The following is a 114365-nucleotide window of genomic DNA, read 5'->3' on the forward strand; positions in this document are numbered from 1 at the left end:
CCGAGCAGCGCGTCGGGCTTGCGGCGCAGGAGGCCGGCGATGCCGTCCGCGATGAGCTCGCCGCCCGCCTTGGCGTCCTTGACGATGACAACTTCCACGCTGTGCCTGCCGATCTGGTGAGGGGCTGGTGAGGGAGCCATGTGGTATAGACCAATCAAAGGCAAATCTAGCAGAGGAGGGGCCTTCCCCTCATGCTGTTCCGCCTCCCGGACGCTCCGCCGCCTCCATCGTCGACCGCCCCACCCACCCCAGCCACTCGAACCCCACGGGCCCCGCCCGCCCCCGCCGGAGGCCTCACCCGGCCCCTCTTTCGCGGCGCCCTGTCGACCCCCGCACTCTCGCGGCCCCCCGCAGCCTCAGTCCCCCGTCGACTCCCTCCCGCAGGTCACGCCAGCGAGCCGCCCGTCGCGTCGATCCAGTGCCCCGTCACCCAGCGCGCGTCCTCGGAGGCCAGGAAGGCCACCACGTCCGCTATCTCCGCCGGGGTGCCGACCCCTCCGAGGGCCGACAGGGCCTCCGCCCCCTTCCAGGCCGCCTCGTCGCCCCGTAGCCAGCCCGCGTTGATGTCGGTGTCCACGATCCCCGGCGCCACCGCGTTGACCGTGATCCTCCGCGGTCCGAGCACCTTCGACAGGTGCCGGGTGAACACGTCCAGCGCACCCTTCGACATCGCGTACGCGATCGTCTCCGGCATCACCGCCGCCTTGCTCAGCCCGGTCGAGACGTTGATGATCCGGCCCCCGTCGCGCAGCCGGTCCGCGCCCAGCTGGGCCAGGAAGAACGGCGCCTTCGTGTTGACCGCGAAGATCCGGTCGTACTCCTCCTCGTCGATCGTCGCGAACGGCCGGCTCGCCCCGATCCCCGCGTTGTTCACGAGGATGTCCAGGCCGTCCGCGACCCCGTCGAACGCCGCCCAGAGCGCCGCCGCGTCCCCCGGCGTCCCCAGCTCCCTGTCGATCGCGAAGGCCTCGCCACCCGCCGCCTCGATCGCGGCCACGGTCTCCTTCGCCGCCGTCTCGTTGCTCCCGTAGTGCACCGCGACCCGCGCCCCCTCGCGGCCGAGCCGCTCGGCGATCCCCCGTCCGATGCCCCGGCTGCCACCCGTCACCAGGGCCGTCTTCCCTTCGAGCTTTCCTCCGAGCACGCCCATGGTGACGCCCCCCTCACTTCTGTAGCGGTCGTTATGAAAAGACCGTACCCCATTTCCGTAGCGGACGCTATAGAATTCACTCCATGGTGACGACACAGCGCGGCCGCCCCCGCTCCTTCGACCGGCCCACGGCCCTTGAGCAGGCCACCATGGCCTTCTGGGAGCACGGATACGAGACGACCTCCGTCTCCGACCTCACCCGCGCGATGGGCATCAGCGCGCCCAGCCTCTACGCCGCCTTCGGCGACAAGAAGACGCTGTTCGAGGAGGTCGTCGAGGTCTACGCCGGCTCGTACGGCGCGTACGGCGGCCGGGCCTTCGAGGAGGAGGGGACCGCCCGCGGCGCCATCGGCCGCATGCTGGGCGAGGCCGCGGGGCTCTTCACCGAGCCAGGCCACCCCCGCGGCTGTCTGATGATCTCCGCCGCGACCAACTGCTCGACCCCGGAGGTCGAGCAGTCCCTGAGAGCGCGCCGGAACGCCAACCTGGCGTCCTTCGAGGCCCGGATCCGGCGGGGGATGGAGGAGGGCGAACTGCCGGCGGACACCGACGCCCGTGGACTCGCGCGCTTCAGCGGCGCCGTGCTCCAGGGCATGTCCCAGCAGGCCCGCGACGGGGCGACGGCGCAGGAGCTGGCGGTGGTGGCCGAGACGGCGATGCGCGCCTGGCCGGCGGCGCCCCCCGCGCCGGCGGCACCCTCCGCGCCCGCGGAGGCCCCGGAAACACCCGCGGGCCGCGGCGCCTGACGGGACCCTCAGCCCGTCCGGCACCGCAGCCCGGAGTTGCGCCGGCCGGGGGTGTGCGGTCCCTCGGCCGTTGTGGGAGGTCTCGACGCAGTCAGGGCAGAGAGCGTCGGGTACCTCGTTCCATCCTCCTGTGCGGGGAGGATGGAGGCTCTGTTGCGTTCATTGTGGACTAGACCATTCTTGTCTGTCCATCCACAGGAACGCGGTCGTTCCTGGCCCATACTCCAACACGTAGCCCAGGAGATCCAGGTTCACCGCCCCTTTATTCCGCGGGTACGCTCGCACCGTGCCCTCCATGAACGACCTCGTGCGCCAGCACACCGCCCTGAGCGACTCGGACCTCGAGTGGCTCCACCTGCTGGTGTCCGAGTGGCAGCTGCTCTCCGACCTCTCCTTCGCGGACCTCGTCCTCTGGGTCCCGACCCTCGACGGCACGCGGTACGTGTCCGTCGCGCAGATGCGGCCCAACACCGGCCCCACCTCGTACCAGGACGACATGGTCGGCCACCTGGTGCCGCGCGGCCGGCGCCCGCTGCTCGACGCCGCCCTCGACGAGGGCCGGATCGTCCGCGAGGGCGACCCCGAGTGGCGCGAGGAGGTCCCCGTACGGGTCGAGTCCATCCCGGTGCGCCGGGAGGGCCGGGTCCTCGGCGTCATCGCGCGCAACACCAACCTGCTGACCGTCCGCACCCCCTCCCGGCTGGAGCTGACCTACCTCCAGTCGGCCTCCGACCTCGCCCAGATGATCGCCGCCGGAACGTTCCCCTTCCCCGGCGAGCAGGTCGACATGGACTCCTCGCCGCGCGCCGGCGACGGACTGGTCCGGCTCGACGCCGAGGGCATCGTCCAGTACGCCTCGCCCAACGCCCTCTCCGCGTACCACCGGCTCGGCCTCGCCGCCGACCTGGTCGGCCAGCACCTCGGCCAGATCACCGCCGAACTCGCCCCGTCCCGGGGACCGGTGGACGAGGCCCTGGTCACCCTCGCCTCGGGTTACGCGCCCCGCGAGTTCGAGGTCGAGGGCAACGGCGGGGTGATCCAGCTCCGGGCGATCCCGCTCAAGCCCAAGGGCACCCGGATCGGTTCGCTCGTCCTGCTGCGGGACGTCACCGAACTGCGCCGCCGCGAGCGTGAGTTGATCACGAAGGACGCCACCATCCGGGAGATCCACCACCGGGTGAAGAACAACCTCCAGACGGTGGCCGCCCTGTTGCGCCTCCAGGCCCGCCGGATGGACTCCGACCGGGGCCGCGAGGCCCTCAACGAGGCCGTGCGACGCGTCGGTTCGATCGCGATCGTCCATGAGACGCTGTCCCAGAATCTGGACGAGCGCGTCGAGTTCGACGAGATCGCCGACCGGGTGATCGCGATGGTCGCCGAGATCTCCCCGGGCCGGATCACCTGCCGGCGCAACGGCCGCTTCGGCATTCTCGACGCCGAGGTCGCGACCCCGCTCGCCATGGTCCTCACCGAGATCCTGCAGAACGCCCTGGAGCACGCCTTCGCTCCGGGTGACGAGGGGACCGTCGAGGTCACCGCCGTGCGCGGCGAACCCAGGGCCGACGCCCGGCTCCTGATCACCGTCCGGGACGACGGCCGCGGTCTGCCCGAGGGATTCGATCCGCAGCGCGCCGGAAATCTCGGCCTGCAGATCGTACGGACCCTGGTGGAAGGGGAGTTGGGCGGTTCCTTCGACATGCTGCCGGGCTCCGAACGCGGCACGAAGGTGGTCCTCGACATTCCCGTACAGCCGCTGAAGTAGCCGCACGGTGGCGAAGTAGCCGTACGTCAGCGGAAGTCGGAGAAGGCCTGAAGCCGGAGAAGACCCGAAGCCGGAGAAGACCCGAAGGCGAAACAGCAGCGAGCCCCGGACCGAGGAAATCGGTCCGGGGCTCGAATGCTGTGGGTTACTGCTGCGTGCTGCGGCTCGAGAGCGGTGATTGCGTACGCTGTGTACGCGCCGCGTGCCTCAGGCTGTGCAGGTGGCTCAGGCGCTGGCGTTACGCGCCCGGTTGCGAGCGGCACGGCGCTTCATCGCGCGGCGCTCGTCCTCGCTGAGGCCACCCCAGACGCCGGAGTCCTGGCCGGACTCGAGCGCCCACTGCAGGCACTGCTCCATGACGGGGCAGCGGCGGCAGACGGCCTTGGCTTCCTCGATCTGCAGCAGCGCAGGACCGGTGTTGCCGATGGGGAAGAACAGCTCGGGGTCTTCCTCACGACAAACGGCGTTGTGACGCCAGTCCATGGCTGCTACCTCTCTCAGTGTTACGTGCGAGTTGCTTGTGAATGTGAACGCTTTCACGAATCCCCCCGCAAGGGAAGGGCCGACTGCCAGGTGAACTGGTGTGGTCCTTGTTACTGAGGAGGGGTTCTGGCTCTCAGTGGAGGCCGGTGTTGCGGGCCGTCCCGATCGCCAAGAAGAGACTCCCAAACCCCAGCAACGGATACAACCCCTTCCGGAAAGTTTTTTTTGATTCCTCGGTGTCGGCTAGGTCACAGCCGTACTTCTAAGGGGTGGATGCGCGCCTAAACGTTCGAGTGAAAGGACTTTGGGCCCTTCCACTCACACAATCACACGCAGTGCACGGCGTACGCCTGTGAACGTCACGCTCGTACGCAGTCCCAGGTGGTCTCCGTCCATCTGGAGAGGGAGAGGGACCTTCGAATGCAAGGTGAAGTCGGTCAGGTCGTGCAGGGATACGGCGTGCTTGCCGCGCGGCCCGCGCTCGGGGGTCGAGGTGAGCAGCTGGGTGGCGTAACGGGCCACCGCCGGAGTGGACAGACGGCGCAGTCCGAGGACGTCGAGCGCGGTCTCGAAGGAGGCCTCCGGGGACGCGTACACCGGACGATTGCCCAGGTAGGTCCAGGGGGAGGTGTTGCAGATTATGGAGAGGACGAGGTCCTCGACCGGCTCGGCGCCGGGGCGTTCCAGGGTGATCGTTCCGTGCCGGCGGTTCGGTTCCTCCAGGAACTGACGCGCCACCTGGCGCAGATAGAGGGCGTGCGTCGAACGCTTCCCGCGTTCCCTCTGCTGTTCGACCCGGCCGATGACGCTCGCGTCGAAACCGAGGCCGGCGCAGAAGGTGAACCAGCGGGAGGGGACGGACTCGTCCTCCGTGCCCGGCGTTCCCGAGGCGAGCCCGAGGCTCACCGTGCGTGCCCGCCGCTCACGCAGCGCGTCGAGCAGGGCGCCGGTCGCCTCCACGGCGTCGTTCGGCAGTCCTAGGGCGCGGGCGAACACGTTCGTCGAGCCGCCGGGGACCACCGCGAGGCCGGGAAGCCGGTCGGGGTCGGGCCCGTCGTGCAGCAGTCCGTTGACGACCTCGTTCACCGTGCCGTCGCCGCCGAGGGCCACCACGAGGTCGATGTTGCCGGAGTCGGCGGCCCGTCTGCCCAGGTCACGCGCGTGTCCGCGGTACTCGGTGCTGACCGCCTCCAGCTTCATCTCGCTGGCGAGCGCGTGGATGAGGACGTCACGGGTGCGGGCACTGGTGGTGGTGGCTGCCGGATTGACCACGAGAAGTGCGCGCATGAGCGTCAGGGTACCTACCCGGCGGTACCGGGCCCAGTCCAGCCCGCTCCCTGGACGGCTCGCCCGGCTCCGGCCGTCCCGGCCCGCCCCCGCTACCCTGCCCTCTATGAGCAGTACGGAGCCCTTGAGCAGTACGGACCAGAACCCCGGCCCCCGCCCGGCCACCCGCCCCGTCCGCCTGACCGCGGCGGCCGTCGTGGCCGGTGTCGAGGCCCTCGGGCTCGTCATCGGTGGCGTGTACATGCTGGTGCACGCCCTGACCGGGACGTCCGGCGACCTCACCGGCGCCGTGACCGGAGCTGTGACCCTTGTCGCACTCGGCCTGATCCCGCTGGCCGCCGCCCGCGGCCTGTGGCTGTGCCGCTCGTGGAGCCGCGGCCCGGCCGTGATCACCCAGATCCTGGCCCTGCCGGTCGCCTGGCAGATGGTCCAGGCGAACAGCGTGATGATCCCGGCCGGCGCGGTCCTCGGCGTCCTGGCCGTCGCCGGGCTCGTCCTCCTGGTGAACCCGGCCACGACCGAGGCGCTCGGCATCCGGCGCCCCGGCCAGGAGGCCTGAGGAGGTCACTCCTCGACGAGGAGCTTCTCCCGCAGCTGCGCGAGGGTCCGCGCCAGCAGCCGGGACACGTGCATCTGCGAGATGCCGACCTCCTGCGCGATCTGCGACTGGGTCATGTTCCCGAAGAAGCGCAGCAGCAGGATGCGCTTCTCCCGGGGCGGCAGGTCCTCCAGGAGCGGCTTCAGCGACTCGCGGTACTCGACCCCCTCCAGGGCCTCGTCCTCCGCGCCGAGCGTGTCCGCGACCGCCGGCGACTCGTCGTCCGTGTCGGGGACGTCCAGGGAGAGCGTCGAGTAGGCGTTCGCCGACTCCAGCCCCTCCAGGACCTCCTCCTCCGAGATCCCGAGCCGCTCCGCCAGCTCGTGCACGGTCGGCGAGCGGCCGTGCTGCTGGGAGAGCTCCGCCGTGGCCGTGGTCAGCGAGAGCCGCAGCTCCTGGAGCCGGCGCGGCACCCGGACCGCCCACCCCTTGTCACGGAAGTGGCGCTTGATCTCACCGACGACCGTGGGCGTCGCGTACGTCGAGAACTCGACGCCGCGCTCCGGGTCGAACCGGTCCACCGACTTGATCAGGCCGATCGTCGCCACCTGGGTCAGGTCGTCCAGCGGCTCGCCGCGGTTGCGGAAGCGCCGGGCCAGGTGCTCCACCAGCGGCAGGTGCATCCGCACCAGCCGGTTGCGCAGCTCCGCCTTCTCCGGGGAGCCCTCGGGCAGCTCGCGCAGCGTGACGAAGAGGGCGCGGGCGCCGCTCCGGTCGTGCGGGTCCGGAACGGCGGGGACGTCCGCTTCCCCGTCGTCCTCCTCGCCCTCGTCCGCGTCCCCGGGCTTCCCCGCACCGGCGTCCGTCTCCGCGTCCGCGGCGGCCTCGGCCTCCGCCGGCCGCGACTCCTCGGGAGCCGCGGCGGAGCCCTCCGCACTCGCGGGGCCCCGGGGGGCCTCGGAGGCACCCGGTGCCTCGGGAACCTCGTGGTGCTGCTCGTGCTCGCTCATCTGGTCCGCCTGCTCCGTAGCGACCTCATACGGCCGCGCCTGCTGCTCAGGGATGCCGGCCGTCGCGTCCCCGCTCCTCACGCCGGGCCTGGCCCCGCGCCGCGCTGTTTGTACAGGCTGATCGAGACCGTACGGTCGTCGGCCACCGACGATTCCACCTTCCCGGCCAGTGCCGACAGCACCGTCCAGGCGAAGGTGTCCCGCTCGGGCGCCCGGCCGTCCGTGGTCGGGGCGGAGACGGTCACGTCGAGGGAGTCGTCGACCAGCCGGAAGACACAGCTGAGGACGGACCCCGGCACGGCCTGCTGGAGCAGGATGGCGCAGGCCTCGTCGACCGCGATCCGCAAGTCCTCGATCTCGTCGAGGGTGAAGTCCAAGCGCGCCGCGAGGCCGGCCGTGGCCGTACGCAGCACGGACAGATAGGCACCCGCAGCGGGCAGCCGGACTTCCACGAAGTCCTGGGTCCCGGGCTCGCCTGCGATCTGGGACACCCTCACCTCCAAGGTGGCACAAGCTCATTCGGGGCTCGGGGGAAAGGGTCCCCCGAACCGGGCGGTACGCAGGGACTGCGCAGTCCGCCGTGACGCTATCGCGATCGGTCCCGCCGTGTCGCCGTAGCCCCCGGCCGCCCCCGTCATCGGCCGTCACCCATGGTAGGCCCATGGGCGCGGACGGTGGGCAGGGGTCTGCGGAGGCCGGGAACGAGCGACCGGCGGAGGGGTGACGTACCCACCCGGGAGCCGGGCGAACCGTCGGACGGCCGAATCGCCGGACGGTCGTACGATCCGGCCGGACCGCGGCTCGCGGGCCCGTCAGACGATCGAGCCGTCCACGAAGCACCAGCGCCAGGCCTCGCCCGGCTCGAACGTCCGCATCACCGGATGCCCGGTCGTCGAGAAGTGCCCCGTCGCGTGCTGCCCCGCCGAGGAGTCGCAGCAGCCCACGTGCCCGCAGGCCAGGCAGAGCCGCAGCTGGACCGGATGCGTACCGTCCGCCAGGCACTCGGGGCAGGTGTCGGCCAGCGGCGCCGGTTCGGGGCGCGGCATTTCGGCTACGTGCGGGCACTCGCTCATGATGGCCAGGTTACGTTGCGGCACGGAGAGGGACGGGCAGACGGGCATGGACGCACTGCAGCTGGTGGCACTGGTGGCGGCGAGCGCCGCCGTCGCGGGGATCGCGCGCCGGACCCCGGTGCCCGCCCCGCTGCTGCTCGTCGCGTTCGGCCTCGTCGCCTCGTACGTCCCCGGGGTCCCCGACTACACCCTCGACCCGCACATCGTGCTGCCGCTGATCCTGCCCCCGCTCCTCTACACGGCGGCCGTCGAGTCCTCCTACCTCGACCTGCGGGCCAACATCAGGCCCGTCGCGCTGCTCTCCGTCGGGTACGTCCTCTTCGCCACCGTGGCCGTGGGCTGGCTCGCGTACGTCCTCGTCCCCGACCTGCCGCTGACCGCCGCCCTCGTGCTCGGCGCGGTCGTCGCCCCGCCGGACGCCGTCGCGGCCACCGCCATCGCGCGCAAGCTCGGCCTGCCGAACCGGATCACCACGATCCTCCAGGGCGAGTCCCTCGTGAACGACGCCACCGCCATCACCGCCTACAAGGTCGCCCTCGCGGCGGCCGTCGGCGCGGGCATCAGCTGGGCGGGCGGTTTCGGCGAGTTCGCGCTCGCGGCCCTCGGCGGCATCGGCGTCGGCCTGGTCCTCATGGTCCCGATCCACTGGCTGCGCCGGAGCCTCGGCGACTCCCTGCTCCAGAACACGCTCTCCCTGCTCATCCCCTTCGTTGCCTACGCGACCGCCGAGGAGGTCGGCGCCTCCGGAGTCCTCGCCGTCGTCGTGGTCGGCCTCTTCCTGGGCCACCGCGCCTGGCAGGTCGACTTCGCGACCCGGCTCCAGGAGGAGGCGGTCTGGAAGATGGTCGCCTTCGTCCTGGAGTCCGCCGTCTTCGCCCTGATCGGCCTCCAGCTGCCGTACGTCGTCCAGGGACTCGGCCGCTACGGCATGGGCGAGGCGGCCTGGTACGCGGTCGGCGTCTTCGTCGCCGTGGTCGTCGTCCGTTTCGTCTGGGTCTACCCGGCGACCTTCCTGCCCCGCTGGATGTCCTCGCGCATCCGGGAACGGGAGCCGGAGGTGGACTGGCGGGCGCCGCTCGTCGTCGGCTGGGCCGGCATGCGCGGGGTGGTCTCGCTGGCCATCGCCTTCTCGATCCCCGTCGTCACCGACGGCGTGGAGTTCCCGGCCCGCAACCTCGTCCTCTTCCTCACCTTCACCACCGTGATCGGCACGCTGGTGGTGCAGGGCCTGACCCTGCCGCCGCTGATCCGGCTCCTGAAGCTTCCGGGACGGGACCGGTACGCCGAGACGCTCGCCGAGGCGCAGGCGCAGAGCGAGGCCTCGCGGGCCGCCGAGGAACGCCTCGACGAGCTCCTCGCCGACGAGCGCAACGCCCTGCCGAAGCCCCTCGCCGACCGGCTGCGCACGGTCCTCGAACGGCGCCGCAACGCGGTCTGGGAGCGGCTGGGCGCGGTCAACGAGGTCACCGGCGAGACCGCGGACGACACCTACCGGCGGCTGTCGCGCGAGATGATCGACGCCGAGCGGGAGGTCTTCGTCCAGCTCCGGGACGCACGCCGGATCGACGACGAGATGATGCGGACGCTGCTGCGCAGGCTCGACCTCGAAGAGGCGGCGGCCTACCGCGAGGAGTCGGACGGCTGAGGGCCGGCGGGGCGGGTCGGCGGTGGCCGGCCCGGGGCGCCCGTCGGTGTCGCCGGGCCGCCCGGTGCGTCCGGCGTCGCGGCGGCCCCGTCCGGCGCGCCCATAGCCATGCCGGCCCCGTCCGGCGCGCCCGTCACCACCGCCACGAGCCGGGTGCCCGCCGGGTACGCGCCCTCCTCCGCGAGGGTCGTCAGGCCGTACAGCATTTTGGCCACATACAGCCGCTCGATGGCGAGTCCATGCCGCGCCTCGAAGTCGCGTGCGAACGCCTCCAGAACGGGGGACGTGCGCGCGTACCCCCCGCAGTGGAAACGCTCGTCCAGCGTCCAGTCGCCGCGCGGCCCGCCGAACGCCGCCTCCTGGAGGGCCCGGACCTCCCCGCCGAGGAAGCCGCCCTTGAGGACCGGGACGCCCAGCGCCCGCTGACCGGGGGAGAGCCCGGCCGCGAGGCCCGCGAGGGTGCCGCCGGTGCCGCAGGCGACGGCGACCGTGTCGGCCACCCCGGCGAGCTCCCGGCCCAGCTCCACACAGCCCCGGACCGCGAGCGCGTTGCTGCCGCCCTCCGGGACCACGTACGCGCCCGCGGGGGCCCGCTCCAGGAGCCGGGCGAGGGTCGCCGGATCGTTCTTCGCGCGGTACGTGGCCCGGTCCACGAACTCCAGCCGCATCCCGTCCGCCGCGCACCGCGCGAGGGACGCGTTGAGCGGGCGCCCGGCCAGCTCGTCGCCCCGGACGATCCCGACGGTCGGGAAACCGAGCAGACGCCCGGCGGCCGCGGTCGCCCGCAGGTGGTTGGAGTACGCGCCGCCGAAGGTCAGCACGGGACGCCCGGCGGCGGCACCCAGGTTGAGGGCGAGCTTGCGCCACTTGTTGCCCGGCAGGTCGGGATGGATCAGATCCTCGCGCTTGAGCAGCAGCGTGAGCCCGCGCCGGGCGAAGCGCTCGTCCTCCACCGGCTCCAGGGGTGAGGGGAGCCGGGGCCGAAGACGGGAGAGGTCGAACGCGTTCACCCGGCCATTGTCCGCGCCCGGAGCACGGCCGGGGTCCGGGCCCCGCACACGGCCGGCCGCAGCGGCGCCCGTGCGCGGGCCGGCGGGGCCGTACCCCGGAGCCGTGTCCCCGCCCACGCGCGCTCAGCGCAGGATGTCCGCGATCCGTTCCCGCATCGAGGCCATCGTGAAGCCGCGCGGGTCCACCTTCCCCGGCTGCCACTCCCGGTGTCCGATCACCGAGCGGTGCGTCCAGCCGTGCACCCGGCACAGCGCGGCCGCCGCCTTCGCGATGGCCTCCAGCTGGACCTTCGGCCACGGGTCCTCGCCGTCCCCGAGGTTCTCGCACTCGAAGCCGTAGAAGTGGCGGTTGCCGTCGGTCGTGGCCTCGTCGTCCGGCGGCAGGCCCCGCTCGGCGATGACCGCCCGGAGCACCTCGTCGTCGCCGAGCCCCGCGTGGTTGGCGCGGCCGTAGCCGACGAGGTGGACCGTGCCGTCCTTGGCGATCACGCCGTGGCAGAGCGGTCCCGGCAGGGACGCGTAGCCGTCCCGGCAGATCCGGACGGTGTTCGCGGTGCCGCGGGTCACGGTGTGGTGGATCATCACGCCGTGCACGGGACCCCAGGGGCCCTTGTGGTTGCGGTTGTGGGTGGACCATTCGCCGACCTGGACGACCGCGAGGCCCTCGTCGCGCAGCGCGTCGAGGAACCTGCTCGCGGACATGGGTGAGGACATGACCGACTCCCTTCGGAGGACGGGGTGAGCTTCCGGAGTACCGGAGTCCGCCACTCCGCTGCCATCCGTTCGTACGGTGTGCGAGCTGATCCGGACATCGGCCGATGGGACGGGTGGGGCTCCGCTGTTCGGATGGAAATCACGTGACATGCCCCGAAGATCGTCGAACAGTCCCACTCGAATGTGTAATGGCGCCGACACGCTCCGTGCTGAAAGGCTCTCTCTCGTCACTCAGCTTTTTTACGAGGTCATACGAGAGGGAGTTCCATGTCCGTTGGTTCGGTTGGCGACGAGGTCCGCGCGGAGCAGCAGGCGCCGCAGCAGAGTCTCGGCACCGCCGCCGCGCGGAACCTCGCCACGACCACCAAGTCGGCGCCGCAGATGCAGGAGATCACCTCGCGGTGGCTGCTGCGGGCGCTGCCGTGGGTCCAGGTGCAGGGCGGTACGTACCGGGTGAACCGGAGGCTCAGCTACTCCGTGGGTGACGGCCGGGTCACCTTCGTCCAGACCGGAGAGCGCGTCGCGGTCATCCCCGCCGAACTCGGCGAGCTCCCCGCCCTGCGCGGCTACGAGGACGAGGAGGCGCTGAACGAGCTGGCGTCCCGCTGCCGCCAGCGGGAGTACGCGGCGGGTGAGGTGATCGCCGTCGCGGGCGAGCCGACCGACCGCGTCCACCTCCTCGCGCACGGCAGGGTCGAGCAGATCGGCGAGGGACCGTACGGCGACGAGGCCGTGCTCGGCGTGCTCGCCGACGGCGCGTACTTCGGTGACGACGCCCTCGTCGACGCGGACGCCGCCTGGGAGTGGACCGCCCGCGCCGCCACCGCCTGTACGGTCCTGGAGCTCACCCGGGACGACGTACGGAACCTCGCGGAGCGCGCCGGCTCGCTCGCCGCGCACCTCGCGACGGTGGCCGCCCTGCCGGACCAGCGCACCAATACCTACGGCGAGGCCGCCATCGACCTCTCCGCCGGCCACGTCGGCGAGGCCGTCGTCCCGCACACGTACGTCGACTACGACGCCTCGCCCCGCGAGTACGAGCTGAGCGTCGCCCAGACCGTGCTGAAGGTGCACAGCCGCGTCGCCGACCTCTACAACCAGCCGATGAACCAGACCGAGCAGCAGTTGCGGCTCACGGTCGAGGCGCTCCGCGAGCGCCAGGAGTACGAGCTGGTCAACCACAAGGAGTTCGGCCTCCTCGCCAACTGCGACTACGGGCAGCGGATCCAGCCCCACGACGGCGCCCCCAGCCCCGACGACATGGACGAGCTGCTCTCCCGGCGTCGGGGCTCCAAGCTCTTCCTGGCGCACCCGCGCGCCATCGCCGCCTTCGGCCGCGAGCTCAACAAGCGCGGTCTGGTGCCCGAGACGATCGACATCGACGGCAACCGCATCCCGACCTGGCGCGGTGTGCCGATCTACCCGTGCAACAAGATCCCGGTGTCGGACGCCCGCACCACCTCGATCATCTGCATGCGTACCGGCGAGGCCGACCAGGGCGTGATCGGTCTGCACCAGACCGGCCTGCCCGACGAGATCGAGCCCAGCCTCTCCGTCCGCTTCATGGGCATCGACGAGCAGGCGATCATCTCCTACCTGGTCACGGCCTACTACTCGGCGGCGGTCCTCGTCCCGGACGCGCTCGGTGTCCTGGAGAACGTCGAGGTCAGCCGCTGGCGCTGAGCCGACGACGCCCGGGGGCGGGGGCCGAACCCTCCCCGCCCCCGGGTGTTCCCGGCTCGTCGCCGCGCAGCAGCACGGAGGATACGAAGGAAGTGACCGTGACCATGGCCAGCGCGGATGCCGTCACCGACGGTCAGGGGGCCGTGCGGCTCCTGGACCGGACGCGCACCGCTGTCAATCCCCAATTGCGCTCGACCGTCGAGACCCTGCCCGGGTCCATGCGGCGGGTCGCGATGTACCACTTCGGCTGGGAGCACGCCGACGGCACCCCGGCCGCGGAGCAGCCGGGCAAGGCGATCCGCCCCGCCCTCGTCCTCGCGGCGGCGCGGGCGCTCGGCGCCGAGGAGGCCCAGGCGGTGAAGGCCGCCGCCGCCGTCGAACTCGCGCACAACTTCACCCTGCTCCACGACGACATCGTCGACGAGGACGTGACCCGGCGGCACCGGCCCACCGCCTGGACCGTCTTCGGCATCCCCGACGCGCTGATCGCCGGTGACGCGATGAGCGCGCTCGCGCTCCGCCTGCTCGCCGAGGACCCGCACCCGGCCTCGGCGGCCGCCTCCGCACGCCTGGCGGCCTGCGTCATCGAGCTGTGCGCCGGGCAGCAGGCGGACTGCGCGCTCGAACGGCGCGATCCCCGCGAGGTCACGCTCGACGAGTGCCTGGCCATGGCCACCGCGAAGACCGGGGCGCTGCTCGGCGCCTCCTGCGCCATCGGCGCGCTCTACGCGGGGGCGGGGGACGAGGAGGTCGCGGCGCTGGACGCCTTCGGCCGGGAGGCGGGCCTCGCCTTCCAGCTGATCGACGACCTCATCGGGATCTGGGGCGACCCGGACCGGACCGGCAAGCCGGCCGGAGCCGATCTGGTCGCCCACAAGAAGTCCCTCCCCGTGGTGGCGGCGCTGACCTCGGGGACCCGGGCGGGCGAGGAGCTGGCCGAGATCTACGCCCGTCCGGCCCTGGACGCCGCGGCGGTACGGGCGGCGGCGGACGCGGTCGAGCGGGCCGGCGGGCGCGACTGGGCGCAGGCGCAGGCCGCCGAGCGGATGGGCCGAGCGGTCGAGTACCTGGCGCAGGCGGTCCCGGACCCGGCCGCGGCGGGGGACCTGCTGGCCCTGGCGGAGTTCGTCACGCGCCGCACGCGCTGATCCCGGTCGCGGTGGGTCACCCCTCGGGGACGATCCGGGTGACCACCGTCTCGATGAGCTCGTCCAGGTCCCGGTCGCCGTGGAGGTCCGGGACGGTGAAGTGGTCGAGCAGCAGTCCGGTGAGGGCGAAGTAGAGCAGCCGGACGGTGTCGGCGTCCCCGGGCATCCCGGCGGCGACGTGCCCCCGGATGTTCTCGTCCAGGTCGGAGCGGAGCACCCTGGTGAGCTGGGTGCGGAGCTCGGGACGGCGTACCGCTTCCAGGCGGAGTTCGAACAGCCCGAGGTAGCAGGTGCGCTCGGCCGCCATGCGCCGGGCGATCCAGCGCATCAGCTCCACCAGCAGCTCGCGGCTGGGCGCCGGGGCGAAGGCCGCCTCGACGGACTCCGGCGCCGGGGTCAGCCGTACGAAGATCCGGTCACCGACCTGGGAGAGCACCTGGTCCCGGTCGCGGAAGTAGTTGGACGAGGTGCCCGTGGGGACCCCCGCCCGGGCGTCGACCGCCCGGAAGGTCAGCCCGCGGGCACCTTCGTCGGCCAGGACCTCGATCGCGGCGTCGAGCAGGGCCGTACGGCGTTCCGGGTTCTTCGCCACGTCGGGCTCCTTCGACAGAGAAATAGCTCTTGCGTAACCACTACAGGTGAAGCACTATAGCTGTCGTGGTTGCGAACGCAGCCGCTTCCCCAGGACCAAGAGGACCGGTTTGCGCAAGCTCACGTACTACATCGCCTGCTCCATCGACGGCTTCATCGGTGACCCCGAGGGCGACGCCTCCTCCATGTTCAAGTACTCGACCGGCGCGTACATGGACGCCATGAACGCCGAGTACCCCGACGCCGTCCCGACGCACGTGCGGGAGATCTTCGGCATCGATGCCGAGAACAAGCACTTCGACACCCTGATCCAGGGGATGCGGTCGTACAAGATCGCCCTGGACATCGGCGTCACCAGCCCCTACAACCACCTGCGCGAGTTCGTCGCCACCCGCTCGCTGGCCGCATCGCCCCACCCCAACGTGGAGCTGATCGCCGACGACCTCGTCGGTCGCGTCCGCGAACTCAAGGCCGAGGACGGCCCCCTGGGCATCTACCTCTGCGGCGGCTCGACCATCGCCGGTGAGCTCATCGAGGAGATCGACGAGCTGATCATCAAGACCTACCCGCAGGTCTACGGCGCCGGAATGCCGATGTTCGGTGCCGGCTTCGAGCCCCGCGACTTCGAGCTCGGCGCGGTGCGCGCCTTCGACAACGGCGTGCTCGTCCGTACGTACACCAGGCAGCGGTAGCGGCGACGAGCGCCGCCGCGCGGGGCGTCCTACCCTGGACACATGGGTGACGAGGCGCCCCGCACGACACGGGATCCCCGGGCCGAGTTCAACTGCCCGGCCTGTGGTCGTCGGCGGACCACGATGGCCACCCGGCACAAGGTCCTCGGGGCCTGGGTGCCGGAGTGGGAGGTCCAGCCCTGCCGCAACCCCGACTGCCCGCTCCACGAGCCCGTGGACGGCGACGCCGAGGCGGGCGCGGAAGCCGCGAGCACGCAGGTGACCGGCACAAACGGCGAGATCGGGAGAAGTCCGGCCGCAGGGTGACCGGACGCGCGCCGGAGCCGGTCATACCGCTACAGTCCGCGCATGTCATCGGAGTCGACGGAAGTCTGGACCGGCTGGTACCGGGACCGCAGCGGCGCGGAAGCGCTGGTCATCACAGCCGATGGGCGGCACGTCACCGCCCGCATCAGGGGTATCGAGTACAAGGGTGAGGGCTTCGCCGCGCTCAGCGCGGACGGCGAGGGCGGGCAGCCCCTCACCGGCTGCGTCCTGGAGTGGGACCTGCCGCTCCCCGTCGTCGTGGACGGCGCCTCCCAACAGGCCACGCTGAGCTGTCTGCTGACGCTCGGCGAGCGCGCGGACCTCAGTCTGACGCTGCACTACGGCGGGGCGGCCTTCGAAGCGTGCGTCGCCGGGGGTGACTTCGACGGGGCGCTCGACCGGGTCCGCCGCCAGCTCCCGCCCGGCGCGGACTTCGGCCGCCGCCTGCTCCAGCCGGCCTGAGAAGCACGGGACGGCGGCGCCCCCTCGAACGCGCAGAGGGAGGGGGCGCCGCCGTCGTCGTACGTGGGGGGCTGGAAAGGGGCCATGATCAGCCCATGTACGGGAGAAGGGCCGGGAACGAGCCCTGGTGCGGGGCGAGTCCGGACTCGGGCCCGGACTCGGGGGCCCGGACCCGGTTCCCGGGGTCAGCCCTTGAAGGCGGAGGCGAGGCCGTAGCGCCACAGCTGGTCGACGCGGGAGCGCTCCTGCGCGTTCGGCTGGGCGTTCTGGCAGGACGTGCCGGGGCCGCCACCCGACATCAGCTCGCTGCACGGACCGCTGTAGTGGTCCGGCAGCCCGAGGACGTGCCCGGTCTCGTGGGCGGTCACACGGGTCGAGTTGTACTGCTGGTTCTGCCGGTAGTCGAGGAAGATGTAGCCGCCACCGTGACCGTCGGTGCTCGCGTACGAGCCACGGGAGTCGTTGCCCTCGTAGTACGCGAAGTCGGGGTTGCTGCCCTCGACGAGGCGGACGTTCGCCACCGAGCTGTTCCATATCTGCGCCGAGCGGGAGATCTGGGTGCGGAAGGTCGGCGCGTTGGCGGCGCTGTAGACGACGGTGACGGCGGTCGCGCCGGGAACGGCGGCACGCTTCTTCGCCACCGACTTCATGACGGCGTCGAAGAAGGCCTGGTTGGCCTTGGCCTCCTCGGCCGAACCGGCGTACGCCACGGTGGCGTTGCCCGCGTGGACGGTGCTCACGGCCGCCGCCGGGGCCGTACCGACGGAGGCGGCGAGACCGATACCGAGGGCGGCGGTCAGTACGGAGGTGAGGACCTTGGGGTGACGCATGGGGGGCTCCTCCTGTTGGGGTCGGAGTGAGTCTCGGGGGAGCCGGGCCGTGCGCGGATGATGTCAACCGCCGATAGTCCCACCGCATCACCACCCGCCCGAGCCTCCGCGGCCATCCCCGACGACCCCGGTAGGACCTCTCTCGATCGCCATCAACTGCCTTGGAATGAAAGGTGATTGAACGGTTCCGGGCGTCTGGTGCGAGTCAGGGAGCCGTCCTACCCTCGGGGCATGGAGCTGGAGGTGAGACACCTGCGCGCGCTCTGCGCCATCGCGGACACGGGCAGCCTGCACAAGGCGGCCCGCCAACTGGGCATGACACAGCCTTCGTTGACCACCCAACTGCGGCGCATCGAGAACTCCCTGGGCGCCGAACTCTTCTCCCGGGGCCGCACCGGCTGCCGCCCCACCCCGCTCGGCCACTCCCTGCTCAGCCGGGCCCGCCCCCTCGTCGCCGACATGGCCGCGCTCGTCACCGAGACCCGGGCCGCCGCCGCCCGCGCCGACGGCCCGGGGCTCCGCGTCGGCTCCACCGCGAGCCGGGCGCTCCCCGGCTGGCTGCGCGGACTCCGCCAACGCCTGCCCGGCACCGACGTCGGCCTCCGGATGGACGTCTCCGCCAACGCGCTCCTGCGCACGGTCGCCGCCGGCCAGCTCGACGTGGCCTTCGTGCACGAGGTCGAGGGCAGCCCCTTAAGAGTCCCGGACGGCCTCAGGGGACGGGTCCTGGTCGCTCGCGAACCGCAGTTCATCTCCATGGCCCGCGACCACCCGGCCGCCGCCCGGCCGGTGGTCGACCTCGCCGACCTGGCGGACGACCACTGGATGGTCGACCCGACCGTGGACGGCGAATGGGACGGCCTCCGCAGGGTCCTGGGCGCGGCGGGCATCGACCCGCCCCTGCTGCACGCCGACTACCACACGGCCGCCTCGCTCGTCGTCCTCGGCGAGGCCGTCGCCCCGTGCCAGCCCACGTCGGGCCCGCGCGACGACATGGCGATCCGCCCCCTGCGCGGCGACCCGCTGGCGGTCCGGCTGCTGCTGTACGCGCGCCCGGGAGCGCCGCTGGACCTCCTGTACGCGGAACTCGCGGCGGCGTACCGGGAAGTGGCGCTGCGCGCGGCCCCGTACCGTGAGTGGCTCCGCCGCGAGGGCGTGACGGGGGCGGGGGCGGGTGCGTGGGTGGGGCCGGGTCTGATGACGGTGTGACGGGGGGCGGGCGGGGGTCTGACGCCGGGTCTGACGCCGGGTCTGATGACGGTGTGACGGGGGCGGGCGGAGGTCTGACGCCGGGCATGATGACCGTATGAGCGACGTACACGAGGACGGACCGGCCCCCGCCCGCGCGGGGGCCGTGGTCCGGCACGCGGACCCGGAGGACCTGGCGCGGGTCGTGGAACTCATCGCCGAGCACGCGGCGTACGAGAAGTCGGCGCCCCCGGCGCCCGGTCTGGCGGACCGCCTGACCGGGCTGCTCTTCGGCCCCGGCACCGGGCGCCTCCGCTGCCTGGTGGCCACGCTCCCCGACGGGGCGGTGGTGGGGTACGCGACGTGCGCGCCGGAGATCTCCACCTGGGACGGCACGGAGTACCTCCACATGGACTGCCTCTACCTCACGGAGACCGCACGCGGCCACGGCCTGGGCCCGCTCCTGATGAAGGCGGTACGCGAGGAGGCGATCCGCCTCGGCCTCGCGGAGATCCAGTGGCAGACGCCGTCCTGGAACGAGAACGCGATCCGCTTCTACGACCGGCTGGGGGCGACGTCGAGGGAGAAGCGCCGGTACAGCCTCGGGGTGGGGGAGCGGTAGGGGCCGGGGGCCTCGGGGCGTGAGTCGAGGGCGGCTGGAGGCGCTTCGACGCGACGGGGGACCCCGGATCAGGAACGCGCGGCTTCCGGGGCGCCGCACAGTTCGCGTACTCCGTGACGACCCTTCTGGCCGCGTGCCCGCAAGGCCCTCGTCAGCGCGGAGGCGGCAACTGGGCTCCACCGTGGTGCGGATGGGGAGGAACCAGTCCGCTCGGGCGAATGTCGGCCAGTCTCGTGTGCGTGCTCATCGTTCCCGGGCCGGAGCCCGTACGGCCGCAGTACCGTGGGGCCGCGTGGGTGGTGTGCCCGCGTGACCGACTCCCGTTCATGGCCGTCCGTGCGTTCCTGCCCGCCGCCCACCCTCCGGAGTTGCCGACGTGACCGATCTTTCCGCCGCCCACGACGCCGCCGTCACCGACCGGGTCCGCCTGGCGGGCAGTGCCTACAACGGAGACCGGGATCTGGCCGCCCGGCAGTCGCTCTACCAATGGCAGACGCCCCGGCACGACCTTCCCGGGCTCGTCGCCGAGCGGCTGGTGGGCGTACGCGGGCGCGTCGTCGACATCGGTTGCGGCAACGGCACGTTCATCCAGCGGCTCCGGCAGGACCGTCCCGACCTGGGGCTGCTCGGTCTCGACGTTTCTCCCGGCATCCTCCTCGGCGTCCCCGGGCCGGTCGCCGTGGCGGATGCCACGTGCCTGCCGCTGGCGACGGGGAGCGTCGACGCCGCTCTCGCGCTCCACATGCTCTATCACGTGCCCGACATCCCCCGGGCGGTCGGGGAACTGGCCCGGGTCGTGGCCCGGGACGGGCTGGTGGTCGTCTCCACCAACAGCGACCGCGACAAGGCCGAGCTCGACGACCTCTGGCAGCGCGCCGCCGGCGACGTCCTCGGCGTCGACCGGGGCCCGGCTCGCATCTCCCTCGGCGCCCGCTTCTCCCTGGAGAACGCTCCGGGCCTGCTCGGCGAGGAGTTCGGCCGGGTGGAGGTCGTCGAACTGCCGGGGACCATCACCGTCCGCGACCCCGAACCCGTCATCGCCCACATGGCCTCGTACAGCGCCTGGGCGGACCAGCACGACGCCCCCTTCGACGCGACCGTCGCCCGCGCCCGCACCCTCGTCGCCGACCACATCGCCCGCCACGGCAGCTACGAGATCACCTGCCGCAGCGGCATCCTTGTTTGCCGCCGCTGAGCCGGTCCCGGAACGGCGGCCGGGGACCGACGAGCAGACGCCGTGCCTCCCTGACGATCGCCCGTGCCAGGGGTTCCCGGCCGCGTCGGGTCTCAGCCGTGGTGTACGGCGTGGGCGCGGTGACGTCGATGCCCGGCCCGCCCTCGGTGACGTACGACCGGAAGCCGACCGTCGTGCGGGCGAGTGACGAGGCCGCTCGCGCGGCCGGTGAACTCGTGCTGGACGTGGTCGGCGAGGCCGTTCCCGTACAGGATGATGTCGGCCTGCGGGACGGACATGACGGAGTGGCAGAACCCCCTGTGCTCCACGTCGAAGAGCACGCCCTTCACGGGCGGTGGGCTTCGGACCCGCGACCGTGCGGGTCAGTTGCCCCGGCCTGGGGCAGGCCTTCTTCGTCTTCTAGCAATGGGCCGGGTCGGTGATCTGCGGACTGGTCGGACGCTCCCTTTCTCCGGCGAGTACGAGAGGGGTGAGCGGGCTCACTTTCGCGGCTGCGTATCGGATTCGAAGGCTGTCCCGTCGTACTGGTGTGTACAGCCGTTTCGCCGTCCAAGGAGCTGAGAAGTGACGCCTGACCCCGATCTGTCTTCCGCGCTCGACGAGCTGCCGCAGCCTCTGCTTGCGGCGGCCCAGGCCGCGCGCCGTGAGTTCCTGGTCGCCCTGGAGCCGTTGCGGGGTGAGCTGTTCCGGTACTGCCGTCATCTGACCAGCAGCGTGTGGGATGCGGAGGACCTGGCACAGGAGACGCTCGCCCGAGCCCTCACGCGCGCGGCGCAGTCTCACCAGCCGGTCCAGCGCCCGATGGCGTGGCTGGTACGGATCGCGACGAATGCCTACCTCGACCAGGTCCGCCGTCCTGCCCCGCTTCTCGTCGAGCCCTCCGAGCGTGCGGCGCCTGCCGGCACCGATCCCGCCGAGGTGAGGGACGCGCTCGCGGAGGTGGCCACCCTGCTGGCGCCGCAGGAACGTGCCGCTGTCGTTCTCAAGGACGTGTTCGACCTGCCGTTGAAGGAGATCGCCGCCATGCTGCGCACCACCGAGGGGGCGGTCAAGGCCGCGCTGCACCGTGGCCGCGGACGGCTCACCGACCCCGATCGGTCCACCGCGCTCGCCCGGCGGACGGCTCCCGACCGTGACACCCTCGATGCCCTCGCGGCGGCGTTCACCGCGTACGACCTGGACGGGCTGACCAAACTGTTCGTCGAGGACGCGGTCAGTGACGTCATCGGGATGGCCCACGAAGTCGGGCGGGACCAGATCGCCGCCGGCTCGCTGCACCACACCCTGTATCTGGAAACCTCCGTGCGGTGGCGCGCCGAGGTTCGGGAGCTGGACGGCGACCCGTTGGTCCTGATGTGGGCCGCCCCGACCGACGGCGGCGGACCCGAGGCGGTCGAGGACGTCCTCCGAGCGGAGACGTCCGACGGCGGCATCACGCACCTGCGCTGGTACTACTTCTGCCCGGATGTCCTGGCCGAGGTCGGTGACCGGCTGGGCGTCCCGTACCGAACCCATGGCCACAGTCTGTAGACCCGCTGGTTCACGTGGTCCCCCCTCGGGGTGCGCGACGACGTGGCTGCGCTTGAAGCGGCTCCGGCGCGGACGAGGGCGACGAGGTGGGATGGGTTCACGGTCAGTCAGAGGGCTGTACCGCAGCGGCGAAGTAGTGATTCAGAGTGTCATGGCTGTCCGGAGTGAACAGGTTCTCCTTCATCGACCTGAGGAGCTCGGACTCCGACAGCCAGCCGTGCCACATCACTTCGTCCGGGTCAGGACACAGGTTGTCGGACAGGACAGCCTCGTGAACGGCAAGCCAGTGGGGGCTGAGCCCGCTGCGGTTCAGGAACTTCACGATGAAGCGGACCGGCGCTCGAACGCCCAGTTCCTCGGCCAGTTCGCGCGATGCGGCTTCCTCATAGGACTCGCCCGCAGCAACGGCACCGCCCGACGCCACCTCGTAGTGTCCCGGGAACCGATCGACGTGCTCAGAGCGACGGTGCACGAGGATCCGGCCTTCCCGGTCCCGGCACACCGTCACGGCGATCCGATGCAACCAGCGATGGCGAATGGCCTCGCCCCGGCCGACCACCGCCACGACCTGGTCCTGCTCGTCAACACGCTCGACTCTCTCGTCCATGAGTTCCACAGACGGCTGCCGACGCGCTGCCACAGAGGCGGATGCCTGCTGTCGATCGAGCTTCTCCATGACTCGGTCGCGGAGAAGGTCGTACTCCTCACGGAGCCTGCGCCACTCGGTCACGGGCGGGCGGGGAATGACGATGCCTTCAGTGACAGTCTCCTCCGGCCCGAACTGCTCGCGGGTGAGATCGACCTCAATGCCCATCCCCAGGCGGTTCCACCAGTGGTAGTCCACACGCTCTCCGTTGACGTGGACCTCCCCGCGGATCAGTTCGCCTCCCAGCAGGTCATTGAGCACCATGGCGGTCACCCCGCACTGGTCCCGAGCCGGGTTGTCCTCGGTCCAGCGCGATCGGAACTCAGGTGTGCACGTCTCGGCACTCCAGCTACTGCGGACGGCTTGTTCGATGTCGGAAAGAAGCAACGGCGTCATGCCCGTCATCCTGCCTGCGAGCACTGACAACGGCCTTGTAGTTCTCGCCGAAGAGAGGTGGTGCCGCCGGGAGCGGCTTCGATGGGCGTTGCCGTTCCGTCGAGGATGGTGCCGAGCATCCGAGCTTGTAAGAGCGGGGATCGGTCAGACCCTGCGCTGCGCCGACGGCGAGGTCCGCCAGGTGCGGGAGACCTGGCCGGCCCGGCAGTCGTTCTGCCAACGGCAGACGCCTCGGTACGACCTGTTGGGCCTCGTTTCCGAGCGGCTGGGCGACGTACGCGGGCGCGTCATCGACATCGGATGCCGCAACGGCAAGCATGCGCCTGGAAGGGTGCGATCGGCACCGCCGGCATGGTGGCGCCTACCCGAGGGTGGCGGCAGCGGTCTTGTAGTCGGCGGCCTGGGTCGGGGTGAGGTAGTGGCTGACGCGGATGAGTGCGGTGCCGCTGACGAAGTCGTACTCGGCGAGCACGGGCATGCCCTTGGTGACGTTCTGGATGTAGTCGGCACGGGCCTGGGCGTCGGCCGTGGTCGTGAAGACCTCGATCGCTCCGCCGAGCCCGACGCTGCCGGGCTCCGCGTCGGCGACGTCGTCGACCTTGATGCGGGCGTCCGTGAACGTGACCTTGCTGGTGTACTGGTGGGGACGGCCGAGGAGATGGTTCGGGTCGTTGTCCTCGGTGACAACGCCCGAGAGCTTGGCGGACGCGACCTTGTCGGAAAGGGCCTTGAAGGCGTCGCCGGCCGTGAGCTCCTTCGCTGTCGGCTCGGTCGGGACGCCGGCGGTTGCAGTGGTGGCGTTCTTCGGCTGGTCGTTCTTCTGATCGCTCCCCGACCCGCATGCCGTCGTGGCCGCGAGGACGATGACGAGGGCGGCAGCGGACAGGACGGGCTTACGCATGATGGCTCCGAAGTGTGGCGGGTTCGGGTGTGTTGATCGGATCGCCGAACTATTGCACTGCGATGTTGTGATGCGTGCGGATACCGGAAGATCAGCCGTGTCACCTGCCCGGCCGGGCAGGTGACGGTGGGGCAACCGCGGAGGAGCGCGGAAGCTGGAATGCAGCGGACCGCGGTCCCCTACTCGTTCATGATCAGCCCGTCCGGTGAGTTCGGTATCCAGGGAGATGAATGGGCACCCCTCCACGCGACCATCGAGGGCTGGGTGGAGTCGCTCGCCCTGGCTCACCACGCCTCCAAGTGGGCGGAACGAATCACCAAGCTCGTCGGTGATGACGTCGATGGCATCGACCTGAACGGCTGTGCGCCGGTGCACGAGGTGAGAGGTCTGGCCGACACCTGGTGGAGAGGGTCCGACTCGCTGACAGCCCTCTACGGCGGGGAGGCCGCGGCGCTCGACTTCCCCAGGGGCCGCATCGCGGTGATCTACTCCGGCCTTGATGATTGGGGACTGCGAGGAGGCGTGGACGACGACGGCTGACCTTGTCGTTCAGCCTCGTTCCGGCCGGGGCGGATCTGGAGCAGGCGGTGCCGAGCGGCTTCAGCCCGGGAGGGCCGGCCCGCCGAGGACCTCCAGGTCCCGGCGTGCGGTCTTCGTGTCCGCCCGTGCCCCGGAAAAAGACCGCACCCGGACCGTCACGGACGCCGTGTTCGGCGGCCTGCGGGCCGGGTGCGGGCAGTTGAGCGGCGCGACCCGCGAAGACGCAGGTCAGGTCGCCCAGAGGGAGATCAGGCCTTCTTGGTCTCCCAGAAGATGCGGTCGATCTCGGCGATGAGTTCCAGCGCCTTCTCGCCCGTCTTCGGGTCCGTCGACGCCTTCGCGGCCGAGAGGGCCTTCAGGGTGTCGTTGACCAGCTGGTTGAGCTCGGGGTACTTCTCGAAGTGCGGGGCCTTGAAGTAGTCGCTCCAGAGCACCGACACGTGGTGCTTCGCGAGCTCCGCGCGCTGCTCCTTGATGACCGTGGCGCGGGCGCGGAAGTGCGCGTCCTCGTTCGCCTGGTACTTCTCCTGGACAGCCTTGACCGACTCGGCCTCGATGCGGGCCTGGGCCGGGTCGTACACGCCGCACGGGAGGTCGCAGTGGGCGCTGACCTTCACCTTGGGGGCAAACAGGCGGGAGAGCATTGAGCCGTCCTTCCTCGTGATCGTCTTCTCAGGTGGGACATTACTCGGTGAGAAGGGCGTTTTCGCGGGCGCCCCCTGGGGCTTAGGTCAAAAGTCCAGGGTCACCATGGGACTCGTGTACGAGTGGACGAGCCGACGCGGAGTGGAGCGAGAGGTGCCGGATGACGGGATCGGGGCGTGAGCGGGTGGCGGAGGCCGGGGCTCCGTTCGGGATCGCCGAGGTGACGGGGGTGTCGATGGTGCCGACGCTGCTCCACGGCGATCAGCTGCTCGTGCGGTACGGCGGGCGGCTGCGGCCCGGCTGCGTGGCCGTGCTGCGGCATCCGCTGCAGCAGGATCTGCTCATCGTGAAGCGGCTGATCGAGCGACGCGACGGGGGCTGGTGGGTGCTCGGGGACAACCCGGACGCCGAGGGGGACAGCCGTGTCTTCGGCGCCGTACCGCCCGAGCTGGTGCTCGGGCGGGTGCGGGCGCGCTACCGGCCGCCGACGCCGGGGCTTCAGCGCTCCTGGGGAGTGACGCTCTCCTGGCTGTTCGCGGCGGTCAGGCCCGTGGGGTCCGGCCGCTCGGCCTCCTGGCGCTTGCGGGCGCGGTAGGCGGCCACGTTCGCGCGGGTCGCGCAGCGGTCCGAGCAGTAGCGGCGGGAGCGGTTGGTGGAGGTGTCGAGGTAGGCGTTGCGGCAGGGCGGGGCCTGGCAGAGGCCCAGCCGGTCGGCGCCGAACTCCGTCAGGTGGAAGGCGAGCCCCATCGCCGCGATGGCCGCGTAGCCCGCGGTCGCGTTCGAGGGGTGGTCGGCGAGGTGCATGTGCCACCGGGGGCGGCCGTCCTCGTCGAGGGTGTCGTGCCCGGAGATCTGGGGGCTGACGGGGAACTCCAGGAGGAGTGAGTTCAGCAGGTCCACGGCGCCCGTGTGGTCGCCCTCGTCGGCCGCGGTGAAGACCGCCCGCAGCCGGGTGCGTACCGCGCGGAAACGGGTCACGTCGGAGTCGGTGGCCCGGCGCGCCATCTGGGTGGCGGGGCCGAAGAGTTCGCGGATCACCTCGACGGAGGTCAGGGCGTCCTTGTTGCGGGCCGGCTCCTCGGTGTTGACCAGACGCACGGCGTAATCCGAGTAATAGGCCAGTTCCACTTGTAGTCCTTACTCCGGCGGGCTAGTGTCTCGGTCGGAAGGGGTAACGGCTGTTTCCCCTTTGAGGGTATTACGAAGGCGGGGAGGAACGGCGATGACCGGAACCGACTGGGCGGGCTGGCAGCAGAGCTGGGACCGTCAGCAGGAGTGGTACATGCCGGACCGTGAGGAGCGGTTCCGCGTGATGCTCGACATGGTCGAGGCCCTCGTGGGGCCGAAGCCCCGCGTCCTCGACCTCGCGTGCGGTACGGGAAGTATCACGGATCGGCTCCTCAAGAGGTTCCCGGAAGCGACCAGTACCGGTGTCGACCTCGATCCCGCCCTCCTCGCCATCGCCGAGGGCTACTTCTCCGGCGACGAGCGCGTCACCTTCGTGACCGCCGACCTCAAGGACCCCTCGTGGGCCGCCCGGCTGCCCCACGACTCCTACGACGCCGTCCTCACCGCCACCGCGCTCCACTGGCTCCACAGCGAACCCCTGACGGCCCTCTACGGGCAGGTCGCCGGCCTCGTCCGCGACGGCGGCGTCTTCATGAACGCCGACCACATGATCGACGGGACCACCCCCCGCATCAACGCCGCCGAGCGCGCCCAGCGCCACGCCGTCATGGACCGCGCCAAGGCCGGCGGCGCCCTCGACTGGGCCGAGTGGTGGGCCGCCGCCGGCCAGGACCCCGTCCTCGCCGGGCCCACCGCCCGCCGCTTCGAGATCTACGGCGAGCACGCCGACGGCGACATGCCCTCGCCGCGCTGGCACGCCGACACCCTCCTCGCCGCCGGCTTCGGCGAGGCCCGGCCCGTCTGGGCCTCGCCCTCCGACACGCTGCTCCTGGCCGTGAAGTAACCCCGGGGACGCGGGAAGGGGCGGTACGGGAATCCCGTACCGCCCCTTCTCCGTCGTACGCCCTACAGCACCTTCGACAGGAACGCCTTCGTCCGGTCGTGCTGCGGGTTGCCCAGGACGTCGCGCGGGTTGCCCGACTCGACGACCACGCCGCCGTCCATGAAGACCAGCGAGTCGCCGACCTCACGGGCGAAGCCCATCTCGTGCGTGACGACGATCATCGTCATGCCCGACTCGGCGAGGTCCCGCATGACGTCGAGGACGTCACCGACCAGCTCCGGGTCGAGCGCCGAGGTCGGCTCGTCGAAGAGCATCAGCTTCGGCTCCATCGCCAGCGCGCGGGCGATGGCGACACGCTGCTGCTGGCCGCCGGAGAGCTGGGACGGGTAGTTCCCCATCTTGTCCCGCAGGCCGACCCGGTCGAGCAGCCGCTCGGCACGCTCGCGCGCCACCGCCTTCGACTCGCCCTTCACCTGGATGGGCGCCTCCATGACATTGGCCAGGGCCGTCATGTGCGGGAAGAGGTTGAAGCGCTGGAAGACCATGCCGATGTCCCGGCGCTGGACCGCGACCTCGCTGTCCTTCAGCTCGTAGAGCTTGCCGTTCTTCTCCCGGTAGCCGACCAGCTGGCCGTCGACCGAGAGCCGGCCGCCGTCGACCCGCTCCAGGTGGTTGATGCAGCGGAGGAAGGTCGACTTGCCGGAGCCGGACGGGCCGACGAGGCAGAAGACCTCGCCGTTCTGCACTTCGAGGTCGATGCCACGGAGGATGTGGGCCGCGCCGTACGACTTGTGGACGCCCTCCGCCTTGACCATGGGCTGGCCGGTCATGCCGATGCCTCCGGGGAACGCTTGAACGTGGTCAGGTTCGACTTGATGCGCTGCAGCGGGGTGGGCGGCAGGTTACGGGTCGAACCGCGGGCGAAACGGCGCTCCAGGTAGTACTGGCCGACGCTGAACACGCTGGTCAGCGCGAGGTACCAGATGGAGGCGACGAAGAGCATCTCCATCACGGCCCCCGCGGTGTTGCCGATGTTCGAGGAGGCGCGCAGCAGCTCGGTGTACTGCACGGCCGAGACCAGGGACGAGGTCTTCAGCATGTTGATGAACTCGTTGCCGGTCGGCGGCACGATCACCCGCATGGCCTGCGGGAGGACGATGCGGCCCATGGTCTTCGACTGGGACATGCCGAGCGCGTGCGCCGCCTCGGTCTGGCCCTCGTCGACCGACTGGATGCCGGCGCGGACGATCTCCGCCATGTACGCGCCCTCGTTGAGGCCGAGGCCGAGCAGCGCCACCATGAACGGCGTCATGACGTCCACGGTCTCGTTCTTGTAGATCGGCCCGAGGTCGATGTACTGGAAGATCAGCGACAGGTTGAACCACACCAGCAGCTGGACATAGACCGGGGTACCGCGGAAGAACCAGATGTAGAGCCATGCGACCGCACCCGTCACCGGGTTCTTGGAGAGCCTCATCACGGCGAAGAGGATGCCGAGGACCAGGCCCAGGGCCATGGACGCGACGCTGATGATGATCGTGTTCCACAGGCCGCTGATGACCGACGGGTCGAACACCTTGTCCCACACCGTGTCCCAGATGACATCGCCCTGGGAGAAGGCGTAGACGAGCCATCCGAGGAGTGCGACGACCACCACGGCGCTGACCCAGCGGCCGTAGTGGCGCACGGGGATGGCCTTGATGGCCTCGTACGGGGTGCCCGAGGCGCCGGGCCCGGCCGGAGCGGCGGCCGGGTCCTTGCTGATCTTGTCAGTCATGACGACTGCCCTTCAGTGGAGCGGGGAGGTCACTTGCCGGCGTTGACGGTGGCCGACTTGACGGCGCTGTCCTCGACGTTCCACTTCTTCAGGGCCTCGGCGTAGGTGCCGTCCTTGATGATCGCGTCGAGCGCTTCCTTGACCGCGTCACGCAGCTGGGTGTTCTCCTTCGAGACGCCGATGCCGAAGAGGCCGACGTCGCTCTGGCTGCCGACGACCTCGAAGTCCTTGCCGCCGCCCGAGGTCTTCGCGATGTACGCGGCCACCGGGTAGTCGTTCAGGTCGGCCACGGCGCCGCCGGCCTTGACGCGGGTCTGGGCCTCGGCGTCGGTGTCGAAGGCCTGGATCGTCAGCTTCTTGTCGCCGCACTTCGTGGCCTGGGCCTTGAAGGTGTCCTCGTAGATCGTGCCGCGCTGGACGGCGACGGTCTTGCCGCACAGGTCGTCGAGGGAGTTGATGCCCTGCGGGTTGCCCTTCTTGACCAGCAGGGAGACGCCGGAGCTGAAGTAGTCGACGAAGTCGATGCCCTTGCCGATCTTCTTGCCGTTGTCGTCCAGGCCCTCCTGCCGCTTCTTGTTGTCCGTCATCGAGGACATGATCAGCTGCTGGCGACCGCTGTAGATCGAGGTGATCAGGCCGTCGAAGGTGCCCGAGGTGAACTGGAGCTCGACGCCGAGCTGCTTGCTCAGGGCCTGCGCGATGTCGGGGTCGACGCCGACGATCTTGCCGCCCTCGGTGAACTCCATCGGGGCGTACGAGGCGTCGGTGCCGACCTTGATGACACCGGCCTTCTGGATGTCGGCGGGGAGCTTCGAGAAGAGCGGGGCGGCGTTCGTCGACGCGGTGCCGCCCTCCTTCGTCGGGCTCGTCGAGCCGCTGTCGGTCTGGTCACCGCAGGCGGTCAGCAGGACGGAGCCGGCGACCGCGATGGCGGCGACCGCGGCAAGACGGGAGGTGCGGGTCTTGGCGGTCGTACAGCGCGTGGTGCGTGCGGTCATGATCGGGTTCCTCCGGCGTGTGAGGGAGATGCCAGGTGGGTCACGTACGCGTCTTCGAGTGTCGTGACCTCGTGTGATTACGGCATCTTGCCATTCGGACCGCCTCAAACCGACGGCCAAGGATGTCAAAATCGGGTAACGGGTGACGGCCGAATACCGACAGGCCGGTACATCAGGGCCGGATCTTCTACGGAATACCTTCCACGCCGCCGAAGAATTTCCTGCTTGTCTCGCCATTCGGACGAGCCGAAGGCCGCCAATCGGGTGCGGAAAGCATCTATCGGGACATCGGGTGACGTGTCGTTCTCCGTCCGTGTCCGGATGCGCTCGGTATGAGTCGCGTCACCGAGTGAATACGGACTCGTCCGCGGTGCCGTCCGTCCGGTAAGAAGGATCCTTACACCCCTCATCCGGGGCTCAGGGCGCGTTGTGCGGCGCGCCCGCGCGGCTGCCAGACACGGCGGCTGCGGGACCCGCCCACCGCTCCACACCAGGAGCGGCCAACCCTCAGACGAAGCAGACTTAAGGGGTCAACCCAATGGCAGCGGAGATCGTCAATCCTCGCAATGACAGTGGTACGGAAGGGGCTCCCGAGGAGCCGTTCGACCCTGTCTTCGCCCTTCACCGGGGCGGCAAGATGGCCGTTCAGGCCACCGTCCCCCTGCGGGACAAGGACGACCTGTCCCTCGCGTACACGCCCGGCGTCGCCAAGGTGTGCACCGCCATCGCCGAGCAGCCCGACCTGGTCAACGACTACACCTGGAAGTCCCAGGTCGTCGCCGTCGTGACCGACGGTACGGCCGTGCTCGGCCTCGGCGACATCGGCCCGGAGGCCTCCCTCCCGGTCATGGAGGGGAAGGCCATCCTCTTCAAGCAGTTCGGCGGCGTGGACGCGGTCCCGATCGCCCTCGCCACCACCGACACCGACGAGATCGTCGAGACCGTCGTCCGGCTCGCCCCGTCCTTCGGCGGCGTGAACCTGGAGGACATCTCGGCCCCGCGGTGCTTCGAGATCGAGCGCAAGCTCCAGGAGCGCCTCGACATCCCCGTCTTCCACGACGACCAGCACGGCACGGCCATCGTCACGCTCGCGGCCCTCCGCAACGCGGCGAAGCTCACCGGGCGGACCCTCGGCGACCTGCGCGCGGTCATCTCCGGCGCCGGTGCGGCCGGTGTCGCCATCGCCAAGTTCCTGCTGGAGGCCGGCCTCGGTGACGTGGCCGTCGCCGACCGCAAGGGCATCGTCAGCAGCGACCGGGACGACCTCACCGACGTCAAGCGCGAGATCGCCGGGCTCACCAACAAGGCGGGCCTCAGCGGCTCCCTGGAGTCCGCGCTGGCCGGCGCCGACGTCTTCATCGGCGTCTCCGGCGGCACGGTCCCCGAGGCGGCCGTCGCGTCCATGGCTCCGAACGCCTTCGTGTTCGCCATGGCCAACCCGAACCCCGAGGTCCACCCCGACGTCGCGCACAAGTACGCGGCCGTCGTGGCGACCGGCCGTTCGGACTACCCGAACCAGATCAACAACGTCCTCGCGTTCCCCGGCATCTTCGCCGGCGCGCTCCAGGTCCGGGCCTCCCGGATCACCGAGGGCATGAAGATCGCCGCGGCCAACGCCATCGCGGACGTCGTCGGTGACCAGCTCGCCGCCGACTGCGTCATCCCGTCGCCGTTCGACGAGCGGGTCGCCCCGGCCGTCGCGGCCGCGGTCGCCGCCGCCGCCCGCGCCGAGGGCGTCGCCCGCCGCTGACGCGCGCAGCCAGTACGCCGAAGGGCCCTGTTCCGTACGCCGGGACGGGGCCTTTCGCGTACGACGGGGCCGTCGGCGTACGAGGCGCCGGGCTTCGCTTCGCGTACGACGGGGCCGTCGGCGTACGAGGCGCCGCTCTTCGCGTACGGGCGGGGCGCTCGGCGTACGGCCTGCGCTCTTCGCGTACGGCGGGGGCCCGGTGCTGTCCAGGCGACACGGGTCACAGCGGGGCGTGGTTCCCCGTCCGGCCGCCGCGCCCTAGGGTCGGGGCCATGTTCGCTGCCTACGCCGCCCGAATCGACCGCGACCAGCCCCTGAACGGCCTCGAACTGGGCGAACGCCCCGAGCCCGAGGCACGTCCCGGCTGGACCACCGTCACCGTCAAGGCCGCCTCGCTCAACCACCACGACCTCTGGTCGCTGCGCGGAGTGGGCCTCCCCGAGGAGAAGCTGCCGATGATCCTCGGCTGCGACGCGGCCGGCATCGACGAGGACGGCAACGAGGTCGTCCTGCACTCCGTGATCGGCCAGACGGGCCACGGCGTCGGACCCGACGAGCCCCGCTCCATCCTCACCGAGCGCTACCAGGGCACCTTCGCCGAGCGGGTGACCGTGCCCCGCTGGAACGTGCTGCCCAAGCCGAAGGAGCTCTCCTTCGAGGAGGCCGCCTGTCTGCCCACCGCCTGGCTGACCGCCTACCGCATGCTCTTCACCAACGCCGGAGTGCGCCCCGGCGACTCGGTGCTCGTCCAGGGCGCGGGCGGTGGTGTCGCCACCGCCGCCATCGCCCTCGGCAAGGCCGCCGGCCTGCGGGTCTTCGCCACCAGCCGGGACGAGGCCAAGCGCAAGCGGGCCGTCGAGCTCGGCGCCGTCGAGGCGTACGAGCCCGGCGCCCGGCTCCCGCAGCGGGTCGACGCGGTCATCGAGACCGTCGGCGCCGCCACCTGGTCGCACTCGGTCAAGTCGCTGCGGCCGGGCGGCACGCTCGTCATCTCCGGCGCCACGAGCGGCGACCGGCCCGCGCACGCCGAACTGACCCGGATCTTCTTTCTGGAGCTCAAGGTCGTCGGCTCGACCATGGGCTCCAAGGACGAGCTGGAGGACCTGCTCTCCTTCTGCGCGGCGACGGGCGTGCGCCCCGTCGTCGACGAGGTGCTGCCGCTGGACCGGGCCCGCGAGGGCTTCCAGAAGATGGCCTCCGGCGAACTCTTCGGAAAGATCGTGCTGACGACGTCTTGATGACTCGTCAGTAGACCTGATGGGATCTCCCGCACCGCGAAAACGTGAACAACGCTCACTTCATCGTGCTGGAGGCCCTCCCTTGTTGCGAACCACCCTCGTGGCCGGCGCCCTCGCCGCCTCGCTGCTCGCCCCGACCGCCGCCGCCCGCGCGGAGGCCGTCGGGGACGTCGGCGGGGGCACGATCCCCGTCCTCACCGACGAACACGGCCGCACGCTCACGCTGCGCGGCTGGAACCTCGCCGACAAGGCGAACAGCGGGGGCGCCGCCCTCTCCGGGATCACCGAGAAGCACATCCGCGACATGCGGGCGAAGGGCTTCAACCTCGCCCGCCTCGTCGTCTTCTGGGACGACCTGGAGCCCCGGCCGGGCCAGTACAGCCAGAGCTATCTGCGGAAGATCGGGCGCATCCTCGACTGGGCCGAGAAGTACGACGTGAAGGTCCTCATCGACGCCCATCAGGACGTCTTCGGGCCCGCGTTCGGCCACCGGGGCATACCCGCCTGGGCGACCAGGACCGACGGGCTGCCCTTCACCCCGCACCCGGACGACTGGTTCTCCGAGTACTTCGAACCCGCCGTCCAGCGGGCCTTCACCCATCTCTACGAGGACGAGGACCTGCGCCGCGCCCAGGCCCGGATGTGGCGGGTCCTCGCCGACCGCTTCGAGGACCACCCGGCCGTCCTCGGCTACGACCTGATCAACGAGCCGATGGGCGAGCTGCGGGAGGGCGAGGACCTGGCGACGGGCGCCCGGCGCATCGAACGCGAACAGCTCACCCCGATGTACAACCGGATCGCGGACGCGGTCCGTTCGGTCGACCGGTCCACCTGGATCTTCGTCGAGCCCACCCCGATCGTCGGCGAGGGCGTCCCGACCGGACTCGGCCGGATCGACGACCCGAAGATCGTCTACGCCCCGCACTTCTACAACGCCGGCATGGAGGCGGGCGCCGACTACGACCCCGCCGCCCGCTGGCTGGAGAACTACGAGGACGCCATCACCCTGTACCCCAAGGAGTACAAGGTCCCCGTGCTGGTGGGGGAGTGGGGTCCGCTCAACAACTCCCTTCCGAACATGAACCGCTTCTACCACGAGGCCATGGCCTCCCTCGGCCGCTACAGCTCCGGCTGGGCGGGGTGGGAGTGGTGCTACGGCGGCGGTTACTGCGCGGTGGACACCGCGGGTGGCTTCCGCGTGAACAAGGAGCTGACCGCCGAGCCGTACGCGGAGGCGGTCGCGGGCACGGTCCGCTCCACCACGTACGACCCGGGGGCCGGGGTCTACCGCCTCTCGTACGACTCCGCCGGGCGCCGCGGCTCCCGGGTCACCGAACTCTCCCTGCCGCCGGGCAACTGGCGCGTGACGGCACGGGGCGGCGCGCTCGTCCTCCGCAAGGCCCCGGGCAGGGCGTGGGTCCTCGCGGCCCCGGGAGCGAGGGTGACGGTCACGGCCACCCGGGGCTGAGCGGCCGCGCGGCCGATCCCGGGAGGCCGAGTCCGGGATGCCGATCCCGGGATGCCGAACTCGGGATGCCGAGTCCGCCGGCCGCGTCCGCCGGCGGTAGCGGTGTGCCGGTGCCGGTGCCGGTGCCGGTGCCGGCACCGGTGCCGGTGCGGGGACGAGGGGCGGGGCCGGGGGCGAGGGGCGGGGTCGGGGCTGCCCCCGCCTCTACGTTCTCGGCCGGGACCTCAGCAGCGTCGTGATGTGGAGGGCCGCAGCCGACAACCGGTCGCGGGTCTCCGCCAGTTGGTCCTCGCTCACCCCGTGGTCGCGGGCCGCGTCCCTGATCTCGTCACGGAAGCGGTCGAGGAGGCGGTCCAGATCGCGGGCCGGGTCGCCCGAGCTCTCCGTGTCCCGCGCCCACTCCGGTGCCTTGGCGAACGGCGAATCCTGGGCACCGGCCGCCTTCGGGTGGGTCGTGCCCGCCACCAGGCCACCGAGCTGGGCCGTGATGTCCGAGAGTCCCTCCCAGACGCCCTTCGGCCAGTCGCCCCGCGAGAAGCGGTCCTGGACTTCCTCCTGCACCTGCTGGGCGACCCGCTGGAACTCGTTCGCCCGGTGGCGGGCGGACTTCGCCTCGGCGCGGGCCTGGCGGGCCTGCTCCTTCCACTCCTGTCCGACCCGGCGCAGCTCCTCCTTGGCGTCGGAGAACGAGGTGGACTCCGCGGCGCGGGTCCGGCCCGCCTCCGCGCGCATCTCGCTGCGCACCCGGCCGGCCGCGCCGCGCACGTCGTCGCGGATCTCCGCGGCGAGCTCCGAGACCGACTCGCGGATCTCGCGCTCCAGGTCGTCCAGTTCGTCGGCGCGTCCGGCCAGTTCGGCGCGGCCCGCGTCGGTGATCGAGTAGACCTTCCGGCCACCCTCGCTGGCGTGGGTGACGAGGCCCTCGGCCTCCAGCTTGGCCAGTCGCGGGTAGACCGTGCCGGCCGAGGGCGCGTACAGCCCCTGGAAGCGCTCCTCCAGGAGGCGGATCACCTCGTAGCCGTGGCGCGGGGCCTCGTCGAGCAGCTTGAGCAGATACAGGCGGAGGCGGCCGTGCGCGAAGACGGGCGGCATGTCAGAGCACCTTTCCGGACGCGGAGGGGGTGGCGGAGGAGGCCGAGGCGGTGTCGTCGTCCGGCTCGGGCCGGCGGAGCAGGGCGATGGAGCCGGAGACGGTCGTCGCCTTGAGCGTGCCCCGGCCGGAACCGAGGGTGCCGGTCACGGACTTGGCGCCCCACTGGCCGGTCACCCGCAGGTCCTCGAAGGCGTTCGACACGGAGCCGCTCGTGGTGCTCGCCTCCACCCGGGCGTCGGCCGGGTGGGGGAGCCGGATGGCGACCTCGCCGGAGACGCTGGAGAGCCGGATGTCGGCGGGCGGCCCGTCGAGCTCGGCCGGGTCGAGGTCGATGACCATGTCGCCGCTGACCGTCTCGGCCTTCACGGAGGCGCCCGCGCCCTCGATCACCGTCACGTCACCGGTCACGGAGTTGATCCGCAGGGCGCCGGTCACCGACTGGGCCTCCAGGCTGCCCGAGACCGTCTCGGCACGGACCGGGCCGGAGAGCCGGAGGAGGGTGGTGTCGCCGGTGACGCCGCGCACCTCCGTACGCCCCTTGATCCCGGTCACGACGGCCTCGGCGCCGACCACTCCCACCTCGACGTCGACGCCCGCGGGGACGGCGACGGAGACGACGGCCCGGCGGCGGTACTCCTTGCGGTCGAGCCACTTGAGGATGCTCTTCCACTGCAGGTCCTCGTAGCTCACGGTCAGGGTGGAGCCGTCCTGCGACACGATCAGCGGCGGGCCCTCGATCTCGGAGACCTCCACCCGGGCGGAACTCTCTTCGGTCCCCACCACGTTCACCGTGCCGTTGACGATGCGGACCCGCAGCCGGGTCACGGGCTCAGCCGGCGTCAGCTTCGTCGGCTCGCTGACGGACCACTCTGTCATGGTGCTGACCTCCCGTTCGGCAACGCAACATATCGCGTATCTCGCTAGACACGATATATCGCGGTGAGGTGAAGTCAACCCTGACTCTTCCCTGACAGGGTGGGGGTAATTACCTCCGTACACGGACAAATTGGCCTAGCGTAGGGCGCATGAACGCGACATCCGGACCGAATCCCGCCGGGGCGCTGCTGCTCTGCCGCGCCGATCCCCCGGTGGTCCGTCCGCCGGCCCGACTGCTGCGGGAACAGCTCCTCCTCGCCCCGGCGGGGGACGACTGGAGCGTGCTCGTGCCGGAGGGGAAGCCCTGGCTGCGCGGCGGGGAGCCCGTCGAGCAGGTCGTCACCGGCTGGGCCACCGCCCTCGCGGTCGGGGCCGCCACCTGGCCGGTCGTCGCGCTCTGGTGGGACCGGGACCGGGCCGGACTCACGCTCGCCGCCGGCTTCCGCCGCACCGTCGGCTACACCTGGCTCGCGGACGGCACCCCCGTCGGCGAGGACGAGGCCATGCGCACCTTCGCCGCGCGGCTCGCCCTCGACCCCGTCCTGGACGTGCAGGACCTGGAACCGCTCACCGCACCGGACCCGGACGCCGACGCCCACACCCGGCTCCTCGGCGTCGTCGCGGTCCTCCGCCGCAGCGGCCTCGCCCTGCCCGCCGGGCTCGTCCCCGGCGAGAGCGCCGACCGGCTCCGCTCCGCGGCCCGGGCCCAGGGCGCCGAGCAGCTCGAACCGCCCGACGACGGGGTCTTCCCGGCAGCCCGCACGAAGCTGATGGCCTGGGGCGGGGACGCCGTACGCGCGGAGATCGACGTGGTGGAGAGCAGCCCCCTCGGCCCGTACCTGCGCGGCACCGAGGCGCGCGTACTGAGCGGTGCGCAGCTCGCGGTGGGGGTGCCGCTGCTGCTCTGGGGTATCGGGCGGCGCAGCGGCGGCTGGGCGACGGCCGGGGCGCTGCTCGTCGCGCACGGTGCGCTCGGTCTCGTCCAGGAGCGGCTGCGGGAGGCGTGAGCACGTACGCCTGAGCACGCGCGTGCGACACGCGCGAGTGAGCGGTTTTCGGCCGGTGGATCGGTGGACGTGCCGACCGGTTCCGGCGTCGCCCGGGCCGGTGACCGGGACCGGCGCCGCCCGCGCGCCGTCGTCCCGGCCGTTCGCCGGTGACCGCCGCCGACGCCGCTACTCGTCCTCTACTCGTCCTCGTCCTCGTCGTCGTCCAGACGGGCCAGCCAGGTCGCGAGGCGCTCGACCGGCACCTCGAAGTCGGGATTGAGGTCGACGAACGTCCGCAGCTGCTCGGCGAGCCACTCGAAGGTGACCTCCTCCTCGCCTCGCCGCTTCTCCAGTTCCTCGATGCCCCGGTCGGTGAAGTACATGCGATCAGGATAGGCCGTACCTCTCACGTCCCCTGTCGCCCGTCAGTCCCACCGACTAGCCTTCCCCATCATCGTTTCGGGGAGCGGGGGCCGCTGTGACGCACGGGATCGCACGGATTCGGCTGGACGACGGCACGCACGTGTGGGCCCGGGTCAGCGACGTGCAGGAACTGGGCAGGGGAGGCGGGTTCACGGACACCGGCGTCAGGGACCGGGTGGTCTCGATGTCCGGCGGGCTCACGGACGTGGTGCGCGGGGTGGTCGGCTCGCTGCGCGCCGGACTCGACCCGCAGGGGCCGGTGGAGGTGGCCGTCAGCTTCGGCATCGAACTGTCGGCGCAGTCCGGCAAGGTCATCGGGGTCCTCGCGGACGGCTCGGGCAAGGCCTCCGTGAACGTCTCCCTGACCTGGACCGAGGAGGGCCGGGCACCCGCCCAGGCACCCGCGACCGCCCAGGCATCCCCGACCGCTCAGGGATCCGCGTCCACCCAGGCACCCGAACCCGCCCAGCCACCGGCCCACGCGCAGCCGCCCGCGCCCGTACGCGTGCCTCCCGCCCCGACCGTCCCCCCGGCCAGGTCCGAGACCGTTCCCCCGGCACCGGCCACCCCTCCGGCCGCCCCACCGGCCCCGTCCGAGCCGCCGTCCGCGTCCCCGGTACCCGCCGCCGACGCCCCGGAAAGCGCCTCCGACGGGCGTCCGGCGGCCGATGGCACCGTATGAGCGCCTTCGACGCTCTCGTGCGCCCCGCACTCGTACGCATCGCAGCTCCCGACGGCGGGTATGACCACGACGGCGACCGGTACTGGGGCACCGGCTTCTTCATCGCCCCCGGCTGGGTGCTGACCTGCGCCCATGTCGTGGCCGAGGGGGGAAGCGCGGTGTGGAGGAGCGAGCCGGCCGTCGGCGTGATCTGGGAGGACGGCCCGACCACCCGTCGGGCCGAGGGCACCGTCGTGCTCGCCCTGCCGCTCCCCGACCGGCCCGACGCGCCGCCCGATCCCTGGCCCTTCCCCGACCTCGCGCTCATCCGGGTGCCCGGCACGCAGAAGGCGTCCTGCGTGCGCCTCAGCGAGCGTCCGCCCGTCCTGCCCGCCTCGGTCGGGCTGCACGGCTGGTCGCGGGAGACCGGCGAGCTGGGCGTCCGGCACGTCCACGGAACGCTGAACGGCAGTGACGGCAAGGCCCTCGTCACCGACGGGGTCATGCCCGTCGAGGGCTGCTCGGGCGGGCCCGTCGTCGACGACGGGCAGGGCGTCGTCGTCGGGCTCAACAAGGGCCGTGGTGCCGACGGCGGCGCCGTCGTCCCCGTCACCGCCCTGCGCCGGCTGCACGACCTGCCCGGCGGCGAGGCGATGGGTGAGGCGCTGCGCGCCCACGACCGCCACCACCTCGCCCGCTACCAGTCCTTCGACGAGCGGCCCGACTGGACCCGCGCCCAGGGGAAGCTGCCGGCCTCCCCGGGGCCGGGCCCCGGCGTGCGCACCCAGCTGTACGGGCACTTCGCGGAACTGCCCGCGCCCACCGCGCCCGGCGAGATCCTCGACCTCATCGACCAGGTCAAGGCCTGGATCAGGGACGACGACCTGCCCGACGCCCTGGAGCAGGACCCGCGCACCTGGAGCGAGGGCGCCGGGCTCCTGCGGGGGCTCCGCGCGCCGCGCCGGGACGGCGTCCGCGACCTGGAGCTGGACGCGGTGCTCCTGTACGCGGCCCATGTCGTCCGGCACGTCGGCGGACGGTACGGGCCGAGGGCCGACACCGCGGGCCTCACCCACTGGATCGTCGACAAGGCGGGCGACGCCGACCGCTTCCTGCGGCGCGAGATCGACCGGCTGGTGAGCCCCGGCCGGCCCGCGCCCCTGACCGTGCGCGAACCCCGCGCGCGTGCCGACGTCCTCCTGAAGATCGACCGGCCCGTCTACGGCCGCAGGTACCCCTGGCAGGTCAAGCTCCTCCTCGACGGGCACACCGTCAGCCCGCTCCACTGCGACGACCGGGGCGTCGAGCGGTCCCGGCTCCGGGAGACCCTGCGCGAACCGCTCGCCGACGCCCTGCGGCGCGGCGACAGCGGACCGCACCTGGCCGCCGTGGAGGCGGTGCTTCCGCTGGAGCTCTTCGACGAACCCCTCGACACCTGGCGGCTCGAACCTCCGCAGGGCCCCGACGACGCCTGGGGGACGAATCTCGGCCAGCGCAGGATCGTCGTCATCCGCGACGTCGGCCGCCAGGACGCGGAACCGGCCCCCGAGTGGCGCGAGCGCTGGGAGGCGGGGGAGTGCGGTCCGCTGCGCGCGGCGGCGCTGCGCGCCGAGGTGCCCGGCGCGGGCCCGGACGCCCACACCGCGCGCGTACGCCGGGAGACCTGGGCGGAGACGTACGACCGGCTCAGGGACGCGGAAGGCGGCACCGTCCCCGTCTACTGCGGCCCGGTGGGCAGCGGCGACGGGCTCATGGCGATGAACGCGGCGCTGAGGGCCGGGCACCCGATCGCGCTCTGGCGGACCGGAGCCCACGACCACACCGACTGCGCGGAGTTCCACGAGCGCGCCGACCGGCTGCTCGCGGACGCCGTCGGCGCCTGGGGCGTACGCGGGCGCGTGCGCTCCCTGCGCACCCGGGCGACGGACCCGGCGGCCGGCCCGGAGGCGCGCGCCGCGTACGCGTGGGCGGAGAGCATCGCCATCCTGCTGGACCCGCCCGACCGACCCCCGTACAGCGGGCCTCTAGAGGTCCCGCCCCTGCTCGGGGAGGGGGACCAGTGACCGGAGCGGCCGCCGGGACGGCACGCGCGGGATCCGTCCGGTTACGGCATCAACAGGGCCCGCCCCCGGGCGGTAGGTTCGACGGGCCCGGCATCGACACCACAGCCAGGAGGAGTCCATCGTGAGCGATTGGCGGATCTACCGTGGTGCCGGTCTTCCGCACGACGAGATTCAGCGACTGCCCGCCCCGCCGCCCTGGCGGGACTTCTCGGCGGGCAGCGCCGACGACACCCTGGCCGGTTCCGACCGGCGGCTCGGCGTCCGGCGCAGACTCGTCCAGAACCACCATCCCCGGCCCGCCGAGACGGACGCCGTCAACGCCGCCCTGTACCTGCGGCGCCCCCTCCTCGTCACCGGCAACCCCGGCACCGGCAAGTCCACCCTCGCCCACGCCGTCGCGCACGAGCTGCGCCTCGGGCGCGTGCTGCGCTGGCCGATCGTCAGCCGCACCGCGCTGCAGGACGGCCTCTACCGGTACGACGCCATCGGCCGGCTCCAGGACGTCCAGCTGGAGCGCGCCCAGGCCGGATCGCCGGGCTCCGCCGCCGCGGCCCCGGCCGGCATCGGCTCGTACATCCGGCTCGGACCGCTCGGCACGGCGCTGCTCCCCTCCGACGAGCCCCGGGTGCTGCTCATCGACGAGCTCGACAAGAGCGACCTCGACCTGCCGAACGACCTGCTGAACGCCCTGGAGGAGGGCGAGTTCGCCATCCCGGAGCTGGAGCGGATCGCCGACCGGGAGCCCGTCGTCGAGGTGCTCAGCGACGACGGCCGCAAGGTGCCGGTGTTCGGCGGCCGGGTCCGCTGCACCACCTTCCCCTTCATCGTGCTCACCTCCAACGGCGAACGGGACTTCCCCGCCGCCCTGTTGCGCCGCTGCATCCGCCTGGAGCTCGAAGCGCCGGGCGAGGAGCAGGTCGGCGCCATGATCGAGGCCCACCTCGGCTCCGACGCCGCCGCGGGCGAGGCCGAGCAGGGGCTCGTGCAGCGCTTCCTCAACCGCGAGCCCGGCGAGGTGATCGCCACCGACCAGCTGCTCAACGCGCTCTATCTGACCCAGCACGCCTCCCGCGCCGAACGGGTCACCAGGGAGCGCATCGCCGACATGCTCATGCAACCGCTCGATCAGCCGAGGTGACGGTCGGATGCTCCGGACGCATCTGGAGGAGCTGGCCCGCAGACTGCGGGCCGCCGGGCAGGACCTGACCGCCGAGGACATCGCCGACGCCGTCTGGCTGGCCCGGTGGCTGCCCGGCCCCTCCCCGGCGGAACCGGAGGGACCCGAGGGGGCGGAGGGGGCGGAGGGACCCGAAGGAGCGGAGGAACCCGAGGGACACGACGTACGGCGGGGGACGGCCGGCGACACCGCCGACGGTCCGGACCGTCCCGACGGGGACCGGGACCCCCTCCGCCGCGAGGACGACACGGTACGGGGGGAGGGGGCCGACGAGGGACCGGAGGCCGACTCCGGGGACGCGCGCGACTCCGTCTCCCTCCACATGCGCGGCGGAACCGTGCTCGCCGGAGGGGGCACGGCCACCCTCGCCGGCGGCCCGCGGCGCGCGGAGCGGGGCGCGACCCTGCCCGTCCGCGCCCCCGGCGCCAACGCCCTGCCCGGACTCCTCGGCCTGCAGAAGGCCCTCCGCCCGCTGCGCGACTACGCCCTCGCACCACACCGCCCCGGCGAGGGCACCCTCGACGAGGAGGCCACCGCCGAACGCAGCGCCGCCGCCGGCATCCTCACCCTCGTGGTGCGCCCCGCGGCCGGCCGCCGCCCCGACATCCAGCTCCTCATGGACACCGGACCCGCCATGGTCGTCTGGAGCCGGATGGTCGAGGAACTCCGGCAGGCCTGCCAGCAGTCCGGCGCCTTCCGGGACGTCCATGTGCACCGGCTGTACGACACCGGCGAAGGCCCCCCGCTCGTCACCACCACCTCCGGCGCCGACGGCCGGCCACGGCTGCGCCCCGTCGACCAGCTCCACGACCCCACCGGCCGCCGCCTCACCCTGATCGTCAGCGACTGCGTCGGACCGCTCTGGCAGCGCGGCGCCGCCCAGCGCTTCCTGCGCCGGTGGCCGGTCAACTCCCCGCTCGCGCTCGTCCAGCCGCTGCCGCCCCGCCTGTGGCCCCGTACCGCCCTCCCCGCCGAACCCGGCACCTTCCAGCGCTCCACCACCCCCGGCGGCCACACCACCTTCCGCTCCGACGACGAGCCCTGGGGCCTCCGCGTCCCCGGCCGCCGGGCCGTCCCCGTGCTCACCCCGACGCCCGAGGCCTTCGCCTCCTGGACCCGGCTCCACACCGGGCACGGCGGCAACGCCGTACGCGGCTGGGCCGCCTGGCTCGGCCCCGAACAGCCCCCGCCCCGCACCCCCGCGACCTCCCGCGTCCCGCGCCGCGACGACGAACTCCTGCGCGCCTTCCGGGCCGGCGCCTCACCCGGGGCGCTCCGTCTTGCCGTCCACCTCGCGGCCGCCCCGCTGACCCTGCCCGTCATGCAGCTCGTCCAGCGCGCCATGCTGCCCGACACCGGGCCCATGGAGCTGGCCGAGGTCCTGCTCAGCGGCCTCCTGAGACGGCTCCCCGGCCCCACCCCCTACCCCTGCTTCAGCTATCCGCCCGGCATCCAGCAGCACTTCCTCGGCTCGCTCGACCCCAGCGCCGCCGCCCTCGTCCTCAAGCACTGCTCCGCGTACGTGGAGCGCAATTTCGGCCAGGGCATGCGCAACTTCCCGGCGCTCGCGGCCGCCCGCCTCTCGGGGGCCGACGCCGGGGCCGCCGCCGAGCAGGAGGCGGCCCGGGGGACCGGCCGCGCCGGGCTCCCCGAGGAGACCGACGAACCGCTCGGTCCCGAAGGCGCCGAGACCGAACTCTTCGCCCGCATCCCCGCGCGCGTGCTCCGCTTCTACCACCCCGACCTGGTCACGCCCGACCCGCTCACCGAGGCCCGCCGCCTCCTCGACCAGGGCCGGGGCCAGTCCGACCCGACCCTCCTCGCCGGTGCCCGCGAACGCGCCGAGGCCGCCCTCCCCGACGAACCCGTCGAGGCCCGGATCGTCCTCGCCCGCGCCCTGTACGCCGAGGCCGGCACCGCCGCCGCCCGGCGCACCGGCCGCCGCCCCGCACTCCTCGACCAGGCCGCCGAGACGCTGGTACGGGCCGGGGAACTCGCCAGGACCGGCGACGAGGCCTGGGCCGAGGCCCGGCTGGAACTCGCCGTCGTCCACCACGCGCTGTGGCGCGACACCGACGAACCCGGCCACCTCGACGCGGCCCTCACCGCCCTCGACGGAGACGCCGAGAGCTGGCCCGCGACCGCCCGCCACACCCTCCACCTGCGGCGCGGCCGGCTCCTCCTCGCCCGGGGCGAGGGCGAGGCGGCGGCGGACGAACTCGGCGCCGCCCTCACCCTCCACGAGAGCGCCGCCGCCTTCCTCGACCTCGCCGACGCCCTGCACCTCGCCGAGGCCGAACCGGGCCGCGTCCGCCGCGTCCTCGACCGCGCCGAACCCCTCCTCGGCGACGCCCGCGCGCTCCGGCTCCGCTTCACCACCGCCCGCGCCCGCCTGTACGACACCGAAGGCGACGGGACCGCGGCCGACGCGGCGTACGAGGAGGCCACCCTGCTCGCCCCCGCCGACAGCGAACAGCGCGGCCCGCTCCTGCTCACCTGGGGCGGATCGCTGCTGCGGCGCGCCGCGGCCGACACCGGCACCGCGCCCGTCGACCGGGCCGAGGGAGTCCTGCGCGAGGCCCTCACCCGGCTGCCCGTCGGGGCGCCCGAGCGGGCCAGGGCGCGCACGCTGATCGGCAGCGTCCTCGCGCTCCGCTTCCACCGCGCCGGGTTCCTCCCCGACCTCTTCGAGAGCCGCCACCTCCTCGAACAGGCACTGCGGGGCGCCCCCGACCCGGGGGACCGGGCCGAGGTGTGGCTGCAACTCGGCCGGGTCCGGCTCGAACTGGCCGAGGTGGCGCGCGACGGGGTGATCGGCGACGCCCTCACCGCCTACCGCAACGCCGCCGAGGACTCCCGCACCGCCCACGGCGAGGACCCGGGCACGGTCACCGGCGCCCGCGCGTTGCACGCACAGGGAGCGGTCCTGTGGCTGATGGGCCGTCCGGTACGGGCCAGGGCCGTGCTGCGGGCGGCGACCGAGCAGTGGCGACGGCTCACGGGGCGGCTCGTGGAGGTGGACTGGGAGGACGTGGAGCGCACCAGGGCGCTGCTGAGAGAGGTGGAGGGAGCGGCGGGTGAGGCTCCCGGGGCGCTCTCCGTCGACGCGCGGCGCCGGATCGCGCCGCCCTGGTGGACCTGGAGCGGCACCAACGGATGAGCTTCTGACGATCGGCCGGATAACGGGGGCGTGAATGGGCGCAGTTGAATCGAATGGGTTTCCGGTCTCCCGGGGTCGGGAAGAACCGCTGCGCCGCTACGACCGTGGGGGACAGCGTCGGTGAGGAGGAGCCGAGAGTGTTCGAGCGTACGGAGTGGGCGACCGGTGTCGGCCGGGGTGCCCGCCGGTCTCCGCGTCTCCCCGATCTCGCGGCCGTTGACCTGCGGACCTTGCGCGTCAGCAACGACGCCGTCCTCGGCGAGGCGGTCGAGAGAGTCCTGCGCGATCCCTCGGACCTGGTCGTCTCCTGGCCCGAGGACGCCTTCGTCGACTGACGTCCGCCCGGCCCGGACGCTCCGGCCGGCCGCTCCCCGCACCCGTGCCGACCGCACGATTCCGGCCGAATCCATGGGGCCGAGGCAGGGGATGGGGCCGGGGTCGAGGCCGGTACCGGTGGCTCGTTCCGGGAGCCGGGAGTGATCGCCGCACCGCCGCGCCCCGAGGCCTTCGCCGCCCTGGCCACCACCCGGCCGGCGCCGGCCGGCGCGTCCTTCCTGCGCCACGGGGCGCACGCCCGCCGCATGCTCCTGCTCAAGGCCCTGCTCGTACGGGTCCGGCGCCACCGCGCGGACGTGGCGCCCGAGATCCTGCGCGGCTTCCGGACGGCCTGGCGCCTCCTGGAGACGGCCGAGCGCGCCGCCCCGGCGAGCGCCCGCGCCGTCCTCGACTACCCGACCACCGGCGCGTGGCTGGCCGCCGCGCTGACCGAGCCGCTGGGCCCCGCCTTCGACCGGCACCTGACCCGTCTGGAACTCGTCGCCGTCACCGCCGCCCTGCGGGCGGGCCGGCCACTGGACCTGGAGGTCGGGGCCCCCGGCGGTGTGCTCTCGCTGCCGGGCGTGGGAAGCGTCCTGGTGAACCCGGAGGGTGCGGCGGACGCGGGACCGGTCCCGGGCTCCGGCGCGGGACCGTACGCGGCCCGGGGCACGCACGCGCACGCGCACCCGGCTCGGGACGCGCACCCGGGCGCGTACACGGACGCCCACCCGGACCCGAGCCCGGACCGGACCCCCGGCGGGAACCCGAACCCGACCCCCTCCGGCCCCACCGTCGACCCGACCCCCACCGTCGACCCGACCCCCACCGTCAACCCCACTGCCACCCCCACCCCCACCGTCCACCTCACCTCGCGTTCCCACGTCGTCCGTGTCCGCGCCGACTCCGCCCCCGGCGCCACCGTCGCCCTCCTCCGGCGCGAAGACGCCCGTACCGGGGCCGTGGCAGGCACCGGTCCCGGCTGGCGCGGGCTGCGCGCCCTCCCCGGTGGAGCCGCCCGGCTGGAGGACCTGGACCCGTACCGCGTGCCGCCCGGCGGGGTGGGCACCCCCGCCCGCGTCGCGGCCGAGCGCCCGGACGTCGACCACGCCACCTGGGCCGGGCACTGGCGGGCGGCCGGGGAACTGCTGCGGCGGACCGACCGCGAGCGGGCGGCGGAGGTCGGGCACACGGTCGGCGCGCTCGTACCGCTGCGCCCGCAGGGGCCGCGCTCCGTCGGCGCCACCCTGAGCGTCGCGCCCGGAGCCGTCCTCATGACGCCCTCGGCAGGCCCGTACGACATGGCGGAGACGCTCGTCCACGAGCTGCACCACAGCAAGCTCTCCACCCTCCACGAACTCGTCCCGCTCTACCGGCCGGGCCGGGCCGCGCTGTACCGGGTCGGCTGGCGCACCGACGCCCGACCGGTCGCCGGTGTCTTCCAAGGCGCGTACGCCCACCTGGCCTTGGCCGACCTGTGGCGGAGGGCGAGGGACGCACCCGGCGTCCCGGGGGCGTGGAGCGCGCGGGCCGTGCAGCAGTTCGACCATGTCCACGATCAGGTGGGTGAAGCGCTCGCGATGCTGCTTGAATCCGATGAACTGACCAATGAGGGGCGGGAGTTCGCCCGGCAAATGAGGCAGCTCCATGCGAGCCTCGGCGCGAGCCCCACGGCCCGTGGGTAACACTGTGCCCACGGCACATGACACTGCGTTGCGCGTGAGCGGGACGGGAGACGTACAGATGGCGGAACAGCGGTCGGGCGGGGGCACGGAGAGCCACGGGGGCAGAGCCGCTCCCGAACACGTCCTGGTGGTCTTCCCCGGATACCACCGCCCCTGGGCGGCCTGGATCAACCAGCGCCTGGAGGCCCACGGCGTGCGCGCCACGCTCCAGCGGTGGGACCCGCCCCGCGAAGTCCCCCTGGAGGACTCCCTCGGGGACCTCCTGCTCGCCCGGGGCCAGGTCCTCCTCGTCCTCAACGACTGGTTCTTCGAGCTGGGCCCCCGGCCGGCCGGCGAATGGAACGACGTCCTGCGCGGCTTCGTCGCCGCGCACGCCGACCGCTTCGCCGCCGTCAACCTCACCAACCGGCCCCTGCTCCCCTCCACCGCCGTCCTCGAACCCGTCAGCCTCTGGGGCGTCGGCGAGGAGGAGGCGGAGGCGCGCCTCCTCAGCCGGCTCGCCATCGAACCCCGCAGGTCGCCGGGGCGCCGCATCCCGGCCGCCTCGCTCGCCCGCTACCCGGACAACCCGCCGGAGATCTGGGGCGACATCCCCCGCCGCAACGCCCGGTTCACCGGCCGTGACGACCTCCTCGGCGAGCTCCAGGAACGGCTCATGGACGCCGAGCGCGGCAGCGCCGCGTGCACCCTGCTCGGCATGTCGGGCATCGGCAAGACACAGATCGCCGCCGAGTACGCCCACCGCTTCAGCCCCGACTACGACGTCATCTGGTGGGTCAACTCCGACGACCGCAACGTCCAGCGCGACCGCCTCGGCGAACTCGCCGTGAAGCTCGCCCTGCCCACCGGCAGCGAGCCCGGCGAACGCATCCGGGCCGTCCGCGAAGCCCTCCGCCGCGGCGACCCGCACTCCCGCTGGCTCGTCGTCTTCGACGGCTGGGACGACACCGACGGCATCGACGTCATGCTCCCGCAGGGCCCCGGCCACGTCCTCATCACCTCCCGCAACCGCGGCTGGCGCGAGCACACCGACGTCCTGGAGATCCCCGGCTTCGACCGGCGCGAGTCCACCGGCTACCTGATGCGGCGCGCCCCGCAGATCAACGCGGCCGAGGCCGACGAGGTCGCCGCCGAGTTCGGGGACGTACCCCTGCCGCTCGTCCAGGCCGCCGCCTGGCTCGGCGAGTCCGGCATGGAGGCCCCCGAGTACCTCCGGATGGTCCGCGACGGACGGCTGTCCACCGTCGACGAGCCCTCGGCCGGCGACGGCATGCCCAACGCCTCCCTCACCTCCTGGTCGATACTGATCAACCGGCTCCGTCGCGCCCAGCCGCAGGCCATCGACATCCTCAGCCTGTGCGCCTCCTTCGCCCCCGGCCGCATCCCCCTCGGCATCGTCCGCGCCTACCCCCAGGCGCAGCTGCCCGAGGACCTCCGCTGGATGGCCACCGACCTGCCCGCCTGGACCCGCGCCCTCGACACCCTCGTCAACTACTCGGTGCTCACCCGTGAGACCCGGGGGCCCGTGACCACCGACGAGATCGGCCCCCACCAGGAGTCGATCCACATGCACCGCCTGGTGCACGACATCGTCGCCCGGCTCACCGACGGCGAGCACCGCGACGCCCACCGCAAGGCCGTCCGTACCCTGCTCGCCGAGGCCGACCCCGGCAACCCCACGGACAGCCGGCACTGGCCCCGCTACTCCGAACTCCTGCCCCACCTGGAACCGTCCGGCGCGCTCCGCAGCACCGACCCCCGCATCCAGGTCGCCGTCCTCAACTGTCTGCGCTTCTGCGACCGCAGCGGCGAGTACAGGGCGGGCATCCGCCTCGCCCAGCGCATCCGCCACGAGTGGACCGCCTTCATGGAGCCGCTCGCCCCGCACATGCAGGAACTCACCACCCTCGAAGGCGACATCCTGCGCCGCTACGGCCGCTTCCGCGAGGCGTACGACCTCGACCTGGCCCAGCGCGAGCGGCTGACCGCCGCCGGGAACACCGACCAGCTCGGCGAACTCCAGTCGAAGATCTCCATCGCCCGGGACCTGCGCTTCCTCGGCCAGTACCAGGAGTCGGAGCTCCTCCAGCGCGAAGCGCTCGCCGAGGCCCGCAGCCTGCTCGGCGAGACCCAGTTCCTCACCCTCGTCGCCCGCCACAACCTCGGCGTGGTGCTGCGCATGCTGGGCCGCTACCAGGAGGCGTACGAGCAGGACGCCGACACCCTCTCCCGCTGCGAGAGCGTGCTGCGCCCCCACCACGCCTCCACGCTCAACTCCAACAACGCCGTCGCGCAGGACCTGCGCCTGCTCGGCCGCTACCGCGAGGCGCTCGGCCGCCAGGAGGCCAACGTCCGGCTGCACGTGCGCATCCTGGGCCCCCAGCACCTCCACACCCTCTACGCGCACAGCCAGCTGGCGCTGTGCCGCCGCCGCGAGGGCGGCTTCCAGCAGGACATCGGCGCGATGATGGCGACCGTCCTGGAACACCTGGAGCAGGCCTACGGACGCGACCACTACGTGACGCTGTCGGCCGTCACCAACTACGCCAACTTCCTCCGCGAGCACGGCGACCTCGACCTGGCCAGGGAACTCATCACCGAGGCGGAGGCCGGCTACCGCGCCCTCCTCGGCCCCGCCCACCCGGTCTCCACCGGCGTCCTCGCCAACACCGCCCTCGTCATGCAGGCCTCCGGTGAGCGGTCCGCGGCCCTCACCATGCTGGAGTCCGCGCTCGCCGGGCTCACCGCCACCCTCGGCTCCGACCACCCCTGGGTGTTCGGCTGCGCCCTGAACACCACCGCCGCCCGCAACTTCAACGGCCGGGTGTACGAGGCCGCCGAGCTGAGCCGCGACACCCTCCGCAGGGCCCGGCACGTCCTCGGCAACGAGCACCCGCTGACCCTCTCCTGCCAGGTCGCCCTGGCCACCGACCTCCGCGGGCTGCGCGAGACCGAGGAGGCGGCGAAGCTGGAGGAGGACGCCCTGCTCACCCTCACCAGGACGCTCGGCGCCCAGCACCCGCACACCCTCTCCGCCCGCCAGCGCAACCGTCCGTACTGGGACTTCGAGGCCAACCTCTGACGTCCCCCCGGACACGCCGGAGGCCCGGCACCCCCTCGGGGTGCCGGGCCTCCTCACGCGGTACGACGATCAGGCGTCGAAGACCTCGTTGACCAGCTGCTGCTGCTCCGCCTGGTGGCGCTTGGCAGAGCCGACCGCCGGGGAGGAGGAGTGCGGACGCGAGATCCGGCGCAGGCGCTCGCCCGCCGGGATGTCCGCGCCGACCGCCAGGTCCAGGTGGTCGATCAGGTTGAGCGCGATGAACGGCCAGGCACCCTGGTTCGCCGGCTCCTCCTGCGCCCAGATGTACTTCGCGGCGTTCGGGTACTTGGCGATCTCGGCCTGGAGCTCGGCACCCGGCAGCGGGTACAGGCGCTCCAGACGGATGATCGCGGTCTCCGTGTCACCGCGCTTCTGACGCTCGGCCTCCAGGTCGTAGTAGACCTTGCCGGCGCAGAAGACGACCTTGCGGACGTCGGCCGGGTTCGCCGTCTCGTCGCCGATCACCGGGCGGAAGCCGCCGGTGGTGAACTCCTCCACCTTGGACGCCGCGGCCTTCAGACGCAGCATCGACTTCGGGGTGAAGACGATGAGCGGCTTGTGGTGCGGGTTGTGGACCTGCCAGCGCAGCAGGTGGAAGTAGTTCGACGGCAGCGTCGGCATCGCGATCGTCATGTTGTCCTGGGCGCACATCTGGAGGAAGCGCTCCGGGCGCGCGGACGAGTGGTCCGGGCCCTGGCCCTCGTAGCCGTGCGGCAGGAGCAGCGTGACGCCGGAGGTCTGGCCCCACTTCTGCTCGGCCGAGGAGATGAACTCGTCGACGACGGTCTGCGCGCCGTTGACGAAGTCACCGAACTGGGCCTCCCAGACCACCAGGGCCTCGGGACGGGCCAGCGAGTAGCCGTACTCGAAGCCCATCGCCGCGTACTCGCTGAGCAGCGAGTCGTAGACGTTGTAGTGGGCCTGCTCGTCGGTCAGGTAGAGCAGCGGGGTGAAGTCCTCGCCGGTCTCCTGGTCGACCAGGACCGCGTGACGCTGGCCGAAGGTGCCGCGGCGGGAGTCCTGGCCGGAGAGCCGGACCGGGGTGCCCTCCATCAGCAGGGAGCCGATGGCGAGGGTCTCGCCGAAGCCCCAGTCGATGGTGCCGTCGTCGATGGAGGCGGCACGGCGCTGCATCTGCGGCAGCAGACGCGGGTGGACCGTGATCCGCTCCGGGATGGTGACCTGCGACTCGGCGATCCGCTTCACGACCTCCTGGGAGACCGCGGTGGTGACGCCGACCGGGAAGGCGGCCTTGGCGTCCGGCACGGTCGTCGCCGCCGGGGCGGTGGTGGCCTCGCGGACCTCCGCGAACACCTTCTCCAGCTGGCCCTGGAAGTCCTGGAGCGACTGCTCCGCCTCTTCGAGGGTGATGTCGCCGCGACCGATGAGCGACTCGGTGTACAGCTTGCGCACCGAACGCTTCTTGTCGATCAGGTTGTACATCTGCGGGTTGGTGAACGAGGGGTTGTCGCCCTCGTTGTGACCGCGGCGGCGGTAGCAGATGAGGTCGATCACGACGTCCTTGTTGAACGTCTGGCGGAACTCGAAGGCGAGCCGCGCGACGCGGACCACGGCCTCCGGGTCGTCGCCGTTCACGTGGAAGATCGGCGCCTCGATCATGCGGGCCACGTCGGTCGCGTACATCGAGGAACGCGAGGACTCCGGGGCGGCGGTGAAGCCGACCTGGTTGTTGATCACGATGTGGACCGTGCCGCCGGTGCGGTAGCCGCGCAGCTGCGACATGTTCAGCGTCTCGGCGACGACACCCTGGCCGGCGAAGGCCGCGTCACCGTGCAGGGCGACGGGCAGGACGGTGAAGTCCGTGCCGCCCTTGTTGATGACGTCCTGCTTGGCGCGGACGATGCCTTCCAGGACCGGGTCGACCGCCTCCAGATGCGAGGGGTTGGCGGCCAGGGAGACCTTGATCTCCTCGCCGTCCAGGCCGGTGAAGGTGCCCTCGGCGCCCAGGTGGTACTTGACGTCGCCGGAGCCGTGCATCGACTTCGGGTCGAGGTTGCCCTCGAACTCGCGGAAGATCTGCGCGTACGACTTGCCCACGATGTTCGCGAGGACGTTCAGCCGGCCGCGGTGGGCCATGCCGATGACGACCTCGTCGAGGCGCGACTCGGCGGCCGAGTCGATGACCGCGTCGAGCAGCGGGATGACGGACTCGCCGCCCTCCAGGGAGAAGCGCTTCTGGCCGACGTACTTCGTCTGCAGGAAGGTCTCGAAGGCCTCCGCCGCGTTCAGCCGGCGCAGGATCCGCAGCTGCTCCTCGCGCTCCACGCGGGAGTGCGGGCGCTCGACGCGGTCCTGGATCCACTTGCGCTGCTTCGGGTCCTGGATGTGCATGAACTCGACGCCGGTGGTGCGGCAGTACGAGTCGCGCAGCACGCCGAGGATGTCGCGGAGCTTCATCATCGACTTGCCGGCGAAGCCGCCGACCGCGAACTCGCGCTCCAGGTCCCACAGGGTGAGGCCGTGCTCGGTGATGTCCAGGTCGGGGTGCTTGCGCTGCTTGTACTCCAGCGGGTCGGTGTCGGCCATGACGTGGCCGCGGACCCGGTAGGAGTGGATCAGCTCGAAGACCCGCGCGGCCTTGGTGACGTCGTCGTCGTGCGAGGCGTCGATGTCCTTGAGCCAGCGGACCGGCTCGTAGGGGATGCGCAGGGCCTTGAAGATCTCGTCGTAGAAGCCCTCGTCGCCCAGGAGGAGGTTCGCCACGATCCGCAGGAACTCGCCGGAGGCGGCGCCCTGGATGACCCGGTGGTCGTACGTCGAGGTCAGGGTCATGACCTTCGAGATGCCCAGCTTGTTCAGGGTGTCCTGGGAGGTGCCCTGGAACTCGGCCGGGTAGTCCATCGAGCCGACGCCCATGATGACCGACTGTCCGGGCATCAGACGCGGCACGGAGTGGACGGTGCCGAGGCCGCCGGGGTTGGTCAGGGAGACCGTGACGCCGGAGAAGTCGTCCATCGTGAGCTTGCCCACGCGGGCGCGCTTCACGATGTCCTCGTACGCCTGCCAGAACTCGAAGAAGTTGAGCGTCTCGGCCTTCTTGATGCCCGCGACGACGAGCTGGCGGTCGCCGTTGGGCTTCACCAGGTCGATCGCGAGACCGAAGTTCACGTGCTCCGGCTTGACCAGGGTCGGCTTGCCGTCCTTCTCCGCGAAGGAGTGGTTCATCGACGGCATGGCCTTGATCGCCTGCACCATCGCGTAGCCGATGAGGTGCGTGAAGGAGATCTTCCCGCCCCGGGCGCGCTTCAGGTGGTTGTTGATCACGATCCGGTTGTCGAAGAGCAGCTTCACCGGGACGGCGCGGACGGACGTGGCCGTCGGCACCTCCAGGGAGGCGTTCATGTTCTTCGCGACCGCGGCGGCGGGGCCGCGCAGCGTGATCAGCTCGGGACCGGCCGGGGCCTCGGCCGCCGGGGCGGCGGCAGGCTTGGCCGGAGCGGCCTTCACGGCGGCCGGAGCGGCGGTGGCCGGCTTCGCGGCAGCCGGCGCCGCGGGAGCCGCGGCGGGCTTCACGGGGGCCGGGGCGGCGACCGGAGCGGGCGCCGGGGCAGGAACGGCCGCGGGAGCGGCAGGCGCGGCCTGTGCGGGGCCCGTCTGCGGCGCGGCGGACGCGTTCTGCGTGGTGGTGGCGGCCGGGGCGGCCGGGGTCTCCGACGCTCCCGGCTTGTAGTCGGCGAAGAAGTCCCACCAGGCACGATCGACCGAATTCGGGTCCTGGAGGTACTGCTGGTAGATCTCGTCGACGAGCCACTCATTGGCACCGAAGGCGGTCGCAGGGTTCTGGCCCTGCCCGTCTTGGGCGGTCGGGGAGCTCGGGGTACTGGGGGACTGAGACGACACGGCGGCAACCGCCCTCTTCCGCTTCACAAGGTGATGGACAGCGGAAATAAAGGCTACGCCTGTCCGGCCGGGAGGTGCAGGCCGGGCGCTCCAACGTCGCGCAAGTCACACTTGACGAGGTGTTTCGGAGCCGTGAATGGCGGGAAACAAGCGTGGTTCACCAGGTGTGAGGGTACGGAAAACCGAGAGCGCGGCCCTCTCCGACCGCACCCCTGACCACGTCCCGCATATCTACACGCAGAACGAGCGCTTCCGGTTCGAACCCTACGTCAATCTCTCGGCGGAAGGCTGCCCGGAAGAGTGACTCTGATCCGGCAGCCACGTGACGATTCGGCCACACCGATCCCGCCGCCGTGCAGATCCACCGCCCAGCGCGCGATGGCCAGCCCCAGACCCGTCCCGCCGTCGCTCCCCGGACCCTGCCGGTGCGGCGCCGAACCCCGGTTGAACCGCTCGAAGACCTTGTGCCGCTCCGACTCCGGGATGCCGGGACCCTCGTCCTCGACCTCCAGCTCCAGCGAGTCCGGATGCGGGCCGCGCCGGGCCCTCACCGTGACCCGGCCGTGCGGCGGCGAGTGCTTCACCGCGTTGTCGATCAGGTTCGCCATCACCTGGTGCAGCCGCTCCGCGTCCGCGTGCGCCACCAGCTCGGGCGGCGAGACGTCCAGGTGCAGATGGACGTCGGTGCGGTTGTGCAGGCCCGAGGTGGACGACAGGCCGCGCTGCGAGGCGGCCAGGTTCGCCTCCCGCAGCACCCCCGAGAGATACGGCCAGACCTCGAAACGGCGCACCTTCAGCGCCACGACACCGTTGTCAAGACGTGACAGATCGAGCAGCGTCTCCACGAGCCGGCCCAGCCGCTCGGTCTGCTTCAGCGCCGACCGCATCGTCTCCGGATCCGCCTCGGACACCCCGTCCACGACGTTCTCCAGTACGGCCCTGAGCGCGGCGATCGGGGTCCGCAGCTCGTGCGACACATTGGCCACCAGCTCCTTGCGGTGCCGGTCCACGGCCTCCAGGTCGTCCGCCATGCGGTTGATCGTCGACGCGAGGTCGCCCAGCTCGTCCCGCCGGTCCGCCCCGCGCACCCGGCGGGAGAAGTCACCGCGCGAGATCGTCCCCGCCACCGTGGTCATCTCGTCCAGCGGTGCCGTCAGGGACTGCGCCACGAACTGGGTGATCAACAGGGTCGCGATCATCGCGAAGATCGTGATGTACCGGAACTCGGTGGACGTCCGGATCGCCACCAGGGCCAGACCCGAGGTCAGCAGGACCGCCCCGACGACCAGCGCGCCGAGCTTGGTCTTGATCGAGATCACGAGCCGGTGCGGCCGGCGCGCCGCGCCGTCCGGGCCCCGCTGCTCCCGCGGCCCGCCGGGCCCCCGCCGGTTCACGGCGCCGGGGTCTCCAGCGCGTAGCCGACGCCGTGGACCGTACGGATCCGCTCGGCCCCGATCTTCCGGCGCAGCGCCTTGATGTGGCTGTCCACGGTCCGGGTCCCGGAGGCGTCCGCCCAGTCCCACACCTCGGCGAGCAGCTGCTCGCGGGAGAGGACCGCCCGGGGGGTGCCCGCCAGGCAGACCAGCAGGTCGAACTCGGTCGGCGTCAGATGCACGTCCTCCGCGCGCACCCGGACCCGGCGCTGCGCGTGGTCGATCTCCAGCTCGCCCAGCCGCAGGATGCCGCTGCGCGGGGTCACCGCGGCGAGCGCGGCCCGCTCCACCCGGCGCAGCAGGACGTGCACCCGGGCGGCCAGCTCGCGCATCGAGAACGGCTTGGTCATGTAGTCGTCCGCGCCGACCCCGAGCCCGACCAGCATGTCGGTCTCGTCGTCGCGGGCGGTCAGCATGAGGACCGGGACGGGCCGCTGGGCCTGGACCCGCCGGCACACCTCGAGACCGTCGAAACCGGGCAGCATCACGTCCAGGACCATCAGGTCCGGCTGCCAGGCCTCGGCGGCGTCCACGGCCGCCGGGCCGTCCGTCGCGGTCTGCACGAGGAAGCCCTCGGCGCGCAGCCTCGCGGAGATCGCCTCCACGATCGTCACGTCGTCCTCGACCACCAGGACGCGCCGCTGGGCCCCCGGAGTGGCCGCCGCACCGTGGTGAGTGGTGTGTGTCTGCTCCATTGCCCCGCCTCGCGTCGCCGATGTCGGCTCAGCAGCCTAGAGGTACCGGTGGCGTCCCGGCTATCCAGGAGTTATCCGGGACGGACCGCGAGGTGGACCACGTCGGGGACGCCCCGGGCAACGGGGATCTCTTCCGTCCGTACCCCGCTGAATCCGGCATTCCGCAAGGACCCTTCGAAATCGCCGGAGGGCTGTGCCGACCACACGGCGAGCACACCGCCCGGCCTCAGCCGGGCCGCGCAGGCCGCCAACCCCTCGGCCGCGTACAGGGATTCGTTGTCCTCGGTGACCGTCCAGTCGGGCCCGTTGTCGATGTCCAGGCACAGGGCGTCGTAGCGGTCCGAGGAGGTGCGGAGGTGGTCCACCAGGTCCGTGTGCAGGATCACGGTCCGGGAATCGGCGAGCGCCGCCCCGGAGATCGAGGCGAGCGGCCCCCGCCGGTGCCAGTCGATGATCGCCTCCTCCCGCTCGACGACCGTGATCCGGCCCCAGCGGGGGTCGGCGGCGGCGTGGGCGAGGGAGAAGCCGACGCCGAGCCCGCCGACGAGGACCGAGGCGCCGGAACGCTCCTCCTCCGGCAGCGCGGCCTGCGCCGCGTCGATCAGCAGCCGCTCCGAACGCCCGTCGGAGGTGTCCATCAGGAAGGTCCCGTTGGCGATGATCTCGAAGTGCTCGTCACGGCGGCGCAGCACGACCTCTCCGTACGGTCCTTCGCGGCGGTCGAGGGTCACGGGTCCTGACATCGTCGGTCGCTCCGCTCTCGTCTCGGCAGTCGGTCCCGGCCCATCCTTACGGGGCGCGGACGGGCGGGACAAACCCATTGCGGGGCCGGGGGGACGGGTTCCGGACAGACTTCGGACACCCGTACGCGGCTACGCCTCCGCCGCCGTCCGGCGCGCACCCCGCCACGCGTACAGGCCCGTTCCGGCCACGAACGCGCAGGCCGCCACCGTCCACGCCCCGGCCTGCGGACCCGGCTGCATCACCCAGGCCCACCACTGCGCCGCACCCCCCGGCCGGGCCGGCGCCGCCAGATAGACCGTGCCCACGGAGAAGGCGGGCGGCAGCCAGCTCAGCCGGGCGCCGATGACGGCGGCGGAGCCCGCCGCCACCCCCACGAGCCCCAGCGTGTCCCGTACGGCGGCGGGCGCGCCGAAGGCCTCCGGGTGGCCCGGCAGCGCCAGGGCGAACAGCGCGGCGGCGAGCGCCGTCGGGACGAGGAGGTGCGCCAGCCGGCGCGGCCACCACGCGCGGACCGCCGTACGGTCCAGCTCGTCGCTCGGCGTGTACAGGCTGGTGCCGACCGCCGCCGCCGCGACCAGCGGGCCGAAGACCACCACCGGCAACCGGGCCGTGTGGTCGAAACCGGGGAGCGATTCCAGCCATCGGGCGATCCAGGCGGCGGCCACGGCGACGCCGACGAGAGCGGCGAGCGCACCGGGGAGGGCGCGGGAACGGAGGTAGAGCGCGAGCGCCGTCAGTCGGACGGGGCGGGGTCGGGGAAGACCTGCGGGACCGGTGCGGGAGAGGCTCACGGGATCGGCACCTCGTCCGGGTGGCAGGTGTTCGCCGCGAGGTAGCGGGTCAGATAGTCGCGCTGGGCGGCGGGGGACTTGGCACGGAGCCGGTCGATGTAGGGGCGGGCGGCGGTGGTGTCGGGGCCGTAGCCCTCCGGCGTCGGGGCCAGCCACTCGACGACGGCGAGGTTCACGGCGCTCGTCCGCTCCGCGTCCGCCCCCGCGAGGTCACCCGGCGCACACCTGTCCGAGAACAGCCAGCTCACGGCCGAGTTCAGAAACAGATCGGGGTGCGGGAGCCGGCCGCGCACCGCGTCCTGCGCCGCGTTCGGCAGCTCCATGTCACCGGGACGGCCGGGCCCGAACGGGCCGCCGAGCCAGCGGACCGGGGCACCCGGCACCCCCTTGAGGCGGGCGTTCAGCGGGGCGAGCGCCGCCGCCACCTCGGGCAGCAGCTTCTCGTCCACGGCCGTCAGACACACCTGCGGGGTGCCGTCGTCGCAGACCTGCCGGGACAGGGCCGCGTCCTGCCGCCACGGCCCCTCGTCCTGCGGCAGCCGCAGGATCAGAGCGGCGGCGGCGACCGCCACGGCCAGCGGGACCAGGGCGAACGCCCGGAGCCGGGTCCGGCGCAGCCCGTACGCGAGGAGCGCGGTCAGCGCGAGCCCCGCCGTCCACGCCGCCGACACCGGACCGAACCACCACACCGGGCGGTCCCAGAAGAACTGGTGCTCGGCCCCCGGCGAGAGCCAGCGCGCGGGGCCCACGGTGTACGCGCTGACGATGAGCCCGACGTACCCGACGATCCCGAGCAGCGGAGCCGTGAGCCGCCAGGGAGCCACCCGCCCCACGACATGGCCGAGCGCGCCGAGGGCGGCCACGGCGACCGCGTCGGCGGCGAGCAGCTCGACGTACGGGCGGCCCCCGGAGGCGTACGGCCAGACGGCGAGGAGGCAGACGGCGTCGGCGAGGAGCACGGCGGCGGCCGGCCAGAGCGCGCCCGGGGCGACCGCGAGCAGCAGACGCCGCAGCGGCGAGCGGGGGACGGACTCCCACAGCTCCGCCGTCCCGCGCCGCCGCTCCCGGCCGCCCTGCCAGCAGCCCGCCGCGAGGGCGAGCGGACCGGCGAGCAGCGCGGCGGTGATGTGCAGCAGGTTCGTGGCGTCGGCCCAGCGGCCCTGCCAGCCGGGCGCCTTGCCGTACATCGTCAGCAGGGCGGTGACGGTCACGGCGGCCCCGGTCCAGGGACCGAGCCCGCGACGCAGCTCGGTCCGGAGCGGGGAGGCCGCCCGTACGCGCGCGCGTGGCTCCGTACGGGAGGGGGTCAGGGTCGCGGTCATCGCAGCGCCTCCCGCTCCAGGCCCGCGTCACCGCGGTGGGCGCGCAGGGCGGCCGTGTAGCCGCGCTCCACGGCGTGGGTGGTGGGGTCGTCCGCGCCCGCCGGCTCCCCGCCGAGCGCCGTGAGTTCGGCCGTCGTGCCCTGGAAGGCGAGCCGGCCCGCCTCGATCAGGGCGACCCCGGTGCAGGCCGCGGCCACGTCCTCGACCAGGTGCGTGGAGACCACCACCGTCGCCGTGCCGCCCAGCTCCCGCAGCAGCGCCCGGAAGTCGACCCGCTGCTCCGGGTCGAGACCGGCCGTCGGTTCGTCGAGCAGCAGCAGCTCGGGGTCGTTCACGACGGCCTGGGCGATGCCGGCGCGCCGGACCATGCCGCCGGACAGCGTCTTCATCCGGGCGTCGATCCTGTCCCCGAGCCCGACCCGGGTCACCGCGCGTTCCACCGCCGCCGGGATCCGGTCCGCGGGCACCTCTTTCAGCCAGGCGACGTAGGCGACGAACTCCCGCACCGTGAACGCCGGGTAGTACCCGAAATCCTGCGGCAGATAGCCGAGCCTGCGCCGAATGCCGGTCCGTTCACGGTGGCTGGTGGCGTCCGCGCCGAGCAGCTCCACCCGGCCGGAGGAAGGAGCGGCGACGGTCGCGAGGACCCGGATGAGAGAGGTCTTCCCGGCCCCGTTCGGGCCGAGCAGGCCGTGCACGCCGGGGCCGAGGGACAGATCGAGCCGGTCGAGCGCGACGGTACGGCGGTGGCGGACGGTCAGTCCGCTCACCGCGACGTTGGGCAGGGTGGTCACCGGGACTCCAGGTGGTCGAAGGAACGGCGGCGCAGCACGAGGAGGGCCGCGCAGACGAGTGCGGCGGTGGCCCAGGCGCCCTGGGCGGCGGGGCCGGAGAAGTAAGGGGCGAGCGCGGCGGCTCCCGCGCCCGGGGCGCCGGGCGGGCCGAGGAGCGGGCCCGTGACGGCGAGCAGCCAGCCGCCGCCGAGCGTCGCGGCGGCGGCCCGGCAGCCGACGAACGAGCCGAGGGCGAGCGTGGCCAGGGTCAGCGCGAGGCCCGGCAGCAGCCAGGTGGCGGTCCCCGGAAGCCCGGCCGTCGGCGGCAGCAGGGCCCCGCCGGCGGTCAGCAGCGGTACGCACACGGCGAGGACGGCGGCCGTACGGGTGAGCAGCAGGCGCAGCCCGCCGGACGGGGTGGAGGCGGCGATCTCGTACAGGGGGTCGGCGTGCCGCCCGTACGAGACGGCGACGCCGGCGAGCGGCAGGACGGGGGAGACGGCGAGCAGCAGGCCCCGCGCGCCCTGCACCCCGGCGCCGTGGGCGAGCCCGAAGGCGCCGCCGACGACGAGGAGCACGGCCACCACCCAGGACCCGCGGAGCGCGGGCCCGACGGCGTACCAGAGCCGGGCCCAGCGGCCGAGGGGGCCGTGGACGGCGGGCAGGGGGACGGCGGTCGTGGGGGCGGGGCGGTAGGAGGGGGCGGCCGTCGTGCGGCCGGGCCGGGGGGCGGGAGTGGCCGGCGCCGGGGCGGGGCGGTGGCCGAGGGAGGCCAGGAGCTCCTCGCGTACGGCCGCCAGGGCGGGGCCCGCCGCGCCGGCCCGGACGGCGTCCGAGACGCGGCCCGCGCAGGGCGTGCAGGACTCGACGTGCTTCTCCAGGGACCAGGCGTCGGTCTCGGCGGCCGAGCCCTCGGCGTACCGGAGCGCGAGGGCGTCGGTGACGTGCCAGGAGGACGGTGGGTGGGCGGAGGGGCGGGGGCGCGGGGAGGACGGTCGGGAGGGTCGTGGTGTCGTCATGCGGTGCCTCCCAGGGCGTTCGGGCCGCCGGGCCGTGCCGCGCCGAGAGCGGCGCGCAGTTCGCGGCGGGCGCGGAGGGCGCGGGTCTTGACGGTGCCCTCGGGTATGCCGAGGAGCCGGGCGGTCTCACGGGTCGTCAGGCCGTCGACGACGGTCGCGCGCAGGACCTCGGCGAGTTCGGGCGAGATGCGGTCGAGGGCGGCGCCCACCTCCCCGTACTCCAGACCCGCGAGCACCCGGTCCTCGGCGGACGGCGCGGCGGCGGGCTGCTCGGTGGGCGCGGCGGCGTGTGCGGCGGCCCGTTCCACGGCCCGTTCCGCGCGGGCCCCGGCCCGCTGGGCGTCGACGAGCCGCCGGGCGGCGATGACCCACAGCCAGCCGCCGGCCTCGCCCCGCCCCCGGTGTCCGCCGGCCGAGCGCCAGACCGTGACGAAGGTGTCCTGGAGGACCTCCCGCACGGTCTCCTCGTCCGGGCAGCGCCGGGCGAGGCGCGCGTGCAGCCAGCCGGCGTGCCGGTCGTACAGCACGGCGAGGGCCTCGGTGTCCCCCCTGGCGACCGCGCGCAGCAGCGCCGCGTCGTCCTTCCCGTCGCCCCCGGAGGGGCCTCCCCCTGCGGGGCGCAACAGTCTCACGCCCTCTCTATCGCGCGCGTGCCCCGGTTCGGTTCACCGCGCGGGCCACGGAGTCAGGGACTCGTGGGCGGGCCGCCGCCGGGGAGGGCGTCGAAGACGCGCTCCAGGGCGGGCGGGCGTTCGCCGTCGCCCGCGACGACGACGCGGCCGCGGTACGTCAGGGAGTACTGGAATCCGTCGGCGACGGGCCTGCCGGTCGGGCGCTCCGGGACCTGCGCGTAGGCGGGGTCCGCCAGGGCGGCCCGCAGCTCGGCGGCCTCGGCGGGGGTCTGCTGCCCGGTGCGGGGCGCCTTGGCCCGGGAACGGCTGGTCCAGGTGCCGTCGTAGTGGACGACGAGCCGGTTGTCGACGCCGGCGAAGCCGCCGCTGACGGCCACCTCGACGAGGACCTCGCCCGGCTGGGGGTCGGCCGCCGGGGTGCCGGGGCCGGTGGTGACGCTCGGGACGGCCGGTCCGCTCACCGTGGACGGCGGCCCGCCGGGCACGGGATCGACCCCGGGCCCGCAGCCGCTCGCGCCGCCGACCAGGGCCCCGATCAGCAGCAGGCTCCCGCACCAGGTCTTCCGTACGCCTCGCACCATGCTCCGAGCATGCCCGCAAGGGGGCACCGCGCGCAGCCGGACGGCGGGATCGCGCCCGGAGGACGGAGGACGGAGGTCGGCCTGCCGGTCGGCGCTCCGGCCGGACGGCCCGGTCCGCTTCCCGCCGCCACCGTCGCTCTCAGCCCTCCGTCCGGACGATCCCCGTCACCGGCCCCCGGTAGCGCCAGTCGAGGGAGTCGTACAGCGCGAGGCCGTCCGTGGTGGCGGCGAGCACCCCCGTCTCCGCGCCCGTCTGCGCGGCGGCGGCCTCCAGCGTGCGCATGACGTTGGCGCCGAGGCCGCGCCGCCGGTGGGCGGGGTCGGTCTCGATCTGGTCGGCGACGGCCGTCGCACCGGTCGGGGCGATCTGGCCGCGCGCGGCGAGCGTCCCGTCGGGGGCGAGGATCCGGACCCGGATGACGCCGTCGCTCAGCTCGGTCGTCCGCGCGTACCCCTCGGGTGGCGCGGGCCGGGCGGCCGGGTCCAGCGGCTTGGTCATCATGAAGCCCGGGTCGTCGGGGACGGTCCAGCCCTCGGTGATCCACGCGCCCGCGTCCTCGGGGCCCGCCATGATCTTGAGCCAGCTGTACGGGGCGGTGAGCCGGGCGCAGAGCGCGCCGACGGAGGCCGCGTCCGGGGCGGGCAGGACATGGCGTACGACGTGCCGGGGCAGCCCCACGTCGATCCGGTGGCCCCAGGGCTCCGCGACGGGTGCCGGGGTCCCCCGGGAGACGCTCCAGCCCGCCACCCAGGCCGATGTAATAGATGAGATATCCATGCAGTCATTACATCGACCGGAAGCCCCTCGGAGGGTGGTGATCGCTCAGAGCGAACAGGCGTCCGGGAACATTCCTCGGCTCACATGCATTGAGTCCACGTAGCTCAACTTGACTGCCGAAGGGGAGATCATGGCTTCTGACTCCAAGCCGTCCGTGCCGCTCATTCTGCCTGTGCTGCCGCTCGACGACGAGGTCGTGCTGCCCGGAATGGTGGTGCCGCTCGACCTGTCCGACAACGACGTGCGCGCCGCCGTCGAGGCCGCCCAGGCCGCCGCGCGGCCCGGCGCCGGCAAGCCCAGGGTGCTGCTGGTGCCCCGCGTCGACGGGACCTACGCCGGGACCGGCGTCCTGGGCACCGTCGAGCAGGTCGGACGGCTGTCCGACGGCGACCCCGGCGCCCTGATCCGCGGCGTCGGCCGCGTCCGCATCGGTGCCGGTACGACCGGACCGGGCGCCGCCCTCTGGGTGGAGGGCAGCACCGTCGAGGAGACCCTGCCCGACCCGCTGCCCGGCCAGGTCACCGACCTGGTCAAGGAGTACAAGGCGCTGGCCACCAGCTGGCTCAAGAAGCGCGGCGCCTGGCAGGTCGTGGACCGAGTCCAGCAGATCGACGGCGTCGGCGCCCTCGCCGACAACTCCGGGTACTCGCCCTTCCTCACCGTCGAGCAGAAGGTCGCGATCCTGGAGACCGCCGACCCGGTCGCCCGCCTCCGGCTCGCCACCGCCCAGCTCCGCGAGCACCTCGCCGAGCAGGACGTCGCCGAGACCATCGCCAAGGACGTCCAGGAGGGCGTCGACAAGCAGCAGCGCGAGTTCCTGCTCCGCCGTCAGCTGGAAGCCGTACGCAAGGAACTCCGTGACCTCAACGGCGAGGCCGAGGGTGACGAGTCCGACGACTACCGCGCCCGCGTGGAGGCCGCCGACCTGCCCGAGAAGGTCCGCGAGGCGGCCCTCAAGGAGGTCGAGAAGCTGGAGCGGTCCAGCGACCAGTCCCCCGAGGGCTCCTGGATCCGCACCTGGCTGGACACGGTCCTCGAACTGCCGTGGAACGAGCGGACCGAGGACGCGTACGACATCCGGGGCGCCCGCGCCGTGCTCGACGCCGAGCACGCCGGCCTGGACGACGTGAAGGAGCGGATCACCGAGTACCTGGCGGTCCGCAAGCGGCGCTCCGAGCGCGGCCTCGGCGTCGTCGGCGGGCGTCGCGGCGGCGCCGTGCTCGCCCTCGTCGGCCCGCCCGGCGTCGGCAAGACCTCCCTCGGCGAGTCCGTCGCGCACGCGATGGGACGCGAGTTCGTCCGGGTCGCCCTCGGCGGCGTACGCGACGAGGCGGAGATCCGCGGCCACCGGCGTACGTACGTGGGCGCCCTGCCCGGCCGGATCGTCCGGGCGATCAAGGAGGCCGGGTCCATGAACCCGGTGGTCCTGCTCGACGAGATCGACAAGGTCGGCTCCGACTTCCGCGGCGACCCCGCCGCCGCCCTCCTCGAAGTCCTCGACCCGGCGCAGAACCACACCTTCCGCGACCACTACCTGGAGGTCGAACTCGACCTCTCCGACGTCGTCTTCCTCGCCACGGCCAACGTCCTGGAGGCCATCCCGGAGGCCCTGCTCGACCGCATGGAGCTGGTCAGGCTCGACGGCTACACCGAGGACGAGAAGGTCGTCATCGCCCGCGACCACCTGCTTCCCCGGCAGCTGGAGCGCGCGGGACTGGAGCCCGGCGAGGTCGTCCTGGAGGACGCGAGCCTGCGGAAGCTGGCCGGCGAGTACACCCGCGAGGCGGGCGTCCGCACCCTGGAGCGGGCCGTCTCCCGGCTGCTCCGCAAGATCGCGGCCCAGCACGAACTGGGCGACCGGGAGCTGCCGTTCACGGTCGGTCCGGACGACCTGCGGGACCTCATCGGGCGTCCGCACCACGTGCCCGAGTCCGCCCAGGACCCGGCGGAGCGCCGTACGGCCGTGCCGGGTGTCGCCACCGGGCTGGCGGTGACCGGCGCGGGCGGTGACGTGCTCTTCGTCGAGGCCTCCCTCGCCGACCCGGAGACCGGCGCCGCCGGACTGACCCTCACCGGCCAGCTGGGCGACGTGATGAAGGAGTCGGCGCAGATCGCGCTCTCCTTCCTCCGCTCGCACGGCGCGGAACTGGAGCTGCCCGTCACCGGTCTGAAGGACCGAGGCGTGCACATCCACTTCCCGGCGGGGGCCGTGCCCAAGGACGGTCCGAGCGCGGGCGTCACCATGACGACCGCACTGGCCTCCCTGCTGAGCGGCCGGCTGGTCCGTACGGACGTGGCCATGACCGGCGAGGTCTCCCTCACCGGCCGGGTGCTGCCGATCGGCGGCGTGAAGCAGAAGCTCCTCGCCGCGCACCGGGCGGGCATCACGACGGTCGTGATCCCCAAGCGGAACGAGGCCGACCTGGACGACGTCCCGGCCGAGATCCTGGAGAAGCTGGAGGTCCACCCGGTGACCGACGTCCGCCAGGTCCTGGAGATCGCGCTGGCGCCGGCTGCGGTGCCGGTGGGCGTGGCGGCCTGACGGTCGCGCGGCGGAGCGGGGTGCCCCAGGAAACGGGGCACCCCGCTCCGCCGTACCCGGGAGTAAAACGTGACCCGGATGTCAGTCGGGGCTGTCATGCTCGTACGCATGAACGAAGACGCCTTCTGGGCTCTCATCGACGAGTTGAGCCGCCGCCCCGGTGACCGGGACGAGCGGCTGGAGTGGCTGGGCGGGCAGCTGCTCCGGCGTCCCGCCGCCGAGAGCGTGGAGTTCCAGGTGCGGCTGGAGCGGGCGTGCGAGGCCGCCGACCGGAAGGGCCTGTGGAGAGCGGCGACCCGGATCGAGGGCGGCGACTGCACGGACGACGGTTTCCACTACTTCACGCTCTGGCTGGTGGGCCAGGGACGCAAGGTGTACGACTCGGTCGTCGCCGACCCCGACGCGCTGGCGGACGTGCCGGGCATCCGGCTGCTCGTGGGGCGGCCGCACGACGACTGGGACGACGACGAGTGGCCCGAGTGGGAGGAGCTCGACTACGTCGCGCAGGACGTCTTCGACGAGCTGACCGGCCAGGAGGACGACGACGGCGAGGCGTTCCTCGACGCGGTCGAGGAGGCGGAGGAGGCCGCGGAGGCGGCGGGGGAGTGGGAAGAGGGCGACGATTCCCGGGGGTCTCGTCCGGAAGGGGTGGCGATACCCCGGCTCACCGCCCTCTTCCCGCTCGGGACGTCCGGCTCCTAGGAGGCGGACGGGTTCCGGCGGCGGCCCAGGAGCAGGGTGCCCGCCGCGAAGACGGCGAGCCCGCCCGCGCCGGCGAGGGCCAGCGGGAGCGGCGAGGTGGGGGCCTCGGCGGTCTCGGCGGAGAGGGCCGGGGGCTGTTCGTCGCCGCCGTGGCCCGCGTGGCTCACGGTGGACAGTTCGGCGCCCGCCGCGATCTTCGCCTCGGTCGGGGCCTGCGCCCCGGTCGTGGTCGCCTGGGCCGCCGCGCCGCCGAAGGTGACGTCCGAGCAGCTGTAGAAGGCCTCGGGGCTGTCGTTGCGCTGCCACACCTTGTAGACGATGTGACGGCCGGTGCGGGCGGGGAGGTTGCCCGTGAAGTTGTAGTAGCCGTCGGTGGCGGTGCGGGTGGTGTTGTAGACGGCGACGGGGGTCGCGTCCAGGTCCGACCACTTCAGGGGCTGCGTCGGGTCGAAGCCGGCCTTGGTGATGTAGACGGTCATCGTGCCCGAGTGGGCGGCCGTCACCCGGACCTTGAAGTCGAAGGAGCCCGCGACGACCGCGGTCGCCGGCCAGTCGGTGCGGGCCCAGTCCAGCGCCCGGTACTTCTCGCGGTTCGCCGAGCAGAGCTTGCCGTCCGGGATGAGGGCCTGGTGCTGCCCGGCGGCGTTGGCGATGTTGACCTCGTTCCAGTCGTAGAGCGGCTGGGTGCCGGAGTCGGCGACGAGGTCCTTGCACACCTGGGACTTGGGGGTCTCGGGACCCTCGGCGTAACAGGCGGCGATGCGGCTGACCGGGTTGAAGACGGCCCCGTGGGCGGCGGCGGTGGTGGGGGTCAGACCGACGAGGGCGGTGGCGGCGGACAGGGCGGCGACGCCGGTGGCGGTGCGGCGGTAGGACGGCATGCGGGGGCTCTCTCTCGTGCGTGGGGGAGGACGGAACGAGCAACGCGCGCTGAGCGGAAGGAAGTTGAATCCCGGGCGACCGCGATAGAGAGTCGCATTGGTCCATACCAATGGGCAAGAGGGTGGGCGGAAAAAGCCGAAGCGGCCCCCGGGGTGCCGCACACCCGGGGACCGCTGGGAGGAAGGAGGCGTCAGCCGTTCGCGAGCGCCTGCACCCGCGAGTAGTCGCCGTTGAAGTGGTTGTGGTCGCCGACCGTGGGGCCGGAGGAGGTGTACTGCCAGATCGTGTAGTACTGCCAGCCGGCCGGGAGCTCGCCCACGGTCGAGGAGTACCGCGCGATCCACAGCGGGTTGGTCGTGGCGAAGGCGGGGGAGTTGCCCGTGCACTGGGTCCACCAGCTGGTCGCCGTGTAGATGACGGCGTCCCGACCGGTCCGGTACTTGTACCGGTCGACGAAGTCGCGGATCCAGGACACCATCCCGGCCTGGGTCTTGCCGTAGCAGGTGGCGCCGTACGGGTTCCACTCGATGTCCAGCACGCCCGGCAGGGTCTTGCCGTCCTTCGACCAGCCGCCGCCGTTGTTGACGAAGTAGTCGGCCTGGGCCGCGCCGGTCGTCGTGTCCGGGGTGGCGAAGTGGTACGTGCCCCGGATCATGCCGACGTTGTACGAGCCGGTGTACTGCTGGTTGAAGTAGGTGTTCTTGTAGTAGGTGCCCTCCGTCGCCTTGACGTAGGCCCACTTGACCCCGCTGTTCCACAGGGTGGACCAGGCCACGTTGCCGTTGTGGCTGGAGACGTCCACGCCCTCGGTCTGGACGGCCTGGACGGAGACGCCGCCGGGCGCGGAGCCCTGCCCGTCGTGCGCGATGACGCCCATGCCCATGCTGGCGGAACCGCGCGGGGGGATCACGCGGGTGCCCGGGTCCTGGGCGGCGCCGGCGGACCCGGCGAGGGGGAGGAGGAGGGCCAGGGCCGCGAGGGCGGCGCCGGCGAGGGTCGTTCCGGATCTGTGCACACGCATTGCGTGCCTCCGAAAGGCTCGGTGGGGAGCGGTGTCGACAGGTCCTGGTGTGGACATGTCATGAGGACTGCCGGGGAAGACGCTACGCACGTAGACCCGCCCGGCGGAAGGGGGCCCGAGGGGTGCCGATGGTCTACTCCTGCGAAATACTGAAGGAGCTGCGGCGATGAGCGCCGCCGGAAGAAACTTTCAGCGGCCGGAAAGCGCATGGGAGGTGCTGACGTGCACGGAAGCAGTACGGGAAGTGAAGGCCGGACCACCTCCGGAGGTGGTGTGGACCAGGAATTCCTCGCCCTGGAACGGGAGCTGGCGGTCTTTCTGCGCCGCGCCCGCGCCCAGTCCGGCGAGATGGCCCGCGAGGTCCACCCCGAACTGGAGCCCGCCGCCTACGGCCTCTTCGTCCGCCTCGACGACACCGGGCCCCAGCGGGCCACCGAACTCGCCGGGTACTTCGGCGTCGGCAAGGCCACGATGAGCCGCCAGCTCCGCGCCCTCGAAGACCTGGGCCTCGTCGCCCGCGACCCCGACCCCGCCGACGGCCGCGCCTCGCTCGTCCGTCTCACCGAGGAGGGCCGCAGCCGCTTCCGCAGCGTCCGCGACGCCCGGCGCGAGCGCTACGTCCGCAAGCTCGCCGACTGGGACCGCGCCGAGGTCGCCGAACTCGCCCGCCTCCTGAACCACTTCAACGTCCGCTCGGAGGGGTGAACCGCGGTAGTTCCCGCTGTTCAGCCGGCCGTCAGCTCCGTATAGGCCGCCGTCGCGTCGTCGTGCCGCTTCCAGCGGCGCGCCCCGCCCGCGCGCTCGTCCGCCGTCTCCAGGGCGCGCACCCGGTGCAGCAGCCCGAGCGACCCCTCCTTGCGCAGCACGCCCAGGCAGTCCGTCCAGTCGCCCGCGCCGAAGAGGTCTACCCAGCGGCTCGCCCCGTCCGTCAGCGCCGCCAGGGACCGCACCTCCGCGCGCGGGGTCGTCCCCGTCACCGCCCGCGCCGCGACCGCCGGGTCGGCCGCCGCCGTGAAGAAGCCGCCCTCCCGGTTCCGCAGCCGGTCCGTCGCCTCCAGGGAGCGCAGGATCTCGTCCGGCACCCGGTCGAGCCGGTCGTCGAGCACCGCCCGCACCCTTCCGTCCGGCGCCTCGACCAGGAGGACCGAGTCGGAGAGGACGAGGTGCTCGACCCGGGTGTCGTCCCAGCGGACGAGGACCACCGTCGCCTGGGGCGTACGCACGTGAGAAAGGTCACAGGTGTCGCGGTGGGCCTCCGCGGTGCGCCGGATGGACCGGGACAGGATCTCGGACAGGGGCATGTCCGGCCGAGAAGCGGACAGTTCGGTCAAAGCCCCACCCAGGCGGGCGGTGAACCACGGCACCGTGTGCACACAACCGTCATCACCCGCCGGAGGTGTGACGCCATCGAGGAGGACGACGGTTCCGCCGCGGCCCGAGGCGGGCAGGGCGGCGGCCACCCAGTCCTCGTTGGGGCGTTCGGGGCTGCCGGGGAGGGAGGCGACATCGCTGCGCATGACGTCCAGTGTGCCCGCCCGGCCGCACTCCTTCACGGGACCTGCAAATGACCGGAAATGGCCTGTACCAACCCGGCGGGGACGGGCCGAGAGGCGGAACGGCCACCTCGGTCGGGCTGCGGGCGGGCATCCTGCCAAAGGCCGCGCGGAAGATCCAACCGGCGCTCCGTCCGGCCCCGTCCCGCCCGCCCTGACAAGTTGTTTGCCAACTCATGAGTGCTGTTCACTCGTTCGGGTGGCGGAGCGGCCGATGCGCGCCTCCTACCCAGAAGCGCTGGAATGGTCGGAAGCCGTACCAGGGGTGGGGGCGCTCCACGTGACCGGTCGTCACCTCTGCTTTGTGGGCGGACGAGTCAAGAATGCGAGCACCGGTGCAGATGAAGCGGCCTCGGAGCAACAACGGCACGCGGAGCCGGACCCCCGGTGCAGCACCGACCCCGGACGGCACCGCCGCCGCGCCCCCCGCGCAGGCCCAGCCGCCCGCCGGCCGCCCCAAGCGCGTCCGCAACCGGCTGGTCGCCGGTGTCGCCCTCGTCGGCATCACCGTGCTCGCCGCCGGGGCCCCCGCGGTCCTCGCGGCCTCGGCCGAGCTCACCGACTCCCAGCGCCTGGTGACCCTCGCCGAACTCGACCGGCAGGCCGTCACCCTCGCCCACTCCCTCGCCGACGAGCGCGACGAGGTCGTCGCCTACATCGCCGCGGGCCGGGACAACCAGACCGGCGACGCCAAGCACAAGCGCCAGATCACCAGCGCCCGTTCCACCCGCGTCGACCGCCAGATCGACGAGATCCGGCCCGCCGCCACCACCGAACTCCGCCGCGACCTCGCCGGGGTCCCCTCGGTCCGCCGCGCCGCCCTCACCGGCAAGGGCAGCGCCCTCGAAGCCCACCGGGCCTACTCGGAGGTCATCGGCAAGCTCCAGGCCCTCGCCGACGAACTCGCCGACAAGACCCCGGCCCGCGCCGCCGACACCGCGCTCACCGAGGCCACCCGCGCCCCCGCCGCCCTCGGCCGCGCAGTCGAGCAGGCCTCCGCCACCCGCGGTCTGCTGCTCGCCGCGCTCTCCGTGACGCAGCCGGAGCCCACCGGAGACGTCCACTACGACTCCGAGACCGACAGCTACGTCCCCGACGTGCCCGAGGGCGCCGCCGAGGCCGAGCGGGCCCGCGACACCCTCACCGCCGCCGCCCAGCAGGCCCGCGTCCGCGAACTCGCCGCCCTCGGCGACTTCGACCAGGCCGCCGGCTCCGCCGCCCGCGACTCCCTCGCCGCCACCGTCTCCGGCCCCGACGTCAAGAGCGCCGAGCGTTCCCTCGCCTCGCTCACCGACCAGCCGAAGCTGACCGAGGCCGAGCGCGACACCGACCCGGCAGGCCTGGAGGCGGCCCTCTCCTCCCGCGTCGAGCAGATGCGCGGCGTCGAGTCCGCCCTCGCCACCCAGCGCGTCGAACGGCTCGCCGCGCTCCGCGACGACGACGTCACCGCCCTCGAACTGCGCATCGCCTTCCTCGGCGGCTGCCTGATCGTCGCGATCGGCATCTCCACCTATGTGGCCCGCACCCTCACCCGGCCGCTCGCCGTCCTCCGCATCGGCGCCGCCAGGCTCGCCGCCGCCCCCGTCACGCGGTCCGGCGAGGACGCCGAGCCGGTGCGCTTCACCGGCCGCAACGACGAGTTCGCCCAGGTCGTCCGCTCCCTCAACACCCTGCACGGCAAGCTCACCGGCCTCGCCGCGCACAACGAGTCGCTCACCGACCGGCTCAGCGACGGACAGGACGACCTGGCCGCCGCCAAGGAAGCCCTCGGGGCCGAACTCGCCGCCCAGCGCGCCGAACTCCAGGGCCGGGCCGCGCTCCTCACCGCCGAACTCGAACGGCTCCGCGGCACCGTCCACCACACCTTCGTCAACCTCTCGCTCCGCAGCCTCGGTCTCGTCGAGCGGCAGCTCGGCGTCATCGAGAAGCTGGAGGAGCGCGAGCAGGACCCGGACCGCCTCGCGACCCTCTTCAAGCTCGACCACATGGCGACCGTCATGCGCCGCCACAGCGAGAACCTCCTCGTCCTCGCCGGGCACGAGCACGTCCACGGCCACGCCGGACCCGTCCCGCTGGTCGACGTCCTGCGCGCCGCGGTCAGCGAGATCGAGCGGTACGAGCGGGTCACCATCCAGTCCCTGCCGCCGCACGCCCAGATCGCCGGCTTCGCCGCGGACGACCTGAGCCATCTGATCGCCGAACTCCTGGAGAACGCCACCTCCTTCTCGCCGCCCGACGCCGAGGTCCAGCTCTCCGGCTGGCTCCTGGAGACCGGCGAGGTCATGCTCTCCGTGCAGGATGCCGGCATCGGCATGACGCCCGGCCGGCTCGCCGAGCTCAACGCCCGCCTGGCCGAGGCCGACCCGTCCGCCTTCGAGGGCGAGGGCCTGGGCATGCGCGTCATCGCCCTGCTCGCCGCCCGCCACGGCGTCCGCGTCGAGCTGCGCGAGCAGCAGCCGGGCGGCACGGCCGCGGTCGTGGTCCTGCCGCCGCCGCTGCTCCCCACCGCCCCGCCGGCCACCGTGACGGAGCCCGTACGGGTGTCGGGCGCGACGCCCGCGCTCCAGCTGCCGGGCTCGGCGGCGGAGGCCAACTCCAACACGCTGCCGTCCCGGAACAGGGACCCGCTGGTGGAGGCGGCGGAACGGGCGTTCCTGGAGGCGGAGGTGAACGCGGCGAGGGGCGAGGCGGAGGAGCCCGCGGAAGAGGCGGCCGAGCGGGAGCCGGAGCCGGAACGGGCGTACGAGCCGGAGCCGGAGCAGGCCTTCGTGCCCGAGCCGGCGTACGAACCGGAGCCCGAGCCGGCCTACGAGCCCGAGCCGGCCCACGAGCCGGAACAGACCTACGAGCCCGCCCCCGCAGCGTCCCCGTCCCCCGAAGCGGCCCCGCCCGGCCTCGGTGAGTCCGTCTCCGAGACCACGCTCCAGGTCCGGCTGCCCGACCCGCCGCCGGAGCCGGACACCCACGAGCGCGCCGCCGACGCGGAGAGCGCCGTCGCCCCCGAACCGGCCCCGGAGCCCGAAGCGGACCCGTCGGTTCCTGGGCCGCGGGCCGCGCAGTGGGAGCGGGTCACCGACAAGGGGCTGCCCAAGCGCACCCCGCAGGTGGTGCGTCAGGCCGGCGCCGCCGCCACCCCCCGAAAGGGTGGTGTGGACGCGGAGGCCCTGCGCCGCCGCCTGGGCGGATTCCACCAGGGGGCCAAGGCGGGGCGTCGCGACGTGGAAGCGGAGTTGGACACGGCGCGGACGGAAGACGTAAGGACTGCACGTACAGAGGAGATGTCGGGGGACACAGTCGAGGAGGCACGCAGTTGACTGCGACGGGAACGTTCGGACTGAGCACGGAAGCCCGCAACCTGCAATGGCTGCTCGGGAACCTGGTGGAGGAGGTGCCCGGCGTCCGCTCGGTCGCCGTGGTGTCCTCCGACGGCCTGATGCTGCTCTCGTCCGACCCGGCCACCCAGCAGCACCCGACGGCCGCCGCCGAAGCCGGCCGTCCCGACGGGCCGCGCGGTTCCAGCGCCGACCTGGCCACCATCGTCTCCGGCATCGGCAGCCTGACCATCGGCGCCGCCCGGCTGATGGACGGCGGCGGGGTCAAGCAGACCATGGTCGCGATGGAGGAGGGCAGCGTCTTCGTGATGTCGATCAGCGACGGCTCGCTGCTCGGCGTGCACGCCACGCCCGACTGCGACATGAGCGTCGTGGCGTACCACATGGCGCTCTTCGTGGGCCGCGCCGGTCACGTACTCACCCCCGAAGTCCGCAGCGAGCTGCGCAAATCGATGGAGAGCACCCAGTGACGTCAGCTTCGCACGCCCACCGGCTGCCGGTACGCGGAGACGCCCGCCGCCCCGCGCGCGTACGCCCGTACTCGCTGACCGGCGGCCGTACCCGCTTCGGCCACGTCCTGCTCGTCGAGACCTTCGTGGCGGCGCTCGAAGCGCCCGCCGTGCGCAAGGTCCTGACGGACGGCGGGCCCGGCGCCCGCGGCCTGATGCCGGAGATGCGGGCCATCGTCGAGATCTGCCGCCGGATGCGTACCGTCGCGGAGATCTCGGCACTGCTGAAGATGCCGTTGGGTGTCGTCCGGGTGCTGCTCAGTGACCTGGCCGACCAGGGAAAGATCCGTGTGTACGGGACCGGTCACGGCACCGGCCAGCCCGACCGCGCGCTCCTCGAAAGGGTGCTGAGTGGACTCCGTCGTCTCTGACGCCTCCGCCGTCTCCGACTCACCGGCGGTCGCGGGCATTCCCGCGCAGCCCGGGGCCGATCTGTTCGCGCGGGACACCGCGGGGGCGGAGAGCGCCGCCCCGGACCCCGAGGACGGGGCGCGGGACTGGCAGCTCGACCACACGCGCGCCCCGATCGCGACGAAGATCGTCGTCGCGGGCGGGTTCGGCGTCGGCAAGACCACCTTCGTCCGCGCGGTCTCGGAGATCACCCCGCTCCAGACCGAGGCGCTGATGACCCGGGCGAGCGAGGAGACCGACGACCTCAGCGCGACCCCGGACAAGCTGACCACGACCGTGGCGATGGACTTCGGGCGGATCACGCTCGACAACGACCTCGTCCTGTACGTCTTCGGTACGCCGGGACAGCAGCGCTTCTGGTTCATGTGGGACGACCTGGTGCGCGGGGCGATCGGCGCGATCGTGCTGGCCGACACGCGCCGGCTCACGGACTGCTTCCCGGCGCTCGACTACTTCGAGAGTTGCGGGCTGCCGTACATCGTGGCCGTCAACCACTTCGAGGGCACGGAGCTGTTCGATGCGGACGACGTGCGGGAGGCGCTGACCGTGTCCCCGGACGTCCCCGTGGTGATCATGGACGCGCGGAAGCGGTACAGCGTCGTCGAGAGCCTGCTCGCGATGGTCGCGCACGCCCTCGAAGCCACCCCCGAATAGTTCTCCCCGTCACGCCAGGAGCTCCATCCATGCGGAAGATACTCATAGTCGGCGCCGGTCAGTCCGGCCTCCAGCTCGCCCTCGGACTCCAGTCGCAGGGGTACGAGGTCACCCTCATGTCGAACCGGACGGCGGACGAGATCCGGTCCGGCCGGGTCATGTCCACCCAGTGCATGTTCGACACCGCGCTCCAGCACGAGCGGGACCTGGGGCTCAACTTCTGGGAGTCGCAGGCGCCGAGGACCGAGGGCCTGGGCGTCTCGGTCGCAGCGCCCGACTCGACGCGCGCGATCGACTGGGTCGGCCGGCTCGACGGGTACGCGCAGTCCGTCGACCAGCGGGTGAAGATGGCCGGCTGGATGGACACCTTCGCCCAGCGCGGCGGCCAGCTGGTGATCCACGGCGTGGCCGTCGGGGATCTGGACTACTTCTCCCGCAGCTACGACCTGGTGCTGGTCGCGGCGGGCAAGGGCGAGCTGGTGTCGATGTTCGGCCGGGACGCCTCCCGTTCGCCGTACGACGCGCCGCAGCGCGCGCTGGCCGTGGCGTACGTCCACGGCCTCGGGCCGCGCCCCGAGCACCCCGACTTCGACGCGGTCCGCTGCAACGTGGTCCCGGGAGTCGGTGAGCTGTTCGTCATGCCGACCCTGACGACGGGCGGCCGCGCCGACATCCTGTTCTGGGAGGGCGTCCCGGACGGCCCGCTGGATGTCTTCCGGGGCGTCAAGGACCCCTCCGAGCACCTGGCGCTGACCCTGGAGCTGATGGAGAAGTTCGTCCCCTGGGAGTACGCGCGGGCGACCCGGGTCGAACTGACCGACGCGGGCGGCACGCTGGCCGGCCGCTACGCCCCGACCGTCCGCAACCCGATCGGCCGACTGCCCGGCGGCGGCCTGGTGCTGGGCGTCGCGGACGTGGTCGTCGCCAACGACCCGGTCACCGGCCAGGGTTCGAACTCGGCGTCGAAGTGCGCCGCGGCGTATCTCGCGGCGATCGTCGAGCAGGGCGACAGGCCCTTCGACGCGGAGTGGATGCAGAGCGCCTTCGACCGCTACTGGCAGACGGCCCAGCACGTCACCAAGTGGACGAACGCGATGCTGGCGCCCCCGCCGGAGCACGTCCTGAACCTCCTGGGCGCGGCAGGCCAACTCCAGCCGGTGGCGGACCGCTTCGCGAACGGCTTCAACGACCCCTCGGACTTCGAGAACTTCTTCTTCGACCCGGAGAAGACGAACGCGTACCTGGCCTCGGTCGCCGGAGCCTGAACCACCCCCGACGCCCGACGCCCGAGCTGCGGGCGTCGGTTCTCGGGGCGCCGGGCGGCCGCAAAAACAGGTCGAGCCGTCGGGGTCCGAGGCTCGATCATGTGGTCATGTCTCAGCTGAACACCCTGGCCCGTGTTGATGCCGATCTTGTCGCCGGGCGGGTCCCGATGGCGCGGCAGCGGCTGCGTGGGCTCGTTTCCTCGTTTCCGGACGACCTGACGCTGCGGCGTCGGCTCGCCGAGGTGTACCGGCTGTACGGGGACGCGGCCGAGGCGGGACGCTGGATGTACCTCGAAGAGGACCGGAGCGCCGAGGAGACCGCCGTCTTCGAGGCGCGGTACGCGTCTCCCGGGCAGCGGATGAAGGCCCTCGCCTGGCGCGGACCCGAGGCGCTCGCCGCCACCGTCTTCGCCGAGGGGCAGTTGAAGGCCGTGCGGACCGCGTGCGCCGAGCGGCTGGGGCGCCCGGTCGACTGGGGCGACCCGTCCTCCTACGCCGAGGACCCCTGCGAGGAGAGCGCGTCCGGCACCGGTGGGTGGTCGGTCGGCGGGGTCGTCGCCGGTGCCGGCTGCCTCGTGGGCGTTGTTGCCTTCGTGTGGGTCTGGGTGCTCGGGGTCGTCGCTCTCTTCAGCGGCTGACGGCTCTCCTCCGCCCATCGGACCGCCGCCGGGGCGAGCAGGCCCGCCGTCGCGAACAGGGCGCCGACCACGTACCAGCCGGGGCGGCCCCAGCCCACGCACAGGGCGATGAGGAGGGCGGGGCCCACCGCCTCGGAGAGGCCGGCGCCCAGGCCGAAGACGCCCAGGTACTGGCCGGTGGCGTGCGGCGGGGCGAGGGCGTAGGACACCTCGAAGCCGCCCGCCGCGTGCCACAGCTCGCCCACCGTGTGGACCACCACCGCCGTCAGGAGCAGCACCACCGCCACCGCCGTGGGCGCCCCCGCCGAGAGCGAGACCAGCGCGCACGAGACGAGGAAGGCCGCCCCGGCCCTGCGGTACGCGAGACCGCCCGCGCGGGGCGCGTCGATGCCCCGGCTCGCCCGCACCTGGAGCCCCACCACGAGCACGGTGTTCGCGAGCATCGTGCCCGACACCAGCCAGTGCGGGGCGGTCGTGGACGTCACCAGCCAGAGCGGGATCGCCACGGTCAGCACCTTGAACTGGATCGCCATCACCCCGTCCAGGGCGGTGAGCGCCAGATACGGCCGGTCCCGCAGCGCGAGCGCGCGCGGTCCCCGCGCGACGGGCTCGGGCGCCACCGGCGGCAGGAGGAACAGGACCGCGGCCGAGGCGGCGAACGCCAGCGCGTTGCCGACGACGAGCAGCCGGTACGCACCGGGCGTGCCGACCTGGACAGCCCAGCCCGCGAGCAGCGCGCCCAGCGAGATGCCGACATTCGTCACGGCCCGCAGATATGCCCGGAACTCCTGCGGCCGGTCCCCTCCGTGGTGGCGGACGAGCGGCGCACGGGCGGCCAGCCCCGCCGCCTTCGCGCCGGTGGCCGTCGAGACCGCGAGGACGAACGGCCAGAAGCTGTCGGCGAGCACGAACGCGCCCGTCGCCAGCGCCTGCACCAGCAGCGTGGTCACGTACACACCCCGTGCCCCCTGCCGGTCCGCGAGATGGCCGACTCCGATGCCCACGGCCAGCGACAGCAGCCCGGCGATGCCGAGACCGAGTCCCACGGTGGCGGCGGGCAGGCGCACGGCCTGGGTGAAGTACAGCACCCCGGCGGTCAGGAAGAGCCCGCTGCCGACCGTGTTCACGAAGTTCGAGGCGGCCAGCGTGCGTTGGGGGCCGGTGTCCGGCAACAGCTTGGGCATGGCGGGGCTCCGCGTCCGGTACGGGCGACGAGTAAGGACCCGACAAGCTTGTTGCATATTACTTGCAGGAGCAAGAGGCGCGCAGGGGTGGGTAGTTCACGGGCGGTCGCGTACCGCGCCGCCGTCGCGCCCCTCGCTCCCGCCGCGTCCTTCGTTCCCGTCGCGCCCCGCGCCGTCGCCGCGGTCGTACCCCTCGTCCCCGCCCTCCCTCGCCCCCGCCGGAAGCTCCGGCGGGGTGTACGCGGCCAGGGGCTCCCCGTCCTCGTCCGGGCGCACCGCCCCGAGCAGCGGGTTCGCCGCGATCGGTGACACCTTCACCCTTCCGCCCGGCCGCGGCGCCTGCACCACCAGGCCCTCACCCAGGTAGAGCGCCACATGCGTCGCGCCCGGGAAATACACCACCAGGTCGCCCGGGCGCAGCTCCGTCAGCGGCACCCTGGGCAGTTCCGCCCACTGCTCCTGGCTGGTGCGCGGCACCTCCCTGCCCGCCGCCGCCCACGCCCGCTGGGTCAGCCCCGAGCAGTCGTACGCCTCAGGCCCCTCCGCCCCCCACTCGTACGGCTTGCCGATCTGCCCCACCGCGAACCGCAGCGCCTCCGCCCCCGCCCGTGACGGGGTGCGCCGGCCGTCCAGGACGCCCGAGTCGAGCAGTTCGCGCTGCGCGCCCGCCGTCTGGGTGCGCTCCAGCTCCGTGAGCCGCGCCAGCTGCTCGGGGGAGAGGGCGGCGAGCAGCTTCTCGACCTCCGCGAGCCGTGCCCGCACCTCGTCCCGCCGGGTGCGCTGCGCGGCGGCGAGCGTCTGCTGCCGGTCCAGCGCCTTGCGGGCCGCGGTCGCCAGGGCGTCCGCCTGCCGCTCGGCCCCTTCGAGCCGCGACACGGCCGTCGCGCGGTCACGGGACGCACGGGCCATCAGATGCCCCTGGTCCAGCGCCGACTGCGGGTCCGACGCGAACAGCAGCCGCAGGTACGAGGAGAGTTCGGACCTGCCCTGGTACTGGTCCCGGGCGATCCGGCCGGCCGCCGCACGCCCCTGCGCCAGGGCGGTCCGGGCGGCGGTGAGCCGGGCGGTGACCTTCTTGGTGTCGGCGGTCCGCACCTTGAGGGTTTCCTCGGCGGCGTTGAACCGCTCGGTGGCCTCCTCGGCCTGCTGGTAGAGCGTCCGCATCCGGGTGAGGAGAGCGGAGACGGAGTCCCCGCCGGAAGGAGGGAGGGCCGCGGCGTCGTCGGTCGCGGCGGGGGGACTCGTACCCGCCGGGGAATCGGGGGAGCCGGGGGGCAGGGGGGCGCCCGGGGGTACGGGAGCGGCCGGGGCGTCGGGGGTGGCGAGGACGCCGTCGGGGTCGGCGGGGGACGCGGAGGCTGCGGCGGGGTCGGCGGGCGAGACGGGAGCCGTCGGGGCCTCCGGCCTCATTCCATCGGCCTGGGCCGTCCCGTCCTCCCGGGTCACCGCCTCGCTCTGTGCCGTCCCCCCGACCGGATCCGCCCCGGTCCCCGCCGGTTCCACCGGCCCCGCCCCCGGGTCCACCGGTCCCACCGGTTCCCCCGCCGGGTCCGCCCACGCGATCGGCGCCTCCGCCGGCGGGTCGTCCTGCGGGCCCGGCGCCGCGGCGCCCGCCGGAGCGATCCCCGTGACCCCGGTGAGCGCCGTCGCCGCGGCGAGCGCCCCCGTGCAGACCGTACGCAGCAGCTTGCGCGACACGTCATCACCTCCACGGGGATGATGACGCCTCACTTCATCCGATTACCGTACGGATCGGGGCGCGTCCGGCGGCCTCACCCGTTCGGCTCAGCGTCCCCGGAACCGGCCGCGGGCCCGCCCCGCGGCTTCGACCACGGCCACCGCAGCTCGCGCCGCTCGCGGCCCTCGGGGGCGTACTCGTAGACCCAGCCCCGCTGGAGTTTGAGCCGCTTCGAGTAGCCCGCGGGCTCGCGCCGGTACGCGTACAGCGTCGGCGGGCGCCCGTCGTGGGCCGGGACCGGGATCTCGTACCACTTCGGCGGGTGGCCGGTAGGGCCGAGCAGGATCGGCAGGACCCGGCCGTCGAGGGGGCCGCCGCGGAAGGGGGTGTTCTCGCTCTTCACCCCACCAGTCTCCCTTCCGCTCCGCCGTCCCGCCGGACCTCCCCACCGGTCACAGCAGGTGGGCCGCCCCGCCCACCACCGGCGCCACCCGCCGGGCCAGCCGTGCGACCGGTCCCCCGGGCGTCTCCTGGGCGAGGAGCAGCCCGACCACCCGTGCCGTCTCCTCGTCGCTCGCCGCGGTCGCCGCGAGCAGGGCGATCAGATGGTCGACGAGCCAGTCCCGCAGCTCCCCGGCCGGCGGCCGCTTGTCCTCGTCGAGCCAGATCAGCGAGGCCGCCTCCACGGCCGCGATCCACGTCCTGACCAGCATGCCGAGCCGGGGGCCCGGCGTCGCCGCCCCCAGATGGACGAGGATCTGCTCGGCGGCGGCCCGCCGCACCTCGTCGACGATGGTGCTGGTCCGGGACGTCTCGGCGACGCTGCCGCCGCGCAGCAGGGCGCTGAACCCGGCGTCGTGCCCGTCGACGAAGGCCAGGTACCGGTCGAGCACCCGGCCCAGCCGCTCGGTGGGCGGTCCGGCCGGCGGTTCGGCGAAGCAGCGGTTCAGGGCGTTGGCGGAGGAACGCAGGGCGACCTCGTACAGCTGCTGCTTGCCGCCGGGGAAGTAGCGGTAGACGAGCGGCCGCGAGACGCCGGCCGCCTCGGCCACGTCGTCCAGCGAGACGTCCTCGGGCGGCCGGTGCGCGAACAGCTCCTGGGCGGCGTCGAGGAGCTGCCCGCGCCGCTCCTCGACGCTGAGCCGGCGGTACGCGGGAGTGGCGGGGCTCGTCATGCCCCGCAGGGTATCCGCAGCGAATTGCGCGGAGGTGTCCCGGTGCGGGCCGCCCCCGCGCTGCCGCTGCCGAGCGGCCGGCCGTCCTCGCGCCGCCGGCGACCGGTCACGTCGCCCGCCCGCCGCCGAGCGGCCGGCCCGTGTCCGGGAAGCCACCGACCGTTCGTGCGCGACTTGTTGACGATCCGTCTACCAACGTGTGAGCCTGGCGGGCAGGACCCGCTCCCGAAGGAGGCGTCAGTGTCGACGCGCGACCTCTACACCTCGGCCCCGTCCGCACCCACCTGGCAGGTGCCCGCCACCGGCGCGGCCCGCTTCTCCTGGGACTACGACGACGGACGCGAGCGTCTCCTCGCCCTCTACCAGAAGGGCAAGGACAAGCAGTGGGACGGCGCCACCCGCATCGACTGGGACATCGAGGTCGACCCGTACGACCCGCTCGGCACCCCCGACGAGGTCCTGACCCTCCACGGCACCCGCCACTGGGCGAAGATGACCGAGAAGGACAAGGGCGACCTGCGCCGGCACTACTCCTCCTGGCAGTTCAGTCAGTTCCTCCACGGCGAGCAGGGCGCGATGATCTGCGCCGCCCGGATCGTCGAGTCCGTCCCCGACCTGGACGCCAAGTTCTACTCGGCCACCCAGACCATGGACGAGGCCCGGCACGCCGAGATCTACGGGCGCTTCCTCCAGGACAAGATCGGCATGCTCTACCCGATCAACGACAACCTCCAGGGCCTGCTGGGCGACACCCTGCGCGACTCCCGCTGGGACATGCCGTACCTCGGTATGCAGGTCCTCATCGAGGGCCTCGCGCTCGCCGCGTTCGGCATGATCCGCGACACCACCGACAAGCCGCTGCCGAAGCAGATCCTCGCCTACGTGATGCAGGACGAGGCCCGGCACGTGGCCTTCGGACGGATGGCCCTGCGCGACTACTACAAGCAGCTCTCCGACGCCGAACTCCGCGAACGCGAGGAGTTCGTCATCGAGGGCTGCTACCTGATGCGCGACCGGCTGCGCGGCGTCGAGGTCCTGGAGAACTTCGGCATCCCGAGGAAGGAGGCGGAGGAGCTGAGCGAGCAGAGCGAGTTCCTCCAGCTCTTCCGCAAGCTCCTCTTCAGCCGGATCGTCCCCTGCGTCAAGGACATCGGCCTGTGGGGCGAACGCCTCCAGAAGGCCTACCTCGACATGGGCGTCTTCGACCTCGGCGACTCCAACCTCGACCTGCTGATGACCCAGGACGAGGAGATCGCGGAGGCGCTCGACGCGGAGCGCTTCGCGCGGGAGGAGAGCGCCCGGGTGACGGAGGTCGCGGACGCCATCGAGGCGGGGGCGGCGGAGGCGTAGACGGAGACGCGGGAGAGCGGAGGCCGGACCGCACCCGGCCGCAGCCCGCGTCCTGACGGGACCGCCCCCGGCCGCCCGCGTCCGGACGGACCGCCCCCGGCGGAGCCCGTTGTCACACCTCTGCCGTAGCGTGATCGTCATGACCATGCCGCCCTCGCCGAGCCAGCCGCCCCACCAGCCGTACGGGGGACCCGTACCGCCCCCGCAGCAGCCCGGAGCGTACGGCGCCCCGCAGGGCTTCCCGCAGCAGGGCCACCCGCCGTACGGCGCCCCGCCGCAGTACCCGGGCCCCGGCGCCGGGGCCTGGGGGCAGCCGCCCATGGGGCCGCCGCCGAAGAAGAAGATGTCCTCCGGGGCGATCGTCGCCATCGTCCTCGGATCGCTGGTCCTCGTCGGCGGTCTCGGCTACGCGGCCAAGGCCGGCCTCGAAGGCGTCACCGGCACCTTCCCCGAGGCGACGCACAAGCTCGTCGTCCCCAAGACCCTCCTCGACGGCAAGTACACCCTCGTCTCCGACCTCTCCGACACCAAGGGCCAGGAGATCGAGGACACCCCCGACCTCACCGTGAAGGACGCGACGGCGGCGGTCGCCCAGTACAGCGGCAAGGACGGGGCCGTCCTCGTCCTCTCCGGAATGTACGGACGCATCAAGAGCGGCGAGGCCAGCCGTACGTCCATCCTGGAGGGCGCGGCCAAGGACAAGGGTTCCACGCTCGTCGTCGAGCCCAAGGAGTTCACCCCCGCCGGGTCCGACGTGACGGTGAGCTGTCAGGTCACCACGTCGAAGAGCGCCCTCGGCACGACCACGCTCCCCATGTGCGCCTGGGGCGACGACAACACCGCCGCCGCCGTCGCCCTCGTCGACCCCACGTCGGCCACCACCGACCCGAAGGACATCGACCTGGCCGCGCTCGCAGAGACCACGGCCAAGGTCCGGGCGGAGACCCGCAAGCCGCTCATCTGACACGACCGGTGCGGTCACCGCCGCGCCTCGGCTTCGAGCCGCAGCGCCTCCTCCATCACCGCCTTCGCGACGGGGGCCGCGCTGCCGCCCCCGCTGATGTCCGTACGGGAGGCCTCCGCGTCCTCCACGACCACGGCGACCGCGACCGCCGGCTGGCCGGAGTCCTCGGCCTGCGCCCAGGCGATGAACCAGGCGTACGGGGTCCCGGTGTTGCCGAAGCCGTGCTGGGCGGTGCCGGTCTTGCCGCCGACCCGGGCGCCGGGGATCGCCGCGTTCGTGCCGGTGCCGTCCTCGACCGCCTTCACCATCAGCCGCTGGAGCTGGACCGCGGTCGAGGGGTTCATCGCCTGCCGGTAGCTGCGGCGGCCCGTCCGGTCCACGGTCGTGCCGCCGGAGGTCGTCGTCCGGTCGACGAGGTACGGCAGGGCGATCTCGCCGTTGTTGGCGACGGCCGACGCGACCAGCGCCATCTGGAGCGGCGTCGCCGTGGTGTCGAACTGCCCGATCGAGGAGAGCGCCAGCTGGTCGGGGCTCATCCGCCGGTCGAAGTTGGACTTCGCCACCCAGGACGGCACCCGCAGTCCGGTGTCGTTGAAGCCGAACTTCTCGACCGCGTCGACCATCCCGGCGAGGCCCACCTCCACCCCGAGGCCGGCCATCACCGTGTTGCACGACCACTGGATCGCGGCGGCGAGCGACGCGTCGCCGCAGCCCGTCGCCTCGTTGGGCAGCACCTGCCGGGTGCCGGGCAGGACGAAGGGGTCCGGGGTGTCGGTGGGCGCGTCCACGTCCCTGACCACCCCGGCGTCCAGCGCCGCCGCAGCCGTCACGATCTTGAACGTGGAGCCCGGAGGGTACGTCTGCCGCAGCGCCCGGTTCAGCATCGGCTGGTTGGGCGAGGTGGTGAGCCGCCGCCAGGCGTCCTTGACCTCCGCACCCGTACCGGAGAGGACGCCGGGGTCGTACGAGGGGGAGCTGACGAGCGCGAGGATGCGGCCGCTGGACGGCTCGACGGCCACGACCGCGCCCCGCTTGCCGTCGAGCCCCCGGTAGGCGGCCTCCTGCATCGAGGACCTGATCGTGGTCACCACGTCGCCGCCGGGCTGCCGGCCCCGCGTGAGGTCGTTCCAGAGCGGCAGCGGCGCCAGCATCGGGTCCGTACCGGCCAGGACCTCGTCCTCGGCGTGCTCGACGAGGGTCGTGCCGTAGGTCTGCGAGGAGTAGCCGGTCACCGGCGCGTACAACGGGCCCTGCGGGTACGTCCGTTCCCAGCGCAGCTGCTGCCCGCTGTCCCGGGAGGCCGTCACCGGCTTCCCGTCGACGACGATCTCGCCGCGCGGCTGGGCGTACCGGTGGATGGCGATCCGCCGGTTGGCGGGGTTGTCGTCGAGCGAGTCGGCCTCGAAGACCATCACGCGGGCGGCGTTGACGAGCAGGGCGACCAGGAGGACCAGACAGAGCGCGGCGGCCCGCCGCGCGTACCGGATCACACGGATTCCCCGGGGTGGTACGGGCGGATCACGCGGCCCCCTCCTTCACGGGCGCCGGTGCCCCGGTGTCGGCGTCCTCGGGCTGGGGCGCGCGGGCCGAGTCGCTGAGGCGGATGAGGAGCGCCACGATCACCCAGTTGGTCACCACCGACGAGCCACCCTGGGCCAGGAACGGCATCGCCATGCCGGTCAGCGGGATCAGCCCCATCACCCCGCCCGCGATCACGAAGACCTGGAGCGCGACGATCGAGGCGAGCCCGATCGCGAGGAGCCGCCCGAAGGGGTCGCGCAGCGAGAGGCCGGCGCGGTAGCCGCGGGCGACGAGGAGCGCGTACAGCAGGAAGAGCGCGGTCAGTCCGACGAGCCCCAGTTCCTCGCCGGCCGTGGCGAGGATGAAGTCGGACTTGACGGCGAAGCCGATGAGGACGGAATGGCCGAGACCGAGCCCCGTGCCGAGCATCCCCCCGGCCGCGAAGGCGAACAGCGACTGGGCCAGCTGCCCCGGGCCGTGGCCCGCCCGGATGGAGGCGAAGGGGTCGAGCCAGTCCTGCACCCGGCTGTGCACATGGGGTTCGAGGGAGCCGACGAGGAAGGCCCCGGCGGAGGCGAGGACGAGCCCGACCGCGATCCAGCCGATCCGGCCGGTGGCCACGTACAGCATGATCACGAAGATCCCGAAGAAGAGCAGCGAGGTGCCCAGGTCCCGTTCGAGGACGAGGACGCCGACGCTCAGCAGCCAGATCGCCACGATCGGCCCGAGCACCCGCCAGGTGGGGAACTGGAACTTCCAGATCCGGCGGCCGGTGTACGCGAGCGCGTTGCGGTTGGCGGCGAGGTAGGCGGCGAAGAAGACCGCGAGCAGGATCTTCGCGAACTCGCCCGGCTGGAAGGAGAGACCGCCGATGCGGATCCAGATCTTGGCGCCGTTCACCGCCGGGAAGAAGATCGGCAGGATCATCAGGGCGAGCGCGGCGGCCACCGACACGTACGCGTACCCCTGGAGCGCGCGATGGTCGCGGAGCAGCAGCACGACCACGATGAACAGGCCCACCCCCAGCGTCGACCAGACCAGCTGCGTCGCCGCCGCCTGGTCGTCCGGGGTCTCCAGGTCGAGGCGGTAGATCAGCACCAGGCCGAGGCCGTTGAGCAGGACCGCGATCGGCAGCAGCAGCGGATCGGCGTAAGGGGCGCGGAACCGGACCGCGAGATGGGCGAGGAGCGAGAGCAGGCCGAGCCCGGCCCCGTAGCGGGCGGCGTCCGGCGGTACGGCTCCGCCGGCGGCGAGGCCGACCTCGGCGTAGCCGTAGACGGAGATGAGGACGGCGCAGACGAGGAGGGAGAGTTCCACGCCGCGGCGCTTCGGGATGCGTACCCCGGGCGGGGGAGCGTCCGGGCGCGGTGCGGTCATGGCCGCAACGTAGCAAGCGGTATGCCCTATGTCCCTTTTGTGTGACGGTGTGCCGTGGGCGCGCCGTCACTCCTCCGGCTCGGCGGGCGCCGGGGGCACGTACTCCGGCAGCCGCAGCCGGGCCTCGGCGCCCCCGTCCGGGGCGTCGGCGAAGACCAGCTCGGCACCGATGACCTCCGCCTGCCCGACCGCGATCGTCAGACCGAGGCCGTGCCCCTTGCCGCCGCTCTCGGTACGGAACCGCTGCGGGCCCGAGTCCAGCAGGTACGCGGGATAGCCGGGCCCGTGGTCCCGGACGGAGACCACCGGCCCGTCCACCGTCACCACCACCGGCGGCGCCCCGTGCCGGTGCGCGTTGGCCACGAGGTTGCCGAGCACGCGCTCGACGCGCCGCCGGTCCGTCACCACCGCCGCGTCCCGGACGACCCGCACCTCCGTCCCGGTGCCGGACGCGCGGACCACCCGCCCGGCGAGCGGACCGAGTTCGTGCACCGCCAGGTCCACCGTCTCGTTGCGTGCGTCGAGCCGGGAGATCTCCAGCAGGTCCTCGGTGAGCGCGCGCATCGCCCGCACCCGGTCCCGCACGAGCTCCGAGGGCCGCCCCTCCGGGAGCAGTTCGGCCGCGGCCGACAGCCCGGTCAGCGGGGTGCGCAGCTCGTGCGCCACATCGGCGGTGAACCGCTGCTCGCTCTGCAGCTTGCGCTGGAGCGAGGACGCCATCGTGTCGAGGGCCCCGGACACCGTGGCCACCTCGTCCTGCGGACGCGAGGGGTCCTTCGTGCGGGGGTCGTCGACGCGCGCGTCGAGGTCGCCGGCGCTGATCCGGCGGGCCACCTGGGCGGTCAGGTGCAGCCGCCGGGTGACCCGGGTGACGGCGAAGGCGCCCACGAGCAGCGTCGCGCCGATCGCGAGGACGGAGGAGCCGAGGATCGAACGGTCCAGGGCGTCGATGGTCCCGGCGCTCTGCGTGTAGTCGACGCGCACGGCGAGGGCGCGACCGCCGACCCGGCCGTCGGTGGGGCCGTTCGCCGGGCCGTCGGCGGGCCCCTCCGCCGGGCCCGCCGCCCACATCGTCGGCCGGCCCCGGTCGTCGGCGACCATCGTGCCGCGCTCCCCGCGGACGGCGAGCGCCCGCAGGGGCGCCGGGAGCCCGACGGGGTCGACCCCGGCGAACCGGGGGAGCGGCTCGCCCGCCTCGTACAGCCGGCTCACGTCGGTGAGCCGCGCGAGCGCCTTCTCCCGCGAGTCGTGCACGGTCTGGCCGGTCACCGACACGTGGACGAGGGTGCCGAGCAGGGCGGCGAGGGCACAGCACATCACCGCGATGAAGACGGCGGCCTTCCAGGTGAGGGTCGCCGTCCAGGCGGGCAGCCGGGGCGCCCTCACGGGCGGGGACCGGCGGGGGCGATGACGGGCGGGGCGACGGGGGCCGGGCCCGGGGGCGACGCCGGGCTCGGGACCGGGCTCACGAGCCGGGGCGCGGGCACGGTCGAGGGTCCGGTCCCCGGCGGCTTCACGCGCACGATCTCGTCCCGGGTGGGCAGCATGCTCCGCTGCTGCTCGTCCCAGGTCCAGGCGGTGCGGTACTCGTATCCCGGGATGCCCGCCGAACCGGACCGCATGATCAGGTCCCGGCCGGCGACCTCCACACTGACGACCTGGTCGACGGTGGACATGATCCGGGTGAGGCCGCCGTCCTCCGCGAGGTACACCCGCACCCCGAACTGCTGGTCCGGCATCCGGATGCCGACGATCAGCTCGTCCCGGCCGTTGCCGGTGAGGTCGCGGTAGTACGGCCGCAGGACGGGACACGCGGCCGGCGCGGAGTCGCAGGCCTCCAGGGCGCGGGCGGTCCGTCCGTCCAGCGCGTCGGATCCGGCGGACGCATCCGTCCTGGCGCGCTCCTCGGCGCGGACCACCGCCACGGCGTCGACGGCGTGCACGTCGCCGCCGGGGACCTCGACGCCGGGGACGCGCCCGGTGTCCGACTCGCCGTAGTCGATCGGCGGATTGGTCGCGGGCGGCAGATCGGGCCACAGCCGTGCGGGCCCGACGGCCGCGGGCGTGGCCCCGGCGCTCTTCAGCCCGCCGTCGCCGCCGCCCTCGCCGCCGCAGCCGGCGAGGGCGAGGGAGAGGCCGAGGGCGCACAGGACGCCGGCGGCGGCGATCGGTGCTCCGCGCGGTCCCACGCTGCTCCTCGTTCGGTCGGGCGGCCGAGGGGACCGGTCCGGGCCTCCTCTCCGTAGACCTTATTCGGAAGGAAGTCCTTTTTGTCTATTCGTATGGTTGTCGGGGCCGTCGGCGGGCCGCAGGGTGCGGGGATGTCGGGCCGCCGGGTTGCCAGGCCGTCGGGCCGTGGGGCCGCCGAGCCGCCGGGGTGCCGTCGGGCGGCCGTCCCGACCGTCAGAACCCGCCCCGCTCCATCCGCGCCAGGGCGGCCCGGCACAGGGTCAGCAGCTTCTCGTCGAGGTGGATGTCATGGCTGCCCGAGGCGCCCTCGCGGGCGTTGTGACGGCGACGGCGGGTCAGCTCGGTGAGGATCACCAGCTGCGCGTCCGAGGCCGCCGGACCCATCTCCGCCAGACACTCGGCGACGTCCACGCGCGCGTGCCGGTTCTCCTCCCAGGCCGCGAGCAGGACGGGCAGGGCGGCCGACGCGTCCCCGGAGACCCGCCACAGGGCCGCCGCGCAGCGCACCCGGACCCACAGGTCCCGCGAGGTCAGACCGGGTCTGAGGGCCTCGGCCGACGCGGCGGCGGCCGGGCCGATCTCGCCCAGGGCCTGGGCCGCGGCGCACCGGTCCGCACCGGAGGCGCCGGGGCCGAGCCACCGTTCCAGGGCCGGCAGGACGTCGCCGCGGTCGCCCTCGGCGGCCCACAGGGCGTGCGCCGCCGTCGTGGCGACGGTGGCGGACTCGGCGTCCAGGAGCCCGCGTATGTCGGGTACGGCCTCCCGCGCGGCGGGGCCGAAGGCGGCAAGCGCCCGCAGGGCGGCCTCCCGCACCCAGTCGCGCCGGTTCGAGGGCGCGCCGCGCAGGACCCGCAGGACCTCCGGCAGGGCCTGGGCGCCGCGAACCGCGGCGAGGGCGTACAGCAGCGGGGCGGCCCGGTCGTAGAGCCGCTCGTCGAGGTCGACCTCGGCGAGGCGGCGGCGCAGCAGCGGGGCGAGCATCGCGGCGGAGGGGCCGAGGCCGTCCATCGCGTACAGCAGCTCCCGCCGCACCTCGCGCTCCTCCAGGGCGCGGGCGAGCAGCGGGACGGCCCGGGGGTCGCCCGCGCGGGCCAGCGCGAGGAGTGCCCCGTCCCGCCCGGACCGGCCGACGAACCCGCTGGAACCGGCGGCGCCGGCCCCGGGGCCCGTGTCGTCGCCGGAGCCGGAGGCGCTGCTCGTGCGGTGGCTCGCCCCCGGTGCCGTACGCCCCTGCGGGGTCCGCCCCGGCCGGGTCCGGCCGCGCGCCCCCGACGGTCCCGTGGACAGGCGGGCCGCCAGGGAGTCCGCGGCGGGCGCCCCCAGCTCGAAGAGCCGCTCCAGGAAGGTGGTGGCCGCCTCCCGGAGCCGGGGCTCCGGATCGTGGAGCTGCGCGCCGACGAGCCGGACGACCTCCTCGTACCGCCCGCGCCAGATCCGTATCAACCCGCCGCACAGCCAGATCGCGTCCGAACGCTGTCCCCAGTCCGGGCTGCGCAGCTGCGCCAGGATCAGCGCGATGCGGTCGTCGACCCGGTCGTCGAGCGCGGCGTGCAGGGTCCGCAGCAGCTCCTCCGTCCAGGGGGCGGGCCGCCCGGCGGCGTGCTCCTCCAGGAGTTCGCGGACCTGCCCGATCAGGGTCGGCGTCGCGGCCCGCTCGGTCCCGGGGGAGGCCGGTCCCCGCGCCGTCGTCCTGATCTCCTCCAGGAGACCCGTCACCCACGGGACCACGTCGTCGGGGATGTCGCCGGGCGCGCAGCGCGCCCGCTGGGCGAGGGCCGCGAGCCGCAGTCCGGGGTCGTGGGCCGCGCGGGCCAGCCAGTCCAGCCAGTCGACGGTCTCGGCGCGCAGCGACGCGTGCCGCAGGGCGATCCGCCCGACGGCGGCCACCAGGGCGAGCCGCACCTCGTTGTCCCGCTCGACGGTCAGCCGCTCCCGCAGCAGGGTCAGGACCCGGGCGGGCTCGGAGTGCAGCGAGGCGAGGGCGCAGGGCGCGGCGAGCCGGACCTCGGGGTCCGGGTCCGAGACGAGCCCGAGGAAGACGTCGGCACCCGCGGCGATGGCGGCCGCGGCCATCGCGTAGTTGGCGGCGGGGATGAACTCCTCGTCGTCGGGGTCGAGTGCGTCGAGCTCCTCCTCGTCGTCGAGCTCGATGCCGCCGATGCTGGTGAGCAGCTCGACGATGCAGCCGCGGTCCTGGACGCCGGGGTCGGCGACCAGTTCCAGGAGGAAGGGGATGCAGGCGAGGGTGGAGTCGTAGACGTCGCCCTGGTGGTGGACGGCCCCGTACATGCCGTCGAGGGCGGTCTCGCGCTCCGCGGGATCGGCGGAGGCGAGTCCGCGGAGGAGCTCCGGCACGTCGTCCGCGGGGCCGTAGGCGTGCCCCAGCGAGGCCCAGTCGACCTCCTCGATCCCCGTCAGCATTGCCAGGCCGCCTTCCCCGTGAGCGCTGTACCAGGCAGCAAGTGTGCACCACGTGACGGACAGCAAGGCCTTACAGTCGACACCGGCTGTGCGGGGAAGCCCCGTTGCGACTTCTTTGCGCCATGTACGGTGCGGAGCCCGGCAGTTGCACTGGGTGGCTGCGCCGATTCGGGCCGCCTCCCGACGGCCTCCCCTCCGTCTCGCCTCCGCCTCCCCCACCGTTCCGCCGCCTCCCCTCCGCCCGGACGGGCCTCCCGCCCGCTCAGCCCTCCGACCGGATCCTGACGAAGGCGGCGTTCTCCTGCTGCCGGCCCGCGAGCCGGCGCAGCTCGACGGGGACCGGCGGGTCCACCCGGCGCACCGGCCCGTGCTCGGGGTCCCGGGCGAGCGGGCCCGCGAGGTCGCCGACCAGCGCGCCGACCTCGCGGGACTGGGCCGGGGTGAGCCGGGGCGAGGTGGTCACCGTCCGCCCGTCGGCCAGCCGTACGAGCAGGTCCCGGGGTCGCCCGGGTGGCCCGATCAGCCCGAGGAGCACGCCGTCCTCGGTGTCGACGTGCCGGATCTTCCGCCAGGCCCAGGTGGACCCGGCCCGGTAGGCCGAGCCCATCCGCTTCGCGACGATCCCCTCCACCCCGGCCTCCCGCAGGTCCCGGAACCAGCCGCGTGCGGTCTCCTCGTCGAGCGTGGCCAGGACCCGCTGGAGCGGCGGCCCGGCCTCCCGCAGGGCGGCGCCGAGCAGCTCCCACCGGTCGCGGAGCGGCAGGGCGCGCACGTCCCGCCCCGGCACGGCCAGCAGGTCGAAGGCGATGTACGAGACCGGCACGCCCTCCCGCACCCGGTCGGCGGGCGAACGCAGCAGGTCGGTGAAGCTCAGCCGCCCCTCCCGGTACGCGCACAGCTCGCCGTCGAGCACGATCCCCGGCGGCAGCTGCTCCCGCAGGTGCGCGGCGATCCCGGGGAACTCGGGGGCGAGGTCCCGGCGGGAGCGGGACTGGAGGACCACCTTCCCGCCGCCGAGGACGAAGGCGAGCGCGCGGAAGCCGTCCAGCTTGAGGGAGTACTGCAGCTCCCGGGGCGGATCGGCCTGTACGGGGATCCCGTCGGCGGCCCGGGGCCGCATGACGTCGACGGGCGGAGGCAGCACGACCATCTCGCTGCCGCTGCCGCTGCCGCTGCCGCTGCCGCTGCCGCTGCCGCTGCCGCTGCCGCTGCCGCTGCCGCCGTCGCCGTACGCGCCCGTGGAACCTTCTGCCGCGCCCCTCACGGCACCTCCCCCGCCCGCTCCGGCGCGAAAAGGGGCGCCAGGAGGTCCCCGTACCGCTCCAGACGTGGCGCGATGTCGTCCATGAGGAAGGCGAGGGCCCCGGGGTCCGTGCCGGGGCGGGCGCAGGCCTCGACCTCCTCCCAGGTGACCGGGGCCGAGACGGTCGGCAGGGTCCGGGCCCGCAGGGTGTACGGGGTGGCGGTGGTCTTGGCGGCGGCGTTCTGACTGTGGTCGACGAACACCTTCCCGGGCCGCAGCGCGCGGGCCATCCGGTGCACGACGAGCTCCGGGAGCGCCGCCTCGGCCTCGACGGCGAGCCGGCGCGCGTAGGCGGAGACCCGCGCCGAGGGCGTCGGCACCACCGGGACGAGCAGGTGCAGCCCCTTGGCGCCGGAGGTCTTGGCGTACGCGGCGAGGCCGTCCCGCGCGAGCCGCTCGCGCAGATGGACGGCGACCCGGCAGCACTCGACGACCGTCGCGGGCGGCCCGGGGTCCAGGTCGAGCACGAGCCGGTCGGCGACGGCGGGGGAGGAGGCCCGCCACTGGGGGGTGTGGAACTCCACGACCAGGTTCGCCGCCCACATCAGCGAGGCCAGGTCCTCGATCACCACCTGCCGGGCCCGGGGGGCGTCGGAGCGCGGCACGGGGGTGGTCCTCACCCAGGAGGGTGTGCCGGGCGGCGGATTCTTGGTGAAGAAGAGCTGCCCGTCCGGACCGTCCGGATAGCGCAGGAACGACACCGGACGATCGCGCAGATGCGGCAGGATCACGGGCCCCACGGTCGCGTAGTGGTGGAGCAGCTCGCCCTTTGTGGTGCCGGTGGCCGGATGGAGCACCTTGTCGAGGTTGCTGAGCGCCAGGCGTCGCCCCTCCACCTCCGTGATCGGCGTCATACGATGAGAATCCCACGATTCGTCCCGATCAACGACGATTCGACCAGATCACCGACGATTCCCCCCGGCCATCGATGATTCCCCCCGGCCACCGACGATTCCCCCCCGGCCACCGACGATTCCCCCCGGCCATCGATGATTCGGCCCGAAAGGAAGAACCGTGCGATCCATCTGGAACGGCGCCATATCCTTCGGCCTGGTCAGCATCCCGATCAAGCTGGTGAACGCCACCGAGAGCCGCTCCGTGTCCTTCCGGCAGGTCCACACCGAGGACGGCGGCCGCATCCGCTACCGGAAGGTGTGCGAGCTCGACGGCGAGGAGGTCGCCCCGGCGGAGATCGGCAAGGCGTACGAGGACGCCGACGGCACCATGATCCCGATCACCGACGAGGACCTGGCCGCGCTGCCGCTCCCCACGGCGAGGACGATCGAGATCGTCGCCTTCGTGCCGGCCGGTGAGATCGACCCGCTCCAGATGGACGCCGCGTACTACCTCTCGGCGAACGGGGTGCCCGCGGCCAAGCCGTACACCCTGCTCCGCGAGGCGCTGAAGCGCAGCGAGAAGGTGGCCGTGGCGAAGTACGCGCTCCGCGGCCGGGAGCGGCTCGGGATGCTCCGGGTGGTCGACGACGTCATCGCCATGCACGGCCTGCTCTGGCCGGACGAGATCCGGGCTCCGGAAGGGGTGGCACCGGAGACCCCGGTGAGCGTGCGGGAGGCCGAACTCGACCTGGCGGACGCGCTGATGGCCACGCTGGGGGAGGTCGACATCAGCAGCCTGCACGACGACTACCGGACGGCCGTCGAGGAGATGATCGCCGCGAAGGCCGAGGGCGGCGAGGGCGTGCCGGCCGCGGAACCCGGCGAGGAACCGGGTGGTCAGGTCATCGACCTGATGGCGGCGCTGGAGAGCAGCGTGCGGGCGGCGAGGGAGGCGCGGGGCGAGGACGCGGTGGTGACGGAGCTCAAGCCGCGCGGGACGCCGAAGGAGACGGGCGGCAAGAAGTCGACGTCGCGGGCACCGGCGAAGAAGACGGCGGCGGCGCGGAAGAGCACGGCGAAGCCGGCGTCCGGGGCGGCGGGGAAGGCCCGGGCCGGGACCCCGGCCAAGACGACGTCGAAGGCGGCGTCGAAGACGGCGTCGTCCGGGGCCGCTTCCAGGAGCGCGTCCAAGGCCGCCTCCGCGAGCACGTCCAGGTCCAGCTCCGGGACCACGTCCAAGAGCACCTCCAAGACCGCCTCCAAGTCGACGGCCAAGAAGGCGACCCCGCGCAAGCGGACCGCCTGAGACGCCCCAGCCCCTCGGCCCCCGGAGATGACTCCGGGGGCTTCTCGCTGCCCGTTTACGGGCAGCGGAACGCTCGTTAACGTCCAACACCCCGAATAGCGAACACAGTTCACTTTCCTTCGGACAACAGCTGGTCAAATTCTTGTTGCAGACCTGTCAAACGGAATCTTTCGCTGGCACGCTCTCAGCCGCACCACCCCCCACAAGAACCCCCACGCTTCACAGCGAAGGAGCCCGCGTGACCCGCCAGCAGTCCTCGCACCGTCGTATCGCCACCGCCCGTACCGCCGCCCTGATCGCATCGGCCGCCATGGTCGTCGTCGGAATCCAGACCGGATCCGCCAGCGCCGATGCCCAGCGCGAAGCGGGCGCCACGGCGCTCGTCCTCAGTGGCTCCCAGCGCGCCGCCGCCGTCCAGGAGGCCCAGGCCGGCGCCGCCGCCACCGCGCAGGCCATCGGCCTCTCCGGCAAGGAGAAGCTGGTCGTCCGGGACGTCGTCAAGGACGCCGACGGAACCGTTCACACCCGCTACGAGCGCACCTACGAGGGTCTCCCCGTCCTCGGCGGCGACCTCGTCGTGCACGAGAAGAAGAACGGCTCCCGCGCCACCACCAAGGCGACCCAGGCCCGCATATCCGTGGCGAGCACGACCCCCGCCGTCGCCGCGACGACCGCCGGGAAGGCCGCCGCCGCCTCCTCCGACGCGCGCTCCGCCGCCCCCGCCTCCTCCCGCAAGGTGATCTGGGCCGCCACGGGCAAGCCGGCCCTCGCCTGGGAGACGACCGTCACCGGCGTCCAGGCCGACGGCACCCCCAGCGAGCGCCACGTCATCACCGACGCCACCACCGGCAAGGAGCTCTACTCCTACGAGGCGATCGAGACGGGCACCGGCAACACCCAGTACAGCGGCACCGTCACGCTCGGCACCGCCCCCTCGTTCACCCTGAACGACACCGCGCGCGGCGGCCACAAGACGTACGACCTGGCCGGCGGCACGGGCAACGGCACCGGCACCCTCTTCACCAACAGCACCGACACCTGGGGCAACGGCCTCGCCACCAACCGCGAGACCGCCGCCGCCGACGCGCACTACGGTGCGGCCGTCACCTGGGACTTCTACAAGAACGAGCTCGGCCGCAACGGCATCCGGGGCGACGGCGCCGCCGCGTACTCGCGCGTCCACTACGGCAACGCGTACGTCAACGCCTTCTGGTCGGACGCCTGCTTCTGCATGACGTACGGCGACGGCACGGGCAACCTCAAGCCGCTGACCTCGCTCGACGTGGCCGGCCACGAGATGTCCCACGGCCTGACCGCCTCCACCGCGGGCCTGCGCTACAGCGGCGAGTCCGGCGGCCTCAACGAGGCCACCTCCGACATCTTCGGCACCTCGGTCGAGTTCTACGCCGCCAACTCCTCGGACCAGGGCGACTACCTCATCGGCGAGGAGATCGACATCCGGGGCAACGGCACCCCGCTCCGCTACATGGACAAGCCCAGCAAGGACGGCAGCTCCGCCGACTACTGGTCGAAGTCCGTCGGCCGCCTGGACGTCCACTACTCCTCGGGCCCGGCGAACCACTTCTTCTACCTGCTCTCCGAGGGCAGCGGCGCCAAGACCGTCAACGGCGTCGCCTACAACTCCCCGACCTACGACGGCTCCACCGTCACGGGCATCGGGCGCACCGCGGCCTACAAGATCTGGTACAAGGCCCTGTCCACCTACATGACCTCGTCCACCAGCTACTCCGGCGCGCGTACGGCTACGCTGTCCGCGGCCACCGACCTGTACGGCGCCGGCAGCGCCGAGTACAACGCGGTCGCGAAGGCCTGGACGGCGATCAACGTCAAGTAACCGCACGGCGGTCGGCACCGCGTAGCCGCACGACACCGGCACCACGCGACCGCACCGCACCGCACCCACGGGGCCGCCCGGCGAGCACATCGCGCCGGGCGGCCCCACCGGCAGTCCTGGGGGAGTCCCGTGAGCAGGGCCGACATCACCACCACCCCGACCGCACCGACGGCCCCGACTCCGCCGGTGCTGCCGGACGGTCGTCCGGCAGCCGCCGCATGGTCGCTCGATCCGGCGGTCAGGCACCTCAACCACGGCTCGTTCGGCGCGGTCCCGCTCCCCGCCCAGGAGGAGCAGAACCGGCTGCGCCGGCGGATGGACGCCTCACCCGTCGAGTGGTTCCCCGAGCTGCCCGGGCGGGTGGCCGCCGCGCGGGCCGAGATCGCCCGCTTCCTCCGGGTGGCACCCGGCGACCTGGCCCTCGTGCCCAACGCCAGCGCCGGCGCGAGCGTCGTCTACGCCGGCGCCGCCGCGCGTCCCGGCGGCGAGATCGTGGTCACCGACCACGGCTACGGCGCCGTGACCATGGGGGCCGAGCGCCTGGCCCGGCGCTGGGGCGGCCGGGTGCGTACGGCGCGGATCCCGCTCGACGCCGACGCCGACACCGCGTACGAGCACGTCGTCGGCGAGCTGGGCGAGACCACCGGCCTCCTCGTCGTCGACCACATCACCTCGGCCACCGCACGCTGGATGCCGGTGGGGCGGATCGCCGCCGAGGCCGCCCGGCGCGGCATCCCGGTCCTCGTGGACGGGGCCCATGTGCCCGGCCTCGCCGAGAGCCCCCTCGACGGCCTCTCCTGCGACTTCTGGGTCGGCAACCTCCACAAGTTCGGCTGCGCCCCGCGGGGCACCGCCGCACTGGTGGCGCGCACCGCGCTGCGCGACGACCTCCACCCGCTGATCGACTCCTGGGGCGCCCCCGAACCGTTCCCCGGCCGCTTCGACACCCAGGGCACCGTCGACGTCACGAGCTACCTCGCCGCGCCCACCGCCCTCGGCTTCATCGAGGACACCTGGGGCTGGGACACGGCCCGCGCCTATCTGCGCGAACTGGCCGACTACGCCGAGCGGATCGTCGCCGAGGCGTTCTCGGAGCTCACCGGCCGGGACTGCCGGGTGGACGTCGGCATGCCGGCCGACGCCCTGCGGCTGGTACGGCTGCCCGAACCGCTGGCCACCACGCACGCCGAGGCCGACGCGCTGCGCGACCGGATCCTGCGGGAACTGGGGGTCGCCACGGCCGTCACCAGCTTCGGCGGCGTCGGCTACGTGCGCCTCTCGACGCACGTGTACAACACCCCGGCGGACTTCGAGGACTTCGCGGAGCGCTGCGTCCCGACGATCGGCGCGTGGAGCCGGGGCAACTGAGGCGGGGCGACGGGACCGGGACCGGCAAAGCCGTGAGGCGGCCCGGTCCCGGCGCGGCGCGAACGGCTCGACGCCCTACGGAGTGGAGGAGCCGACGCGACCGGAGGCCATGTCCATCAGACGGGCGAGGACGCGGCCGGAGGAGGCGGAGAGCCCGTCGTGCTCCCACTCGTTGGTGACCCAGGCCCGCAGGGAGCCGACTTCGCGTGCGGTACGCAGGGAGAGGCCGGCGTCGACGTACATGTCGTCGTGGTAGACGGCGGCGGCGACGGGAACGCGGTTGGCGGCGAGGCGGGCGGGGTCGTAGAGCGGGGCCCAGTCGGTACGGGCGGCGAGCAGCTCGGCGGCGTCGGCGAAGGGCCGGAGCCCCCTGATCTCCCGGAGCATCCAGGGGTACATCATCTCGCCGGTGAGCAGCAGGGGATCGGCGTCCTCGGCGAACTCGGGGAAGCGGGAGAGGGCGCGGTCGGCGGCCCAGGCGGTCGGGCCGGAGCCCTGCCCGTACAGCGACTCCTGCAGGACGACGAAGAGCGGATTGTCGACGAAGCCGGTGAGGACGGCCACCTGCTGGAGGAACGTGTCGGTCAACTCGCCGTCGGCGTCGAGGGCTTCGTCGAGGAGCCAGTGGATCCGCTCGAAGCCGTCGCCCATGCCGAGGGCGAGCCCGAGGGTGCGCAGCCGCCGCACGGTGAGCCGGTCGCCGTCGGGCAGACGGACGTCGGTGGCGCCGAGCAGGTCGGCGATACGGCGCAGACGGGAGGCGTCCTCGGGGTGGCGGGCGTAGAAGTCGAGGACGCGGTCGCGGACGCGGGGATAGGTGCGGGCGTACACGTCGTCGGCGCCGGTGGCGATCCCGGGCAGCCCACCGGTGATGTAACAGGCGCGAAGGCCTTCGGGGGCGCGGGAGAGATAGGAGAGGGTGATGAACCCGCCGTAACTCTGCCCGAGCGTCTCCCAGGGCTCGTCACCGCAGAGCTGACGTCGTATCGACTCGGCGTCGGCGACGATGGAGTCGGCGCGAAAGTGCCCGAGGTGATCGGCGAGCGACCGGGCCGACGGGAACCGCCCGGCGAGACGAGCGGTGACGGGCGCGGACCGCCCGGTACCGCGCTGGTCCATCAACAAGACGCGATGCGTCTTGAGGGCCTGAGCCAACCACCCGGGCGAACCGAGTGAAGGCCGGGGCGACTTCCCCCCGGGCCCACCCTGCAGGTACAGCAGCCAGGGCAACCGAGCGCCGACGAGCGAGGGATCGACCACCTCCCGCGCGAAGACCTCGATGTCACCCCCGCGGGTCGAGAAGTGATCGAGCGGAACGCGGAAGACGTGATCGGTGACGGCGTAGGCGGGATGCATGAGAGACCTCTCGGCAGAAAAGCGCAGGCCCAGGACGGACGGCGCCCCAGCAAACTATCTATGCAGTGTGACATTGCATAGATGTCCGCGACGGCGAAGGTACGGCTGACCGCCGTGATCGCCGACGATCCGTCCCTGCCGGCGCTCCTCGAGGTCGGCGCCTCGACCGGGTCACGAACAGTCGACCGGCCCTTGCTGAGAGCCCGTTCGCGTCGCCGGTAGCCCGCGGGCGGATGGGCGCGAGGTGACTGCGCCTCACGCCGACGGGCTACCGGGAGTGCCAGGGCTCAGAAGAGCTCGATGACGCCTTCGCCCAGGCCGGGGTTGTAGGGCGCCCGGCGGGACGTGAACGGAACCTTCCAGTCGCCCGTGCCCTTGTACACGTAGAGGCTGTGGTACGGGCCGCCGTCGGCATCGTAGGCGATCAGGTCGTTCCGGCCGTCGCGGTCGGTGTCGCCGACGCCGACCAGGCTCGTGTACGGGCTCCAGCCGCCGCCGACCCTGGTGCGGGGTGCGAAGGTGCCGTCCCCCTTGCCGAGGTACAGCCACAGGATGCCGTCCTTGTCACGGGCGACGAGGTCTCCGGAGGGCGCGCCGGCGATGTTGCCGGTGGCGGCGAGCCGGTTGTAGATCCCCCAGCCGCCGCCGATCCTCTTGCGTACAGGGAACGGCGTACTGGCGTTGCCGGTGCCCGGGTGGAGCCACAGGACACCGTTCCTGTCGGCGGCGATCACATCGGGCCTGCCGTCACCGGTCAGATCGGAGCCGCCGGTGATCTTGTCGTAGACCTGCCAGCCGCCGCCGATCCGTGTGCGCGGCGCCAAGCCCTTGCCGCTGCCGCTGTGGAGCCAGAGCACGCCTGCCGCGTCGCGGGCGACGATGTCCCCGGCGGGAGTGCCGGCGATGTTCCCCGTGGCGGTGATCCGGTCGTACCCGTACCAGCCGGTGCCGAGATCGAGCGGGTTCAGCCGTCGGGTGGGGGAGGCGCTCTCGACCTGCTGGACGTCGTAGGAGCGCAGGCGTCCCGTTCCGTCGAGGGAGAGCAGGTCCGGCGAGCCGTTGTCGTCGAAGTCGTGCGGCTTGGGCGCGCGGGTCACGATGAAGGTGCCGGTGCGCACGATGCCGGGGCCGATGCCGTTGGCGGGCTTCGCCGTCATGGTCCAGGTGTAGGCGCCGTTGTAGGCGGGGACGCCGTTGTCGAATCGGCCGTTCCACGTCAGGGGGAAGTCGAGCACCCCCTGACGGGGGGCGGGGGACGCCGCGCCTCCGGAGAGACCGGAGGCGGTGTGCGTCACCCGGAGGGAGATGGAGGCGTTGAAGCGGCTCAGCGTCCAGGCGGCCTTCATCACCCCGCCGTTGCGGTCGAAGTCGACCATTCCGGCGGGCGGCGGGCTTTCCTTCACGACGGTGAGGGCGGTGGGCAGACCGGATCCGGTCAGCAGAGTGGCGACGGGCCTGCCGGCCGTGTCCGGGGCGATCCGGTACACGCCTTCGCCGTGCTCGACCGTGCCGCCCAGGGCGATCAGGCTCCCCTCGGAGCCGTAGGCACTGGAGGCCACGTGATCCAGGAGCTTGACCGTTTCGCCGTCCTTCGACCGGACGGTGAGCGGATGAAGGGCGTCCGTCCAGGTGGCGGTGCCGCCCCGGATCCGTGCGTATGCCGCCCAGTCGCCGATCGCCCGAACCATGAAGTCGGGCGTGCCGGTCGGGCTGTCCAGCGTCACCCGCTCGGCGCCGGTGACGCCCCTGGGAGCGACGGCCACGGTGAGCTTCCTGGCCGCGGGTACCTCGAACCACGCCATGTGGGTCGGCGAGAAGTTGAGGGAGATCGCCCCGGGCGGGACGGACCCCGTCGCCTTCACGGCACCCGTCGAGAGGTCGACCACCCCGATGAGCGATGTGGTGGGGCCGTCCACGTCCGCGCGGTATCGAACCGTGAGGTCGTCAGGACCGCTGCTGTAGTGCAGCAGGAGAGAAGTGCCGGTCGGCAGGGCGACCTCGCGGTCGACGACGCGGCCGTCCTCCGTGGAGACCAGATGGAGCTCCCGCACGCTGTTGACGCTCGTGGACATGAGGAGCCGTGTGCCGACGACGCGCTGCAGTGTGTAAGGGGTTTCGGCGGAGCCGAGGGCGGAGGTGTCGATCACGATCGGCTGCGTGCTCCCGCTCATGTCGGTGAGCGTGTACACAGGTCCTGCCTGCGAGGCGACGATGTCCGTCCCCTCGCCTCCCCAGTGGGTACCGATGGGCAGCACGGTCGTGTCGCCGTCCGTGAAGCGTGTCCACCGGAACACGGGCGCGGAACCGCTGTCGGTCCTCGTGAGCATGCCGTCACGGCCGGCGCTGGCGATCACCGAATCGGCGGGGATCGACAGGCCTTCCTGCTGGTCCGCGTCCGCCGATACCGCGGCATCCACGCCGACCGGAACTGCCGCGACGGGCGAGGAGACCAGCCCGGACGTCGTCACGGCGAGCACAGCCGTAAGCGCCAGGCCCAGCCGAGCCCAGGGCACACGAGTGTCTAACAAGGCATTTCCCCCCTGTGGTTACGGGCCGCGTTCGCGACCGAACCCCTGCCGGGATGCGATGCAGCCCCCAGCCGGCGGCCCGGGGCTCCCACGCCCGAGAACCCTTCCCAGTCGGTTCGCACGCTGGACTTCCCCAGCGGCGGAACCTGATCTGGCTGACTCCGCGACCGTATCGGCACGCATACGACCGGACACAGGGCCGATCCGGACCGAACACGCCGCACAAGTTTGCCGAATCCCGGCAACTCCCGTCGGCCGCGGTGCGGTGGACAAGACCGGGCTCGCCCGAACGCCGGCGTCGCCGCTGAGGAGCTTCTCGACTTCCTCCGCGCGGGCCGCGCCACACCGTGAGGCGAATCGGCGGAGCGAAGACCTGTTGCGGGAGTACGAGTGATCAGGCGAGGAGGGTTGTCAGTGCGATCACCTACGCTGCGCTTCAGCTTGGACAGTTCGCATGGGGAGGGGACAGGCGTGGGTGGTAACGCGTGGACGCAGACGGGTCCGTATCAGCCTGATCTGGCGGCTGCCTTCCGGCAGGCACAGGCAGCGAGCCTGGCTGAGGACGACCACGGCTTCGGAGGGCGATCCGTCGAGGAGCTGTGGCGCGATCCGGCCTGGCACGAGTACATCTTCACCGGTGGTACGTGCACCGTGCTGGACTTCCCCGACATGGTCGACGCCGCCGATCAGAGTGATGGGCCGTTCATGCGGCCGCTGACCGACAGCGAAGTGCGAACCTGGTCCCCGGACGGCAGGCCCACCTACGAGGACTGGGACGAGGCTCTCGACGCGGGGCGCCTGGAGTTCCCCGACCGTGCCCAGGGGAACTGCACGGTGCTCTATCGCGACGGGCAGCCGGACCTGATCGGCTACTGGGGAGTGACCGCCGACTAGCCGGACCACGCCGCTTCGACATGAGGCCCCGGGGACTCGCCCCGGGGCCTTCGTCGTTTCGGTGCTCCTACCTCCGCCGACGCCCCGAGCGTCTGTCCACGAATAGTCCGCGGACCCTGACGTGCAGCCGCTCAGCCCACCCGCACATACAACAAGACCCCGCGCTCAGCGTTTCCGCTGATCACGGGGTCTGTGTGGCACTCCTTGCGAAGTGCCCCCGGCAGGATTCGAACCTGCGCACACGGCTCCGGAGGCCTTGTGAGTCTCAAGTGTTTCCGCAGGTCAGAAGGTCGCAGGGAGTCTGGTGGGCGCCATCGGTCCACGAATGGGCCGCGGGCTACCCCTCCACGTGGCTTGACGCACCGCTAGGCGAAGAGAGTGCCCGCGCTTACAGCCGCGCTCTCGGCCTGCGCGAAAGCCTGTTTGGCGTACTCGGCGTCATCATCGGGAGTGATCAGGTTGACCGCCTCGTGTGTAGCTGCGGCTTTGGCGGCCTTCCGCGCCCGCTTCTTCGCCCTACGCTCTGCGGTGATTTGCTCGCTGAACGTCTTCCGGTAGGCGCGGGACTCTGCCTGCCTAGCTGGACTCAGGGCAGCCTGCCGCGCCGGAGAGGAGCCGTCGGTTCGCAAGCAGGCCCACTGGCTTCCGTTACTGAGTTCCAGCCCTCCCAACTCCAAAGCGCGTTCACGGTTGGCTTTCCAATGACCGTTGAGAACCTCGAAGCCTTCTTCAAGCAATCTCTGGCGAGTCTCTCCACGGAAGCGACGCGCCTCGTCTACCTGCTGTCCGATGGACTCGATGGTGTGGCGGTGGATGATCATGCCTTCGCAGCGCTTGAAGAGTTCCAAAGCCCGTGCATCGCCACCTCGCGGAGCGAGAATGGCGTCACGGTCTTCCTTGCGAAGACTCATCAGGAAGTTTTCGGGGATTGGCGTCCCAGGCTGCACGAGCCAGAGGATCTCACTCATGCCGCCCGGGCTCTGGATGGTGCGCTTCCCGTCACGGTTTCCGCCCACGAGGATCTCATCCCTAATACGGATAAGGCCTACTGCCATCTCGCCGGTTACGTCATCTCCGTGTACCAAAAGACAGATATGGCCCACAGCTTCCGGGGGTATCTGCCAGCCCCCGAAATTGCGAGACCACTTGCAATCGACATCGACGCCGCGTACATCGAAGTCCATGCCAGCGGAGCCCTCGTCCAACTGGTATTCACCGCGCACAATGTTCTCGATATTCACGCCCAGGTAACCCTTCTCCTGGTCGTTGCATTGATCGAGTGTCCAGCGGCGGGTGCGAGGCGTAGCAATCACTTCGTCCGTGGCCTTCCGGATGATCGCACCCATTCGCCTGCTCACGTCCGGCGAGAAAAAATCGAAGGCAACGTCTATGCCTCGGTCGGCCTCGGGAGTGCTGGGGATGAGCTGTCCGATTGAAGTGGCTGCCATTTTGTCGGCCCGACGAGCGTACGCGCCCCGCTGTTCAACCGGGTCTGATCCGAAGAGAAGTTGCTCATCCATTATTGAGTGACTCCACAATCGTCAAGTAATTGGCGGCGGCTTCATTTTGTCGGTTACGCTGAAGCCATTGCGGGCATGCGTGGCGAAGATTTCTTGCTGCGATCCACTCCAGTGACACTCTCGGACATCCACGTTCCGAGATTGTCTAGGACATCAGTCGGTGGTTCCCAGCCGAATGCGGCACAGAGGATATGTGCGGCGAGGCGAGGAGGAACAGCATTTCCGATCTGCTGCCCGACGTCTCTACCCGACCAGGGGTAGTCCGCCGGGAATGTTTGCAGGCGGCCCGCTTCCGAGAAAGAGAATCGATCCAACTCGACGCCATCGACCGATACCACCCGGTTGCGTGAGATTTTCCCGGTGACGGTCGCGGAGGGCTCCCATGACCCGCGCCGCCCACGCGCCTTAGGGTCTCCACCAGTTCCGTAGTTCGAGATCACGAGGAACGGTGAATCTCGGTTCAGGACGTCGCCCATTGAGCGCCAGGGCTTCAGACTGATGTCCCCGGATTCACGAGAAATCCCCTTGCGGTAGGTGCGATGGGTGGGATCTGGCAGCTTCACCGGCTCGGATCCCATTCGAGCGACGAGAACGGCTCTTTTGCGGGTTTGCGGAACCCCGTATGCCTCTGTGCGCAGGAGTCCACAGTCGACCGAGTAGCCCTCGCTACGCAGAGCTTCGGCGTAGGCTTCCCACACCGGGAGCACCGCGGGGACCTGCTCCAGCACAATCGCTCGATAGGGCTTGTCGAGATCGTCGATTGCTTCCAACGCCCAGCGAAGCGGCTCCAGTACCAGACCGGTCCGCTCGTCCTCCAGCTTAGAGAGGTCCTTCGCGATTTCTTTGCAGTCCTCTCGAGCCACCATTCGATCAACGAAGGCCAACACGTCGTCGAGTGCCCTGCGCCCAGCGCCACTCCCCGCGACGGTGAACGTCTGGCAGGGCGGCCCGCCTGCGAGCACATCCGCGTCAGGAAAGCGGGCTGGCCCGTACCGGCGTACGTCGTCCTCGATCGTTGCCAACCCGGCCGCGCGGCGCGTTGCGCAGGCAGCTGAATCCCATTCCACACCCACTGTTGCTAGGCCAAGCTTCTCGGCGGCGACGTCGAGCCCGCCGGGGCCGGCGAACAGGTCAACGATCTGGACGGGCTGCACTTGCTCTCCACGGGGGTGTCGGAATGAGGCCGTCCGAGCCGGGCTTGTCGGCATCTGAACAGCGCATATCAGGGTATCGCGCACCAGTGACAGTGCCGCTTCCGTCGTGATCGGTGGATCAACTAGTTGATCAACGGATCCTTGTGGCACGGGGTGTTTCCCCAGATCAGGCCGTCGAGGGGACTTTGAATTCGGCTGCTGAGACGTGGGTCTCCAGACGGCTACTCAAGCAGAATCTCTTCGGGGCGTCGGTTCGTGACGGTGGTCTCTCGCCCAGTGAGTATGTGCTCGATGCAGGCTTCGAGGTCTCCGCCGTGGTCGTCCCGGGCCATGCTCCTGAGCTCCCGAGCCAGGTCCACCCCGTTGATCAGAACGATCGGGTACTGGTCTTCAACGATTTCTGTCTGTGCAGGCACGGAGTAGGCCCCAGTCGTGACGTACACGCCGATCCAGCCGCGTCGCAGTCGAGCCACGACGCGAGCGATCTGCTCGGCGGTGACCAGGTTGTCGAGCTTGACGCATTTTGCTTGGCCGAGGACGACGAGGCTGGTGCCGGCGAGCCCACTGCCGATGTCGAGCCGGCCCACGAAGTCCGCTCCGCCGTCGCCGGACCTGCGCGTCAGCCACCCCTCGATGTAGCTGTTCCCGGCCCCACGCAACACACGGGCCGCGACCGCGGATGCAACGGCCTCGAAGTCGTGCTTACGGCCGTCGAAGTACTTGTAGATCAGCTCCAGGTCCTTGGCTTCGGTGGTTCCCGGCTTGGGGCGCTGCTCGGGCACTTTGGTCACTTTGGCCCGGGCAACCCGCCGGCGGATCCTTGGCAGGGCCGAGTTTCCGTGCTTGACCCACTCACGCCATGCTCGCGGGGCGAGTTCGAGAGTCTCCGTGTCGGGCACGGTCTTGTCCCTGCGGGACTCGATCCACTCCCATGAGACCTTGTCGTCCTCGTCCGTGAGGTCGATGAGAGCGACGTCGTAGACGTAGTTCGTGAACGTCGTGTGGTCGCTGCCGCCCCACTGAACCAGTCGCTCGGCCCGCTCGATGATCCCCAGGCCGCAGAACTCGACGTGCCCCTTGACCTTGCCGCTGCGCGAAACCGCCCGGAACAGCAGCAGCGGGATGGCGGAGGTCCGCTCCTCGGGCGTGTGCCCCTGGTGCCCGGTGAAGGCATCAAGCAGGGCTGCATTGCCGTTGGTCTTCCCTGGTGCGACGGTGGTGGTGGCCTTGTGGTCACCGAAGTAGCGGACGTGCCCGTTGTCCATGTCGAACACGTCATGCCACGGCGTCTGCTCGGTGCCGGCCTTCCAGGGGCTCGACCGGATGAGAATCACCGGCCGCCGCTCCCCGTCCGGCGTCCGAACTTTCGCCATGCCATTGATCCCGGCCTCTAGCAGGGCACGGGCGAGGTCCGGCGAGTGAGTCACATGGTGGAAGTTGGGGTACCCCTGCAACTCCTCAGGTACCGGATCCTTGCCGGTCGCGTAGCGGTAGACCTGCCCAACACGCAACTGACCACCCACGTATACCCCCCACAGCAGTACTGGCCTGACGATCTTCATCGACGGTAGCGGCCAGCACTGACAGACGGATGGGGCTTTCACGGCCATGAGCTTGGGATCACCGCTCTTTGACGCCTGAGAGGCGCTGTGAACTGCGGAAACGGGCGCCGAGTCGAGCCGCACGGCCCTCTCCACATCCGTCGTTATCCGTGGTTCCCCGTCCCAACTGGCACGGAACTGGCACGGCAACCTCTTCGTCCCGAAGCAACTCGGGCGAGGGCTCTCCCTTGGGCTCCTGCGCCTCTCACCTGGGCTGACGGTCCGCAGGTGTCCGCGCTCGTCCGCCCCTGTTCGCCTGCGTTGTCACGCAGTTAGACACTCACCGCTCAACGGCCAATCACGGGACAGGGTCGTTGTCAGTGCCGACCTCTATGGTCTCAAGCGCGCGGTCGGCTTCCGGGGGTTCCATCTCTGAAGGGAATGGTTGCATCCCCGGCCTGTCTGGGGGCGGCCCGGAGACTCGTCCGGGACCTAACCGACGGCCGGGCTTCGTCGATGGCCAGGAGATCACCTGCCAGCGCCGGCCGCGCACCACATTGATGGGAGCACCTACCAGTTGCGCCACTTGTCCGTGAGCTCATACCGCCCAAGCCCGTGTCGGGCGGTCAATGCGGCTACATCGACGCCGCGCTCACCCAGAGCCTGGTCGATGTAGGCGCACAACGCCTCGCGTTCATCCGTCTCGTAGCCGCAGTGGATGTCATCCACAGCGTTCAAGGCCAAGACGACGCGCTCCACCGCGGCGAAGACCCGGACGTCCTCCGCGCTACCCAGCTCGGCCACCTCCTCGGCGAAGGAGTCGAGGACGGTATCGGTCGCCGTCAGGAGGTCGTCCGGGTACAGGTCAGCCATGCAAGCGCAGCCAGGATCCAGGGTGCCGGCAGCAAGTTGCTCGGCCTCGCGGGCTATGCCCTCGCGCCAGCTCGTTGTCGGTCTCTCAGCCATGACGCGGACCGTACAGCGTCCCCACGACAGCAGGGACGCTGCGCGATCGCGACATAAGCTTGGGAATCACCGATCTTTCAGCTACCCGTACGGCGCTGACCAGCAATTTGGAGCGCGAAGTACGTGGCACGCGGAAGCGGGACGGTCTAGGCGCCTTCCTTCTCTCCAGGCTGGTTCGGCATAACGCCCCGCATGATCTCGGCGAGKGCGTTCTTCCGGGCCTGCTCGGAGCGTGCGATCTCGGCGAAGACGCTCGTGTAGGTGGGCTTGGGCCGCATGATCTCGGCGAGTGCGTTCTTCCGGGCGATCTCGGCGAAGACGCTCGTGTAGGTGGGCTTGGGCCGCATGATCTCGGCGAGTGCGTTCTTCCGGGCCTGCTCGGAGCGTGCGATCTCGSCGARGACGCTCGTGTAGGTGGGCTTGGGCCGGATGATCTCGGTCAGCAGCCTCCGCCGGTTGGGCCTCAGCCCTGCCAGATCGGCATTGGCAGCCGTTGCATCATGACGGCGAGGAAGCAGGCTCGCGGTCGCCTGGCTCGACGAGAAGTTGCCCTCTTCAGACGCGAGCCGAGCAAGCGCTGCGCTGTAAGGGGTGCCTTCAAAGGTTGCGAGCGAGCGGGCCTTCTTCTTCAACGCTGAATTGCCGTTCTTGGGCACAGTGGTTTCCGATTCTCGGCAAGCCCCACGTACTCGCCGGATCAGTCACATCCCACGGCGAAAGGCTAATCGTGGGCCCCGAGGACCTTGACCGTCTGCGTTCATGACGTGGGCACGAGCGCTTGCGGATCGGCGTACACGACTTGCCGTATTGGCTAGCGTACACAGTGCAATGCCGGTTGCGTCAATAGGGCTATGCGGGGATTCGATTGTCGGAGAGGAACCACGTAGCTTCCCCGACTCCCATCCCGTCTGCCGTCGACCCACACACCGTGGAGCAGGCGCGGTGCCGGGCGTCCAGGTGGAGCGCGCCACTGTACGAACGACCTGGACGCCCNCCGTGGAGCAGGCGCGGTGCCGGGCGTCCAGGTGGAGCGCGCCACTGTACGAACGACCTGGACGCCCGGTGCCGTGTCTGCTCGGCTCTGCCTGGGTCGACGGCAGACGGGATGGGAGTCCCCCACCACACCCCACCGGCCGGCACCCGCGTACAGGCCCCCTCCATCCCGGAGCCTGAGCGCCCCCGCCGGAGGCATCGCCCGGACCCGCACTCACGTACTGCCTCGGCCGCATCGGGATGCGCCACCCATCAACCCGAGCTGTCAGGCGTGCGGACGGCGCCCGGGCTGGAGCGGGGCGCAGACAGGAGCGCAGGCCCGGGCGACGGGCCGCGCGCGCCGCGCCGTGCGCGGCGGGTGCCTTGATGAGGTAGAGAAATCTGTAACANGGAGCGGGGCGCAGACAGGAGCGCAGGCCCGGGCGACGGGCCGCGCGCGCCGCGCCGTGCGCGGCGGGTGCCTTGATGAGGTAGAGAAATCTGTAACAACTCGGCCGTGCCTACAGGCGGATGTACGCGATCGTGGCGTCGTCGTACTGCTTGCTTCGTGGCCATTGGCTGAGGCTGGGGTCGGATGCTTCCGCTTCGCGGACCTGTCGGAGCACGCCCTCGGGGCCACTGTGCCTTAGTAGACCCATGTAGCCCGGCCAGTCGGTTGAGTGGAACGTCGTCACCAGTCGTCCAGCACCGTCGGTCAGAAGTGCTACGCCCTCGACCCGGGCGATGGTCTCTGAGCCGGTGAGTGCCTGGCTTGCTGCCGTCGGGTCGGCTGCCGCCACCCAGTAACCGCCCTGAGTGTTGCGCTGGCTGCGCTCTTCTTGAACCAAGGCTTCATGGGCCCGCTGCCGCTCAGGCGACCCTGAGGCTGCCCCGGCGAGAGCTTCGCGGGCCCGTGGTGCCACGTGGGCGAGGCGGTCGTCTGTCGTGGCTGTCACTGTGCCGTCGCTCTGGACGAGAACTGTGCAGTCCCCGAGTAGGAGCCACTCGACGACGTCGCCTCGCACGCGGGCCACCGACACCGTTGCGGAAGGAGACAGCGGACCATCGACCGCGCAGGTGTCCCGGTGCTTGTTCGTCGTCGACTCGATCGCCGTCGCTAGGCAAACTGCTAGGGACATGTCTGCCCGGGCGGCCTCTGCATGCAGGAATGTCCCCAGCTGCTCCACGTACCAAGCAACTCCATGCCGGCATCCCGATTGCATGCCCGGTGCCATCCCGGCGCCGTCCAGAACGACGGCCGCGGCAGAGTTGAAGAGCACGAAGTCCTCATTCGTGCCCCCGGGGCGGGGGTAGCTGGCGGCGTTGACGAGCACGTCAGGCGGTCTCGTGGATCAGGACATCGCTCAGCGCCCGGCTACTGCTGATTGCCTTGGTGCTCGGGTCGTAGTCCGCTGCGATGGCCATGGAGAACGGGGCCGTGCCCACCTGCTTGTAGAGATCGGCGACGTTCTCGGAGAGGAAGTGAGCCACGCCTAGCGAACCGACCGCATGGACGCCAGCGATGAGTAGGAAGTTCCCCTGCCCATCAGGCCTCGGCAGTCTGCCGAGATAAGCGACATCCGTCGGTGAGGGAGTCTCGGGGTCGTCGGTAGGGGAGGTGTGTACGGTGCCGGCCCCACGCTCGATCAGGGCCCAGCGCCCATCGGGCAGGGTCTCGAAAGCAAGCCGCGGGTCTTTGCCCAATGCTTCGGCGGTGACAGGTGACGTCTTCGGTCCGCAGACGACCAGCAGGTCGTCACGATTGAGGTCGATCTCGCCGGAGGTCGGGATGTAGCCGAGGTCTCCTTCGAGTTGCAGACGGTGCGCCAAGGCCAACAGTTTCTGTCCCGTGGAGCTGTCTTCGAGTGCCACGTAATCTCGCTCGCCCGGCCGCATGGGAACGAGTACCTGAGCGTGCTCGGTACCGAGGAACGCGCGCTCCGGCGGAGGGCCGGCATCGCGGAGCTGTGCCACGCGCGCCCGGCTAACGCCCATCATCTTGGCCACGTCGGCCATGGAGTGCCCGTTGTCCCGAAGCCAAGCGATGCTCTCCTTGCGCATGCGAGAAGTCTCGACGACGGCGGCTTGCAGGTCCCCCATCAGCTCCACGGCAGCCTTCACGCGGAGCGCGTGATCTTGCATGGCGGCGACCCGCCGCACTTCTTCAATCACGGCGAACACCTCGCGGAACCGGACATTGGGCTGACCTCATACCCACATGTTAAGGGGGGCTTGACATCTTGCACCAGTCACGTGCATCTTGGGTGCTAACCCCCCCTTAGCAGCATTGGGGTTCCGACGCTCGGGCTGTTAAGCCCCCCTTACCGGGAGAGTGAAGATGCCGTCCTTCAAGATCGACCTTTCGACCGCTGTGGTGTTCGTGGCCACGGCTCCTACGCCGAAGCTCGTGAGCAAGCAGACCGGTGAGCGTGCGATGGACCGGGAGACCGGTGCCGGGCTGTCCACGGTGGGTCTGCTGATCTCGGACGAGGGGGAGGGCAACCTCTACCAGGTGACGATCCCGGAGACCGGTCTCCCCGACGGGCTCGCGCCGGGTATGCCGGTGTCGGTCATCGGGCTCAAGGCCCGGGATTGGGAGAACACGTTCAACGGGCAGACCCGTCACGGCATCTCGTTCCGCGCGGTCGCGGTCACCCCGGTCGGGGTCTGACCATGATGGATCTGTCGACGTTATGGGAGGTCGGCCTCCCGCTCGCCGGAAGCGCCGGCGGTCTCGGGTACGCGAAGGTTCGCGCGCCGCGTGTGTTCTGGTCGCTGGTGGGTCTGCCGGTGGCGACTACGCGGTTCGCGGTGACGTACCGGTCGACGATGGACGTGTGCGGGCTGACGGTTCAACCGTCCCGCCTGCGGGCGTTCATGGTCCGCAACATCGCCCGCCGCCCCGACGTCCAGCCCGTGCCGCCGAAGATCCGCCGGGTGCGGGCCTCCTCGACCGGCCTGCGGGTCACCCTCCGACTCCCCGCCGGTCTGGAGCCCGCCGACGTGATGGCGGCCTCCGAGCGGCTGCGGCACGCCTGGGGCGTCCACTCCGTCCACGTCACCGAGACCAAGCCGGGGTTCGTCGAACTGCGGATGACCGGCTACAACGTCCTGCGGCAGGTGAAGATGCCGCGCAGCATCCCGGCCGGACAGATGGCCGTTCCGGTCGCGCTACGGGAGGACGGCACCGCGTTCGTCCGCGACTACCTCAAGGTCCCGCACGCCCTGACCTTGGGCGCGAACCAGTCGGGCAAGTCCATGTACCAGCGCAACTTGATCGCGGGCCTTGCCCGCCTCCGGGTCGCCCTGGTCGGGATCGACTGCAAGCGGGGTGTCGAGCAGCAGCGGTACGCGCCCCGCCTGTCCGGGCTCGCCATCACGCCCGAAGAAGCGTCGGGGCTCCTGGATGCGCTCGTGGAGGAGATGGAGGACCGGTTCGACCTGCTGAGCGACCACGGCGCCGCTGACGTGTGGGAACTCCCCGACCACGTCCGCCCCGTGCCGGTCGTGCTGCTGGTGGATGAGGTCGCGGAGCTGTTCCTCGTGGCGACGAAGAAGGACGAGGAGCGCCGGGACCGGATGGTCACGCAGTTGATCAGGCTTGGGCAGATGGCCCGCGCGGCCGGCATGTTCCTGGAGGTGTGCGGGCAGCGGTTCGGCTCCGACCTCGGCAAGGGCGCCACCGCGTTGCGGGCCCAGCTCACCGGGCGCGTGGTGCACCGGGTCAACGACAAGCAGACCGCCGAAATGGGCCTCGGCGACATCGCCCCGGACGCCGTCGTGGCCGTGACGTCGATCGCGCCCGACCTGCCCGGCCTCGCGGTGGCCGGAGACACCTCCGGCGGCTGGTCCCGCATACGCACCCCCGAGCTGAGCACAGCCGACGCCGCTGCCATTTGCGCCGAGCACGCGCACCTCACCCCGGAGGTCCCGCGCCTCCACTTGTACAAGCTGGTGGTTCCCACCCTTGCCGGGCCTGCCGCAACTGTTCCCCTGGTGAAGCCGATTCCGGCCACCTGATTGCCGCCTCTTCCCTCGGTCGGCGTGACCATCTCGCGCCAGGTCCCTACCCGACCCATGCCCGAAGCCGAAAGGGAACCGCCATGACCACCGTGAAGAAGACCCCTGCCCCGCGCCGGGGCTCGCCCAAGCCCCTGCCTGTCCCGCCGCCCTGCGGCACCTGCGCCGGCACCGGAGAGACCACGACGGCTGTCCTCGTCGGGCGCAAGCACCGGGCGATCGACGCCACGCAGACCGGACTCTGCCCGGACTGCTTCGGCACCGGCACCGCCTGACCAGGAAGGAGGTGACCACCCATGTTCCGCACCGTCCGCTTCGACGCCGTGCTCATCCAGGCCGTCATCGCCGGTGCCCTGTCCTTCGCCCACCTGCACGACCTGGCAGCGGCAGCCGGACAGGACGGATGGAAGGCCTGGGCCTACCCCGTCAGCGTCGACCTGCTCCTCGTCGCCGCCTGGCGCCGGATGCGCAAAGACGGCGGCAACCGTGACGCCTGGCTCTGGTTCGCCATCGCCCTCATCGCGTCACTCGGTGCCAACGTCGCCACTGCCGGACTCCTCGACATGAACGACGTCCCGGACTGGCTGCGCATCCTCGTCGCCGGATGGCCCGCCCTCGCCTTCCTCGGCGGCACCCTCCTCGCCCACGCCCCCACCCCTGAGCCCCAACCCGCCCCGGAACCTGCGGATGAGCCTGGCCACGAAGCCGCCACGCCGGACCTGGTCGTGGAGCGTGTCCCGGATCCGGCTCCCGAGCTTCCGCCGGCCGAACCTGCCGCGCAGGAAACGCCGTCGACACCCGAGGTTGCGCCGGAGCCCGTTCCCTCGGCGCCCGCGGCTTCGGTGCCGCCCGCGCTGCTCGACCACGCCCGGAAGATCGCGGACGCCCATCACGCCCAGACCGGTGCCCCGATCGACGCGGCCACCCTCCGTGCCCGCCTCGGCATCCCGGCACCGCTGGCCGACTCCATCGCCCTCCAACTCGCCTGACCAGAAGGGAGGTAAGACCTGTGCGCCCGAACCGCTTCCACCACGTGCTCCGCATCGGCCCGGTGCAGGTCGGCACCCACCGCGACGGACGGGGCCGGACCAAGCACACCGCCGTGTGCACCGCCCCGCGCTGCGACTTCTCCGCCGACTACAACACCCGCGCCGCCGCCGAACTCGCCGCCAGCACCCACCGCTGCCAGCCCCGCTGACCCGAAGGAGAACGCGTCATGGACGTCCCGCTCTGGCTCGCCCTGCTCGTCGTCGGCGGACTCGGCATCAAGCTCATCCGCCCGCCCTGGTGGCTCGTCGCCGTCCTCCTCCTCGGCGGCTACCTCCTGGCCGACAGCCTCCTCGCCCCCGTCATCGACACCACGATCAAGTAGGGAGAACCGCCATGCTCCAGCCCCGCATCCCGGTCAACCCGCTCCCGACCGGCATCGTCACCCCGCCCATCCAGCCCACCCCCGTGACCGACGCCGAACCGACCCAGGCCCCCGCCCCGGTGCCGGTCGCCGCGCCCCGGACTACGGTCCAGCTCACGCCGGGCAGCGCGCTCGCCCTCGCGGCCGGCGGTGGGGCCGTCGTCCTGGTCGTCGGCACGGTCCTGGTCTCCATGCTCCTGGCGGTTGCCATTACCGGCGTCTCCGTCGCCCTGATCGCCGTCGTCCTCCGCCTTGTCGTCCGCGACATGCAGAAGGGCCGGTAACCCGCATGGACACGCAGACGATCGCCGCGGCTGGCTTACCGGCCCTCGGGTGGGCCCTGCACGGCGGACTGCTCTGGCGTCGCCTGGCCACCGCCCGCCGCGACCCCCTCACCGGCCTGCACACCCGCGCCGGATGGACCACCCGCGCCGAACACCTCCTGGCCAAACACCCCGGCGCCCTCGTCCTCCTGGTCGACCTGGACGACTTCAAGGCCATCAACGACACCCACGGCCACGCCGCCGGAGACGCGGTCCTCACCGCCACCGCGGAGCGTCTGGCCGGCTGGTGCGGCCGTCACGGAATCGCTGCCCGCCTTGGCGGAGACGAATTCGCTGCCGTCGTCACCGACCCCGCCCACACCGCCGGCCTCTACGCCCTCCGGATCGCCCTCGACGAGCCGGTCAACCATCACGGCCACGTCCTGGCGGTCTCCGCCTCGGTCGGCCGCTGCCACCGCGACCAGCTGCCCGTGCCGACCCTCACCGACGCGCTCTCGGCCGCCGACGCGGCGATGTACGCGTCCAAGGGCCACGGCAGGCGCAACAACACACGCTAAGCGGCCCCCGGGGCGGCTCTCTCGCCAAAGATCCGCCGCCCCGGGCGCCTTCGACCCTTCCCAGATCCAACGGACCCGAAAGGGAGTGCTCATCATGTCTCAGACCATCCTGGCCGCGCGTGTGTGCCGTGACTGCGACGGCTTCGCCACCGTCACCATCACCACCGGACTCCGCACCAACGACGGCGTCAGGGGGACCATTCGCGTCCATTGCCCCACCTGCCGGGGTCTCGGCCACACTGTGCCCGCCCTCCGGACTTCCCGCCTGACGGGCGGCGCCGCGTGAACGCGATGCCCCGGGTCCTGGACCTGTTCTCCTGCGCCGGCGGGGCTGCCATGGGGTACCACCGCGCCGGGTTCGCGGTCGACGGATGCGACATCGCCAACCGCCCCCGCTACCCCTTCGCCTACCACCGCGGCGACGCCCTCGACTACCTCACCAACCTGATCGCCTCGCGGGAGATCGAGCGCTACACCCTCGTCCACGCCTCCCCGCCCTGCCAGGCCGGCTGCGCCCTCACCGTCGGTACCAACCACTCCCGGGGCTGGGGCGGAACGTACGTCGATCTCGTCGCCCCGACCCGCGAACTCCTCGACGCCTCCGGCCTGCCGTACGTGATCGAGCAGCCCAACGGCCGCGCGGCTATCCGCAAGGACCTCACCCTGTGCGGCGAGATGTTCGGCCTGGGCGTCCTGCGCCATCGCAACTTCGAACTCGGCCGCTGGGCTACCCCCAAGCCCGCCCACCCCCGCCACCGCGGCTACGTGCGCGGTCACCGCCACGGCGTTCGCCGCGAGGGCCCCTACGTCGCCGCGTACGGCAAGGGCGGCGGCAAGGCCACCGTCCCCGAGATGCAGCACGCCATGGGCATCACCTGGACCGACCTCCACGAGGAGCTGACCGAAGCCATCCCGCCCGCCTACACCCGCTGGATCGCCACCGCCTTCACCACCG

Annotated in this window: 105 protein-coding genes and 3 pseudogenes (1 of these 108 running past the window's edge); 52 read left to right on the forward strand and 56 right to left on the reverse strand. The window is 72.2% G+C overall.

The genetic code is table 11. The annotated features are described in order from the left end of the window. Together ASD33_RS35250 and ASD33_RS29250 are read right to left on the reverse strand one after the other, a co-directional pair. Positions 1–98, reverse strand: a pseudogene (locus ASD33_RS35250) (glucosamine-6-phosphate deaminase); the annotation flags it as partial. A gap of 287 nt (positions 99–385) precedes the next feature. Beyond that, positions 386–1150 carry an SDR family oxidoreductase gene (locus ASD33_RS29250; protein ID WP_056567207.1) on the reverse strand — a complete coding sequence of 255 codons (765 nt, stop codon included), beginning with the start codon at positions 1148–1150 and terminating at the stop codon, positions 386–388. 83 nt (positions 1151–1233) lie between these two features. On the opposite strand from ASD33_RS29250, the gene ASD33_RS29255 reads away from it, so the two are divergent. Together ASD33_RS29255 and ASD33_RS29260 are read left to right on the forward strand one after the other, a co-directional pair. Continuing rightward, complete coding sequence (locus ASD33_RS29255) at positions 1234–1896, forward strand: TetR/AcrR family transcriptional regulator (protein WP_056567209.1); 663 nt, start codon at positions 1234–1236, stop codon at positions 1894–1896. Positions 1897–2191: 295 nt separating this feature from the next. Then, positions 2192–3658, forward strand: a complete 1467-nt coding sequence (locus tag ASD33_RS29260; protein WP_056567212.1) for a PAS domain-containing sensor histidine kinase — start codon at positions 2192–2194, stop codon at positions 3656–3658. A gap of 225 nt (positions 3659–3883) precedes the next feature. Here ASD33_RS29260 and ASD33_RS29265 read toward each other — a convergent pair whose 3' ends face one another. Together ASD33_RS29265 and ASD33_RS29270 are read right to left on the reverse strand one after the other, a co-directional pair. Next, a complete protein-coding gene (locus ASD33_RS29265; protein ID WP_003953983.1) occupies positions 3884–4141 on the reverse strand; it encodes a WhiB family transcriptional regulator in 258 nt (85 codons plus the stop codon). A 318-nt stretch (positions 4142–4459) separates the two neighbouring features. Beyond that, positions 4460–5428: a diacylglycerol kinase family protein gene (locus ASD33_RS29270; protein ID WP_056567221.1), complete on the reverse strand. Its 969-nt coding sequence runs from the start codon at positions 5426–5428 to the stop codon at positions 4460–4462. Between the two features lie 106 nt (positions 5429–5534). Here ASD33_RS29270 and ASD33_RS29275 point away from each other — a divergent pair, with 106 nt between their 5' ends. Continuing rightward, the gene (locus ASD33_RS29275) at positions 5535–5987 is read left to right on the forward strand and encodes a hypothetical protein (protein ID WP_056567224.1); all 453 of its coding nucleotides are present in this window, start codon (positions 5535–5537) and stop codon (positions 5985–5987) included. Between the two features lie 5 nt (positions 5988–5992). Here ASD33_RS29275 and ASD33_RS29280 read toward each other — a convergent pair whose 3' ends face one another. The 3 genes from ASD33_RS29280 to ASD33_RS29290 all read right to left on the reverse strand — a co-directional run bounded on the left by ASD33_RS29280 (position 5993) and on the right by ASD33_RS29290 (position 8049). Further along, positions 5993–7165: an RNA polymerase sigma factor SigF gene (locus ASD33_RS29280; RefSeq protein WP_079045108.1), complete on the reverse strand. Its 1173-nt coding sequence runs from the start codon at positions 7163–7165 to the stop codon at positions 5993–5995. Beyond that, a complete protein-coding gene (locus tag ASD33_RS29285) occupies positions 7054–7467 on the reverse strand; it encodes an anti-sigma regulatory factor (RefSeq protein ID WP_019889334.1) in 414 nt (137 codons plus the stop codon). The genes ASD33_RS29280 and ASD33_RS29285 overlap by 112 nt, the downstream gene beginning before the upstream one ends. A gap of 321 nt (positions 7468–7788) precedes the next feature. After that, positions 7789–8049 (reverse strand): UBP-type zinc finger domain-containing protein, encoded by a 261-nt coding sequence (locus ASD33_RS29290; RefSeq protein ID WP_056567228.1) that lies wholly within the window; start codon positions 8047–8049, stop codon positions 7789–7791. 46 nt (positions 8050–8095) lie between these two features. Here ASD33_RS29290 and ASD33_RS29295 point away from each other — a divergent pair, with 46 nt between their 5' ends. After that, the gene (locus ASD33_RS29295) at positions 8096–9694 is read left to right on the forward strand and encodes a Na+/H+ antiporter (RefSeq protein ID WP_056567231.1); all 1599 of its coding nucleotides are present in this window, start codon (positions 8096–8098) and stop codon (positions 9692–9694) included. Here the strand turns inward: ASD33_RS29295 and ASD33_RS29300 are convergent. Then, entirely contained in the window at positions 9670–10704 is a 1035-nt protein-coding gene (locus ASD33_RS29300; protein ID WP_056567234.1) for a pyridoxal-phosphate dependent enzyme, read from the reverse strand. The two genes, ASD33_RS29295 and ASD33_RS29300, sit on opposite strands and share 25 nt — an antisense overlap. 123 nt (positions 10705–10827) lie before the next feature. Beyond that, a complete protein-coding gene (locus tag ASD33_RS29305) occupies positions 10828–11418 on the reverse strand; it encodes an N-acetylmuramoyl-L-alanine amidase (RefSeq protein WP_056567237.1) in 591 nt (196 codons plus the stop codon). A 267-nt stretch (positions 11419–11685) separates the two neighbouring features. On the opposite strand from ASD33_RS29305, the gene ASD33_RS29310 reads away from it, so the two are divergent. Both ASD33_RS29310 and ASD33_RS29315 read left to right on the forward strand, forming a co-directional pair. Continuing rightward, positions 11686–13101, forward strand: coding sequence for a family 2B encapsulin nanocompartment shell protein (locus ASD33_RS29310; RefSeq protein WP_056567240.1), 1416 nt, complete (start codon positions 11686–11688; stop codon positions 13099–13101). A gap of 104 nt (positions 13102–13205) precedes the next feature. Next, on the forward strand, positions 13206–14249 hold the full coding sequence (locus tag ASD33_RS29315) for a family 2 encapsulin nanocompartment cargo protein polyprenyl transferase (RefSeq protein WP_199863616.1): 1044 nt from the start codon (positions 13206–13208) through the stop codon (positions 14247–14249). A 16-nt stretch (positions 14250–14265) separates the two neighbouring features. Here the strand turns inward: ASD33_RS29315 and ASD33_RS29320 are convergent, their stop codons facing one another. Continuing rightward, the gene (locus ASD33_RS29320) at positions 14266–14841 is read right to left on the reverse strand and encodes a TetR/AcrR family transcriptional regulator (RefSeq protein WP_056567243.1); all 576 of its coding nucleotides are present in this window, start codon (positions 14839–14841) and stop codon (positions 14266–14268) included. 109 nt (positions 14842–14950) lie between these two features. Here ASD33_RS29320 and ASD33_RS29325 point away from each other — a divergent pair, with 109 nt between their 5' ends. From ASD33_RS29325 to ASD33_RS29335, 3 genes are read left to right on the forward strand one after another with little or no spacing between them, the layout of a single operon-like run. Then, positions 14951–15532: a dihydrofolate reductase family protein gene (locus tag ASD33_RS29325; protein WP_056567245.1), complete on the forward strand. Its 582-nt coding sequence runs from the start codon at positions 14951–14953 to the stop codon at positions 15530–15532. Positions 15533–15574: 42 nt separating this feature from the next. Beyond that, positions 15575–15838, forward strand: coding sequence for a hypothetical protein (locus ASD33_RS29330; RefSeq protein WP_056567248.1), 264 nt, complete (start codon positions 15575–15577; stop codon positions 15836–15838). Between the two features lie 42 nt (positions 15839–15880). Further along, positions 15881–16300, forward strand: a complete 420-nt coding sequence (locus ASD33_RS29335; RefSeq protein ID WP_056567251.1) for a DUF6304 family protein — start codon at positions 15881–15883, stop codon at positions 16298–16300. 185 nt (positions 16301–16485) lie between these two features. Here the strand turns inward: ASD33_RS29335 and snpA are convergent, their stop codons facing one another. Next, entirely contained in the window at positions 16486–17130 is a 645-nt protein-coding gene (gene snpA, locus ASD33_RS29340; RefSeq protein ID WP_056567255.1) for a snapalysin, read from the reverse strand. Between the two features lie 231 nt (positions 17131–17361). Between snpA and ASD33_RS29345 the strand changes: the two genes are divergently transcribed. The 4 genes from ASD33_RS29345 to ASD33_RS29365 all read left to right on the forward strand — a co-directional run bounded on the left by ASD33_RS29345 (position 17362) and on the right by ASD33_RS29365 (position 21665). Further along, positions 17362–18339 carry a LysR family transcriptional regulator gene (locus tag ASD33_RS29345; RefSeq protein WP_056567257.1) on the forward strand — a complete coding sequence of 326 codons (978 nt, stop codon included), beginning with the start codon at positions 17362–17364 and terminating at the stop codon, positions 18337–18339. A 97-nt stretch (positions 18340–18436) separates the two neighbouring features. Further along, the gene (locus ASD33_RS29350; protein WP_056567260.1) at positions 18437–18940 is read left to right on the forward strand and encodes a GNAT family N-acetyltransferase; all 504 of its coding nucleotides are present in this window, start codon (positions 18437–18439) and stop codon (positions 18938–18940) included. Positions 18941–19316: 376 nt separating this feature from the next. Continuing rightward, on the forward strand, positions 19317–20135 hold the full coding sequence (locus ASD33_RS29355) for a class I SAM-dependent methyltransferase (protein WP_056567263.1): 819 nt from the start codon (positions 19317–19319) through the stop codon (positions 20133–20135). Positions 20136–20699: 564 nt separating this feature from the next. Further along, positions 20700–21665: a sigma-70 family RNA polymerase sigma factor gene (locus tag ASD33_RS29365; protein ID WP_056567269.1), complete on the forward strand. Its 966-nt coding sequence runs from the start codon at positions 20700–20702 to the stop codon at positions 21663–21665. Positions 21666–21768: 103 nt separating this feature from the next. On the opposite strand, the gene ASD33_RS29370 is transcribed toward ASD33_RS29365, so the two are convergent. The 3 genes and pseudogenes from ASD33_RS29370 to ASD33_RS29380 form a co-directional block, all read right to left on the reverse strand. Continuing rightward, complete coding sequence (locus ASD33_RS29370) at positions 21769–22272, reverse strand: NUDIX domain-containing protein (RefSeq protein ID WP_056568076.1); 504 nt, start codon at positions 22270–22272, stop codon at positions 21769–21771. A gap of 45 nt (positions 22273–22317) precedes the next feature. After that, positions 22318–22707: pseudogene (locus ASD33_RS29375) on the reverse strand (hypothetical protein); the annotation flags it as partial. 361 nt (positions 22708–23068) lie between these two features. Next, positions 23069–23608: a hypothetical protein gene (locus ASD33_RS29380; RefSeq protein ID WP_056567272.1), complete on the reverse strand. Its 540-nt coding sequence runs from the start codon at positions 23606–23608 to the stop codon at positions 23069–23071. A 159-nt stretch (positions 23609–23767) separates the two neighbouring features. Here ASD33_RS29380 and ASD33_RS29385 point away from each other — a divergent pair, with 159 nt between their 5' ends. Next, on the forward strand, positions 23768–24148 hold the full coding sequence (locus ASD33_RS29385; RefSeq protein ID WP_242426917.1) for a hypothetical protein: 381 nt from the start codon (positions 23768–23770) through the stop codon (positions 24146–24148). A gap of 248 nt (positions 24149–24396) precedes the next feature. Here ASD33_RS29385 and sodN read toward each other — a convergent pair whose 3' ends face one another. Continuing rightward, positions 24397–24792 carry a superoxide dismutase, Ni gene (gene sodN, locus ASD33_RS29390; protein WP_030320908.1) on the reverse strand — a complete coding sequence of 132 codons (396 nt, stop codon included), beginning with the start codon at positions 24790–24792 and terminating at the stop codon, positions 24397–24399. Between the two features lie 161 nt (positions 24793–24953). Between sodN and sodX the strand changes: the two genes are divergently transcribed. Continuing rightward, complete coding sequence (gene sodX, locus ASD33_RS29395) at positions 24954–25388, forward strand: nickel-type superoxide dismutase maturation protease (RefSeq protein ID WP_079045088.1); 435 nt, start codon at positions 24954–24956, stop codon at positions 25386–25388. Here the strand turns inward: sodX and ASD33_RS29400 are convergent. Then, positions 25292–25921 (reverse strand): CGNR zinc finger domain-containing protein, encoded by a 630-nt coding sequence (locus tag ASD33_RS29400; protein ID WP_056567277.1) that lies wholly within the window; start codon positions 25919–25921, stop codon positions 25292–25294. The two genes, sodX and ASD33_RS29400, sit on opposite strands and share 97 nt — an antisense overlap. Positions 25922–26015: 94 nt before the next feature. On the opposite strand from ASD33_RS29400, the gene ASD33_RS29405 reads away from it, so the two are divergent. Next, complete coding sequence (locus ASD33_RS29405; RefSeq protein WP_056567281.1) at positions 26016–26765, forward strand: class I SAM-dependent methyltransferase; 750 nt, start codon at positions 26016–26018, stop codon at positions 26763–26765. Positions 26766–26827: 62 nt separating this feature from the next. Here the strand turns inward: ASD33_RS29405 and ASD33_RS29410 are convergent, their stop codons facing one another. The 3 genes from ASD33_RS29410 to ASD33_RS29420 are packed head-to-tail and all read right to left on the reverse strand — an operon-like array spanning position 26828 to position 29540. After that, on the reverse strand, positions 26828–27595 hold the full coding sequence (locus ASD33_RS29410; protein ID WP_056567285.1) for an amino acid ABC transporter ATP-binding protein: 768 nt from the start codon (positions 27593–27595) through the stop codon (positions 26828–26830). Beyond that, a complete protein-coding gene (locus ASD33_RS29415; protein ID WP_056567297.1) occupies positions 27592–28542 on the reverse strand; it encodes an amino acid ABC transporter permease in 951 nt (316 codons plus the stop codon). Before ASD33_RS29415 ends, ASD33_RS29410 begins: the two co-directional genes overlap by 4 nt. 29 nt (positions 28543–28571) lie before the next feature. Then, complete coding sequence (locus tag ASD33_RS29420; RefSeq protein WP_056567301.1) at positions 28572–29540, reverse strand: ABC transporter substrate-binding protein; 969 nt, start codon at positions 29538–29540, stop codon at positions 28572–28574. 538 nt (positions 29541–30078) lie between these two features. Between ASD33_RS29420 and ASD33_RS29425 the strand changes: the two genes are divergently transcribed. From ASD33_RS29425 to ASD33_RS29435, 3 genes are all read left to right on the forward strand, one after another. Next, complete coding sequence (locus tag ASD33_RS29425; RefSeq protein ID WP_056567304.1) at positions 30079–31290, forward strand: NADP-dependent malic enzyme; 1212 nt, start codon at positions 30079–30081, stop codon at positions 31288–31290. 272 nt (positions 31291–31562) lie between these two features. Continuing rightward, on the forward strand, positions 31563–32528 hold the full coding sequence (locus ASD33_RS29430) for a zinc-binding dehydrogenase (protein ID WP_056567308.1): 966 nt from the start codon (positions 31563–31565) through the stop codon (positions 32526–32528). Positions 32529–32610: 82 nt separating this feature from the next. After that, the gene (locus ASD33_RS29435; protein WP_056567312.1) at positions 32611–33996 is read left to right on the forward strand and encodes a cellulase family glycosylhydrolase; all 1386 of its coding nucleotides are present in this window, start codon (positions 32611–32613) and stop codon (positions 33994–33996) included. Between the two features lie 204 nt (positions 33997–34200). Here the strand turns inward: ASD33_RS29435 and ASD33_RS29440 are convergent, their stop codons facing one another. Further along, entirely contained in the window at positions 34201–35088 is an 888-nt protein-coding gene (locus ASD33_RS29440) for a PadR family transcriptional regulator (protein WP_056567319.1), read from the reverse strand. A 1-nt stretch (position 35089) separates the two neighbouring features. Beyond that, the gene (locus ASD33_RS29445) at positions 35090–35965 is read right to left on the reverse strand and encodes a DUF4097 family beta strand repeat-containing protein (RefSeq protein WP_056567322.1); all 876 of its coding nucleotides are present in this window, start codon (positions 35963–35965) and stop codon (positions 35090–35092) included. A gap of 149 nt (positions 35966–36114) precedes the next feature. On the opposite strand from ASD33_RS29445, the gene ASD33_RS29450 reads away from it, so the two are divergent. After that, positions 36115–36972, forward strand: a complete 858-nt coding sequence (locus tag ASD33_RS29450; RefSeq protein ID WP_056567324.1) for a hypothetical protein — start codon at positions 36115–36117, stop codon at positions 36970–36972. Positions 36973–37151: 179 nt separating this feature from the next. Here ASD33_RS29450 and ASD33_RS29455 read toward each other — a convergent pair whose 3' ends face one another. Further along, a complete protein-coding gene (locus tag ASD33_RS29455) occupies positions 37152–37337 on the reverse strand; it encodes a DUF6104 family protein (RefSeq protein WP_018102711.1) in 186 nt (61 codons plus the stop codon). Positions 37338–37432: 95 nt separating this feature from the next. Between ASD33_RS29455 and ASD33_RS36615 the strand changes: the two genes are divergently transcribed. From ASD33_RS36615 to fxsT, 7 genes are all read left to right on the forward strand, one after another. After that, positions 37433–38059, forward strand: a complete 627-nt coding sequence (locus ASD33_RS36615; protein ID WP_242426918.1) for a CU044_2847 family protein — start codon at positions 37433–37435, stop codon at positions 38057–38059. After that, positions 38056–40101 (forward strand): trypsin-like peptidase domain-containing protein, encoded by a 2046-nt coding sequence (locus tag ASD33_RS29465; RefSeq protein WP_056567327.1) that lies wholly within the window; start codon positions 38056–38058, stop codon positions 40099–40101. The genes ASD33_RS36615 and ASD33_RS29465 overlap by 4 nt, the downstream gene beginning before the upstream one ends. Before the next feature lie 121 nt (positions 40102–40222). Next, complete coding sequence (locus tag ASD33_RS29470; RefSeq protein WP_056567330.1) at positions 40223–41239, forward strand: MoxR family ATPase; 1017 nt, start codon at positions 40223–40225, stop codon at positions 41237–41239. Positions 41240–41246: 7 nt separating this feature from the next. Then, positions 41247–44438 carry an SAV_2336 N-terminal domain-related protein gene (locus ASD33_RS35605; RefSeq protein ID WP_056567333.1) on the forward strand — a complete coding sequence of 1064 codons (3192 nt, stop codon included), beginning with the start codon at positions 41247–41249 and terminating at the stop codon, positions 44436–44438. Between the two features lie 137 nt (positions 44439–44575). Next, positions 44576–44773: a hypothetical protein gene (locus tag ASD33_RS29480; RefSeq protein ID WP_056567336.1), complete on the forward strand. Its 198-nt coding sequence runs from the start codon at positions 44576–44578 to the stop codon at positions 44771–44773. Positions 44774–44914: 141 nt separating this feature from the next. Beyond that, positions 44915–46438 carry an HEXXH motif-containing putative peptide modification protein gene (locus ASD33_RS29485; RefSeq protein ID WP_056567339.1) on the forward strand — a complete coding sequence of 508 codons (1524 nt, stop codon included), beginning with the start codon at positions 44915–44917 and terminating at the stop codon, positions 46436–46438. 58 nt (positions 46439–46496) lie between these two features. After that, positions 46497–49520, forward strand: a complete 3024-nt coding sequence (gene fxsT / locus ASD33_RS29490) for an FxSxx-COOH system tetratricopeptide repeat protein (RefSeq protein ID WP_056567342.1) — start codon at positions 46497–46499, stop codon at positions 49518–49520. A 69-nt stretch (positions 49521–49589) separates the two neighbouring features. On the opposite strand, the gene ASD33_RS29495 is transcribed toward fxsT, so the two are convergent. The 11 genes from ASD33_RS29495 to ASD33_RS29545 all read right to left on the reverse strand — a co-directional run bounded on the left by ASD33_RS29495 (position 49590) and on the right by ASD33_RS29545 (position 62170). Next, positions 49590–53402, reverse strand: a complete 3813-nt coding sequence (locus ASD33_RS29495) for a multifunctional oxoglutarate decarboxylase/oxoglutarate dehydrogenase thiamine pyrophosphate-binding subunit/dihydrolipoyllysine-residue succinyltransferase subunit (RefSeq protein ID WP_056567344.1) — start codon at positions 53400–53402, stop codon at positions 49590–49592. 269 nt (positions 53403–53671) lie between these two features. Next, a complete protein-coding gene (locus ASD33_RS29500) occupies positions 53672–54721 on the reverse strand; it encodes a HAMP domain-containing sensor histidine kinase (RefSeq protein ID WP_056568079.1) in 1050 nt (349 codons plus the stop codon). A gap of 71 nt (positions 54722–54792) precedes the next feature. Beyond that, complete coding sequence (locus ASD33_RS29505; RefSeq protein ID WP_056567346.1) at positions 54793–55530, reverse strand: response regulator transcription factor; 738 nt, start codon at positions 55528–55530, stop codon at positions 54793–54795. A 71-nt stretch (positions 55531–55601) separates the two neighbouring features. After that, the gene (locus ASD33_RS29510; protein WP_056567349.1) at positions 55602–56273 is read right to left on the reverse strand and encodes a spermidine synthase; all 672 of its coding nucleotides are present in this window, start codon (positions 56271–56273) and stop codon (positions 55602–55604) included. Positions 56274–56402: 129 nt separating this feature from the next. Then, a complete protein-coding gene (locus ASD33_RS29515; RefSeq protein ID WP_056568082.1) occupies positions 56403–57011 on the reverse strand; it encodes a hypothetical protein in 609 nt (202 codons plus the stop codon). 50 nt (positions 57012–57061) lie between these two features. Continuing rightward, on the reverse strand, positions 57062–58387 hold the full coding sequence (locus ASD33_RS29520) for a hypothetical protein (protein WP_056567351.1): 1326 nt from the start codon (positions 58385–58387) through the stop codon (positions 57062–57064). After that, positions 58384–59181: an ABC transporter ATP-binding protein gene (locus ASD33_RS29525; RefSeq protein WP_242426919.1), complete on the reverse strand. Its 798-nt coding sequence runs from the start codon at positions 59179–59181 to the stop codon at positions 58384–58386. The genes ASD33_RS29520 and ASD33_RS29525 overlap by 4 nt, the downstream gene beginning before the upstream one ends. Beyond that, the gene (locus tag ASD33_RS36620) at positions 59178–60179 is read right to left on the reverse strand and encodes a hypothetical protein (protein WP_056567353.1); all 1002 of its coding nucleotides are present in this window, start codon (positions 60177–60179) and stop codon (positions 59178–59180) included. Before ASD33_RS36620 ends, ASD33_RS29525 begins: the two co-directional genes overlap by 4 nt. Beyond that, positions 60176–60811 (reverse strand): RNA polymerase sigma factor, encoded by a 636-nt coding sequence (locus ASD33_RS29535; RefSeq protein WP_056567356.1) that lies wholly within the window; start codon positions 60809–60811, stop codon positions 60176–60178. The genes ASD33_RS36620 and ASD33_RS29535 overlap by 4 nt, the downstream gene beginning before the upstream one ends. Positions 60812–60864: 53 nt before the next feature. Further along, positions 60865–61392, reverse strand: coding sequence for a hypothetical protein (locus ASD33_RS29540; protein WP_056567359.1), 528 nt, complete (start codon positions 61390–61392; stop codon positions 60865–60867). Positions 61393–61531: 139 nt separating this feature from the next. Next, positions 61532–62170 (reverse strand): GNAT family N-acetyltransferase, encoded by a 639-nt coding sequence (locus tag ASD33_RS29545; RefSeq protein ID WP_056567363.1) that lies wholly within the window; start codon positions 62168–62170, stop codon positions 61532–61534. A 130-nt stretch (positions 62171–62300) separates the two neighbouring features. Here ASD33_RS29545 and lon point away from each other — a divergent pair, with 130 nt between their 5' ends. Both lon and ASD33_RS29555 read left to right on the forward strand, forming a co-directional pair. Continuing rightward, the gene (lon, locus tag ASD33_RS29550) at positions 62301–64712 is read left to right on the forward strand and encodes an endopeptidase La (RefSeq protein ID WP_056567366.1); all 2412 of its coding nucleotides are present in this window, start codon (positions 62301–62303) and stop codon (positions 64710–64712) included. A gap of 108 nt (positions 64713–64820) precedes the next feature. Next, complete coding sequence (locus ASD33_RS29555; RefSeq protein ID WP_056568088.1) at positions 64821–65414, forward strand: DUF4240 domain-containing protein; 594 nt, start codon at positions 64821–64823, stop codon at positions 65412–65414. Here ASD33_RS29555 and ASD33_RS29560 read toward each other — a convergent pair. Beyond that, positions 65411–66295 carry a lytic polysaccharide monooxygenase gene (locus ASD33_RS29560; protein WP_056567369.1) on the reverse strand — a complete coding sequence of 295 codons (885 nt, stop codon included), beginning with the start codon at positions 66293–66295 and terminating at the stop codon, positions 65411–65413. The genes ASD33_RS29555 and ASD33_RS29560 overlap by 4 nt on opposite strands. A gap of 191 nt (positions 66296–66486) precedes the next feature. Continuing rightward, positions 66487–67317 carry a lysozyme gene (locus ASD33_RS29565; protein WP_056567372.1) on the reverse strand — a complete coding sequence of 277 codons (831 nt, stop codon included), beginning with the start codon at positions 67315–67317 and terminating at the stop codon, positions 66487–66489. 207 nt (positions 67318–67524) lie between these two features. On the opposite strand from ASD33_RS29565, the gene ASD33_RS29570 reads away from it, so the two are divergent. Continuing rightward, positions 67525–68022 (forward strand): MarR family transcriptional regulator, encoded by a 498-nt coding sequence (locus ASD33_RS29570; protein ID WP_242426920.1) that lies wholly within the window; start codon positions 67525–67527, stop codon positions 68020–68022. A 20-nt stretch (positions 68023–68042) separates the two neighbouring features. On the opposite strand, the gene ASD33_RS29575 is transcribed toward ASD33_RS29570, so the two are convergent. Continuing rightward, positions 68043–68834, reverse strand: coding sequence for a protein phosphatase 2C domain-containing protein (locus tag ASD33_RS29575; RefSeq protein ID WP_056567378.1), 792 nt, complete (start codon positions 68832–68834; stop codon positions 68043–68045). Between the two features lie 359 nt (positions 68835–69193). Between ASD33_RS29575 and ASD33_RS29580 the strand changes: the two genes are divergently transcribed. The 6 genes from ASD33_RS29580 (at position 69194) to ASD33_RS36625 (ending at position 75679) form a co-directional block, all read left to right on the forward strand. Continuing rightward, the gene (locus ASD33_RS29580; protein ID WP_199863612.1) at positions 69194–72184 is read left to right on the forward strand and encodes a nitrate- and nitrite sensing domain-containing protein; all 2991 of its coding nucleotides are present in this window, start codon (positions 69194–69196) and stop codon (positions 72182–72184) included. After that, positions 72181–72672, forward strand: a complete 492-nt coding sequence (locus ASD33_RS29585) for a roadblock/LC7 domain-containing protein (protein WP_056567383.1) — start codon at positions 72181–72183, stop codon at positions 72670–72672. The genes ASD33_RS29580 and ASD33_RS29585 overlap by 4 nt, the downstream gene beginning before the upstream one ends. Beyond that, positions 72669–73082, forward strand: a complete 414-nt coding sequence (locus ASD33_RS29590) for a DUF742 domain-containing protein (RefSeq protein ID WP_056567386.1) — start codon at positions 72669–72671, stop codon at positions 73080–73082. Before ASD33_RS29585 ends, ASD33_RS29590 begins: the two co-directional genes overlap by 4 nt. Then, complete coding sequence (locus tag ASD33_RS29595; protein WP_079045089.1) at positions 73063–73776, forward strand: ATP/GTP-binding protein; 714 nt, start codon at positions 73063–73065, stop codon at positions 73774–73776. Before ASD33_RS29590 ends, ASD33_RS29595 begins: the two co-directional genes overlap by 20 nt. Positions 73777–73805: 29 nt before the next feature. Continuing rightward, on the forward strand, positions 73806–75041 hold the full coding sequence (locus ASD33_RS29600) for a styrene monooxygenase/indole monooxygenase family protein (RefSeq protein ID WP_056567389.1): 1236 nt from the start codon (positions 73806–73808) through the stop codon (positions 75039–75041). A 107-nt stretch (positions 75042–75148) separates the two neighbouring features. Next, positions 75149–75679 (forward strand): DUF6584 family protein, encoded by a 531-nt coding sequence (locus ASD33_RS36625; RefSeq protein WP_242426921.1) that lies wholly within the window; start codon positions 75149–75151, stop codon positions 75677–75679. A gap of 275 nt (positions 75680–75954) precedes the next feature. Here the strand turns inward: ASD33_RS36625 and ASD33_RS29610 are convergent. From ASD33_RS29610 to ASD33_RS29625, 4 genes and pseudogenes are all read right to left on the reverse strand, one after another. Then, positions 75955–76920, reverse strand: a pseudogene (locus ASD33_RS29610) (MFS transporter); the annotation flags it as partial. Between the two features lie 39 nt (positions 76921–76959). Continuing rightward, positions 76960–78561, reverse strand: a complete 1602-nt coding sequence (locus tag ASD33_RS29615; RefSeq protein ID WP_079045091.1) for a C40 family peptidase — start codon at positions 78559–78561, stop codon at positions 76960–76962. 74 nt (positions 78562–78635) lie between these two features. Next, entirely contained in the window at positions 78636–78944 is a 309-nt protein-coding gene (locus ASD33_RS29620) for a hypothetical protein (RefSeq protein ID WP_056567398.1), read from the reverse strand. Between the two features lie 49 nt (positions 78945–78993). Further along, on the reverse strand, positions 78994–79716 hold the full coding sequence (locus ASD33_RS29625; protein WP_056567401.1) for a TetR/AcrR family transcriptional regulator: 723 nt from the start codon (positions 79714–79716) through the stop codon (positions 78994–78996). Positions 79717–79956: 240 nt separating this feature from the next. On the opposite strand from ASD33_RS29625, the gene ASD33_RS29630 reads away from it, so the two are divergent. Both ASD33_RS29630 and ASD33_RS29635 read left to right on the forward strand, forming a co-directional pair. After that, complete coding sequence (locus tag ASD33_RS29630) at positions 79957–81066, forward strand: ferritin-like domain-containing protein (protein WP_056567404.1); 1110 nt, start codon at positions 79957–79959, stop codon at positions 81064–81066. Between the two features lie 139 nt (positions 81067–81205). Then, positions 81206–82030, forward strand: a complete 825-nt coding sequence (locus tag ASD33_RS29635) for a hypothetical protein (RefSeq protein WP_056568095.1) — start codon at positions 81206–81208, stop codon at positions 82028–82030. A gap of 14 nt (positions 82031–82044) precedes the next feature. On the opposite strand, the gene ASD33_RS29640 is transcribed toward ASD33_RS29635, so the two are convergent. From ASD33_RS29640 to ligD, 7 genes are all read right to left on the reverse strand, one after another. Next, positions 82045–83520: a penicillin-binding protein 2 gene (locus ASD33_RS29640; RefSeq protein WP_056567407.1), complete on the reverse strand. Its 1476-nt coding sequence runs from the start codon at positions 83518–83520 to the stop codon at positions 82045–82047. Between the two features lie 28 nt (positions 83521–83548). Beyond that, positions 83549–84928 (reverse strand): FtsW/RodA/SpoVE family cell cycle protein, encoded by a 1380-nt coding sequence (locus tag ASD33_RS29645; protein WP_056567410.1) that lies wholly within the window; start codon positions 84926–84928, stop codon positions 83549–83551. Positions 84929–84994: 66 nt separating this feature from the next. Then, complete coding sequence (locus ASD33_RS29650) at positions 84995–86314, reverse strand: HAMP domain-containing sensor histidine kinase (RefSeq protein ID WP_056567413.1); 1320 nt, start codon at positions 86312–86314, stop codon at positions 84995–84997. Beyond that, the gene (locus ASD33_RS29655; protein WP_056567415.1) at positions 86311–87117 is read right to left on the reverse strand and encodes a hypothetical protein; all 807 of its coding nucleotides are present in this window, start codon (positions 87115–87117) and stop codon (positions 86311–86313) included. Before ASD33_RS29655 ends, ASD33_RS29650 begins: the two co-directional genes overlap by 4 nt. A gap of 214 nt (positions 87118–87331) precedes the next feature. After that, positions 87332–89539 (reverse strand): hypothetical protein, encoded by a 2208-nt coding sequence (locus ASD33_RS29660; protein WP_056567417.1) that lies wholly within the window; start codon positions 89537–89539, stop codon positions 87332–87334. Positions 89540–89801: 262 nt separating this feature from the next. Then, positions 89802–90803, reverse strand: a complete 1002-nt coding sequence (locus ASD33_RS29665) for a DNA ligase (protein ID WP_242426922.1) — start codon at positions 90801–90803, stop codon at positions 89802–89804. Beyond that, positions 90800–91696: a non-homologous end-joining DNA ligase gene (ligD, locus tag ASD33_RS29670; RefSeq protein WP_056567420.1), complete on the reverse strand. Its 897-nt coding sequence runs from the start codon at positions 91694–91696 to the stop codon at positions 90800–90802. Before ligD ends, ASD33_RS29665 begins: the two co-directional genes overlap by 4 nt. Before the next feature lie 160 nt (positions 91697–91856). Here ligD and ASD33_RS29675 point away from each other — a divergent pair, with 160 nt between their 5' ends. The 3 genes from ASD33_RS29675 to ASD33_RS29685 all read left to right on the forward strand — a co-directional run bounded on the left by ASD33_RS29675 (position 91857) and on the right by ASD33_RS29685 (position 96207). Beyond that, complete coding sequence (locus tag ASD33_RS29675) at positions 91857–92984, forward strand: Ku protein (RefSeq protein WP_056567424.1); 1128 nt, start codon at positions 91857–91859, stop codon at positions 92982–92984. Positions 92985–93294: 310 nt separating this feature from the next. After that, complete coding sequence (locus tag ASD33_RS29680) at positions 93295–94839, forward strand: M4 family metallopeptidase (protein WP_079045110.1); 1545 nt, start codon at positions 93295–93297, stop codon at positions 94837–94839. 129 nt (positions 94840–94968) lie between these two features. Further along, the gene (locus ASD33_RS29685; RefSeq protein WP_242426924.1) at positions 94969–96207 is read left to right on the forward strand and encodes an aminotransferase class V-fold PLP-dependent enzyme; all 1239 of its coding nucleotides are present in this window, start codon (positions 94969–94971) and stop codon (positions 96205–96207) included. Between the two features lie 75 nt (positions 96208–96282). Here the strand turns inward: ASD33_RS29685 and ASD33_RS29690 are convergent, their stop codons facing one another. Both ASD33_RS29690 and ASD33_RS29695 read right to left on the reverse strand, forming a co-directional pair. Then, positions 96283–97563, reverse strand: coding sequence for an alpha/beta fold hydrolase (locus ASD33_RS29690; RefSeq protein ID WP_056567429.1), 1281 nt, complete (start codon positions 97561–97563; stop codon positions 96283–96285). Between the two features lie 287 nt (positions 97564–97850). After that, positions 97851–100031 carry an FG-GAP-like repeat-containing protein gene (locus tag ASD33_RS29695; protein ID WP_157870093.1) on the reverse strand — a complete coding sequence of 727 codons (2181 nt, stop codon included), beginning with the start codon at positions 100029–100031 and terminating at the stop codon, positions 97851–97853. A 531-nt stretch (positions 100032–100562) separates the two neighbouring features. Between ASD33_RS29695 and ASD33_RS29700 the strand changes: the two genes are divergently transcribed. Then, positions 100563–100985, forward strand: a complete 423-nt coding sequence (locus ASD33_RS29700; protein WP_056567436.1) for a hypothetical protein — start codon at positions 100563–100565, stop codon at positions 100983–100985. Positions 100986–101350: 365 nt separating this feature from the next. Here the strand turns inward: ASD33_RS29700 and ASD33_RS29705 are convergent, their stop codons facing one another. From ASD33_RS29705 to ASD33_RS29730, 7 genes are all read right to left on the reverse strand, one after another. After that, positions 101351–102505 (reverse strand): NaeI family type II restriction endonuclease, encoded by a 1155-nt coding sequence (locus tag ASD33_RS29705; protein WP_056567438.1) that lies wholly within the window; start codon positions 102503–102505, stop codon positions 101351–101353. A 53-nt stretch (positions 102506–102558) separates the two neighbouring features. Next, positions 102559–103659, reverse strand: a complete 1101-nt coding sequence (locus tag ASD33_RS34645; RefSeq protein ID WP_199863613.1) for a DNA cytosine methyltransferase — start codon at positions 103657–103659, stop codon at positions 102559–102561. 221 nt (positions 103660–103880) lie between these two features. Then, on the reverse strand, positions 103881–105221 hold the full coding sequence (locus ASD33_RS29710) for a restriction endonuclease (RefSeq protein ID WP_063991941.1): 1341 nt from the start codon (positions 105219–105221) through the stop codon (positions 103881–103883). 549 nt (positions 105222–105770) lie between these two features. Next, positions 105771–106166: a hypothetical protein gene (locus ASD33_RS29715; RefSeq protein ID WP_056567441.1), complete on the reverse strand. Its 396-nt coding sequence runs from the start codon at positions 106164–106166 to the stop codon at positions 105771–105773. A 146-nt stretch (positions 106167–106312) separates the two neighbouring features. Beyond that, a complete protein-coding gene (locus ASD33_RS35610) occupies positions 106313–106822 on the reverse strand; it encodes a hypothetical protein (RefSeq protein ID WP_157870094.1) in 510 nt (169 codons plus the stop codon). An 837-nt stretch (positions 106823–107659) separates the two neighbouring features. Continuing rightward, a complete protein-coding gene (locus ASD33_RS29725; protein ID WP_056567447.1) occupies positions 107660–108472 on the reverse strand; it encodes a protein phosphatase 2C domain-containing protein in 813 nt (270 codons plus the stop codon). 1 nt (position 108473) lies between these two features. After that, positions 108474–109310, reverse strand: a complete 837-nt coding sequence (locus tag ASD33_RS29730; RefSeq protein WP_063991942.1) for a hypothetical protein — start codon at positions 109308–109310, stop codon at positions 108474–108476. A 166-nt stretch (positions 109311–109476) separates the two neighbouring features. Here ASD33_RS29730 and ASD33_RS29735 point away from each other — a divergent pair, with 166 nt between their 5' ends. The 10 genes from ASD33_RS29735 to ASD33_RS29775 form a co-directional block, all read left to right on the forward strand. Next, positions 109477–109809 carry a hypothetical protein gene (locus ASD33_RS29735; RefSeq protein ID WP_056567453.1) on the forward strand — a complete coding sequence of 111 codons (333 nt, stop codon included), beginning with the start codon at positions 109477–109479 and terminating at the stop codon, positions 109807–109809. Positions 109810–109811: 2 nt separating this feature from the next. Further along, positions 109812–111158, forward strand: coding sequence for an FtsK/SpoIIIE domain-containing protein (locus ASD33_RS29740; protein ID WP_056567456.1), 1347 nt, complete (start codon positions 109812–109814; stop codon positions 111156–111158). An 83-nt stretch (positions 111159–111241) separates the two neighbouring features. Further along, positions 111242–111433, forward strand: coding sequence for a hypothetical protein (locus ASD33_RS29745; RefSeq protein ID WP_056567459.1), 192 nt, complete (start codon positions 111242–111244; stop codon positions 111431–111433). A gap of 21 nt (positions 111434–111454) precedes the next feature. Beyond that, positions 111455–112147 (forward strand): DUF2637 domain-containing protein, encoded by a 693-nt coding sequence (locus ASD33_RS29750; RefSeq protein ID WP_056567462.1) that lies wholly within the window; start codon positions 111455–111457, stop codon positions 112145–112147. A gap of 20 nt (positions 112148–112167) precedes the next feature. Continuing rightward, positions 112168–112356: a mobile element transfer protein gene (locus ASD33_RS29755; RefSeq protein ID WP_056567465.1), complete on the forward strand. Its 189-nt coding sequence runs from the start codon at positions 112168–112170 to the stop codon at positions 112354–112356. Positions 112357–112374: 18 nt separating this feature from the next. Continuing rightward, on the forward strand, positions 112375–112530 hold the full coding sequence (locus ASD33_RS35265; RefSeq protein WP_107103682.1) for a hypothetical protein: 156 nt from the start codon (positions 112375–112377) through the stop codon (positions 112528–112530). 11 nt (positions 112531–112541) lie between these two features. Continuing rightward, positions 112542–112853 (forward strand): hypothetical protein, encoded by a 312-nt coding sequence (locus tag ASD33_RS29760; protein WP_056567467.1) that lies wholly within the window; start codon positions 112542–112544, stop codon positions 112851–112853. A 5-nt stretch (positions 112854–112858) separates the two neighbouring features. Further along, positions 112859–113410 carry a GGDEF domain-containing protein gene (locus ASD33_RS29765; RefSeq protein WP_056567469.1) on the forward strand — a complete coding sequence of 184 codons (552 nt, stop codon included), beginning with the start codon at positions 112859–112861 and terminating at the stop codon, positions 113408–113410. Positions 113411–113504: 94 nt separating this feature from the next. Further along, positions 113505–113696, forward strand: coding sequence for a hypothetical protein (locus tag ASD33_RS29770; protein ID WP_056568108.1), 192 nt, complete (start codon positions 113505–113507; stop codon positions 113694–113696). 5 nt (positions 113697–113701) lie between these two features. Further along, positions 113702–114365 carry the 5' portion of a DNA cytosine methyltransferase gene (locus ASD33_RS29775; RefSeq protein ID WP_056568111.1) on the forward strand. Its footprint extends 23 nt past the window's final position, so 664 of the gene's 687 nt are visible here — the first part of the coding sequence; it begins with the start codon at positions 113702–113704; its stop codon lies off the right edge, out of view.

Origin of the sequence: Streptomyces sp. Root1304 (assembly GCF_001426405.1) — a bacterium.
In the GTDB taxonomy this organism is placed as follows: Bacteria; Actinomycetota; Actinomycetes; order Streptomycetales; family Streptomycetaceae; genus Streptomyces.

Coding starts and splice junctions, on each gene's coding strand:
- ASD33_RS29250 (WP_056567207.1), bottom strand. CDS start 1,150: ATGGGCGTGCTCGGAGGAAAGCTCGAAGGGAAGACGGCCCTGGTGACG.
- ASD33_RS29255 (WP_056567209.1), top strand. CDS start 1,234: ATGGTGACGACACAGCGCGGCCGCCCCCGCTCCTTCGACCGGCCCACG.
- ASD33_RS29260 (WP_056567212.1), top strand. CDS start 2,192: ATGAACGACCTCGTGCGCCAGCACACCGCCCTGAGCGACTCGGACCTC.
- ASD33_RS29265 (WP_003953983.1), bottom strand. CDS start 4,141: ATGGACTGGCGTCACAACGCCGTTTGTCGTGAGGAAGACCCCGAGCTG.
- ASD33_RS29270 (WP_056567221.1), bottom strand. CDS start 5,428: ATGCGCGCACTTCTCGTGGTCAATCCGGCAGCCACCACCACCAGTGCC.
- ASD33_RS29275 (WP_056567224.1), top strand. CDS start 5,535: ATGAGCAGTACGGAGCCCTTGAGCAGTACGGACCAGAACCCCGGCCCC.
- ASD33_RS29290 (WP_056567228.1), bottom strand. CDS start 8,049: ATGAGCGAGTGCCCGCACGTAGCCGAAATGCCGCGCCCCGAACCGGCG.
- ASD33_RS29295 (WP_056567231.1), top strand. CDS start 8,096: ATGGACGCACTGCAGCTGGTGGCACTGGTGGCGGCGAGCGCCGCCGTC.
- ASD33_RS29305 (WP_056567237.1), bottom strand. CDS start 11,418: ATGTCCTCACCCATGTCCGCGAGCAGGTTCCTCGACGCGCTGCGCGAC.
- ASD33_RS29310 (WP_056567240.1), top strand. CDS start 11,686: ATGTCCGTTGGTTCGGTTGGCGACGAGGTCCGCGCGGAGCAGCAGGCG.
- ASD33_RS29315 (WP_199863616.1), top strand. CDS start 13,206: ATGGCCAGCGCGGATGCCGTCACCGACGGTCAGGGGGCCGTGCGGCTC.
- ASD33_RS29330 (WP_056567248.1), top strand. CDS start 15,575: ATGGGTGACGAGGCGCCCCGCACGACACGGGATCCCCGGGCCGAGTTC.
- ASD33_RS29335 (WP_056567251.1), top strand. CDS start 15,881: ATGTCATCGGAGTCGACGGAAGTCTGGACCGGCTGGTACCGGGACCGC.
- snpA (WP_056567255.1), bottom strand. CDS start 17,130: ATGCGTCACCCCAAGGTCCTCACCTCCGTACTGACCGCCGCCCTCGGT.
- ASD33_RS29345 (WP_056567257.1), top strand. CDS start 17,362: ATGGAGCTGGAGGTGAGACACCTGCGCGCGCTCTGCGCCATCGCGGAC.
- ASD33_RS29350 (WP_056567260.1), top strand. CDS start 18,437: ATGAGCGACGTACACGAGGACGGACCGGCCCCCGCCCGCGCGGGGGCC.
- ASD33_RS29370 (WP_056568076.1), bottom strand. CDS start 22,272: ATGGACGAGAGAGTCGAGCGTGTTGACGAGCAGGACCAGGTCGTGGCG.
- ASD33_RS29380 (WP_056567272.1), bottom strand. CDS start 23,608: ATGCGTAAGCCCGTCCTGTCCGCTGCCGCCCTCGTCATCGTCCTCGCG.
- ASD33_RS29385 (WP_242426917.1), top strand. CDS start 23,768: ATGCAGCGGACCGCGGTCCCCTACTCGTTCATGATCAGCCCGTCCGGT.
- sodN (WP_030320908.1), bottom strand. CDS start 24,792: ATGCTCTCCCGCCTGTTTGCCCCCAAGGTGAAGGTCAGCGCCCACTGC.
- sodX (WP_079045088.1), top strand. CDS start 24,954: ATGACGGGATCGGGGCGTGAGCGGGTGGCGGAGGCCGGGGCTCCGTTC.
- ASD33_RS29405 (WP_056567281.1), top strand. CDS start 26,016: ATGACCGGAACCGACTGGGCGGGCTGGCAGCAGAGCTGGGACCGTCAG.
- ASD33_RS29410 (WP_056567285.1), bottom strand. CDS start 27,595: ATGACCGGCCAGCCCATGGTCAAGGCGGAGGGCGTCCACAAGTCGTAC.
- ASD33_RS29415 (WP_056567297.1), bottom strand. CDS start 28,542: ATGACTGACAAGATCAGCAAGGACCCGGCCGCCGCTCCGGCCGGGCCC.
- ASD33_RS29420 (WP_056567301.1), bottom strand. CDS start 29,540: ATGACCGCACGCACCACGCGCTGTACGACCGCCAAGACCCGCACCTCC.
- ASD33_RS29425 (WP_056567304.1), top strand. CDS start 30,079: ATGGCAGCGGAGATCGTCAATCCTCGCAATGACAGTGGTACGGAAGGG.
- ASD33_RS29430 (WP_056567308.1), top strand. CDS start 31,563: ATGTTCGCTGCCTACGCCGCCCGAATCGACCGCGACCAGCCCCTGAAC.
- ASD33_RS29440 (WP_056567319.1), bottom strand. CDS start 35,088: ATGCCGCCCGTCTTCGCGCACGGCCGCCTCCGCCTGTATCTGCTCAAG.
- ASD33_RS29445 (WP_056567322.1), bottom strand. CDS start 35,965: ATGACAGAGTGGTCCGTCAGCGAGCCGACGAAGCTGACGCCGGCTGAG.
- ASD33_RS29450 (WP_056567324.1), top strand. CDS start 36,115: ATGAACGCGACATCCGGACCGAATCCCGCCGGGGCGCTGCTGCTCTGC.
- ASD33_RS29455 (WP_018102711.1), bottom strand. CDS start 37,337: ATGTACTTCACCGACCGGGGCATCGAGGAACTGGAGAAGCGGCGAGGC.
- ASD33_RS29465 (WP_056567327.1), top strand. CDS start 38,056: ATGAGCGCCTTCGACGCTCTCGTGCGCCCCGCACTCGTACGCATCGCA.
- ASD33_RS35605 (WP_056567333.1), top strand. CDS start 41,247: ATGCTCCGGACGCATCTGGAGGAGCTGGCCCGCAGACTGCGGGCCGCC.
- fxsT (WP_056567342.1), top strand. CDS start 46,497: ATGGCGGAACAGCGGTCGGGCGGGGGCACGGAGAGCCACGGGGGCAGA.
- ASD33_RS29505 (WP_056567346.1), bottom strand. CDS start 55,530: ATGGAGCAGACACACACCACTCACCACGGTGCGGCGGCCACTCCGGGG.
- ASD33_RS29510 (WP_056567349.1), bottom strand. CDS start 56,273: ATGTCAGGACCCGTGACCCTCGACCGCCGCGAAGGACCGTACGGAGAG.
- ASD33_RS29520 (WP_056567351.1), bottom strand. CDS start 58,387: ATGACCGCGACCCTGACCCCCTCCCGTACGGAGCCACGCGCGCGCGTA.
- ASD33_RS36620 (WP_056567353.1), bottom strand. CDS start 60,179: ATGACGACACCACGACCCTCCCGACCGTCCTCCCCGCGCCCCCGCCCC.
- ASD33_RS29540 (WP_056567359.1), bottom strand. CDS start 61,392: ATGGTGCGAGGCGTACGGAAGACCTGGTGCGGGAGCCTGCTGCTGATC.
- ASD33_RS29545 (WP_056567363.1), bottom strand. CDS start 62,170: ATGGATATCTCATCTATTACATCGGCCTGGGTGGCGGGCTGGAGCGTC.
- lon (WP_056567366.1), top strand. CDS start 62,301: ATGGCTTCTGACTCCAAGCCGTCCGTGCCGCTCATTCTGCCTGTGCTG.
- ASD33_RS29555 (WP_056568088.1), top strand. CDS start 64,821: ATGAACGAAGACGCCTTCTGGGCTCTCATCGACGAGTTGAGCCGCCGC.
- ASD33_RS29560 (WP_056567369.1), bottom strand. CDS start 66,295: ATGCCGTCCTACCGCCGCACCGCCACCGGCGTCGCCGCCCTGTCCGCC.
- ASD33_RS29565 (WP_056567372.1), bottom strand. CDS start 67,317: ATGCGTGTGCACAGATCCGGAACGACCCTCGCCGGCGCCGCCCTCGCG.
- ASD33_RS29570 (WP_242426920.1), top strand. CDS start 67,525: ATGGGAGGTGCTGACGTGCACGGAAGCAGTACGGGAAGTGAAGGCCGG.
- ASD33_RS29575 (WP_056567378.1), bottom strand. CDS start 68,834: ATGCGCAGCGATGTCGCCTCCCTCCCCGGCAGCCCCGAACGCCCCAAC.
- ASD33_RS29580 (WP_199863612.1), top strand. CDS start 69,194: ATGCGAGCACCGGTGCAGATGAAGCGGCCTCGGAGCAACAACGGCACG.
- ASD33_RS29600 (WP_056567389.1), top strand. CDS start 73,806: ATGCGGAAGATACTCATAGTCGGCGCCGGTCAGTCCGGCCTCCAGCTC.
- ASD33_RS36625 (WP_242426921.1), top strand. CDS start 75,149: ATGTCTCAGCTGAACACCCTGGCCCGTGTTGATGCCGATCTTGTCGCC.
- ASD33_RS29625 (WP_056567401.1), bottom strand. CDS start 79,716: ATGACGAGCCCCGCCACTCCCGCGTACCGCCGGCTCAGCGTCGAGGAG.
- ASD33_RS29635 (WP_056568095.1), top strand. CDS start 81,206: ATGACCATGCCGCCCTCGCCGAGCCAGCCGCCCCACCAGCCGTACGGG.
- ASD33_RS29645 (WP_056567410.1), bottom strand. CDS start 84,928: ATGACCGCACCGCGCCCGGACGCTCCCCCGCCCGGGGTACGCATCCCG.
- ASD33_RS29660 (WP_056567417.1), bottom strand. CDS start 89,539: ATGCTGACGGGGATCGAGGAGGTCGACTGGGCCTCGCTGGGGCACGCC.
- ligD (WP_056567420.1), bottom strand. CDS start 91,696: ATGACGCCGATCACGGAGGTGGAGGGGCGACGCCTGGCGCTCAGCAAC.
- ASD33_RS29680 (WP_079045110.1), top strand. CDS start 93,295: ATGGTCGTCGTCGGAATCCAGACCGGATCCGCCAGCGCCGATGCCCAG.
- ASD33_RS29690 (WP_056567429.1), bottom strand. CDS start 97,563: ATGCATCCCGCCTACGCCGTCACCGATCACGTCTTCCGCGTTCCGCTC.
- ASD33_RS29705 (WP_056567438.1), bottom strand. CDS start 102,505: ATGGATGAGCAACTTCTCTTCGGATCAGACCCGGTTGAACAGCGGGGC.
- ASD33_RS29710 (WP_063991941.1), bottom strand. CDS start 105,221: ATGAAGATCGTCAGGCCAGTACTGCTGTGGGGGGTATACGTGGGTGGT.
- ASD33_RS29715 (WP_056567441.1), bottom strand. CDS start 106,166: ATGGCTGAGAGACCGACAACGAGCTGGCGCGAGGGCATAGCCCGCGAG.
- ASD33_RS29735 (WP_056567453.1), top strand. CDS start 109,477: ATGCCGTCCTTCAAGATCGACCTTTCGACCGCTGTGGTGTTCGTGGCC.
- ASD33_RS29740 (WP_056567456.1), top strand. CDS start 109,812: ATGATGGATCTGTCGACGTTATGGGAGGTCGGCCTCCCGCTCGCCGGA.
- ASD33_RS29745 (WP_056567459.1), top strand. CDS start 111,242: ATGACCACCGTGAAGAAGACCCCTGCCCCGCGCCGGGGCTCGCCCAAG.
- ASD33_RS29750 (WP_056567462.1), top strand. CDS start 111,455: ATGTTCCGCACCGTCCGCTTCGACGCCGTGCTCATCCAGGCCGTCATC.
- ASD33_RS35265 (WP_107103682.1), top strand. CDS start 112,375: ATGGACGTCCCGCTCTGGCTCGCCCTGCTCGTCGTCGGCGGACTCGGC.
- ASD33_RS29760 (WP_056567467.1), top strand. CDS start 112,542: ATGCTCCAGCCCCGCATCCCGGTCAACCCGCTCCCGACCGGCATCGTC.
- ASD33_RS29765 (WP_056567469.1), top strand. CDS start 112,859: ATGGACACGCAGACGATCGCCGCGGCTGGCTTACCGGCCCTCGGGTGG.
- ASD33_RS29770 (WP_056568108.1), top strand. CDS start 113,505: ATGTCTCAGACCATCCTGGCCGCGCGTGTGTGCCGTGACTGCGACGGC.